Below are 84151 nucleotides of genomic sequence, written 5' to 3' on the forward strand. Positions count from 1 at the left end.
ATCAAACCTTAACTCCCCAAATTTAACTAACATTAATTTTGTTTGCGTTATGTGTTGTCAAACAAGTTTGAGACTCGCACTTTGAGGTTGCTTGGGTATGATGATCCCCTTGTGAATCTAATTGGATTAAAAAACCATTTAAAAATTAAGATGGTTAAAATTTTAATAAAATTATAAATATCCCTAATTGGAGGCAAACCGTGGCTAAACGTCGTGTCGTCGTAACTGGCTTAGGAATGTTGACGCCGCTAGGCAATGATGTTCAATCAACCTGGCAAGGCTTATTAGATGCTAAAAGTGGTATACAAACAATAACACACTTTGACACATCAAAATTTGGAACAAAGTTCGCTGGTTTAATCAACGACTTTGATGCATCGGCTTATATGCCACCAAAAGATGCAAAAAAAATGGATTTATTTATCCAATATGGTTTAGCAGCGGGTGTTCAAGCCTTTAAAGATTCAGGCCTAGAAATCACAGAAGAAAACGCAACGCGCATTGGTGTTGCTGTTGGTTCTGGTATTGGCGGCCTAACGCTAATTGAAGAAAACCACGTTAAGTTACTTAACAGTGGCCCACGTAAGCTATCTCCATTTTATGTGCCTTCTACCATTATTAATATGATCTCGGGTCATTTATCAATAATGTACGGACTACGTGGCCCTAACATTTCAATTGTAACTGCGTGTACGACAGGTTTACATAACATTGGCCATGCAGCACGTATGATTGCCTACGGCGATGCCGACGCTATGGTTGCTGGCGGTGCCGAAAAAGCCTGTACACCAATTGGTATGGGTGGCTTTAACGCAGCACGCGCATTATCAACACGTAACGACGACCCACAAGCAGCGTCGCGCCCGTGGGATAAAGACCGTGACGGTTTTGTACTGTCTGACGGTGCTGGTGTTGTAGTTGTTGAAGAATACGAACACGCAAAAGCACGTGGCGCAAACATTTATGCCGAGCTAGTTGGTTTTGGTATGAGTGGCGATGCATTCCACATGACATCCCCTCCAGAAGACGGCGCAGGCGCAGCCCTTGCAATGGAAAACGCATTAAAAGATGCGCAAGTAAATGCAGAGCAAGTAGGCTACATAAACGCCCACGGTACGTCGACCAACGCTGGCGATAAAGCCGAAACTGCCGCAGTTAAATCTATTTTTGGCAATGCAGCAAAAGACGTAATGGTTGGCTCGTCTAAATCGATGATGGGTCACTTACTGGGTGCAGCGGGCTCAGTTGAATCAATCGTGTCGATATTGTCGCTAAAAGATCAAAAAGTGTCGCCTACTATCAACCTTGATAACCCAGATGAAGGCTGTGACCTAGATTACATTGCGCATACAGCACGCGATGCAAAACTAGATTACTCACTGTGTAACTCATTTGGCTTTGGTGGTACTAATGGCTCGTTGCTATTTAAAAAGGTATAATCTTTTTTAACAACGAACCACTTTATAAGAGCTCAGTTGTTTAACTGGGCTTTTTTTATATGCAAAAAATAATAAACAATACGCAAACAATCATAAATGCCAGCCAATCAAACGCCGTTAGCATAACCGACAGAGGCTTAAACTATGGCGATGGTTTTTTTACAACAGCAAAAATTGTAAATGGGCAAGTTGAATATTGGCACCACCACAAAGCTCGCTTAGCTGAATGTGCCGAGCGATTAGCCTTTCCTGAACTCGACTTTAGCCCTTTAGAGCAACACATACACAATCAAGTAAAACAAAAGCAAACGGGCGTGTTAAAAATACTCGTAACACGCGGTGAAGGCGGGCGTGGTTATAACTTACCAAGCGAATGTCATTTAACAATTATAGTAAGCGTGCTTGAATACCCTGCAAACTACAATGCCCTTGCAGAGCAGGGGGTTAGCCTTGAAATAAGCCCTATTAAATTAGCGGCGCAGCCTTTACTTGCGGGGCTAAAAACCCTAAATAGGTTAGAGCAAGTACTCATTAAAAAAGCCATGCAAACGCAAAATTGCGACGACGTACTTGTGCTCGACTACAACAACCAGGTAATTGAAGCCTCAGCAGCTAATATATTTGCCATTAAACACGGTAAAGTATTTACACCAAAGCTCAATGAATGCGGTATAAAGGGCGTTTATCTGCAAGCGTTATGTGATAAATTAACGGTTGAGTTTAAACACATTACAGTAAACGATTTAACCATGGCCGATGCTGTATTTGTATGCAACAGCTTAATGCATGCAGTACCTGTTAATCGCATAGAGCAACAGTGCTTTAATGTAGCGCACAGCAACGCATTGCTAACTAATTTATTAGCCAAGGAGGCTTAGTGTTAAAAGTTATTTTATCAGTCGCTTTTTTAGCGATTATTAGCACAGCTATTGGCTATCAGCAGTTGCAGGCAACCCTACAAAGCCCGCTAAATATAAGCGAAAGCACGCAATTTGAGGTAAAAAAGGGCACCGGTTTTAATAAATTATGCCAGCAATGGCAAGCAAAAAACTGGGTTGAAAGCTGTTGGCGTTACCAAGTTATTGCAAAGCTCGACCCCACATTAACCGATTTAAAAGCCGGGCTTTACGAGCTTTCAAATACCAGTGTTATTAATAACATAAAAAAAATAAACCAAGGTCAACAAATCAGCTTTAGCTTTACGATTATTGAAGGCCAAGCGCTGCGCGATGTATTAGCAAATATTAAAAATGCGCCTAATTTAAATAACGATCTAAAGTTAGACGAGTTAGGTAAGCAAATTATAAATGAAGATACATTGTTAGAAGGCTGGTTATTTCCAGATACTTATCACTACCAGCATAACGATACCGCAAGCAGTGTATTAAAACGCGCCGCACAAACCATGCAACAAACACTAAGCGATGCATGGGAAAAACGCGCTAACAATTTACCTTACAACACCGCGTACGAGGCACTAATAATGGCCTCAATTATTGAAAAAGAAACCGCAGTAGCCAGCGAGCGCCCGTTAATTGCTTCGGTTTTTGTCAATCGGTTAAACACAAAAATGCGCCTTCAAACCGATCCAACCGTAATATATGGCCTGGGTGAAAACTTTGACGGCGATATTAAATACAAAGATTTACGCAATCATACGCCATACAATACCTACCGTATTGATGGATTACCGCCAACGCCAATAGCTATGCCATCAAAAGAAGCTATTTTAGCTGCGGTAAACCCGCCACAAAGCGACTATGTTTACTTTGTAGCAAAAGGCGATGGCAGCCACCAATTTTCTACCACGTTAAAACAACATAACGCGGCAGTTAAAACCTATATTTTAAATAAAAAGAATTAACGTGTTTATGAAACCAAAATTTATAGTAGTAGAAGGCTTAGAAGGCGCGGGCAAATCAACCGCTATTTCACTTTGCCAAGACTTTTTAAACAAAAAACAAATAGAATACATTAACGTACGCGAACCTGGCGGCACGCCATTGGCCGAGTCGTTACGCACCTTAGTAAAAGCCGAACACGAAGAAGAAATAGCCTTCGAAACCGAGCTGCTTATTATGTACGCCGCACGTTCGCAGCTAATGCATAACGTAATAAACCCTGCGCTTGAGCAAGGTAAATGGATATTAGCTGACCGTCACGACTTATCGTCGCAGGCGTATCAAGGCGGCGGGCGCGGCATTAGCTCAAATACACTAGCGTCGTTATCGTCTATGGTATTAAAAGGCCTAAAGCCCGACTTAACCATTTACCTCGACATAGACCCAGTAATTGGCCTTGAACGTGCTAAAGGGCGAGGTGAACTTGATCGAATAGAGCAAGAAGCCATTGAGTTTTTTCAGCGTACACGCATGCGCTACCTAGAGCTTGCAAGCGACGATAACTCAATTAAAACCGTAGATGCCAATCAAGAAATTGATAAAGTGCATCGCGATATCACAAATGTATTACGTACTTTTTTTGAAGAGCTAAAATAACATGTCTCTACCTTGGCTATATGAAACACAGCAACACTTAGCACAAAGCTTTCGTGGTCAGCGTTTTCATCATGCCCAATTGTTTTGTGGGCCTGTGGGTGTAGGTAAGTTTGCCTTAAGTGACGAACTAGCCAATGCCTTGTTATGCCAAAATATTACCCAGCAAACAGCCGCACCAAACAGTATTTTAGCGCCATGTGGGCAATGTAAAAGTTGCTCGCTTAACCTTGCGGGTACGCACCCCGACAAGCGCATAACCCAGGTAGACGGCCAAAGCATTGGCGTAGACGACATACGCGCCATTAGCGATTTTATGAACTACTCAGCGGCGCAAAATGGCAACAAAGTAGGGGTAATAGAAAACTGCGAAAAAATGACCATGGCAGCGGCTAACGCCTTGTTAAAAACGCTTGAAGAGCCAAGCAATAGCCGGTTTTTAATATTAACTACAAGCCAGCCCGCACAACTGCCAGCCACGATTTTGAGCCGATGCGCTAAAACCGACATTAAAGTAACAAGTACACAACTAGCGCAGCAATGGCTTGAGTCGTTACAAATACAAAATTACCCTTGGCTACCGCTTTTTTATAGCCAGCCATTACAAGTAAAACTGTGGCAAGAGCAAAACCAGCTACAAAATATAGATACCCTCTATAAGTTTGCAACTGAGTTTAAACAAAGCCATAATTTCAAAGCGTTAGTCGATATAATAAATAAACAACCGGAGCTGGTTCGTATATTTACTTTGTTTTTAAGCGAGCAATTAAAACAGCAATTATTACAAGGCATGAGCTTTGAAGCGTATCAAGAAGCGCAACAAGCACTCAGCGAATTTTTGCAAAATAATACAAAAATTCTCGGCCTTAATTTACCGCTCGCTGTATCGCGATTAGCGTACATTTTACGTAATAAATAAAAGGATTAACCATGCAAGAGCTATTAGTAGATATAGACGACCTAGACGAATTATATCGCTGTTACATGCCTTACTTAAAAAAAGGCGGCTTATTTGTGCGCACTAACATGCGTTACGAAGTAGGGCACTCGCTGGCGTTACGTGTAACCCTTCCCGACGCACTAGAAGATGACATAGTCACTGGCAAGGTTGCGTGGATCACCCCGCAGGGCGCACAAAGCTCAAACCCGCCAGGGATTGGTATTAGCTTTTTAGACGACAAAACAAACCTAAACGCCAAGATCGAAAAACTACTGGGGACTATGTTAAACTCCGGTAATCCAACTTACACCATGTAGTAAAAAACAGGCCCAATTTTGATTGTAGATTCGCATTGCCATTTAGACCGTCTTGATTTTGATAAACTCGATTTAAACTTAGACCAAGTGCTAGACCAAGCACGCGCCAAACAGGTTGAACACTTTTTATGTGTAAGCGTTACGCTTGACCAATTCCCAAGTATGCTTGATAAAATTAAGCACTACGACGATGTATCGGCATCGTGTGGCGTGCATCCGCTCGATCAAAAAGACGCGCTTAACAAACAGCAATTAATTGATTTAGCGTCACACAATAAAGTAGTTGCCATAGGCGAAACAGGCCTAGATTACTACTACGCAAAAGACACGCATGCTGTGCAGCAAGCAAGTTTTGTAGGCCATATTGATGTGGCAAACGAACTACAAAAGCCGCTAATTATTCATACACGCGACGCCCGTGCCGACACCATAAACCTAATGCGCGAGCACAATGCCGAAAACTGTGGCGGCGTACTGCATTGTTTTACAGAAGACTGGGACATGGCTAAAAAAGCCATAGATATGGGCTTTTATATTTCTATTTCAGGCATTGTAACGTTTAAAAATGCAGTAGAGCTTAAAGACGTGGTAAAGCAAATCCCACTCGACCGACTACTAATAGAAACCGATTCACCGTATTTAGCACCCGTACCGCACCGTGGGCAAACTAATCAGCCTGCTTACGTGCAAGATGTTGCGTATTACATTAGTGAGTTAAAAGGCATTAGCTTTAACGAGCTAGCTAAAGCCACCACTGATAACTTTTACTCGCTATTTAAATTAGCAGCTAAAGGCTAATAATATGACGACTCCCGCGGCGCAACTTCCTATGTTAATTATGGGGCCAATGGTGCGCCGCGCTGAGCAGACAGGCGTGTGCATAGTATTTGCAACGTCAACCCCCGCACAGTGCCAAATTAATATACTCAAGACGCAAAGTACTAGCGAGCAACAAACCATTACACTAGGAGAACGCCTTTATTTACACTTTGTAGTTGTAAAACCGGCAAGTACACCTTTTGCGCTCGACACTTTACTAGCGTATCAATTAATAATAAATGGCAATGAGGTTGACCTATCAGCTTGGGCTTACAGCAACCAAGCAACTCCAGCATTTGTTATACCCAATAAACTAAACAGCATATTACATGGCTCGTGCCGAAACGCGCATCACCCCGCAAAAGATAGCCTAGTCACCTCAAGCCAATGGCAAAACACTCAACGCAGCCAAAATACACCCGGCGCACAATTATTGCTGTTAAGCGGCGACCAAGTTTACGCCGACGATGTAGCAGGGCCTATGTTGTTGGTTATTCATCAGCTTATTGAAAAACTAGGTATTTATAAAGAACAACCCATGGCGTTGCCTCTGCCTAACAAAATTGATGAACAGCTATACAACAGGCACCATTTTTTACCCAAAACACCGTGGCAAAAGCGCTCAAAACTGGGTGTGGGTTATTGGCTTAAAAAAGACGAGCCGCATTTTTCAAGCGTAAAAGCATTTAACCACCTCATTCACTTTGAAGAATTTATAGCGCTTTATTTACTTAATTTAAGCGCCGCTGCATGGCAATGTGTTGATTTACAAAGCGCGCAATACACCGGGCAAAACCCAGAGCATCAACGTATTTTTAATGCCGAAAAATCGGCGTTACTTGGCTATGCTAAAGGGCTGAATGAAGTAGAAAAGTTATTTGCTAATGTGTCTACGTTAATGATGTTTGACGATCACGACGTAACCGACGATTGGAACCTCACCGCAGGGTGGGAGCAAGCCATAAACCAAAACCCAAGCAGTAAACGTATAATTAATAATGGGCTTATAAGTTACTGGCTGTTTCAAGGTATGGGTAACGATGCACTAGTAAAAACAAGCACGCTAATACCGCCATTTAAACAAAGCTTAAGCGCTAACAACCAATGGCAATTTAAAGCGTTTGATAAACCCCTAAACGAATTTAACCATTGGCATTACGAGTTAACTACAATACCTAAAGTTGTGGTGCTCGACACCCGCACACACCGCTGGCGTAACGAAAGTAATTTTAACGAGCCATCAGGCCTGCTCGATTGGGAGCGCCTTACAGAGCTTGAAGAAAGCCTACTTAGTCACGATAAAGTAATTATAGTATCGCCCGCGCCGGTATTTGGTGTTAAATCAATAGAAGCCATTCAAGCGGCTTTTAATATATGCGGCCAGCCATTGATGGTGGATGTAGAAAACTGGATGGCCCACGAAGGCTCGGCTAAAAAACTACTCGACACCTTTAGACGTACCGACACCCCAAACGAAACCCTTATTTTATCGGGCGATGTACATTACTCGTTTTGTTTTTCGGTGCAAAAGCGCTTTGGCGATCATCCAAACAGAATATGGCAGCTCACCGCAAGCGGGATAAAAAACGAATTCCCGCGTAAGTTAATAAACGTACTAGATAAACTAGACTCTATTTTATACGGCCCCAAAAGCCCGCTTAACTTTTTCACCAAACGCTGGCACATGGAAGTAGACAAACACCAAACCCTAGGCGAAGGCCAAAAGTATTTAGTAAGCGACTCCGCAATAAGCCTAATAACGTTAGATAACGGCGACTTATCCCGCTATCAACTTATCCACGGCGACGGCCACACCACCGAATTCGACCTAGAACACAAATAAAGCCCGGCATTGGTTTGATAGAATGAAGCCCTTCTAAAAGGGAGGGGTTGGTATTTTCTTGTAGGCGTCTTGCTTGCTGGCGCGTTATTTATAGATATGTAAAAGCGTTGCTTTTAAACGCCAGCAAGCTGCGCGTCTACGGGTAAGGTTTGGCATTTACTTGTAGACGTAGAGCTTGCTCACGTTAGAAGCGCAGCTTCTTGTAAAAGATCATTTGCACAAAGAGAAGAAAATGAGGAGTAAATGAGAAGACAATAAAACAGTAATTAGAATCTACTTACTTAATCACTAGCTCACTTCTCTAAAGCGGACGACTCTTAGCCTCATTGTAAAAATAAATAAAAAACAATAATTTATAAATTAAATCGCTTTATACCATCAGTGAGTTTTATAGTGTTAAAGTTTATTAGAAGCCCAGCCCCAATGTTTGCAAGCTTCATATAGGTTATTAATTGTGCTGAATGAATTGGTAGTAGCTTGTCTACTGATTTGAGTTCAATGATTAAATTATCGGGGAGTAGAATATCTAATCTATAGCCAGCATTTATATAAGTGTCTTTATAGTAAACAGGCATATCAACTTGGCTCTTGGGCGTGAAACCTAATTTATTCAACTCATAAATCAAGCAAGCTTCATAAGTTGATTCAAGCAAACCAGGGCCTAAAGTTTTATGTACTTCTATTGCACAGCCAATTACAGCATGTGTTAAGTCATCAGTTTTCATATATATCCTTATAAAACTTCAGATTCATTAAGTTAAAAATAAAGCTTAGACAAAATAGTACTCAATTGCACAAAATGAAAAACAAGATCAATACAGCATTTTATAAATTTAGTATTTTAATTACCTTTCTAAAGCGGAGCGCCTCTTAACCTCTTTGTGAAAAATTAACTAAATCTATTTGCACAAAGAGAAGAAAATGAGGAGTAAATGAGAAGACCATAAAACAGTATTAGGGTCTACTTACTAAATCATTAGGTCACTTCTCTAAAGCGGAGCGCCTCTCAACCTCTTTGTGAAAAAATAACTAAACCCATTTGCACAAAGAGAAGAAAATGAGGAGTAAATGAGAAGAGCAAAAAACAGTATTAGGGTCTACTTACTAAATCATTAGGTCACTTCTCTAAAAGCGGAGCGTCTCTTAACCTCTTTGTGAAATATTAACTAAAATCATTTGCACAAAGAGAAGAAAAAGAGGAGTAAATGAGAAGACCATAAAACAGTATTAGGGTCTACTTACTAAATCATTAGGTCACTTCTCTAAAAGCGGAGCGTCTCTTAACCTCTTTGTGAAATATTAACTAAAATCTTTTGCACAAAGAGAAGAAAATGAGGAGTAAATGAGAAGACAATAAAACAGTAATTAGAATCTATTTACTTAATCACTAGCTCACTTCTCTAAAGCGGACGACTCTTAGCCTCTTTGTGAAAAAATAACTAAATCCATTTGCACAAAGAGAAGAATATGAGAAGACAATAAAACAGTATTAGGGTCTACTTACTTAATTACTAGATCACTTCTCTAAAGCGGAGCGTCTCTTAACCTCTTTGTGAAAAAATAACTAAAATCATTTGCACAAAGAAAAGAAAAAGAGGAGTAAATGAGAAGCCAAGGTCAATGCAGTGTTTTATAAATTTAGTGTTTTATTTACTTCTCTAAAAGCGGAGCGTCTCTTAATCTCTTTGTGAAAAAGTAACTAAAACTAACTGCACAAAGAGGAGTAAATGAGAATAGCCAAATACATCAAGTAATATTTACTTAGCTACTAGAAACGTAGAGTTGCTATGCATCTTAGTAAAAAATGCTACTAAAAATATCTATTTAAAACTGCGTACACGTTTAACAACTATTTTATTACTCAAAATCGCCAAACATAAAATAACCATAAACAGCATAGAGTTTGCACCAGCTTGGAGCGAATAATCTACCGATGAATGCAATAACATATCAATAATCGCAATGGCACAGCCAAAAGCCACCCCCTGAAACAACGCCGTTTTGCGCTTGCGCATAGTTGCAACACACAACCATAAACAATACAAAACCAATAAACCAAGCGCAGCTGTAGCAGGTATACCCAGCTCTACAGCAAATTGAATATAATCGTTATGGGCGTTATCGTAATAGCCCGAATACGGCTCCGACTGATATGCAGGGAACGCGGTATAAAACGTACCGCCGCCCGAGCCCAGTAAAGGCTTATCTAAAATAAGCGGTATGGAGTCGCGTACCACCTCGTCACGGGTTTCAGACGCAATACTTGTTTCGCTAATACGCTGCTTTACTTTTTCAACATCAAAAATAGCGCCAATAATTATTAAATCAATAATAAAAAAGCTCACTATTAATAACTTAAACGCCTTAGGTTTATTGTTATAAACAAACAGCGCCAAAAAGCTTACCACCATTAACGCAATAAAAAAGGCCGAGTTACCCATGCGGCTGCGGGTTAAAATAAGCGCCACAATTATAATTATTAACGAAATACGCAACACTATTTTAGAGCTTAAAAGTATTTCGGCCCAAGCTCTAAGAGTTTGTTTTAATGTGTTTTTACCTTTACCGTTATTGCGCTTTAACTCGCTTACCAATACACCTATACCTAAACATAAACACAGCGCCAAATAGTTAGCTAAAAAGTTAGAATACGTAAATGTACCAATAGCACGGTCGGTATGTTTATACCCAAAAATAGGGCTAACTAAATCGGGCGATAAATTTAAGTAACTGGCATACAGTGCCTGAAAAACTCCAGCACATATAACCGCATAAATTAGCTTTTTAATGCGCGCAGCACCGTTACAGTAAATAAAAATAAGCCAGCAAAATAAAATCATAAAGCTGGTTTTTAATAACATTTGTTTGGTTTGAAAAGGGTCAACGCTTACCGTAAACATTTGCACGGCGCACACAGTAACAACAACACCAAGTGCCGCAAATACAGGCCACGAAAACAAAGGAGGGTACAAAGATTGGTTATTATTTATAGCACTGTAAATTAAGTGCGTTATAAACGTAGCGCTTATTAAAAGGCCCATAGCAAGTATGGCCCAAGGTCGGTAACTGCCTAAAGGTAACGGGAGTAAAAATAAAATGCCACACAACAATACAAAAATTAAACGATTCACTAATTTCCCTATAAACGCTTGTTACTAATACTTAACCTAAAACTGATTTCTAAATACTACTATCTGTTTTTTAACTAACTTCTGAAAAATATCATCTAACCACTAATGTTTAACACATATTTACTTAACTGATATCTGTCTTCTAGCAACTCAAAACTTGTATGTTTCGCATTATTGCATATTTGTATAGTACACATAACAAAAAACGCAGCCAATTGGCTGCGTTTTAATAAAATTTCATAAACGATTAGTTTGCTACTTCAGAAATACCGTCGTCGCCGCCATTACCACCTGCTCCCGGAGGTGTTGGTAAAGTAACAAAGCCAGGTACATTGGCTCGGGCATTAGCGTTGGCATTAGCATTTGGTGGAGCATTGTCGCCTGGGTTTTGCCCTGGTGCGTTAGGGTTGCCAGCAGCAGTTGCTTCTGAGGCAGTAGTTGCATCAACACCAGCTGTTATTGCAGCAAGTGTTACAGCATCGCTGTCTATACCCGCGGCAGTCATAGCAGCTAATACATTTGCTACAAGTGGGCTGTCTGCGCCTACGGCAGCTACAACATCATTCATCATTGCATCAATTTGTTCTGGGGTACAATCACTACACATTTCTGAAATAGCTGCAGCTAAATCGGCCTCTAGCTGTTCTGGCGAAGTATCTGCAGTTGCATTGTTTAAAATAGTTACTAGCGCACTTACATTTTGAGCTGGTACAGTTACATCTGAGTCTGTTTGTGCAAAAGTTGGAGTAGCAGTAAGTGCAAATGCACTGGCAATTACGCTGGCTAAAATTAGTTTTTTCATGTCTCGTCCCATGGTTGAGTCTTTAATTACAAAATTTTAGCGTATTAGGGCAAAAAGTAAACTCTTTATTTACGCCATTATTATTAGTTTTTACTATTTGCGAAGGCGGCATTATTAAATTGCCTTGTACGCCGTCGCAACCCAGCTTTTCAAGTGCTTTTAAAGTCTCAGGTTTTTCAATTAAACAGGCTAAAACTTTAATACCAAAACCGTGGCAAATATTATTAACGGTTTGAATAAAAAATTGGCTTTGGTTGTTATCTAGCAGGTCTTGTATATAGCTGCCGTCAATTTTTACAAATTCAATGTCTAGGCCTTGTAAGTACCTAAACGACGTTAAACTAGTACCAAAGTGCTCTACACAAACATTAATACCAATATCTTTAATGGCATCTATATGTAAACTGGCCACATGTACATTGTAAAGCAAGCTTATTTCGTGCAGCTCAAACAATAAGTTAGTTTTTAAAATAGGTTTAGTAGTCGCGTAAAGCGTAAGCCACTCTATAAAATCGGTAGAGTATAACGCGGCTTTACTTAAATTAAGGGCAAACACATCTTTTGGGTATTGCTCTTTAACGTTTACAAAATTGCGTATTATTTTTTTGTCGAGCTCTTCGGTTAAATTAAGTTTTTCGGCCATAGCAAATAAATGACCGTTATTTACTTTTTCACCTTCGTGTATAAAGTGTGAAAACACCTCAAAATAGCACTGCTGGTGCTCTGAGTTAGCTTGCTTAACAGCCTGCACCGAAAAACTCACCTCGCCCGAATCAATAATCGACTGAATTAGCGCACGCCATTGTTTAACACTAAATAGGGTGTCTTTATCTACTTTATTAGTAGCTGCGGTTTCGCCAATGGTACAGCCGGTATCAAGCGCCGAAAGCACACTACCAAAGCTCGAGCCTTTTTCAACACTTACAAGCGACAAGTTAGCAAAGCCATTTATATGTAAGCTGTTTTTCTTCTGGCTAAAAGCATCGTTAATGTCTAGCTTGGTTTTATTTAAAAATGGCACATCAAACGGGGCCAATGCTATAAACGTACTGCCATTAAGCTTAAACAGTTTAGTGTTGGTTAACTCGCTTAATATAGATTGCAAAGTAGTGCTTACATCGTAAACGTGTTCGTCACCGTCTTGGTAGCTAACGGTTTGGTTAATGTTAGTAAGCGAAGGCAGAGTGATCATCATTGCGGTTATTGGCGCGTCTTCAGTTATTGTATCAACCACCGAGCTAAAATGGTTTTCAAACGACCGACGGTTCCCAAGCCCAGTAAGTGGGTCTATGTAAACTTCTTCGGTTAAGGTTTGGGTTTGTTTAGTTAACGAGTCAAACGTGCTTTGTAAATTAATAACCATATTATTTATGGCTTTAGTTACTGTACGTAGCTCGCGTGCAACCGGTATTTGCTCGTTTAAGGTAAAGCGTTTACGCGTAACCAATTGCGCTTGGTGTTCTACGGCTTTTAGCGGCCTAAACACCGTGCCTAAAATTAAAAACGCAACCGCAAGCGACCCCGCAAGTAATAAAAACGATCCGTAAAAGCTGCGTTTAGTGTGCTCCCAAAGAGTTAAGTACGACTGCCCAGCATGGCTAGTTACTTCAAGCACACCCGCCATAACCCAGTCATTATTAAGCTCACTGCTCATAGTGGGGGCGTTAAGCTCTACCGCATTAATAAACCAGCCAGGTACCGACTCAACCCGTTTAGGGTTAGTAAGCTCAAACACCACATTACTTTGCATGTCGGTAAATTTAATTTGCTTATAATAGCCACTATCAAAAATAGCCGTAGCCATGGTTTGGGCAATCATTAAGCTTTCGTCGTCTAGGTAGGGCGAAATAGAAAGCCCCAAACTTGTTGCGGTGTCTTGCGCGTGGCTGCCCATTTGGGTTTGCAAATAGTGGCGGGTGGTTTGTACGTCGGTAACTACACGTACAAAAAACGAAATAACCGAAATTAAAATAATTAACCCGTACACTTGGGTTTTTAAACTAAGTCCATTTTTAAAAAGTCGATACATAACTACTAGTTCCTTTAATGTTACTGTTGGTGGGCGCAAGCTCACCGTGTTCTATTCGTTGTAGCATGGTGTTCCAGGCCGATACACCACGGCTATTCTTTACTTTATTACCCAACCCTTTAGCCTTAGCTAGCCATAAACCTTGGCCGTTAAAGCTGTATATAGGTTTTAAATCGGGCCGTTTATTAGCGGGTAAAAGTTTAGTATTAAAATTATCTAACACAAGCGGTATTTGGTTAGGCTCTTCAAAATAAATTAATACCATATGCGGCTGGTTTACTGTTTTTTGCCTTACATACATTAACCGTATTTTATCTTCCGGTATCCCTAGTGCAATTAGCGTAAAGTATTTGGCTATTACGTAGTCTTCACAGTCGCCCATGCCAACACCTAAACTTTCGAGCGGGGTGGCCCAGTAATCTTTTTTTTGCCATAGGTCGTCGTCGGTTTGGTATTGTATGTGTTTATTAAAAAAGTCGTTAACTAGGTGTATTTGCTGCCACTCGCTTTTACCTTGGCTGCTATCTATAAAACTAAGCCAATTTTTAATGCGTGTGTAGCCCTCGTCGCCGTAATGTTGTTGTGCACGGTTTAGTATATCGCTGTTACGCAAATGCATAAGTGCATCTTGCGCGTACACAAAAAACGACATAACAATTAAAATGCAAACACTTAAGCGCACATACGTTCCTTTAGTTAATAATCCCTAATAAACAGCATCGCCAAGTATAGTATTATTACAACAAAAAAGGTAGATAAGTAAAAAGTGCTACACAGCACTAAAGTAGGGCGTTTGGTAGTTATTTTGGTGCAACATAAATTTAACAAAAAAACAATATAAAAGGATGCGTTTATAGTTGAGTACATTATTGTGTTGTGTATAATAATGACTTCACACGGTATGTGATGTTCGTTAAAAGGATTTAAGCCTAACTTTGCTTGTCCTTTTTTGTGTTTTTAAAATAATTAAAAAGAAAAAAGGAATTAAAGTGAAGGTACTAAAAACAATATTTTCAGTTGCAGGCCAATGCACGTGTATGTTGTCAGCCATCAAAGCAAGTTCCACTTTTCTTTCCTCATTTATTTCATAAAAGATAACTAATTAGCAATCTACATCTCACTAGATGTAAGTTCTTAAGTAAAATAAATAATTATTAAGTCATGTATTTTAAGAGTTTGGTTTTAAATGGATAAAAAAGTATGAAATACAGAGCTGAAATTGATGGTTTAAGAGCTTTGGCAATTTTGCCTGTATTACTTCATCACTCAGGGTTGCAACTTTTACCAGGTGGTTTTGCTGGCGTTGATGTATTTTTCGTAATATCAGGTTATTTAATTACGTCTATATTATTTAAAGAAATGTCTGAAGGGAATTTTTCTTTGTTATCTTTCTACGAAAGACGTGCAAGAAGAATTTTACCTGCAATGGTGGCTATGATTGTTTTTAGCAGTTTCTTATCGTTTTTCTTTTTGGATCCACCATCAATGAAAATGTTAGGTTATAGTATTGTTGCAGTGTCAACATTCATGGCTAACATCTTTTTCTTCCTTAAGCTTGACTACTTCAACCCTAGTGCAGAATTAAACCCGATGTTACACATGTGGAGTTTAGCTGTTGAAGAACAATTTTATTTATTTTTTCCATTTATATTACTTTTCTTAACAAAGTTTAAGAAATATATACTTATCAGTTTAGCAGTGATTTTTACTATTTCGTTAATATCTATGTTATTAACCTCAAATCAATCAGTTAATTTTTATTTAATCCATACTAGAGCGTGGGAACTTCTTGCCGGATCAATTTGTTCTATCTTAATCACTAAAAGTGCCTTATCAGCCATAAATGAAACCCTTAAAGGGTGGTTAAGTGCTTTGGCCATACTTTTACTAATAATTTCCTATTCAACATATTCTTACGAATATACCTTCCCTGGTTGGTTTACTATATTGCCGGTCCTTTCAACAGCATTAATAATCTTATTCGCAAGCGAAAATAATATAGTTGGTAAAATGCTTTCTAGTAAGACACTAGTTTTTATAGGTTTAATTTCTTATAGCTTGTATTTATGGCATCAGCCAATTTTTGCCTTCGCAAAATTAATGACGTTAGAGTCTTTAACTAATGAGTTAATTGCTTTTTCAATGCTCATAACTTTTCTTCTATCTTTATTGACTTATCAATATATTGAAAAGCCATTCAGAAGAAAATCGAATAAATCTACAAAAACAATATTAGCATATTCTGTTTTGGTGCTAACTGTCGTAGCCGTATTGGGCTTGTTAATTTCACAATACCCTAAGCTTGGGGGCTTTACTAAAGCTGAAAAAACTCAATCTCAGCCAAGCATCGGCCTTAATAAGCACTGTAACTTCAATACAGACTTTCACATACTTGATGAGTGTAAAAATAGTAAAAACCCAGAAATAATCGTGTGGGGCGACTCATATGCAATGCATTTAGTTAAAGGCTTGGCTGAGCAAAATGAGCTAATACAAGCTACAAAAAGTGCTTGTTCTCCTAATGCATATTTATCAACTTTTCCAAATTTCAAAAGTTATGATTTAGACTGGTCAAAATCTTGTTTTAAATTCAATAATGATGTTATCAATGAGATAGAAAACAACTCGAAGATTAAAACAGTAATTCTCTCTTCTGCATTTGAACAGTGGTTTAAGTATGACTATTTTGATGGTACTTCAGTTATTAATAATGATTTTGATACTTATTTAATTTCGTTCAAACAAACTTTATCAAGGCTCAACTCAACAGGTAAGCGTACATTTGTTGTGAGTCCTCCTCCAAATAACGGTAAGAATATTGGTCAATGTTTGTTGAGGAAGCACTATAGTCTAATTTCTCACTCAAATTTCATTGATAATAATTGTACATTTCAAAAAAATGAATTTTCTCAATATTACTCAGAAATTCTTCATTTTCTTAAAGATGTTGAAAAATACCCGAACGTAAAGTTAATTAATTTAAGTAAAGAAATGTGTACTGACAGTGGTTGCGTTACATTTAATGAATATCCATTGTATTTAGATGCTGGTCATTTAAATGATTTCGGTTCTGAGTATGTTGGTAAAATTATTAAGCCAATTATTGATAATTAAAATTATTCAGTTAATTTTTTAATTGAATAACTCTAGTGAATAACTGTATTTTCACTATTTAAGCAACGCAAATTGCTTTCAGATGCAGCATATATAACGCACCACAGGAAATAGAAGGAATTAAAGTGAAAGTATTAAAAGCCGTACTCCCAGTTGCAGGTTTAGGCACTCGCATGTTGCCAGCTACCAAAGCAATACCAAAAGAAATGCTCCCCCTGGTAGACAAACCTTTAATTCAATACGTAGTTAACGAAGCCGTAGCCGCAGGCATAAAAGAAATAGTACTAGTTACTCACGCTTCTAAAAATTCTATCGAAAACCATTTTGACACCAGCTTTGAGCTAGAAGCTACACTAGAGGCACGCGTAAAACGCAGCCTACTAGACGAAGTTCGCTCAATAGTACCAAAAGACGTAACGGTAATTTCGGTTCGCCAATCGGCTCCGCTAGGCTTAGGCCACGCAGTGCTTGCAGCTAAACCAATTGTGGGCAACAACCCGTTTGCCGTGATGCTACCCGACGTAATAATCGACAAATACAAGTCAAACCCAAAAACCGATAACTTAAGCCAAATGATTAACCGGTTTGACCAAACAGGCTACAACCAAGTAATGGTAGAGCCTGTACCACAAGCACAAGTACACCAATACGGCGTGGTAGACCTAGCAGGTAAAAATATAAGCGCAGGCGAAAACGCCACCATTAAAAATATGGTCGAAAAACCAAATAACGATGAAGCTCCAAGCAACCTAGCTATAACAGGCCGTTATGTTGTATCGCCCACTATTTGGGATTTGCTTGAGTACACGCCACCTGGCGCTGGTGGCGAAATACAGCTTACCGATGCCTTACTACAACTACGCCACCTCGAAACGCTTGAAGCCTACCACCTAACCGGTAAATCGCACGATTGTGGCTCAAAGCTTGGCTATATGTTGGCAAATGTTGAATACGCAATGCAATCAAGCCATATGGGTGAAGAGTTTACAAAACAAGTTAAAGAGCTAATAGCTTAAAATTAAAGAAACTTTATTTAGGCATAACTACTTATAATTTGTGCCAAGGAATAAAAAATGAAATATTTAGTCACCGGTGCAGCTGGTTTTATAGGTAACTTTGTCGCAGAGCGTTTATGTAACGACGGGCATGAAGTGGTAGGGCTTGATAACTTAAATGATTATTACGACCCTGCACTAAAGCTGGCTAGGCTTGAGCGCATTAAGCATTTAACTACCTTCCGTTTTGTAAAAATGGATTTAGCTGATCGTGAAGGCATTGCTACTTTATTTAAAAACGAGCAGTTTGATCGTGTAATTCATTTAGCAGCTCAAGCTGGTGTGCGTTATTCAATTGAAAACCCAATGGCGTATATTGATTCTAATATGGTAGGAATGGCAACTATTTTAGAAGGCTGTCGACATAATAAGGTTGAGCATTTGGTATATGCGTCATCAAGCTCAGTGTACGGAGCAAATACTAAAATACCATTTTCAGAAGAAGATAGGGTTGATCACCCTGTATCGCTTTATGCAGCAACAAAAAAATCAAATGAATTAATGGCACATACTTACAGCCATTTATATTCATTACCAACTACTGGGCTTCGCTTTTTTACGGTTTACGGTCCTTGGGGGAGGCCAGATATGGCACCATATTTATTTACAGATGCCATTGCTAACGATAGGCCAATTAAAGTATTTAATAACGGTAAAATGCAGCGCGACTTCACTTACATAGACGACATTGTCGAAGGTATTATCCGTATTCAAGCTGTAATACCTAGATCAAATAAACAAGCAGCAGATATAGCTGATGGCTCACCTTTTTATAAACTTTATAATATTGGTAATAATCAACCAGTCGAGCTTGAACAATTTATAACCTGTATAGAAAATGCATTAGGAAAAAAAGCGATAAAACAATATTTACCAATGCAAGATGGTGATGTAGTGAGAACATTTGCAGATGTCAGTGGTTTAGAAAGTGAAATAGGGTTTAAACCTAACACTGTCCTGCAAATGGGGATTGATAGTTTTGTTAGATGGTATAAAAGGTAATTAAATGACTTTTGAAGTAACGAATGTAGGCGGGATTCAAACTGCCACTATGGGCCGGGTTAGTTTAGCCAACTATATTGGTAATACCTGCGAAAATTGGACAATCAATCCTAACGAAAATGTACCATTTATAATTTTTAGTAATAATGGTCATGCAATATCAATATATAATACCGATCCAGAAGCCAAAAAGCAGATGGATAAAGCAGATTTAATACATGCTGATGGGCAAAGTGTTGTTTCTTTATCTCGTTTATTTTCAGATAAACCTATTGAGGAACGTACTGCTACTACAGATATGATTCATGACCTTCCTCAGTATTATGATAAAAGACTACGCCATTTTTTGTTGGGAGGTAAAAAAGAAACTGTAAGTAAGTCAGCAATTATTATGCAGGAAAAATATAATAATTTTGAAGTTGTTGGTGAACACGATGGTTATTTCTCCCTAGATGATGAAGATAGGATTTGTAAGCTAATTAATGAGTCTAAACCAGATGTTTTATGGGTTGGTTTAGGTAAACCAAAGGAGCAACTATTCTGTATTCGTAATAAAAATAAATTAAAAGTACCTGTGATAATTTCTTGTGGTGGGTGTTATAACTTTATTACTGGAGAATACCCAAGGGCACCAAGTTGGATGCAAAAAATAGGTTTTGAATGGCTTTTTAGAATGCTACATAGTCCTAAGAAATTATTTTTGAGGTATCTACTTACAAACCCTCATGCAATATATTGTGTCTTAAAGCATGGGTTATTTAAGAAAAAAGCGGTGCATAATGTCTAGCAAGTTACCAGTAAAAAGAGCTTTAGCAGCTATTGGTGGTTCAGCTGGTATGGCACTTTCTAGTTTAGTGTTAGCGCTTTGCTTGATGCAGCAAGCTACAATTGAGGAGTATGGACTGTTTGCATTTTTATTGGTTACTCAAGCTTTAGCTAATGGTGTTTCAAATGCTGTATTGGGTTCACCATTGCTTATAGCTTTAAACGATAACTCAAATATAAAAGTTAATAAAGCACGAAGCTTTATGTCAGCAAATTTAATTATTTGTATAAGCTTTGCTTTTTTACAAGGGCTAGTTGCTTATTTTTATTCTGAAAAAGCAGATGTATTCGCCGTGTACGTGTTGAGTGCATTTGCAACGAGCCTTCGCTGGTTTGGCCGCTCTTACTGCAATAACAATCACCAACATCATAATGTTGTCCTTTCTGATACAGCGTATAGTTTACTCTCATTATTTGGATCTTTAAGCTTATATATGGCTGAAAAGGTAAGCCTGGTAAGTTTTGGTGCTTTAACAGCTGTAGCTGCCATCTTTTCTACACCATTTCTGGGCAAGGAGTATTTAAAACAGCAATTTCATAAGGTATTCAGTTCTGACTTAACTGAATTTTATAAAGGTTATAAACAACAAGGAAAATATGCTTTGATAGGTGTTCTATCTACAGAAGGTACAGCTAACGCACATTCATATTTAGTTACGTTTTTACTTGGACCTAAAGCGTTTGCACCTATTGCAGCTGCTATGCTTCTATTTCGACCTGTGAATGTTGTTTATAGTAGTTTAACGCAAATTGAAAGACCACGTCTAAGACAATTAATTAATAATAAGCAAGGAGATGCTAAAAAATCTTTAAGTCGTTTTTTTTATTTGAATATTTGTACCTGGATAATTAATTTGATTTTTGTAGCTATAGTTTTGAGTTTTTTTGGTGATTTATATTGGAAAGACGCGGCGAGTATACATCTTTTACAAATAGCCGCTTTTATTATAGCATTCATAACTTTTACGAGAGCATTGAAAATACCAATTAGTGTGATACTTCAGGCCTATGATAAATTCAAAGTTTTGAGTTCAATAAGCCTGAAGTCTTGCTTAGTAACCCTACCTTTAGTTTGTTTTTTTGTCCTTAATTTTAATCAATCCATTTCATTACTCGGTGTTTTTGTTGGTGATATACTCGCCTTGTTTTTGCTTATCTATATATATTTTAAAGAGATAAAAGCTCATGGCTAAATTGAAGGTAGTTATAGGTGTTCCTACATATAAAAGGTACAAAGGGCTATCCCGCCTTTTGAAATCGCTTTCACAACAAATTTGTGATTTTGAGTTTGATATAATTATTGCTGATAATGAAGGTAAGGATGGGGTAGGCCATCAAGTAGTTAAAGCAGTTAAAGGTAGTTACCCGCTAGCTATAAAGGTTATTCCTGTAACTGAAAGGGGTATATCCCATGTAAGAAATGCACTTATGCATGAAGCATTTCAGGCATTAAATGCTGATGTGATTGCTATGGTCGATGATGATGAGGTGGTCGATGAGAACTGGATTAATGAACTTATCAAAGCATACTTAAAAAGTGGTGCCCAAGTCATTGGTGGTGCCATATACCCAGAATTTAAGACTGCCCCACCAGAATGGACAAAAGAATCAAAATTATATTTCAGGACTATTCATGCCGAGGATTATGTAACGCTAATACAGGCTGCAGGAAACATACTCTTACACAAATCAATTTATAATGGTAAAGATGCGTTATACTTTGATGAAAATTTTGGTTTGACAGGTGGTGAGGATAAAGAGTTTTTTATTCGCTTAAAAAATAAAGGAATAAAATTTTATTATACCCCTGAAGCTAAAAGTTTTGAGTATTATGGTCCAGAACGAGTTAGTGAAAAGTGGGCATTGGAACGCGCATATCGTATAGGCTGTAACGATACTAGAATACTCAAATATCATTCATCGAGTATCTTTTTAGGTTTAAAAATTTTAGTAACATCGCTTTTGGGGTTGTTAGTTTATACTACTCTAATCCCATTCTTTTACACAAACAAACCTAAACAGTTTAAGTATAGATTAAAACTAAGCCGTCAAATTGGTAAATTGCAGGGTTTAAATAATTATAAACTTGAAGGGTATAAATAGTACCTATGTATTTAACCATAAAGCTCAAGCGGTCTGATATTTATATTTACTGGGCGGCTGCAATTTTCTTGTACGTACATTTAATAGGTTTCAGCCCTTTTCCAGAAGTAAATTATGGCCGTGATGTAACTGATACAGGGGGGGGGAATAGGTTACGGCAGATCATATTTTTAGGTTTGTTTTTGTATACAATAATGATGCTTGGCGTCTCAAAACTACCTAAATTTAATTTTTTACTTCAAAACAAGACTCTGGTTTTGTTAGCTTTTTGGTTTTTGCTTTCATCATTTTGGTCTGATGAGCCTGGCATCACAATTAGAAGATCTCTATTTTTTTTAATCGTCTGTTTCATACCTATAGTATTGTGCTCTATCGTAGGTTTTAGGCGATTTATTAAAATCAACGCTTATATTTTGAGCTTCTTTATTGTGTTCTCTATTGTTTGCTCGCTTATTTTTAGTGGCGCGGTTCACCATGGTGAGGTTTTTGATACAGCTTTAAATGGGGCGTGGCGAGGTTTATTTTCACATAAGAATAACGCCGCAATTATTGCATCCATCTCTGGGTTTATTTTTTTGTATCAATATTTTGAAGAAAACAAAAAGTTTTGGCTTTTTATGTTCTTGTTAACTCTATTATTTCTGCTCCTTACTAAATCAAAAACTTCAATTGCGTTATTTTTACCTGTTGTGTTTTTTACTTGGAGATTATCTAAGGGACGCTTTATTAAATATTTTTGTTCTTTCATTTTTGCACTCTCATTAGTAACACCGTTATTATTTTTGTTTAGTTTTGCTCAATTGAATTACTTCTTAATCGAGAACCCAGAAATGTTTACTGGACGTTCTGCTATTTGGCAAGTATTACTTGAAGCTATTTCTGGAAATTATATTTTAGGTTTAGGGTATGGGGCTGTTTGGTCTGCGGGAGAATATTCAGCAATTACTAATTTTGGATTAAATACTTCATCATGGGTATCTAGTATATCCCATGGGCATAATGGCTATTTAGATATTTGGTTATCTACAGGAATAGTCGGTTTATTGCTGTTTACTTTTCTATTATTTAAAGCTTTAAAAAATATTGCAGATGTTTACGATATTTCAAATAATGAAAAATTTATGTGTCTTTCAATTATATTCTTCTTAGTCTTACATAATTTTTTAGAAAGTTCCTTTACTGTTTATTATAGTCCGGGTTGGTATTTCTTTTTACTAACTTATTGTTTGAAATTCAAAAAAAAGGCAAGTAATTAATGTTGTTTTCAATTGTAATCCCTGCTTATAACCGTGCATCCTCAATAGAGTCATGCGTTAATTCAGTACTGGAACAAATAGAGCAAGATTTTGAAGTTATAATCGTTGATGATGGTTCTAGTGATAATACAAAAGAGGTTATACATAGTATTGTCGATAGTAGAATAAGATATATTTATCAAGATAATGGTGGAGGCGCTAAGGCTAGAAATACCGGTATAAAGAATGCTAGAGGTAAATATATTGCTTTTCTTGATTCTGATGATACTTTTTTACCACACCATCTAGCTAATGCTCTGGTTGAACTGGAAAAAAACGATAGCGTTTGTGTTTATACTCAAGTAATTGTAGATAGAGGTGATGGTGTTGAATTCATAAAACCCCATCGTTCTATTAGAGAAGGTGAACATATATCAGAATACCTTATGAGAGACCGTGGTTTTGTCCAAACTAGCACTTTAGTTGTGCCAAAAAAACTTGCGTTAAAAAGCTTGTATGATGAGCAGATAAGTACAGGTCAAGATTACGATATTGCTATAAAACTCCAATATAATGGGGGTTTTTTAAAGATGCTACCAAATCCTGGTGCCATTTGGGATGACCAATGGAGCTTAAATCGTTTATCGAGTAAAAGTAACCCCCAGCAGCGGCTAGATTGGTTGAATCGAGTAAGACCTCTCATAACTAATAAAGCTTATTGGGCTGAGTTGGGGTGGCCAATTGCGAGAGCTTTTGCTCAGCATGGTAAAAAAGGAAAAGGCTTATTTTTATACTTTAAATCTCTAATTCGCGGTTGTTATAGACCTAAAATGGCTTTAGTTGTTTTATTGCAAGTAATTTTAAGTAAAGGTGCATACAGAAGAATGTCGGATGTGTTAGCAAAATTTGGTGTTAAACCATAATCTTGAATTTTTAAATTAAAGGATAAAAAGTGAAAAGTGCAATTGAGACCTACCTAGATCATAACGCTAACAAAATAAAATTATTTTGGAAAACGGGTAATTCTGAAGTTTTGGAAAGTGGTGCTTTACAAGATCATGCTGATTACATCTATATAAGAACTCTTTTAGGCGATGATAACTGGCTTTGTAATTCTGCTGTTGATAAGTATGCTAATGTAATTAGTAAATCACCTATTAGCGGTCGTGTTGGTGTCAATGAACATTTTTTACCACACTTGTCTGCATATTTATTGGGCTCATTAAACCTACTTGCAGATGCTGGTTTTGATGTCAGAGGTAAAGTACTTTCAGCAATGCAGTTGGATTTAAATTTGTTGATTGATATAGAAACGTTTTTACCCAAATGGCCAAAGAAGTGGTCACATCATACATGGAGGGTGAGTCACTGGATTGGCGGTATACCGTCTATTTTGCTAGCTTTCGCAAAGCATGGTAATGAGCATCAAGTCAATATTGAGCTTGTTACAAAAGTATTGTGCGCTTGCGATAGACACCTCATTCAAGAAAAAACCGGATTAATGAAAGCTTACAAAAGTGAGGCATTGCAGCGGGTATTTAGATTGCTATACCGTTTACGACATAACCCAGACCACGGTGATATTGGTGGTTTGGTGCATATACATTGGATTAATTATGTTAATGAACGACCATACGTCGCAGTAGAAAACTTACTAGATATTGGAATGGAACACATGGAAAAAAGACCATTTTTTGAGAAAGCTCCTTATTGCTTAGATTTTGATTATGTACAGTTAATACGCACCTCATTAGAACAGACCCAACACTCAAATGATCATAGAATTAAAGTTCGTATGGCAGAGTTGCAGCAAGATTTAGTAGCATTTTTTAATTCAATTCCTCTAGAAGGCTATTCTCTTCATAAATTGCCTGGTGCTTTAGCAACTTTGCATGAGGCGTGTTTGATATTAGATTCAAAAGTTCCATCTTTTGGTACTAAACCAATAGATATAATACAAAAAGCCAATTGGTTGTAAATGATTTTTAAGACAAGATATTTTAGTATCGAGGAATAATATGTTTGAGCGTCAATTTTATTTAGTACACGAAAATTTGAGTGTTAATCATTTGCCAAACTTTAAGGTAATAAGCCTAAATAATTGGTCTTTAGCAATACAAGAAAAAAATTATTATTCAACTGTAAAAAATAATCACCTTGAGGTGCATATTATAGGTTGCTTTGTTCATCCTGACTATAAAGATATAGCACCCAATAAATTTGCAGAAATAGTTTTAGGTGGCTGTGAAAATATAGATGAAATTAACAATGCCCTCTATAAATCATGCGGTAGATTTTTAATTATTGTAATAATAGAAGAAAAAATTGTGATTAGGAGTGATGCTGTCTCACTTGCGCAAATACACTTTGATAAGATCAATAAAGTTATTTGTACTGATATCCGCCTTTATGAGCACTTAACTAACGATCGTTCTGTAAATTTAGATGCAAATAGATTTTATCTGAACACAATGCCATACAGGGCAAACGGTGACGGATGGATTGGTGAAGATACAATTTATGAAAATCTTCAAAAGCTTTTACCAAATCAAGCTTTATATTTACCTGACTTTAGTGTTTCTCGATATTGGCCTTCATCGCACAAGCATGACACCAACTTAGCTAATAGCTTAACTGAAATAGCTGATAATCTAAAAAATACCCTACAAGCTTTTCAGAATCTAGCTCCCTTATCTGTAGCGGTTACGTCAGGTAATGATAGTAGACTGGCATTAGCTGTTTCATTGTCGTTAGATAAAAGTTGTTATTACTTCATTGACCAACTTCCTGAAATGAAAAGTGATGACGTTGACATTGTTATAGGTCAACAACTTTGTGATATTGCAGGTGTTGAATACCATGTCCATCATATCGGTTCTGAGGATGCTGTTCCTTTAGATTTTAAAAATGTGTATTTTAAAAACACTTTTTTTGCTAAAAAGGAAAGGCTTGCGGTATCTCACTACTATTCTGAGCACCTCAAGAGTTATATTAATATATGCGGTGTTGGTGAGTTCGGAAGGTCGGTTTATGGGAATGGTATTATACCACCTTCAGAGAATTACCTTTGCCATAAATATCATTACACTAACTCAAAATTTGCAAATGCTATGGCGAAAAGGTGGCTAGATAAGTATAAAATTGAAATTGGAGATTTTGGTTATAATCCTTATTCTTTGTTTTATATCGAACAAAGGTTAGGTAATTGGGGGGCTGTTGGTAACTCCGAGAGTGACATAGCTTTAGAGGAAGTTAACCCTTATGCATCTCATTATAATATAGAAAAGTTCTTATCCTTGCCAAGAGAGGAGACGACTTACATAAATAATAGAGTTTTCTACGCTCTGACTGCTCACTTCAATGATTTGTTTTCAGCATTACCTGTAAACCCAGTTTATAAACTTAAAAAGAAAATAGCTAAGTTTGTTAAAGCAACACCGCTATTTCCATTTGTTGAATACCTCATTTTTGCTTACAAGAGTAAAGTAATTGGGAGGTTTGATTAGAACGGTAAAAAAATCTATATGAATCATAAGGAAGAACAAAGGTATGCGTTTCAATAATATCTTCTGTGAAGTTCTTAGTTGTAAAGCGTGGTCGATTATTTAAAGTAAACAATCAATTCAGGATCTTTTATAACGTAATTTATTGAGGCTTAAAAGTAATGCATATTTGCGCTAATATGTCTAAGGAAAATGCAGAAATAGGCTAAAAAGTTCAAATGTTATAAAGCCCACCTCAGTGGTATCAGAGTTACAACTGTTAATCTAATTAAAAGTGATTAACAGTATCCTTAGTAAATTATGACTAGGTGTTTTGGCTTATTTTTATTGTATGCAACCGTCTAATGCTTTATATTATGCCCATATTTTCTATTAAAACTAGAGGGACTTTAGTGTGGTTTCTTCAAGGACGTTTAAGCCTTCGGGCTCTTCTGATGCAAACTTTTATCGTTTGTTTGACTTATTATGCTTGTTTTTAGCGTTTCAGCTTTCCTCCCTTATTTACTCACTTACATTTAATACTGCCTACTTGGTTGCGGTGCTTTTTATTGCTGTAGCTTACATGTATTGCGCCGAAATGTTTTCGGCTTACCGTTCGTGGCGAGCAGGTAAGTTTAGAAGCATGGTGTTGTGTGCATGGGGCTCGTTAACCATTGCGTTTTTATGTCTGTTTGTAATTTCGTTTATGTTTAAATTTACCGAAACCTACTCGCGCATTGGCTTGGCTATTTGGTTTATGTCCAGCATGTTGTTTTTATATACTTGGCGATTAACGGTGTTTTTATATAAACGTAACCGCCGTAAGCTAGGTATGAACTTGCGTAATGTAGCTATTGTAGGGGCCACCGAAAGCGGCGCTTATTTATTTACCGAAATAGATAATAACGACGAGCTAGGCTTTAAATTTAAAGGTTTTTATGACGACCGAAAACCAGAGCGTTTAAGCGATAAACTGGCTATTAATAGTGTTGAAGGCAGTATACAAACGGCTGTTGACGCAGCTAAAGCGGGCGAAATAGACATACTATATATTGCACTGCCATTAAAAGCCGAAAAACGTATTGCCGATATTTTAAAACAATTGGGCGACACCACGGTTGATGTACACATAATACCCGATTTTTTACTGTCTAACTTAATACATGCGCGCATAGAACATGTTGGTGAAGTAGACACGTTAAGTGTGTTTGAGTCGCCATTTATAGGTGCGCACGAATTTATTAAACGCACCGAAGACATAATAGTAGCTAGCCTTATTTTATTACTTATTTCGCCACTTTTAGTAATTATTGCTGCTGCTGTAAAAATAACGTCAAAAGGGCCTGCTATTTTTAAACAAGACCGTTATGGACTTGATGGTAAAAAAATTAAGGTTTGGAAGTTCCGCTCTATGAGCGTGACCGAAAATAGTGCAGTGGTTACACAAGCTACTAAAAACGATGCGCGTGTAACGCCATTAGGTGGTTTTTTACGCCGCACCAGCTTAGACGAGTTACCCCAGTTTATAAATGTATTAAAAGGCGATATGTCGATTGTTGGGCCTCGCCCGCATGCGGTAGCCCACAACGAGGAATACCGTAAAAAGGTCGACTTTTATATGGTTAGGCATAAAGCCAAGCCAGGTATTACAGGCTGGGCACAAATTAACGGGTGGCGGGGCGAAACCGACACCTTAAACAAAATGACCAAACGTGTAGAGTACGATTTACATTACATTAAGCACTGGTCGTTATGGTTTGATTTAAAAATTATTTTTTTAACAATATTTAAGGGATTTAAAAATGCAAACGCTTACTAACCCCGTTAAAGGTTTACTATTAGTTGCAGGCATGGGAGTAGTAACTCCCGCAATGGCAGAGCTAGCTCCTGGCAGTGTTATGACTAAAGATGGCGCACAAATTACGCCTACTTTAACAACGGGTATTAGCAGTAACGATAACTTTTTTAGTACCCCGAATGATGAAGAGTCGCGTTTAATTTGGACTATAGCGCCAAATGTTGATGCACTAATAGAAGACGGCGTTAACTATTACAACTTTAATGTTGCAACCAGCACCAGTTTGCATAACAAAGACAGCGCCGATAACTTTACCCAAGTAAATTTAAGTGCTGCAACCCATAACGAGTTTACAAGTAAGCACAGGCTTGACTTTAATGCCACAGCCGATTGGTTGTTTGAACCACGTGGTAGCGGTTTAACCGAAGGCCTAGGCGATGCAGTAAACGAATTAGTTGAATACCAACAGCAAAGCTTAAATGGCCGTTATGAATTTGGAGCCAAAAGCTCAAAAGCACAAGTGGCTTTAATGGGTGGCTTTTTTAATAAAAAATACCAAAACTTTAGGGCTATTTCGCAATTTCGTGATTACGACAGAACAACCCTAGGTATTGTTGGTTACTATAATACCCAAGCTGCGACACGTACCTTTTTAGAGCTAAAACAAGAAGACTACCGCTACGATGTAATAGACGCTAACGGCATTAACCGTGACTCAGACGACGTAAGAGTGCTGTTTGGTATGGAGTGGGATGCAACTGCACTTACATCGGGCTCTGTTAAATTAGGTTACCAAAAAAAGGACTTTGCCGCAGAGCAGCGTGAAAACTTTAGCGGACTTAGTTGGGAGGCGGGCGTTACATGGCAGCCACTTAGCTACTCGTTTGTTGACTTTACTACTAGCCGCGCCGCAAAAGATCCGTTAGTTGAAGGTGATTACATTCGTGAAAGTGTATACCGCGCAACCTGGACACACGATTGGAACGACCAATTAAGCACAAGCGCTGGCCTGTCGTATACCGACGAAAAATACGTAGGTGAAATTGGCCGTAAAGACAAAACAAGCAATGCTAACTTTGCAGTAAGTTATACCACAAACAGTTTTGGTATGGTTTCGACCTATGTTGACTTTATAGATAAAGACTCTACGCAAGACGCGCTAAAGTTTGACCGTATGGTTGTAGGTATTAACTTTACATTTGCACTAAAGGCTAATTAATGAAATTTGGTATTTTTATTACTGGTTTATTTATAAATTTAGTAATGGGTAATCTTGCGCATGCCGCGCAAGATTACGTTTTAGGTGCGGGCGATAAGGTTGAAATAAAAGTATTTGGCCAGCCCGACCTAGAGGTGACTGCACTGTTGGGTAACAGCGGTGAAGTAAATTACCCGTTTTTAGGTAAAATTAAATTGGCTGGTTTAAGTACCACGCAAGTTGAAAACCTAATTACTCAAGGTTTAAAGCCCGACTACCTAGTAAACCCAAACGTGTATGCGCAAGTTATTGAATACCGCCCTTTTTATATACACGGCGAAGTAAAAAGCCCTGGCGCATACCCGTACCAACCCGCAATGACAGTAAACCAAGCCGTGGCACTTGCCGGTGGTTTAACCGAGCGAGCATCGCTTGATAAAATATACATATTTAAAGAGCAAACTAAGCAGCAGCAACAAAAGGGTGACTTAAATAGCCAAATTGCAGCGGGCGATACTATAAAAATAGAACAGCGCTTGTTTTAAGCAATTGTTAGGGCAGTAATAAATGAACCAAATACACGAAAACCAGCAAAGTGAAATAATAATTGACTTTAGTGCCTATATTAATGTGCTACAGCTTGCAAAGTGGCGTATTTTAAGTTTTGCTGTAGTAGCAACACTATTAACAATAATGGTTACACTTACTTTAGTGCCAAAATATATAGCGTCTGCTACGTTGCTTATTGAGGCAGAGCAAGCTAAAGCGGTAAGCTTTGAAGAAATTTATGGGCTTGATTCTAACCAAAAAGAGTACTACTTAACTCAGTTTGAGGTTATTAAGTCGGACAGTATTGCCCGTGAGGTAATTACTAAGCTTGATTTAAAAGCCCATACCGATTTTATCCCTAAGCCCTCTTTTATTGGTGAGGCAAAAGCTTATGTTAAAGGGCTATTCCCTTTTTTAAACAATACCGACAAGCTACAACTTACAGAGCAAGAGCAACAAGACTTAGCGATGCTTGGTTTGCTTGAGGCCTTTAAAGCAAGGCTTTCGGTTTCGCCTATTCGTAAAACCCAATTAGTTAAAGTAAGTTTTGAGTCGAGCGACCCAAAGCTTGCTGCATTAGTGGCTAATACCGTGGGTGAGGTTTACATAGAAAGCCAAATGCGCGCAAAAATGGGCATTACTCAGCAAGCGTCTAGCTGGTTAAATACCCGTTTATCCGCATTACGTATACAGCTTGATACCTCTGAACAAAAACTGCAAGCCTATCGTGAAGCGCAAAAGCTAGTAGATATTGAAGGTATTGCAGGGCTTGTAACACAAGAGCTAGAGCAGACATCTGAGCAGTTAGTGACCGCCCGCACTGAAAAAAATAACCTACAAAGTATTAACCGTGTAATAAGCGAATACGGTAATAATAATTTAGAGCTTTTAGGTAGCATGCCTGAAATTACATCGCACAAAGTGGTGCAAGATGTAAAACGCGAAGTTATTTTAGTAGAGCGTAAACTAAGTGAACTTAGCGAAGTTTACGGCCCTAAGCACCCTAAAATAATTTCTGCTAAGGCAGAGCTTGCTACCGTTAAAAGTAACCTAAATAAGCAAATTAAAGGCCTTATTACTGGTATAGAAAAAGAGCTTAACCGTATTACCCGCACTGTTAGTGCCCTTGAGGCCGATTTAGTTAAAATACGTGCCGAATACCAAGAGATCACCCGTAAAGAAACCGCCTACAATCAGCTTAAACGCGAAGTTGAAACTAACCGTAATATTTTTAATACATTTTTATCTCGCTCGCGCGAAACCGAAGTAACAAGCGACTTTAGCTCGGCTGCGGCACGTTTTACCGACCGCGCATACGCACCAAAAGACCCAAGTAAACCTAATAAAAAACTTATTGTAATATTGGCGTTTGTAGCAAGCTTTGGTTTTGCTGTGGTAATGAGCTTTGTGTTTGACGCACTTAACGACACCGTTAAAAATAAAAACGACGTTGAAAACAAACTAGCACAGCGCATGTTAGGTATACTGCCATTTGTTAAAACACCTAAAAATAGCACTTTTGGTATACATGCCTATTTTGACGAACATTACAGGCGTTTTGCTGAGTCGGTACGAACGTTTCGTACCAGTTTGTTGTTAACCCAGCTTGACCGCGAGCACAAAGTAATTGCGGTTACCTCAAGCTCGCCAGGTGAGGGTAAAACAACTACCTCTACCAATTTAGCTATGTCGCTTGCGCAAATGGGTAAAGTGTTACTTATTGATGCTGACTTACGTAAACCGAGCATAGCAAAACGTTTTGATATACCTGTATTCCACCCAGGTTTAAGTAACCTAATTGTGGGTACTGAGCAATTAAGCGAATGTACGCATATTGACGAGCAGTCTGGCGTTACTATTATGCCAAGTGGGCAAATACCGGGTAACCCTTTAGAGCTGCTTTCGAGCAATCGTTTTAATGAGTTATTGGTAAGCTTAAAAGACACTTACGACCATATAATTATTGATACACCACCTACTCAAGCGGTAAGTGATGCGCTGGTTATTTCGCAAAATACCGACTCGGTTATTTATGTAGTTAAAGCCGATTTAACACGCATTAAACCTATTAAAGCAGGTATTGAGCGTTTGTTTGAGTCTAAGGCGCATATTGCTGGGGTTGTTGTTAACCAAGTAGATATAACTAAGTCGAAAGAAGAACATAATTATGGCTACTACGACTATTACGATTACTCTCAAAAATCTGAACAGTCGTAAATAACGGTTATTATGATAGATATACATTCCCACATATTACCTGGGCTTGATGATGGCGCTAAAGACTTAACAGAGTCTTTAGCGCTTTTAACCATGGCGCAAGCCGATGGTATAACCCACATGGTTGCCACACCGCACATTCATTTAGGCCGTTTTAATAATGCGGCTTCGCATATTTACGACGACCTAGCTAAATTAAAACAAGCAGCGCATGATGCAAATATTAATATACAGCTAGCCGTAGCCGCAGAAGTTAGGCTTGATGTAGAGCTTATGACCTTGGTTATGAGCAAAAAGCTACCGTTTATTGGCAATGTAAATGGCGCAAACTATGTGTTACTTGAGTTACCGCATTCCCATGTGCCGCAAGGGTTTGACAAGTTTATTAATTGGTTGGCTAAGCAAAATATTAAAACTATTATTCCGCACCCTGAGCGCAACCGCGATATTCAAGCTAAACCGTTTTATATTGAGCGCTTAAAGCAATTGGGTTGTGAATTTCAGTTAACGGCCTCTAGCATTGAAGGCGAGTGGGGCGAACAAGCACAAACTATTAGCGTTGATATGCTTAAAAATGGGTTAGTGACTTATGTTGCAAGTGATGCCCATTCGGTTAAGCGCAGGCCGCCTATTTTAAGTAAGGCAAAAAGCATTGTTACCGAGTTAATAGGGGCGGAAAGCGCACATGCGTTGTTTGTAACTAACCCCCTTAATTTAACGGCGTCGTTATTTAATGAGTAGTACTAGCAAGGTGCTTAAATACTTTAATGTTTTAGTGTTGACACTTATTACTCTGGCTATTTGTTATACCAGTTTACAAAGTATGCGTGCTAATGCGTGGTACTTTAATGCAAAAAATACCCTGCAGGAAATTACGGGTAATAATATTGACATACAGCAGCTTAATTTGGCAGACGACGCTATAAGTTTGGCAAGCTCGCTCGACCCAACCCATCCTCATTATTTGCAGTTAATGGCGCATGTAAAATTGCTTAAGTTAGCGGTTAGTACAAACCAGCCAGATGATATAGCTGCAAGTTACCAACAAATAGAGCAGTTATTATTAAAGTCGGTAGCTCTTCGTGAAACCTGGTCCGAAACCTGGATTGCGCTGGCAAAGGTAGTGAGTTACCAAAATGGCCCAACCGATCGGGTGTACGATTATATTCAGCAAGCCAAGCTTGTCGGCCCGTATAAAATTGAGGTGCATTTAGGCGCTATAGAAATAGCGTTAATGAACTGGCAACAACTCTCTCCAAAATATAAAGCGTTGTATGTAAACGAGCTAAAACTAGCAGCTAAGCACGGGCATAAGTTTTCTCGTGCGTTCGATATTGCTAAGCAGGTAGATGCTTTACCTATTTTATGTTTGTCTCTTAAATTTGGCGCTCATTTTGAGCCTGTCAGAAACAGCTGGATGTTCAAAAAACAGTGTAAATAGGCTTTCTTCTCAGTGAAAAGATTTTAAATGTTAGTTATTAGATCTTAAACCCCACCACCGAGTGCCTTTAGTAAGACTCAATGAAGTTTGTTTGCATTTACTTGTAGACTTAAAGGTTGATCACGTTAGAAGCGCAGTTTCTTTTTAAAAGATCATTTGCACAAAGAGAAGTAAATGAGGAGCAAATGAGAAGACATTAAAACACTAATAATGTTTTCTTACCTTAATCACTAGATCACTTCTCTAAAGCGCAGCGTCTCTTAACCTCTTTGTGAATATTTAACTAATTATTAATAACTTGCGTGAGCAAGTTTCTTGTTATTTATAAATGAATTGCTACCACCGAGAACACCGAGGCGCTTCGCGCTACACAGAGAAGACATAAGTAATGATTAATCACTTCTCCTTGTTTTCTCCTTTACTTCTCGGTGGTGACATAATCACTGTTTTCTAATCAATTAAACGTAAAAGCGCAGCTTCTTTTTAAAAGATCATTTGCACAAAGAGGAAGCAAGAGGACCAAATGAGAAGAGATTAAAACACTAATAATGTTTTTCTATCTTTATCACTAGATCACTTCTCTAAAGCGCAGCTTCTTGTTATTTATAAATGAATTGCTACCACCGAGAACACCGAGGCGCTTCGCGCTAAACAGAGAAGACATAAGTAATGATTAATCACTTCTCCTTGTTTTCTCCTTTACTTCTCGGTGGTGACATAATCACTGTTTTCTAATCAATTAAATGTAAAAGCGCAGTTTCTTTTTAAAAGATCATTTGCACAAAGAGAAAAGCATGAGAAGCAAATGAGAAGTCATTAAAAGACTTAATATGGTTTCCTACCTTTATCACTAGCCCCCTTTGTGAGTAGTGTTTTATTGAAGCAATTAAAAGCTACGTTTTTCACGTGAGCAAGCTCTACGTTTACCGCGATGGTGTAATATGGGGTTTTACTTGTAGACGCGAAGCTTGCTTGCGTGACGGGCAAAGCCCGTAAAGTGATTTATTCACAAAGAGGATAAGAGGCGCTGCGCTTTTAGAGGGAAAGATTAATTAAAAGCTGTTTTTGGCTTATGTTTGCTCATTTACTCCTCATTTATTCCTCTTTGTGCAAATGTTTTTATCTTAAAAGCTACGCTTTTCACGTGAGCAAGCTCTACGTCTACCGCGATGGTGTAGATATGGGTTTTACTTGTAGACGCGAAGCTTGCTTGCGTGATGGGCGAAGCCCATAATAATTTAAATAAAAACGCGACGCTTTAGTAATTAAAGCGTCGCGTTTTTATATGCGCTGACCAATACGCTTAAAGCAAATTACATGCTCTGCGCGTAGTTATAAAGCGCTTTTAAAATGGTCAGGTTTTTTTCGCTGTCGTCGTGCTCATGTGCCAAGTTTTCAAGGGTGATCATAAAATCTTGTGCGCTAATTGAAGGTTGATCTTCCCCGTGCATTAACTTGTTTTGGCAATACTGGCGCCATTGATCAAGTTCTTGCTGGTTGAGTGTTTCTGGCCAGTTTCGCGCGCGGTATCTAAACAGTAATGTATTGAACTTTTTATCTTCAAAATCTAAATTTAAGCCCGATAGTTCATCTGGTTTAGCATCGCGAATAATCGAAAATTTAGCTCTATCGGCGTGGCTGGTAAAACCATCGTAAAGTAAGTAATCAACGTTAGTGGTCGCGCTGTAATCGCCTTGCTCGTTAAACACTTCAGTGACTTTATCGCGAAGCTCGGTATTGGCTTTTAAAATAGCTAAATTAGCGAGGCACTGCTCGCGGTCAATGCCTAAACGGGCTGCGTTTTCAGGCAATAATGTTTTTGCAGGCGCTAAAATAGGGCACTTGTTTAAATGCACTAACTTTAAACCAACAGGTAAATCGCCCTCGGCTAAATCAACGCGTTTGGTGTATAAACGTTTACGTAATTCTTCTACGTTTAAATCAAGTAACACTTGCGGGCTTTGGGTTAAATCAAAACATATAACTGCGTTTTTATTTACTGGATGAAAGCTCATAGGCGCCACCCACGTTGTACAGCCTTGCGTTGCAGGAATGCGTGACGAGGTATGTACCAGCGGCGTCATGTTAAATACATCAACTAAATCACCCAGCGCTTTTTTATTACGCAGCCCAAAAAAGAAGTTATACAGCTTAGGCTGTTTTTCTTTTATTAGCTTAGCCAGTGCAATAGTGGCGGTTACATCGCTTAGCGCATCGTGCGCAGCAGCGTGTTCAATACCGTTGGCTACTGTTAAATGCTCAAGCTTAAAGCTTGGGCTGCCATCTTCTTTTAACGGCCATTCAATGCCCTCGGGGCGTAACGCATAACACGCACGGACCAAATCAATAATATCCCAGCGGCTATTATTGTTTTTATATTCACGCTCGTACGGGTCGTAAAAGTTACGATAAAAGCTATACCGGCTTACTTCGTCATCAAACCTAATACTGTTATAACCTGCCACACAGGTGTTTGGCATACCAAATTCAGCATGAATTTTTGCTATAAACTCAGCCTCAACCAAGCCTTTTTTCATCGCCACTTGTGGTGTAATACCCGTAATTAAACATGCCTCAGGGTGGGGTAAGTAATCCGCTTGCGGCTTACAATATTCAATAAGCGGCTCGCCAATAATGTTTAAATCAAGATCGGTACGAATACCTGCAAATTGGCTCGGCTTATCTTTTTGAGGGCTCGCCCCCCAAGTTTCATAATCGTGCCAATAGATTGTTGCTTGATTTTGCTCTTGATATGCCATAGTAAACCCTGAGTAGTTAACTTAAAAACGCCTAAATATGCGCCAAGTTACTAAAATAATGAATTATTTAGATTATGGCATATGGGCGAGGGAGTTTATAGGGACCTTAATTTAAACTTTAGAAATTTTAACTATTACCGCTGGAAGTCATATTTAATATCGCATAAGGTGTTTTTTAAATTAACTTAAGTAAAAATATGATGAGAATACTCTTTACCGCAATCATTTTTTATTCGCTTTTCATCCCACACGGTTTAATGGCCAGTACGGCTAAGGTTCAAATAAATGGCTTTGACGTTGAATACGAATTAGCAGGTGATGGTAAACATACCATTTTACTTGAAGCGGGTGGCTCTGCTGGTTTAAGTGATTGGGATCCGGTTTTTGAATCACTTACCAAGCACGCGAAAGTTATACGGTATTCTCGTATTGGTAATGGTGGCTCTGCACAAATAAAGAAAAACTATAGCTCAGAAGAATACGCTGCTGAGGTTGTATTATTACTCAAAACACTGAAAATAGAAGAGCCTGTTGTATACGTTGCGCATTCTTATGGTGCTTATATTGCGCGTGTATTTGCTGCAACATACCCTAATCAGATTAAAGCGTTAATGTTAATTGAGCCTGCATCAGAGCACGATGTAGATATTATGCGCGCAATTGATTTGCCCCGTGCTGAAAAAGAAATTGCTGCAATAAAGCTCGATGATATGAAAAATGGAATGTCGAATCAGTATTTAGATTTTTGGGCAAAACGCCCACTACCTGATTACCCTCAAATTGCTGATATACCCGTGACTGTGATCGCCTCCGTTAAAAAGTATAAAGAGCCACCTGTATTATTTTTTACCGACCAAGCGCGTGAAATGTGGGGTGACTTACATTCAAAGTGGGCTAATGCATTTCCTCAAGGTGAAATAGTAATAACAAATAAGAGCTATCACTATCCGCAAAATGATGAGCCAAAAATGGTTGTAACCCAAATAGTTAAGTTACTTGAACGCACTCAATAAGTTTAAATTTTTGGTTGTTTTGATAAATATCAATTTTCGAAATTAATGGTCGGCATTAGACTAAAGTCTATAGGTTAGATTTCTTCACTTATTAGGTTTGTTTTTATCGTTTGTCGGTTTGATGGGAATTCTCTAAAGTTCAGTTGTCGGCAACAAGCACGACTTAACAAAACAGGATTATGACCATGAAAACTTTTATCAAAACTATCGCTCTTAGCTCACTACTTACTTGTTCAGCTGCTGCAATGGCTGATCAAAGTGATTACAAATTAATGGTTATCGAAACTGCAACAGCGCCGCAGCCACTTGAGCAATCATTTAATAGCTGTGCACTTAATGTTAAGTCAAAAAACTATGCACAAGCTGAAGAAGTGTGTACTAAAGCAATTGCGCTTTTAAAGGATGCTGATGCACCACGTTTTAAAGTACGCCAGCTTACTTCATACGCACTAAGCAACCGTGGTGTTGCGCGTTTGAAATCGAATAACGAAACAGCTGCTTTAGCCGATTTGTACGAAGCTAACCAAATGTCTAACAGCACTATGGTATCGCACAACTTAAATCGCGCTAAAGAAGAGCTTTCTTTATAAGCTTTTAGCAAGCATATTTTAAAAAAAGCCCCAGCTAGGTTTAACCTGTAGGGGCTTTTTTGTGCACGACAGAAAAGTTTATCTCTGCTTGCAAACCCTCGCTTGCAAAAAATTTCATACCCAGACTCTTCTTTAAATAGATTTAGTATTTAGCTATCGGCTAATGTTACATTTTTTACCTGTTTTTTAGACGGTTATTCTGTAAAATAACGCATTAACATTTGTGAAAAAAATTTACACTTGTGATCAAGGTGATTATTCAACTAAATATAAGTAGGAATTATGATTTTTTATATTGTTGGGTTAAGTACATTGGTTATTATTTTGTGTTTAGCTATTTATGTCATTTATAGCAATGTACGCAGAAGCCGAGTAAGAAAAACAAAAGAATACAGTGTGTTATTTGATAAAGATACCATTGTGGATGATCTTATTACTCAACTTACTGATAAAAACCAAGCCCAAGAAGACGAGCATAAAACAATAAAAGGCAAAGAAGAGATCCTTGCAACATTTATTGAATTGCATCGTTCAGGTAGTTTTTGTGCGCATTTAAGCGAGCAAGAAATTATTTACTTTGTTAAGAAAAAATTAAACATGGAGAGCAGTAACAATGGATAAAGAAAAAGTAATCCCAGCAGAAAAAAATGAGTCGTTTATGAGCCGTTTTGGCCGTCGTAATGTCATTGTGGTGTCGTCAATTGTTGTTGTATTAGCGGTTATTGCCACTCTTACATCGCAGGTTATATCGTGGAACGAAGCAGATGAGCGTTTAGTACACCAATCAGCATTTACTGGTAATTTAACGGTGATAAATCAGGCTGGCCCTTATCTAAAAGCATTTGGTACTACCTCTGCTTATAAAAAAGTAATTTCTATCAACTTTACAGGCGACAGTAGTGCAACAGCAAGCGCGATAGTACCGTTAATCCCTATTCGCTTTTTAGATACAACAACCGGTGGGGCGCGTGGTGTGTCGCGTTTTAGATTACCGGGCAATGTACCAGCTAGTGAGTCTGGCGCATTACGTGGTTTGCTTAAAATACACGAAGAATTTGGCTCGCAAGAAACCCTAATTTCTAACCTACTAATGCGTGCCACAACTGAAAATGTTAAAGCGTCTGCACGTATGATGTCGGTAGAGCAACATTACTCAGGTGGTAATGGCCAATTAAGCCAAGATTTTTCTGATCAGCTAACAAACGGTATTTTTGTAACCGAGCAAATAATTAGTACTGGTGAGCGTGATAAAACTGACGATTTAAGTAATTTGAGTAAACAGCAACGCGTTACTATTAATATTAAAAAAGACAGCGAAGGCAATGCACTGCGTAACGCACCTATTTTAGGCGCTTACGGTATTACAGTCGTTGATGCGAGCATTATTGATATTGACTACGAAAGTAAAGTAAACGCTCGCCTAGAAGCGCAAAAACAAGCAGCAGCAGATGAAGCACTTGCGCGTCAAAACCTTAAAAAAGCAGAGCAACAAGCGCGTACAGAGGTTGCACTAGGTGAGCAAGCCATTGCTAAGCAACGAGCTGAATCTGAAAAGCTAAAAATTAAAGAGCAAATAGATGCTGAGCGTATCAAAGCAAATGCGATTATTTCAGCGCAGCAACGTGTAGCGGTAAAAGCTGAGCTTGCAAAAGAGCAAGAAGAGATATTAAAGCAACAACGTTTAGAAGCTCTAGGTATGGATGTGTTAGCAGAGGCACGTTTACGTGCTAAGTCGGCAGCGCTTGATCCTAAATATGTTTTTGATGAAACATTAAAAGCTGAGGTGAAAATTCAAACTGCTTTATTTACAAGTTTAGGTAATAGCCGCCTAGTGCCTGAAATTGTTATTGGTGGTGCAGGTCAAGGCGAGCAAAGCAACGGTTCTGAATTTATGCGTTTACTAGCTGCTGATGCCGCTTTAAGTCTTAAAAAGCGTTTAGAGAAAGAGAAAAAATAAGCGATTTAGTAAATTTAAAAGTCCTGCTTAATCCCAGGTAACAAAGACTAAAAAAATGAAAACGCTGCCTAATATTTCAGGCAGCGTTTTTTATTATTTGGAACTTTTCATATAATGTATTAAAAAATAAACTATTCGCTCAACCATAAGACTAAAGTCTATAGGTTAATTTTATTCACTTATTGAGTTTGTTTTTATCGTTTGTGAGGTTTGAGCTTTTACTCTAAAGTTCAGTTGTCGGCAACAAGCACGACTCCTTAATTAGGAAAGGCAAACCATGAAACGTACACTTTTAAAAACCATCGCTCTTGGCTCATTATTAACTTGCTCTGCAGCTGTAATGGCTGATTCAAGTGACTACAAATTAATGGTTATTGAAGCGCAAACTGCGCCGCAGCCGCTTGAACAATCGTTTAACAGCTGCGCACTGAATGTTAAGTCAAAAAACTACGCACAGGCTGAAGCTATTTGTACTAAAGCAATTGCACTTTTAAAAGATGCAGACGCACCACGATTCAAAGTACGCCAGCTTACCTCATTCGCGTTAAGCAACCGCGGTGTAGCGCGTTTAAAAGCGAACAACGAAACGGCTGGTCTTGCTGATTTATACGAAGCTAAATCAATGTCTAACAGTACAATGGTGTCGCACAATTTAACACGTGCTAAAGAAGAGCTTTCTTTATAATAAGTATTACCGCAGTGAAAAAGCCGATGTGAGAGTGATCTTGCATCGGCTTTTTTGTGTTTACTGTTTTTTAAAGTGCTCATTATCTATTCATCATTGCGGGTTAATAATACATTTAATTGTTTAACTCAAAGCAGAATCCTATTTTGAAGCCCATAAAAATATTACTACTTAGCTTAGTCGTTATTATATTAACCATAGTACTAGCCCTGTTCGTTTTGCCTGAAAAAATCACTAATCCCGTATTAGGGGCAACACCTAAAGATTGGAATCATGCTACTTTTTGGTATGAGCCATGGGGGAAGTCGGGTGTTCATAAAGGCATTGATATATTTGGTAAAAAAAATACGCATGTTGTTGCACCGGTTAATGGGATTGTTGTGTTTAGCGGTGAGCTTAAAATAGGCGGTAAGGTAGTTGCTATACTCGGGCCTAAATGGCGGGTGCACTATGTAGCGCATTTAAATAGTTACAGTGTAAGTGAAGGCGACATTGTGAAGTTAAATGAAAATATTGGCTTATTGGGTAACACAGGAAATGCAGCGGATAAGCCACCTCATGTTCATTATTCAATTGTGTCTTTATTTCCACTAACTTGGCTTGCAACAAGTGAAAGCCAAGGTTGGAAAAGAATGTTTTATATCAACCCACATACAAAACTGATTAGTCGGTAATAGTCGGTGGCTAATAAATGATACAAATTTTTAGTTATTGAATAGCTACAGCAAGCTGGTGGTAAAGGCCAATACCTACGATTACATTGAACGGAAAAGTAACACCCAGCGAGCTAAGCATGGCAAGGCCTATATCGGCTTTAGGAATAGCGGCTTTGATTGCTGCAGGTGCTGCAATGTAAGAGGCACTGGCTACTAAGCTACCGAGTATAACCACTGAACCAAGTTCTAATCCTAATAAAGTACCTACGCCCACACCTACTGTGCCCAAACATAGTGGGGTAATAATAGCAAAGGTCGCTAATTTCCAATGTTGCCAAGGGAAAGGGCGCAGTGTTTGTGCAGCTACTAATCCCATTTCTAGTAAAAATAAAGCGAGGACTACTTTAAAACTGCTTGTTAATAAGCTTGTAACCTGGCTGCCTTGCGATGTGCCGTACATCATGCCAATAATTACACCACCCACTAATAAAATAACACTTTTGTTTGTGAGGGTTTCGTGCCAAAGCGCTTTTAATGAGAGAGTACTTGTTTGGCCTGGGTCTTTATCGAGCTTGCGATAAAGTAATAAGCCAACAATAATAGCGGGAAGCTCTAGCATAACTAAATAGAGCGTTACCTCAGCGCCAACGGCTAAATTTGCAGATTCGGCATACGCTAACGCAACCGCGAACGTACCGGCACTTACCGAGCCATAATGCGCTGCAATACTTGCGCTGTTAGCCACCGATAATTTAATAACGTATTTTAAAATGGGGTATAGCATTAGCGGAATAAGTGCACCTAGGAGCATCACTGTGCCCATTTCTGGTAGCAGTTGCCAGCTTAAATTGCCGTGAAGTACCATGCCGCCTTTTAAACCAATAGTTAGCATGAGTAATAAGCTTAGTGTTTCGTAGGTTGCTTTAGGAATGGTTAAATCAGAGCGTAATATTCCCGCTACTAATCCTAAAATAAAAAACATAACAACTATATCAGGCACAACATTTCCTTTTAAATATGAAATTAAGTGGCGCTATTGTATTTAAAACTTTGTATAGTAAATAATAAAATAAATACTAGTTGGGTATAAATAATTATCTATAGGTGGTGATTGTGGATTTACGACATATTTCATTTAGATTGCTCGAAGTGTTTATGAGCGTAGTAAAAACAGGCTCAATTAGCGAAACCGCGAGGCGATTGCACTTAACTCAGCCTACTGTATCGCTGCAAATTAAACGCTTACAAGAAGCTGTAGCTGAGCCGTTAATGGTTATGCAGCATCAAAAAATGCATGTGACCGAAGCTGGACTTGAGCTATATAAAACCTGTCAGCAAGTATTTGGACACTTTGAAGATTACCAAGACTTTTTAACAGAACTAAATGGTGGTGAGCGAGGTAGGTGTAAAATAGCCATGGTGAATACCGCACAGTATATTTTGCCTAAATTATTGGGACCTTATAGTAATTTACACCCGCATGTAGAGCTTCCACTTGAAATTGGTAACCGTGCAGAAGTGCTAAACCGATTTGAGCGTGGTGAAGACGATATTTACGTATTCAGCCATCCTCCATCGCTTGAACATGCGCAAGCTGCACGTTTTTTACATAATCCGCTTGAGTTTATTGTGCCGGTTAATCATCCGCTTGCACAAGTAGAGTCAGTAAAGCTCAGCGACTTAATGCAGTACCGATTTTTATTACGCGAAAATGGCTCGGCAACGCGCATGTTATTTGAAAGCGAGCTACAAAGCCGAGGTTTAGTACTGAGTGATTCAGTGCAAATGGCCAGCAACGAAGCAATTAGAGTTGCGGTATCGTCGGGTATGGGAATAGCCGTTTTATCTCGCCATGTACTCGCAAAAGGCGATGCAAGCTTTAAGGTATTAACTGTTACCGATACTCATTTAGCTAGCCATTGGTATTTTGTTATGCGAACCGACAGGCATATATCGCATGCGGCTCGAAACTTTTTAAAATTTGCACAGCAGCATTTAGAGCAATACCTCGATTCGCAGTGGGTACGAAACGAGTTAGATAATTTGCAACTAAATTAATTTATATCCGGGGTTGAGTCTCTTAAAATTAGCTTAGGCTCAAACACCTGAGTAACCGTTATGCCGCTTTTTTTATAAATATCTTTAAGGACTAAATTTGCTGCTGCACGGCCCATTTCGGGTACTGGGTTATCTATTGTGGTAAGCGTAGGGTAAAGGTAATTGGTAAAAATAACGTTATCAAACCCAATTATTGCTAAATCTTTAGGTATATTAAAGCCATGCTCGCGAGCGTATTTCATTGCACCTGATGCCATTTCGTCATTGGCGCACACAAGAGCCGTAATTTGTGCTTTATTTTGAATAAAATGACGCAGGCCATCGCTGCCACCGGTTTCTTTAAAGTCGCCCACATAATACAAGCTTTCGTCAAAGGTGAGGCCATATTCTGCAAGCGCCTTTTTGTGGCCTTTTAAACGATCTGAGGCATCTTCTTTAAATTGTGGACCGGCAATATAAGCAATACGTTTATGCCCTTTATTGATCATAGCTTTTGTTGCAAGGTAGCCACCCATAACATTATCGAGACTAATGCAGTTTTGCTCTATTTCTTTAACGTAGCGACTCATTAAATAAATAGGGGTTTTACCTTTACTGAGCTCAATTAAATACTCGTTAGATACCGCTTCTACGTGAGCAATAATGGCGTCGCAATTACGGCTAATTAAAAATTCAAAACCGTTTTTTTCTTTTTTTTCATCACTGTGGCCGGGCGTAATAATTACGTGTTTACCAGCTATGCGCAATTGCTCTTCAATGGCCGACATCATTTGTCCAAAAAACGGGCCGTCTAACTCAGACACTAAAATGCCTACACTGTTAGTGCGGCTTGATGCTAAAGAGCGTGCAATAGAGCTTGGCTGATAGCCGAGCTCTTTCATCGCCTCTAATACCTTTTTTTTAGTTTTTTTACTTACGTAGTCGTTGTCGTTAAGCACCCTAGAAACAGTTGATAAAGACACTCCTGCCATTTCTGATACTTGATAAATAGTCGCCATTTATATCCTAGCTTGTACGCATTTGTTTTAAATAAAATTTATAAAACATAAATTGTGATTAAATGTTAATTTACACATTACTGCGCCTAATTGCTAAATCTTCTGTTATTTTTTGGGTTATTGCAGGTGTAAGCGGATAAATAAGCATCAACGCGGCGCCTAAAAATGCAAAAGCAGCAGGGATCCAGCTCATTAACAACTGCATAGCGGGAAGGGTTTGGTTAATTGTAAGCTCATCCATACCGTTATACCCATAGCTTGCAAGTACCACTAATACGAGTGCCCCAGCAAAACCACCTCCCGTTTTTTGTACAAAGGTGCCTGCAGAATAAATAAGCCCGGTTGCGCGGCGTTTATTTTTCCACTCGGAGTAGTCGGCAGAATCTCCCAGCATGCTAAAAAACAAAGTAGGCATCATAGCGGCAAAAAACTCAGCCGCGCAGCCAAACGTAAATACAGCGACAATATTATTGCTAGGCACCCAATAAAATGCAGTGGTTAATAAGCCGCTTAGCAACAACGATGCAATAAATAAATTGCGTTTGCCCATAATTTCAGCCAGCTTGCCTGTAGCAAGTGCACCAAATATAGATACTATTAATAAGGCAATAAAATATTGCCCTGCCATGAGTTCATCAGCAACGTGGTACTTAAAGTAATAGGCAATAACACCATATTTTATTCCGTTAAACATCATGGTTAAAAAGCCAATACCCAATAAAACGAGCCACGGTTTATTTGTTAGTAAATCGACCATATCGCGCTGCGAACCGGTTAGGTTTTGTTTGTTTTTATTAAGTAGTTTTTTTATAACAACAGTCATTGCCGCCATAACTAAAGCAAAAAATAATCCGCTGTATAAATCGCGATAGTAAAAAAACAGCGTTGTTGATAACAAAGGTAATATTATAAATGGTAGGTTTTTAGTTAAATCAAACAGTTCTGATTTTAAACACCCTTGCTCTGAAGCTGGGGCTATTACACGCTCTTTAGTGCTTACAAAGGTAATAACCATAAGCGCAATAAGTAAACTTGCGAACAAATACATAGTGAGCTGATAGCCCTTGGCGTTATCACCGCCTCCAAAGTAAGCGACTAAATCGGGTAAAAAACCCATCACTAATAACCCGCCGGTAAACGCGCCTGCAAATCTGAATCCTGATAGCTTTGTGCGCTCGGTGTCATCGGGGGTCATTACGCCCATAAGTGCAGAGTAGGGTACGTTACTGACTGTATAAGCAAGTGTTAAACCAATATAAGTAACGTAGGCATAAATAAGTTTATTGGTTTCGTTAAAGTTAGGTGTGGTAAAGCACAGCACCATAAACAAACCTAAAAAGGGCGCGGAGTAGAGTATCCACGGCCTAAATTTTCCAAAGCGTGACTGCGTTCTATCGGCAATCATGCCCATAATTATATCGGTTACACCATCAGATAATCTAACCACTAAAAACAGCATGGCGGCCGCTGCAGCCGATATGCCAAAGGTGTCGGTATAAAATACCGCTAAATAGGCCAATGCGCCACGCCATACTAAATTAGCACCCGCGTCACCCATGGCATAACCGACTTTTTCGTATAAAGGGAGTTTGTTCACAGTGTGTGTTCTTATTGTTATAAGCCGATAATTTATCGGCTTGTTATGAGTTTAGTGTACGCTTTACCACTGGCTTTAACAGTTCGTTTTTGTGTGTTGTAGTCTACGTGTACTATACCAAAGCGTTTTAAATATCCTTCTGCCCATTCAAAATTATCCATCAGGCTCCAAGCAAAGTACCCATCTACCTTAACACCTTGTGCTGTTGCATTATGTAAAGCGTTTAAATGTTCGTGGTAATAGTCAATACGATCGGTGTCTTTCACTTCACCGTCTTTAAATTCGTCAGCCATGGCTGCGCCATTTTCGGTAATATAAATAGGTGGTAGGGTGTATTTTTCGTTTAACGATACAAGTAACTCTGTAAGCGCTTTAGGGTAAATTTCCCAGCCAATATCGGTCATTGGGGCTTTGTGTGGCAGCTCATGATAAAAGTCTGTTTCGCTTGCTTGGTAATGCATACGGGTATAAAAATTCACACCTAAATAATCAAGTGGCTGTGCAATAATTTCCATATCGCCTGGTAAAATATCAGGGCGCTGGGCTTTAGGTAATTGGTTAATAATATCAGGGTATTGACCTTGCATTACTGGCTGCATATACCATTGATTTATGTAGTCATCAGCAAATGCAGTGGCGTTTAAATCTTCTTCGCATTGGGTAACTGAGTAGCAAGGCGTAAAGTTAAGCACAATACCGTTGAGTGAATTAGGGCTATTTTTAGCAAGCACTTGCATCGCTAATCCGTGGCCAAGTAGTAAATGATGGGCAGCTTTTCGCCCGTGTTCTCGACCTACAATACCGGGTGCATGTACGCCAATTTCGTAGCCTAAATAAGAGCTACAAAATGGCTCGTTTAGTGTTGCGTAAGAATGTACTCGCTCACCAAAGGCTTGGGTAATTAAATCTGTGTAATGTGCAAATTCGTAAGCCGTGTTTCGGTTAAGCCAGCCGCCTTCGTCTTCAATATGTTGTGGTAAATCCCAGTGGTACAAAGTAACAAAAGCTTTGATATTACGACGTTTTAGCTCATCTAAAATATCGGTGTAAAACTTAACGCCTTTAGGGTTTAAATGGCCAGCTTTGGTCATCACACGCGGCCAAGAAATAGAAAGCCTGTAGGCGTCTACACCTAGCGACTCAATTAAGTCTATATCGTCTTGCCAACGAGTGTAGTGCTCACAGGCAACATCACCATTTGAATTATCAGCAATTTTACCCTCTTTACTACAAAAGGTATCCCAAATGCAGGGGAGACGATCTGCTGCGCCACCCTCAATTTGAAAAGACGCTGTGGCCACACCATAAGTAAAGTGTTTGGCTAAAAGTGGTGAGCCACTAGGTAAAGATAATTGTTTCATTAAGCGAAAACCCCTGCTTTATTTTTAGTAAATTTGCTTTTATAAAGTTAAAGTTGGAAGCGCTTCCATAATTAATTTGATTAATCGCTGGGTATAGTATTTAATAACTTTCAGGAAGCGCTTCCATATTTAGGTTAGTGGCTATTGTTAAACAGGTCAATAGTTATATTTAAATAAGCAAATTACATTATAAAAACGCACCCAGACAACACAGGGCCATAACAATGAGAAAAAGCTTAAACACAAAAGCATTAAAAATTCTTTCCCTTTTAGTGGGAGGAATATGCGTTTTAACAGCCTGTAATAAACAGCAAACGCAAGTTAGTAACAATCATACTAACGCCTCGGAGCATGAGCAGGGCGATATAACACTTTGGCCAACACTTAAAAACAAAGTACAAAAAAGTGCCGAGATTGAAAATACAATTGCCAGTTATTTAAAGTCGATGACGCTTGAGCAAAAAGTAGCGCAAATGATCCAACCAGAAATTCGCGATATAACCGTTGAAGATATGCGCAAATATGGGTTTGGATCTTATTTAAATGGTGGAGGCTCGTTTCCTGATGCTAATAAGCATGCTACTCCTGCTGACTGGATAGCGCTTGCAGAGGATATGTATCAAGCATCGGTTGATGATACGCTTGATGGCAGTAAAATCCCTACCATGTGGGGCACCGATGCCGTACATGGACACAATAACGTCATTGGTGCGACGTTATTTCCACATAACATTGGTTTGGGTGCTGCTAATAACCCTGCGCTTATAGAGCAAATTGCAGCGGCAACAGCGGTAGAAGTAATGGCTACAGGGATTGATTGGGTGTTTGCACCTACCGTAGCTGTAGTGCGCGATGATCGCTGGGGCAGAACCTACGAAGGCTATTCAGAAGACCCTGCAATTGTTCGCAAGTATTCAGCCGCTATTGTAAATGGCTTACAAGGTAGAGCCGATGGCGACTTTTTAAGTGATAAACGCGTAATTAGTACTGTTAAGCATTTTTTAGGTGATGGCGGTACAGTGGATGGCGACGATCAAGGTAATAATATAGATACCGAAAAAGATTTATACAATATACATGCGCAAGGTTATATAGGTGGCTTAACGGCAGGTAGTCAGTCTGTTATGGCGTCGTTTAATAGCTGGCATGGCAAAAAAAATCATGGCAATAAATACTTACTTACCGATGTACTCAAAACCAAAATGGGTTTTGATGGCTTTGTTGTAGGAGATTGGAACGGCCACGGGCAAGTTGCCGGCTGTACTAACGAAAGCTGCCCACAAGCAGTCAATGCGGGGCTTGATATTTTTATGGTGCCTACAGATGCTTGGAAACCACTTTATAACAATACAATAGCGCAAGTAAAAGCGGGTACTATTCCCATGGCTAGAATAGATGATGCCGTTGCGCGTATTTTACGTGTTAAATTACGCGCAGGATTATTTGAAAAACCAAGCCCTGCCAAGCGTAAATTCTCAGGTAAAGTAGCGCTAATTGGTGCGCCAGCACATCGTGAAATTGCCCGCCAAGCGGTGCAAGAGTCTTTAGTACTGCTTAAAAACAATAACCATATATTACCGATTAACCCATCAAGCAATATACTTATAGCAGGCGATGCGGCCAATAATATTGGTAAACAATCGGGCGGTTGGAGCATTACGTGGCAGGGCACTAACAATAAAAATGAAGACTTTCCTGGAGCCACCTCTATATATGCCGGATTAAAAGCGCAAATAGAGGCTGCTGGCGGTAACGCTATCTTAAGCCGAAATGGCATGTTTGATACTAAACCCGATGTAGCCATTGTTGTATTTGGCGAAGAGCCATACGCAGAAGGGCATGGCGATAAAGACAACCTTGAGTTTGAACGTAATAATAAACGCTCTCTTAAAATATTAAAAACATTAAAGCAGCAAAATATACCAGTTGTTTCTGTGTTTATATCGGGCAGACCCATGTGGGTTAATAGCGAGCTTAATGCATCTGATGCGTTTGTAGCTGCATGGCTTCCTGGCACTGAAGGCCAAGGTATTGCTGATGTATTACTAAGCGATAAACAAGGGCAAGTACAACATGACTTTAAAGGTAAGTTATCGTTCTCGTGGCCTAAATCGCCACTGCAAACGGCTGTAAATAAGGGCGATGCTGATTACTCACCATTATTACCCTATGGCTTTGGTTTAACGTACAAAGATGAAAGTACGCTTGGCAATAATCTAAATGAAGACTCAGGTGTTGATGTAAGCAACCTTGCGCCGCTGTCTATATTTAATGGCAGCTTTAAAACACCGTGGCGTTTGTTTTTAAACTCTAATAACCAGCAGCATCAAGTTGCTAGTAATAGTGTAAAGCTTGGCGGCATTACTTATCGTACTGAAGATAAGACCATTCAAGAAGATGCGATGACGTTTAATTTTACAGGCTCTAGTACAAGCTATATCGAAATTAACAGTAACTTTACTGAAGACAAAGTAGCTTATAGTGAGGCCAATTCAGCGCTTAGTTTTAGCTATAAAATAAATACAATGCCAACAGAGCAAGTGCAACTAGGTATGAAATGCGAGCAAGGCTGTGGTGGCGAGCTTAATATTACCAATGAGCTTAAAAATTCAGCCTTAAATACATGGCAAACAATGAGTGTAGATTTAACCTGTTTTACTAAAAAGGGCGTTGATTTTGCCAGAGTAACCAGCCCATTTATTATTAAAACGGCAGGAGAGCTTAGCGTTTCAGTTGCAGATATTGGCTTTGAACCACAAAACGCTAAAAGTGCCAAGATTAAGTGTGAATAATAAAGCGTAAAAATTGTTGTGTGTACCCAAAGCCCTTTTTTAAGGGCTTTTTTCATGCAGGGCAATAGTGTTTTAAAAATTCATGATGCGGCGGTAATTGGCTAACGCGCTGTTCTACTTGCTGTTTAATACCGTGTAAAAAACGGGCGAGTTCTTCATCGCTCATCATGCTGGCTATTAAATGGTGCTGTTCAGGCACAATACCTTGACCAAGCATAACTTGCACCCACGAATCGACTCTAAAAATATCACCATCGTCTAAAAATACACGGCCAGTTTGTTTAAACAAATCAATTTTATGCTGAAGTGTTTTTGGCACTTCCATGGCGCTACAGTGTTGCCAAAATTCGCTGTCATCGCGATTAGTCACTTTGTAGTGCAGCACAATAAAGTCGCGAATATTTTCAATTTCGCTTTTAAGTTGTTTGTTGTATTCGTCAATGGCGTAATTAGTAATGCCATTAAACGGAAATAAACGCATAAAGCGAATAATACCCGACATAATTAAATGAATGCTGGTGGACTCAAGTGGTTCAACAAAACCGCTTGCAAGACCAAGCGCAAGGCAGTTTTTGTTCCAGCCTTTTAAGCGCCGCCCAGTTTTAAATTTAATAACACGGGGTTCAGTAAGCGCTTCACCTTCAATGCTATTTAGCAATAACGCTTTAGCTTGTTCGTCATCCATATATTGGCTGCAATACACTAACCCATTGCCTACACGACTTTGCAGCGGTATACGCCATTGCCAACCGCTTTTATGGGCAATAGAGCGGGTAAGTGGCAATACGGTATCGCTTGTTGATTTTGTTTGTACTGCAATGGCGCTATTGCATGGTAATAAGTGCGACCAATCCTCGTAGCCCGTATGCAATGCTTGCTCAATTAATAAGCCTCTAAAGCCGGTGCAATCTATAAAAAAGTCGCCGTTTATTTTCTCGCCACTATTTAAAAGTAATGATTCTATGTGGCCTGTATTAGCGCTTTTTACTACTTTTTGTATTTTACCTTCAACACGTTTTACACCTAATGGCTCTGAAAATTCACGTAAAAACTGCGCGTAGCGGGTAGCATCCATATGGTAGGCGTAGTTAATAGGATTTTGTTGGTTAAACGCAAATTTACCGGCTTTAGCCGCTTGCAGCTCGTAACAGTAATCGCCAAATGGGTTGTGTATTCCTAAAGTTTTGCCTTGTAGCCAAAAGTGATGAAACTCACCCGCCCAACATTCTTTGCCCGTTGCGCCAAATGAGTGAATATAACGCGTGTTTTCATCGCCCCAGTTTTCAAAGCTAATACCTAGTTTAAAGCTTGCTTGAGTGGCTTTCATAAAAGCTTGCTCATTTATACCTAGCAATTTATGAAACGTACGAATAGGCGGAATTGTTGCCTCGCCAACGCCTACAGTGCCAATATCGTCAGATTCAACAAGGGTAACGTGTATATTTTTGCCAATTAATTTTGCAAGTGCAGCCGCAGCCATCCAGCCTGCAGTGCCGCCTCCCGCTATTACTACATTTTTAACAGCATTTGTTTTAGTCATTATGTGGCTGCCTATTATTAGATAAAAGATCATTTAAAAGCGCGCGGTTACTCGGTAAGCCTTTTAAGTATTGCGCAATTTTTTCACGGTTTTGTTGATAAAAATAATCGCCAGCTTGAGCGCTGGTAAACGCATTGTGTGCTTGAGGTGTTTGTGTATTAAAGCCCATGCCGTATAAAATATACTGATAACTACTTGATGAAAATACTTCTTCGTTTTCAATAAAGTCAAAGCGGCTAGGGGGCTGAAATTGCCAAAGTTTAAGTAAGTTTTGTAGGCGCTCTGGTGCAGTTGTTAAATCCCGAATATTTTGCCAGTAAGGGGTATCGTCGCGTTCGCTTAAAACATAATGGAGTTTTAAAAATTCGACAACACGTTGCCAGCGCGTGCTAAAACGGTCATTAAAGCGATTTGCAAGTTGGCTCATATGCGTGCGGTTTTGTGGTAGTTGCTCGCTCAGCATACTAATTGAAAGTTCAACCATGGCAAGTGCAGAGGCTTCAAGTGGCTCTAAAAATCCAGCCGACATACCCACGGCAACACAGTTTTTAATCCAAAACTTTTGTCTGTACCCTGGGCTGAATTTTAATACACGGTAGTTAAGCTGCTCAGCTTGTTGCTCGCTGGTACTTTTAGCTATGTAGCTTTTTAAAGTATCAGTTGCGCTTTCATCGCTTTGGTATTTACTACTAAATACATAACCTGTGCCACGGCGTGTGGGTAGGGCTATATCCCAAATCCAGCCGTTACTTTGCGCAGTAGAGAGCGTTGCAGAGGCAATTGGCTGATTGATGTGTGCATTAGGTACTTGCGCTGCAACAGCGCTGTTGTTAAATAAAATATGATCTTGCGCTATAAACTCACTATTAAAATGCTCACCAATTAAGCGAGCACGAGAGCCTGAGCAATCTAAAAATAAATCACCTGTTATATCGCCATTTTTATTTGTTTTTAATGAGGCAATATAGCCATGCTCGTCGTTAATAACGTGGGTTACATCGTCAGTAATATGTGTAACATTTAAGTTTTTAACACAGTGGCTTTTTAAAAACTCGGCAAATTTACCTGCATCTAAATGATAGCCATAGTTGGTGACTGCTGCGTATTCGGGTGTTTGTAATTGTTTTGGTGCAAGTGCTGCTTGGCATACAAAACTTTGCATATTAACAACGTCAGCAAACTTTTGGTTAGGTGCAATACGTTGCCAATTTGCGTGTAAATTGGTTTGCTCGTAGCCTTGAGGGTCCATAAAAGGGTGGTAGTAGTTTTCTCCCTTACTTAGGTTGCGCCAATATATAAATTTAGAACCTTGCTTAAAGGTGGCATCGCACTGGGTTATAAAATCAATTTCTTTAATGCCAATACGCTGTAACGTATTACGCATTGAAGGCCACGTGCCTTCGCCTACACCTAGTATTGGTACGTTTGCTGACTCAATTAACGTGACACTCAAATGTGGATGCTCAGCAGCTAATAAACCCGCACTTAGCCAGCCGGCTGTACCACCACCTAAAATGACTATTTTTTTTATTGGTTTGGTCATGAGTTAAAACCCTAAACTTGATAACACGTAAACTATATCGTTTTAAATACAAAAAAGCCGCTAGTAATAACTAACGGCTTTGCTTGGTATTACCTTTAGAAGTTGTAACGCATACCAATATTGTAGCGTGCGCCTAGTTGTTGTAAATTCCATAATTGCACTGATGTACGGCCATGTTCGCGGCTGTTTTGCTCAGTAATATTTATGCCTTCAACAAAAAACGAAAGCTGTTCGCTGTAGTTATACGCAACGTTAAAGTCAATTTGATAATACTCTTCAGTAAAACCAGGTTCGTTAACGTAACGCGCAGCACTATTTAAAAACTTATCCCGCCAGTTATAGGCAACACGGGCTTGAAAGTCATCGTTTTCGTACATGGCAATAAAGTTGGCTGTATCGCTTAGCCCCACCAGTGCAAACTGCGTTGTAGAAGGGCTAGCATTTACATCAAAGTCTATATCGCCATTAACGGTAGTGTAGTTTGCTTGAACGCCAAAACCGCTTTCACCAAAAAAGTGTTGAAATGCAATTTCAAAACCATCTATGGTGGCGCTTTTATTATTGGTTGGTACTTGTGCAGTAAAATCGAGTAGTGGGTCATCGCTGTTAGCAATAACATCGTACGCCGCTTCAAATTCTTCGTAAGTCATAGAATCAAAATCTACCCCATTTTCGGTAGCAGCAACCATTTGGAATAAGTTTGAATCTGTAACAGCAAGCCCACGGGCTTCAAGCTCTGCAATGGCAGCTTGCGCGCGAGGGCCCGCAGTTGCATCACGTAAACCATAGTAATTTTGTGTCATTGGCGTTAAACCAATAAAGTTTTCGATATCTTTTGTGTAGTAACCTACCGATACATAGCTTGTTTCTGCAAAATACCATTCTGCCGATACATCAATGTTATCTGACTCAAGCGGCACTAAACCAGGATTACCTGTTGACGCTGTTGCTGGTGACGAACCAGGCAATAAGGTTGGCGCTCCCGGTACACCGACAGTAGCGGCAGAACTTAAGTTATCATACGTTGGACGGGCAATTGTTGTACTGTAAGAAAAGCGCGCTTTTACGTTTTCGATTACTTCTATGTCAAAGTCTAAGCTGGGTAAAAAATGATCGTAACTGGATTTTAGTGTGAAATCTTGCTTATCTGAGCCAAAGCGTACGTTAAAATCGTTGTTGCCTTCCCAAGCAATGGCATTTGGCAGGTCGATATTAGCAGTTGAAGTAATATCAGTTGACTCGTGACGTGCGCCAACAACGATGTTGTAAGGCATGTCATTAAAATAACCAGTATAAGTGAACTGAACAAAGGCCGCAGTAATATCTTCTTCTATGGTGCGGTTTGTAGCAAAAGCGCCATCGGCTGCGAAGTTAAATCCATATTGCTCGCCTGCCCAATAACCTATTTGTGAAGCGCTGCCCGTATAGCCTTGATTAAATGAACCAGACGTATCGTAATCGTCAAACTCAGCTAAAAAGTTGGTAGGATCTAAATAACCGTCAGGTAATTCACCAGGGTTTTCAACTCCCCAATTTCCCATCGTGTTACGAGTAAGTGACTGAAGTGAATGGCTTTCCATAGAGCGAGATTCTACGCCAAAGTCAATTACACCGTTTTCCAGCTCATATTTACCATGAAGCCTAAATTCGTTCACTTCAGATTCTTGGCTTGCAAAATTAGAGTCTAATATCGAGGTACCTACATCTGCAGGGTCGAGCGTATTGTTACAGTTTAAGTTAGCGCGTCGACAGTCGTTAAAATCTATACTCATAGAAGGAAGTTCGCGGCTAAAGTCTACTTCTTGTGCATTAATAACATTTGCACCAAGGCCTGCATTAACCCAGCTGCCGTATGGTGCGTCAGGTTTACTTGTGGCTTTTGAATTGTGCGCATCAAACATAAAGCTCAACTCAGAGTTAAAGTAATACTCTACATTTAAGCCGATTGAATCGTTTTTATTTACTTGATTTAACTCTTGAAATGCTAAACCTAAATCACGCGTTTGTAGATCGCGGCGCTCTTCTCGGTAATAGACAGGTGTTTTAACGGTGTTGTCATCAAAGGTTAGCGCACTTTTGTAATTGTCCATCCAAAGAGACTGCTCAGCACGTGCTTCAAATAAATCTTGTTTAGAGTAGGTGTAATCAAGTGTGGCTGTTAAATCATCAATTGGGCTGTACTGAAATGTTAATTGCGCATTTGTACGCGTACGCTCTCTGTCGGCTATGGTATAACGTAAATCTGATGGCATTGAATAAAGCTGGCCAATCTCTGGTGCGTTAGTTAAAACAATATCGTCAGCTGCTTGAGGAATAGTGCCGTCAAAAGCCGATGTATTCCACTGATTTACAAATGCACCTGTTGATGAGCTATCGCGCTGTTGCATGCTTGCTGTTAACGATGCGCCAAATTTAGCTTCGCTGTCGGTCCAGCTAATAATACCCGAAAGCTCAGGTGTAATGTCATCGCCTACGCGATTAGTTGTATCGTGAAGTGCTTTAACACCAATACTTGAAATAAATCCAGGGTTGTCGAGTGGGCGGGCAGTGTTAATGTTAATAGTTGCACCAATACCACCAGAGGCAATACTTGCTTTACCTGTTTTATAAACTTCAACTGATTTAACGCTATCAGATGCCAAATTAGCAAAATCAAATGCACGAGAATTGGGAGTGCCGCCACCTGCAGGAAGAGAAGCTGCCGGCATAGTACGACCATTTAGGGTTACCATATTGTAATCGGGGCCAAAACCACGAACAGTCACTTTAGACCCTTCACCGTTTGAGCGATCAATCGACACACCGGTAATACGCTGTAGGGATTCGGCTAAATTGGTATCGGGAAATTTACCAATATCTTCAGCAGAAATGGCGTCTACCACACCTGCGGCATCACGTTTTAATCGAGTTGATTCTTTAATGCTACTTTTAAAGCCGGTGACCTGAATTACCTCAACGTCTTGGTTTGCTTCTTCTTGTGCAAGCAACGGTAAAGATACAGATGCGCTTAAAATCAAAGATAGGCTGGTTGCTATCTTTGTTTTTCTTACAATATGGTTAGCCATTCGGTTTCCCTCGTACTTTTATCATTATTATTAACAGCTTGTATGCGGCTGTTATTGTGTAAATGTTAACATTGTCAAATGTGTGGAAGCGCTTCCAGAAAAAATAATTAAAAATCGCCTGTGTGGAAGCGCTTCCAGAAATGCTAGACCAATTTCATAGAAGGATCAACTAATGTTTTAATAAAATGAAATATATTTGTTCGAAAAATGTAATTTATACTGTGAGTGAAGGGGTTGATTAAACTGCGTTAAAATTAAGCCAAATTAATATGCTTTAAAAGTGGTGCTAGTAATTGAATCTCGCAACATGTAATGATTAGACCCTTGATATATCTGAGTGGATTGTCATAAATTCGAGTTATTGTGCAAGTAAATTAACAAATAATGTTAAGTTGAAATACAGTTAAAAACGGAGCAATCAAATTTAATGAATTATTTGAAATTAGCAAATATCGTTGGGTTCCAAAAAGTGAGTACGATTGTTAAAGAGGTACCATGAAAGCGCATCAGCAAGCAGTAATAGAGCAAGGACAATGGTTTAAAAATCGTAGCCCCAAGCTAAAAATGTTTTTATTAGCTCACGGTAAAATACTCACTTTGAAAGCCCAACAAGCGCTATTTTTACGTGGCGATGCGCATGATGGAATATACGTTGTTTTAAGTGGGGTTATGCGAATTAGTGGCGTAAATAGTAATGGTAAAGAGGCTGTTTTGAGTTTCATCGATGCGTCGTTATGGTTTGGTGAAGTAACGTTATTTGATAAAGGCTTAAGAACCCATGACGTTTACGCACAAACTGACGCTCAGTTATTTTATGTACCACAACGTTCATTAGAGCAACTTTTAAGTAAACACCCTGAATATTGGCAGGAGTTTGGCTTATTATTGGCACAAAAATTACGGCTTATGTTTTCTTCAATGGAAGATCATGCATTGCACAGTGCAGAGCAAAAGGTATGTAACAGATTGTTAATGCTGAGTGAGCAAACCAATTTTTCAGCACCATTGGCATTGTCTCAGCAACAATTAGCGGATATGACCTATTTAACACGGCAAACCATAAATCAAATACTACAAAAACTGGTTAAAAAAAATGCCATTAGTTTGGGGTATCAGTGCATTACAGTGTTGGATGTACGTAAACTGCAGGCGCTTGCTAGTTAACTCAAGCGCTGCACAATAAACCTTCAGTTAAAATTTAAATTCTTGGACAAATAAAAACAAACCCTCAATTGTTTAACCAGATTTTTGGTTGCCTAGCTTTAACTTAGTTTATTTTCACCATTTTTTTGGAACCAAAATTGCTACAGATAATACTTTGCGGCAATGGATTTAAGCTAATGATGATAACTTCTTACATAAATCAATATAGTCGCTATGTAAGTGACACTAATGCGGCATTAATAAATAAGAGTGCGGCAACAGATGTCCCCACCCAACAACCGAAAGAGTTTAATGAGCCAAAGGTTGCTAATAACTTTTTACAAAATGCTCAAGAGGCATTGGTATACCAACGTTTAGGTATCGATAAAGACAAAATAGCAGAGATAAAAACATTAATAGAAGCGTTATCAGAGCAGTTACAAAAACAAGGCGCTGACAGTGATTCAATTAACAAAAAAATGGACGAACTACAAAAAATGCTCGAACAGGAGTATCAAAATGGACGCGAACGAATGGATACTCAACCAGAACGAGAAAAGGGAAGTATTATTTCGGCGTTAGCTTAAATTTGTAAGTGTCGGGTAGGTGACATTGTTGTTACGCGTTTATTTGTTATGTTTAGTGTTTAGCTAAATATTTATTGAGGAATACACCATGCAAACACTTCAACAACAACTGGGAAAATATGGTTTATATCACCGCTCTAAGCGCAATGTGCTTACTCATTTTTTTGGTATCCCACTTATTGTATTTGCCGTTTTATGTTTACTTGCTCGCATTGAAATACCCCTTGGTGGCGTTGTTATTAATGCTGCCCAAATATTTGTTTTAGCTTCGGTAATTTATTACTTCATGTTAAGTCTATCGCTGGGTTTAATTATGGCTATATTGTTTACTGCATTGCTGTTTGCTGCTGAGCCTATAGCAGCTATGACATTTTGGCCTTGGTTAAGTATTGGCGTGGGCGTATTTGTGTTTGGTTGGGTGTTGCAATTTATTGGACATTATTATGAAGGCAAAAAGCCCGCGTTTGTTGATGATTTAATTGGCTTAATTATTGGCCCATTGTATGTAACTGTAGAATTACTATTTTTAATAGGCTTTTACAAACAGCTCGAAAATGAAGTGAACAATATTGCAGGGCCAACAAAGGCGTAAATTCACTTACTTAAATCAAAAGCTTCATTGAGCAAAGAGGTGCCTATGAATTTTAATAATAAAACAGTGTGGATCACAGGTGCATCGTCAGGCATTGGCAAGGAGCTCGCTGTTCAATTTGCAAAGCAAGGCGCACGCGTCATTTTATCTGCTCGCAATGTTGAAAAGCTCACTGAGGTAAAAGCAACGCTTAAAGGTGATGGGCATTTAATTATACCGCTTGATTTGTCAGCGCCTGAGGCTGTTTTGACTCAGGTTACTGATTTACTGCACACTTTACCTTCTATCGATATTTTAATTAATAACGGCGGGGTGTCGCAGCGCAGTTTATTTTTAGAAAACGACTTTAACGTATACCGCCAGCTTATGGAGGTTAACTATTTTGGTTTAATAGCACTGACAAAAGCGATATTACCTTCAATGGTTGCAAGAAAAAGCGGTTCAATCGTGGCTATTAGCAGTGTGGCAGGAAAAGTTGGCTCAAAGTTTAGAACGGGTTATTCAGGCTCAAAATATGCGGTAGTGGGCTTTATGGATTGCCTACGAGCAGAAGTGGCTGAGCACAATATTCATTGTTTAACGATTTGCCCAGGTTCGATTAAAACCGCGATTGCACATAACTCGTTAAACGAGCAGGGTGTAGCACAAAATAAACCCGAAGAATCAATTGAAAACGGCATGGCAGTATCCTGTGCGGCTGAAAAAATGATTAAAGCGATTGCTAACAAAAAAGACGAAGTTATTGTTGGGCAAGGATTAAGTGGTTGGGCACCAATGATAAAACGATTTTTTCCTACTTTATTTAATCGATTAACTGCTAAAACTAACTACAGATAATTGCACTTTTACTATTAATTAAGCTAAATAACAGGCGGTGGTTTTATTAATATTGAAAAGGTAGACTGTATTAAAATTAAATAAATAAGGTAAGGATACTCGTGAAATTTGCATGGCTAAGCCTTTTTTTTGGTGTGTTAATTTGGTCTGGTATTAACCCTAAAGATCAATTTACTTGGTTACTTGAAGTTATTCCCGCAATGATTGGTTTAGCACTTATAGCAAGCACGTACAAATACTTTAAATTAACCTCTTTATTGTACTTTTTTATTTTAGTGCATTGTATTGTGCTGATGGTAGGTGGTCATTATACCTACGCAGAAGTGCCTTTATTTGATAATTTATTTGGCAGCGAACGCAATAACTATGACAAAGTAGGGCACTTTTTTCAGGGGTTTGTACCTGCTTTGCTTGCGCGCGAAATACTGCTACGCAAGCAAGTTGTGAATGGCCGAGGTTGGTTAACTTTATTTGTTATATCTGTCAGTTTGGCGTTTAGTGCGTTTTACGAATTAATAGAGTGGTGGGTAGCAGTACTGACCGGTGAAAACGCTGAGGCATTTTTAGGGACGCAAGGGTATGTGTGGGATACACAGTCAGATATGGCATTAGCGTTATTTGGTGCTATTTGCTCGTTACTGCTGCTTTCAAAACTACACGATACTCAGTTAAAGTATGTAAAAAACTATTAAATACTTCACTGGATAGTTAAAAATGACTCAACAACCTCACAACTACTCAATTAGTACAGACAAGTCTAAGCTTAACTTTAACGTTATTTATAATTTTATTGCTAATAGTTACTGGGCAAAAGGCATACCTAAAAGTGTGATGCAAAAAGCGATTGATAACTCAATGTGCTTTGGCGTGTATAGCCCTAATAACGAGCAAGTTGGTTTTGCACGGGTAGTTACCGACAACGCTACTTTTGCCTACTTGGCAGATGTATTTATTACCCCGCACCTACAAGGGTGTGGCCTGAGCAAGTTACTTATTAAAACAATAGTAGAACACCCTGAGCTACAAGGGCTCAGGCGCTTTTTATTAGCCACTTCTGATGCGCATGGCCTTTATGCACAATATGGGTTTAAACCGATAGATAACCCCGCACTGTTAATGCAAATAAATCCTGAGAATGTGTATGAGGGAAATACTTGAGAGGTATAGTAAAGGGGGGAAGAGCAATGTTTATTTTAAACTCCTTACAGGCCCCAAACTCTTAAAGCTGCTGTATGAATTTCATTTAAAAGTAATAACCCTGCAATACTACCAAATAGCACCCACTTTTTAGATTTTTCAGCTTCCTTGGAGCGCCTGTAAGTAACATAGCCAATAAAGGTTACTAGTACAATAACGGCTATTAGTGATAATTGATTCTCTTGATTCAACTTAAAATTCCCCTCAATTATATGATGAGAGAAAAATGAAATAACCCAAAGAGTGAACAAAACAGTAAGGCCAATTACATAATTAATAATCTTAAATGTATTAATTGAAGTACCACAAACAGGACAAACATAACTTCGTTCCCTAGCGTTGGGTGTTTTAACCTTTGGGGCAATTGTTGAATTACATTTTTTACAAACTAACAGAGACATAAACTCGATTCTATTTAGGGCTTATAACAAGACTGTAGAGTAGCTCCAACAGCCAAATTCAATTAAAAAAGGGTTCCTGTAATTAACTCTAAATGTTTTTAAAGCATTAGGTAATGCTATTTGGAACCCATAAAACAGGCTAATTTTCTTAAAAATGAGTAACTCTAGAGCTTCAACGCCTCATTATATGCCGTTTTTATTAGAGCAGTGTTTAATTATGCTATTTTTAAAAGCTTTCGCAAGAGCGTCAGTTTTACGATAAAACACACCGATATCTTCATCTAAATGCTGGCCATCTATATCAATTTTAAAACTAGTTTTAATATCAGTTTGCTCATATATAGTTAAATTGACTTCATATTCATCGAGTTCAAAAGAAAAACTTGAGCCATTTGTAATTAAGTTTTGAGTATGTTCAATTGTAGACTTCATGCATTCTGAAGTTACAAGGAAATCCACTTTCATTCCTAAACCTATACGGTTGTCATTTTCAATTTCGCAACCAACAATAAAGATTGGTAATAGTAAAACTAATAATCGATTCATAATCTTAGGCATATAACGCCCAATTAAGGGGCTGATAATGCTTGGCTAAACTGTGTAACGAAGTGGAACTGAGCCAAGCTTTAGCAGTCCCGCCTTAAATGGCTTGTTATATTGCTACCACTCAATACTCTTAAATGAGACTTCTTTTTTGTGGGTTATGAATCTAACTTTTGAATTTTTAAGATCTATATGCCACTTAACTGACTTATGAAAACGATGGACTACCTTCAAGTTTTGACCTTGTTTAGTAGCGTACCACATAGTTAATTCTTCAGAGTCTTTTTCGCCAGTAATGATAAGCAACTGATCTTTTAATTTACGTTCAATTGCAATTGGATTGTTTAAGATATTATAAGAACTACCAAAAAACTGAATTCCATTTGATTTACTAACACTTGTCTCGAAGCTAAAGTGCTTAATATCCCAAACTTTATTGCGCTCAAAAAGATAAGACTGCTTTTCAGTTTTAGGATCGAATATTAAAATATTTTTAATTCTTGTATTCGATTTACTTGAAAACATACCACCTGAATCAGGTTTGTGTTTTATGGGATAAAAGAATAGACCTGTTTCTGCATCATATCCTTGATTTACACTTTGGTAATATCCACCTGCATTCAAATTAAACGAAAATAATAAGAATGCTAAAAATAAAGATTTTTTCACCTGAACTCCATTTGCAATATAACGCCCAACTAAGGGGCAAATAATTAGCTTGGCTAAAATTTTGAGCGCAGCGACAAAAGCCAAGCTTTATTTGTCCCGCTTTAGTTACTTGTCAGGTTTTAAATACATAATGTCTAAAAATGCTAGCTTGAAAAATAGCTGCTCCGCCCAATACTATTGCAGCCTCGATGCTGGTAAGGAGTAGTAAGATTATTGATAAAGTCAAAGCTAACAACGGGTAATAGATGAAACCTGTTTTAGATGTTTTACATAAATACCAATGAATGGGCATACCGATTAGAAGCCAGCCACCAAATGATAATACTAAATATGAGCCAATAAAAAATATAAATAGAGCGGCATAATCACTGGCTGAATGATTTGGGAAACCAACCTCATAAAAGTAATATGCGGTAATTAAAAACAATCCCCACCCAATACTTTTTAAAATAGCTTTATCCCAACTTCCCATTTAAATGAATCTTCCTTAAAACCTAACGCTCGCCTAAACGGCGAATAAACAATGGGTTAAACTTATTGAGCGCAGCGACAATAACCCATTGTTAATTGTCCGATACGAGTTCACGAGCGAATTCAGGCGCTTGTTAGGTAGCGTCACTTGGTTGCTTCCCATGATAAAAATACAAAAGCTGCTCTTGCTCGTGATAGCCAGTTCCCCACAAAGGCGAATTAAGTGAAACAACAGAACCATCTTTCGCAATTTTTATACGCGCTCTCGCATATGCACAATATTCTTCAATTTCGTCGTGAATTTTGTTCTTTAGTTCATCTAAAAACTGCTTAGCTTTATATTGTATTGGATCTAAAGAGTAATGCTGAGCACAACCACTAGGAACTAAGAAAAACTCTTCATCATCGTCCCAATGAAATGCTTCAATTGTGCGAAATTCGATATTTCCCGACCCGTCTTCAGTGTAGCACGCAAAAGCTAAATCAAACTCTTGTGATTCTGGAAGTGATTCGAAGACTGATTCAACGTCTTCAATAATGTGTCTGACAATCATCCTTGGTACCTAACGCCTAATTAATAGGCAAAAAATAGTTGGTTAAAATAAGCGACGAAGGAACAAAAGCCAATTGTATTTTGTCCTTGTTAAACAGCTTGTTAGGTATACTTACACGTTTTGTGTATATGGTTTTATACCAATTAAATCAGAAACACCTGAGCCCGATTTTAAAGCTAATTTAATAGAGGATACAAAGGCATCCAATGATAAAGCTTCAAATTGAACGATAAATTTTGCAGTACATGCGCTATCATTTGACAGAGAGACTAATACAGCCGTATGACCAGCAGAATCGAAGCAATGAAATTTAAGCTCACAATGCCCATAAGGTGAGTCAATGTCACCAACTTTAAAGGTAACTTCATCTGTGTTAGATTCTGGAAAAGCTGATAATCGTTCAGCTAGTTTTTCCAACGATTGAGCATTTATATATTGCTCCGCCTCTCCAGCGAATGATTCACTGCATGCTTTTATCCATATTTTCGCAGGGTCATCTCGTAGAAATTCGATCTCTAATCTGGGCTGCATCTGCATGTACACCTAACGCCGCATTAAGCGGTGAGTAATAGTTTGCTAAAATGTGAAACGAAGTGGAACCGAGCAAACTGTTACGAATCCGACTTTAATGCCTTGTTAGTTGCGAATTCTTGAGCATGTTTTTTAGCTTTAAACGGTATAGAGATTATAAAGAAAAACAACATCAAGAAAATCATTGAGATAATACCAACTATGTAATACAAGCCTGTTTCGACCATGAACACCATACCTGGAAAATCTACGCTGAGAAACTCATAAATATTTTTATTATTTTCAATAATGAGAATATTTAGCCACTTAGCAAAAAGAAAAAACGAATAACTGATAGATATTGATATTACCGAAAATATACCAGAGCGAAATAAATTAACTTTAGCACCAAGCTCTTTTACGAATATATTTAACCAAATTAAAATAGCTAAACTTGCACTAAAAAATATAGAACCAATCCCGCCAATTGTAACCATAGAAATAAGCCAAACTTGTTTGGTTAATTCCCAAAACTCGAAACTAAGAAATTGCTCTTCATTGGAAAAGTAAAAATAATACCCACCAAAATAGAGAAAATAAAAGAGCAATGCTATGGGATAAAGCTTTAGATTTTCCCTGCGCTCTTTTTTATTTATTTCAGCGTGCTTTCTATTTCGTTCAGCAAGTTTCTGTAATGGATCCATCGCAACTAACAACTTTACCAAAGGACACTTTCCTCTTTTTATGAGCAATGTATGTCCTCTTATTTATTTTTAATATTAATAACAAATCCTGTAACACATTGCGAGTATTAAACTTTAAGTCGGGCTGTTAATTAACAACAGGCAGAAAAGGGGAATGTGTCCTCACTTTCTGACTTAGGAGGAAAAACGCCATCGCTTTAGTAAATGCAGTAATTAAAAATTTAAAATGAAAAGCAAAAGCTTTTTTAAACCATTTTACCACCTCTAAAAAATGGCAACGGTAATATAAGTAACTACTTTAAATACAATTGTTTGTGTAAGACTATTATAAAGGTAGGTTTTTTGCGGGAGGTAGCTGTAAAAAGGAGGTGATGAATAATTGCTAAACGCGCCTACCTGCTTTTGAAACGGGTAGACACGTTTAATACGAATTCACTTGGCTTTTTTAGCCTCAAGCGCTTCTATTTCACTCCAGATTTTTTCGGCTTCTTCGCTTAACATGGCGTAGCTTTTAATGTCGCCTTTACGCTGAGCTTGCATGCCTTGCTCTAATTTGGCGTCGTACTCTTTGCGTAACTTTTTTGTAGGGTCTGATTTGAATATCGAAAACATGGGACTCGCTTAATTTTATAAAAGTGATAGCACTACCATACGCTACAAATAGCTAAAAAGTTCTTTTTGCAGTAAGGCTCTTACCTTGTTAAATTAAAACAAGGTAAGCGAATTATTTACTATGCTGCGGTTACTTAACGGTTTTATAGCTCAGGCTCTAGGCGTTTAATACCTTGGCCATCTAGGCCTAAGTAAATGTAACCATCATCCCCTTGCGCTAAACTTCTTACGCGGCCAATGCCTTCTAATATTTTTTCTTGGCTTTTTAGCGTATCGTTTTCAAATGTAAGTGCGCTTAAAAACGAAAACTTCATAGACGATAACAACACTTTACCTTTTAATTTAGGGTATTTGTCGCTGGTGACGAATAGCATATCTGATGGTGCTATAGATGGAGTCCATTGTGATGTTGGCGATTGCATGCCGTCTTTTGTTTGCAGGTCTGTAAACGAAGTGCCGCTATAATTTACGCCATAGCTAACTACTGGCCATCCGTAGTTTAATCCTGATTTTATTAAATTAAGTTCGTCGCCACCTCGGGGGCCATGCTCATGTGCCCAAAGACGATTATTTTCAGCGTCAAACCACATACCTTGCGGGTTTCGATGTCCGTATGACCAAACAGCGTGTTTAGCGCCGGTTTGTTTTACAAAGGGATTATCTGTTGGAATACGACCATCTAAATGAAGACGATAAATTTTGCCCCCATCACGGCTAAGATCTTGCGGGTTTAGGTCGCGCGAACCACGATCCCCGATCGAAAAATAAACATAACCTTGTTTATCAAACACAATACGACTGCCGTAGTGCTGACCTTTTGTACTGTTATGCTCACCTTTGTATAAAACGTGCGGCTCTAGTAGCTGAGTATGATCATCACTTAATTTTGCGCGCATTAATGCAGTGTTACTACCACTGCCTTTGCCTTCAGCGCTTGAGTAAGTAAGGTAAAGCCATTGACTATTTTTATTATCGGTATGCAGTGCTAAATCAAGTAAACCGCCTTGGCCGTTAGCATCTATATCGGGCAATCCTTTTACTTGAATAAGCGATGAGGTGTTTTTACGTAATAAAAATAGTTTTCCACTTCGCTCTGTAATTAATAAATCACCGTTTGGTAGTGCTTCGATTGCCCAAGGAATACTTACACCTTCTGAAACGTCTACTGCTTTTACATTAAGCGGCAAACTCGGCAGCTTTTTAAAATCAACTGCATTTACTGACATTGTAGGCAGCGTCAATAAAGCTGCTGTTAGCACGGCACCCTTAAAAGAATGTGTATATTTTTTTGATTTTATATTGAGCATGTTATTTTCCAAAATTAATCAAATTAGGTTTACGTTAGCACGAGCTGTAAAAATTTGCTAAGCGTTGCGATAAGTGAAAATTCTTTAATTTTAGCTAGTTACATATATCACTCACACAGTATTAGAAATAGTTAGCTCACTCAGTAAAGTATTTTTTATATTTTATTTAGTTTTGAAATACGTTTATAAATTGAGTTTAGTTTGTTTTTTGTTCGTAGTTTTTAACAAAAATAATGGAATAAACACTCTATTAGGGTTGAAAACTTGAATTTTCAGCGTACACTTGTGCGCTGAAGTTTGAGCGTACACTTGTATGCTCAAATAGTTAGGGTTCTGATTTGTGCTAACACCCAGTTCGTGCAAGCCATTGAGCAATAAACCAATATAGAGATTTTATTACAATGTTTACGCAGGCATTAAACCAATTTTCAACGTGGTTTTTACACCATCAAACGTTTGCAGGCTACATAGAGCCAATAATGCAAGTGTTTAAACCTGCTTGGCGTGCAGGGCAATTTAGAGCGCAATTGATGAGTTCAGACTCATTGAACGGTGAATTTTTGAGTTTGCAGCTAAAACCAAGCAAACAATGGCCCGCACATACCGCAGGGCAGCATGTTAGTTTGACCATTGAAATGAATGGACGATTATTAACGCGCGTTTTTACAGTTGCTTCAAGCGTTAAATATTTCAACGAAACGGGATTTATACGTTTGTTAATTAAAACAAGCGAACAAGGACGATTTACCGGTTTATTAAATAACAAAGCAAAAGCGGGAACATGGTGCAACATATCTGCTGCAACGGGTGAGTTTGTATTTAAAAATACACATACTCCCGCCACATTGATAGCAGGTGGATCTGGTATAACGCCGATGCTAGCTATGCTTGACGATTATTTAGCGCAAACAACCAAAGCAATAAATTTAGTGTATTACGCAAAATCGGGCGAACATCAGTGTGTTGATGAGTTGCGTGAATTAGCCACACAATTTAGTCATTTTTCATTTTTATTATTAACTCGTGAGCAGTCGAGCGACATTACTAGCAATATTAAACATTGGGAGAATCCAGATATATATTGCTGTGGGCCGCTAGGGTTTATGCAAACGGTACAAGCGTTTGCTCAAAAACATGATCTTAATTATTCCCAAGAGGCATTTGGTTTAGCGTTAATCAAAGTAAACAATGAAGATCAGTTTACTGTAAAGGTAAACAGCCAAGCCCATATAGTTGAAGGAAATGATGTACTTCTTAGCCAGTTTGAAGTTAAAAAATTACCGGTAAAGCGTGGCTGCGGAATTGGTATTTGTCATCAGTGCCAATGTATTAAAAAGTCGGGAATAGTACGTAATTTAAAAACAGGTGAAATGTCAGACAACGGTGAGCAATTAATCCAACTTTGTATAAGCCAACCGGTGAGTGATTTGGAGTTACAATTATGAAAAACATAAACTTTGATCAGCTTGCAAGCGATTTAGATACTATAAAAATGAATACGCTTGCTAAAGTAGGGCAAAAAGATGCTGACTACATTCGCTCTGTCGTTCGAAAGCAAAGACTATGTGAGTGGAGTGGGCGAATACTATTAATGCTTGGATTTATTCAGCCTTTACTTTGGGTTGCCGGTGTTTTGTTACTGGCTTTGGCTAAAATTCTCGATAATATGGAAATTGGCCACAATGTTATGCATGGTCAATACGATTGGATGAACGACAAACAGCTTAATTCTCAGCAATACGAATGGGACATAGCCTGCGATGGCCAAAGCTGGCATCGGGTTCACAATTTTGAGCACCACACATACACTAACATTATTGGAAAAGACCGTGATTTTGGCTACGGGTTGTTACGTTTGAGTGATGATTTTAAGTGGCGTTTTAAAAATGTGTGGCAGTTTTTTACTTACATAAATTTAAGTGTCTTGTTTCAGTGGGGTGTGTCATACCATGAGCTGGCAGCAGAGCGTGTTTTTATAGGTAAAAAGAAAGAAAATCGTGAAGGGGGTGTATCGCATGCTACTTTGAAGCAGCGTTTTTTTAGTAAAGGTGCTCGCCAGTTAATTAAAGATTATGTGATCTTCCCATTACTTGCAGGGCCTCTGTTTTTGTGGGTGTTAGCGGGTAATTTAGTGGCAAATTTGCTTCGTAACTTATGGACATCAACAATTATATTTTGTGGCCACTTTACCGAAGAAACCGAAACATTTAAAGAACAAGACTGGCTAAACGAAACCCAAGGCCAGTGGTATTATCGTCAAGTATTGGGCTCGTCTAATATTAAAGGGGCAAACTGGTTTCATATTTTAACGGGCCATTTGAGTTGCCAGATTGAGCACCACTTATTTCCTGATATGCCGTCGTCGCGATATCAAGAGGTGGCGCCTCAGGTGCAGGCAGTTATGCAAAAGCACGGTATTGATTACCACACTGACGGGTTTTTTAAACAATACGGCTCGGTGTTAAAGCGAATTATTAGATACTCATTTAAATAGTGATAGGGTGCATTAAGCGCCTTAAAAGCTAAAACATAAACCGGCATGTGTAAGCGCATATGCCGGTTTTTTGCTGTTGTGTTTAATAAACATACAGTGCGTTTGGTTTTTTCTTATTGTTAATTAAAAATCCGTTACTTTAGCTATGGTTAATTGATGCGTGATTGTCATACAATGGAGAAAAATAGACCACACAAGAGAGATTAAAATGGCCGCATTTGGTACTGTGTTTATGCCACAGATGATTCAAGCTCGTTTTTCAGATAATCAATGGGGCGAAACCTCAGTTGTTCCATGCGATAAGCTTGAGTTTCATGCTGGAGCACACGTTCTTCATTATTCAAGCACCTGTTTTGAGGGCTTAAAAGCATTTCGTCATGAAGATGGGTCTGTTTATATTTTTAGAATGGATGCAAACATAGCACGTATGCAGCAAAGCTCTGCACTTTTAAGCTTACCAAGTTTTGATGGCGATATGCTTAAAACGATGATTATTGATATTGTTCGCCAATATGCCGATGAAACCCCATTACCGCCTGGCTCTATGTATATTCGCCCAACACATATAGGCACAGAAGCGGCAATTGGTAAAGCGGCAGCCCCTTCAATGAGCTCATTGTTGTACACTTTACTTTCGCCAGTAGGTGATTATTTTGCTGGTGGTGCTACGGCATTACGTGTGTTACTTGAAGAAGACGGTATGCGCTGTGCACCTCATATGGGAATGGTTAAAAGCGGCGGTAACTACGCCAGTGCACTTGGCCCAATTAGCGCTGCACGTAAACAGTATCAAGCAGATCAAATATTATTTTGCCCAGGTGGTGATGTACAAGAAACTGGCGCTGCAAACTTTATTTTAATTGATGGCAACGAAATTATAACCAAAGCGCTCGACTCCACCTTTTTACACGGCGTAACGCGTAATAGTATTTTAACGATTGCTAAAGATTTAGGCATGACTGTAAGCGAACGTAATTTTACAGTGACTGAACTTTTAGAGCGTGCTGCAAAACCAGGCACAGAAGCTGCGCTTTCAGGTACTGCTGCGGTATTAACGGCAGTGGGAACGTTTATTCATAACGATAAAGAATATAAAGTAGGCACAGGAGAGCCAGGGCCAACTACTGTACGTCTGCGCCAAGCATTGAACGACATTCAATGGGGTAAAAGCGAAGACAAGCATGGTTGGTTAACTAAAGTGGTATAGCGTTAAATACCCACGTTACTCGCACCAAAAAGCCACCTAATTAAGGTGGCTTTTTGGTGCGAGTAACTTTATTAATTTATTAAAATTTTATTTTTCCGGTTAGTATATCTTTAAACATAACCCAGTCTCCCCACAAACTATAAAATGGGTGTTTAAACGTAGCTGGTCGGTTTTTTTCAAAAAAGAAATGCCCAACCCACGCAAAGCCATAACCAATAACGGGTAGCAGCCACAATAGCGCAAATTTTTGACTTAATAATGCGGTAATAATAATCGTAAGTACTAATAAGCTACCTATAAAATGCAAACGCCTGCAGGTTACGTTGCGATGTTCCTTTAAATAATAAGGGTAAAAAGCTTTAAAACTGTTGAATGTGGGTTCTTGTTTTTCCATAAATCACGCTTTATTTTTATTGTATGTTTTTACTATTAAAGCGTAAGTTTACACTTGTTTACAGCGATAAATGGCACTTAACGCATCTTAATAGACATAAGCTTAAAAAACTCATAAGTTATTCCTACTACTTAATCAATAAAAAGAACACAAATTATGTTACTCAAACGTACTCTTGCATGTGCTGTATTATTGGCACTCAGTGGCTGTTCAGAGCCAACCAATACATCAGATCAAAAAGAAGTAAAATCATCTATGAATCAAGTTAACTCAGTCGTGTATCCCGAAACCAAAAAAGGTGATGTAGTTGATACCTATTTTGGAGAAAACGTTGCCGATCCTTATCGTTGGTTAGAAGACGATATGAGTGCAGAGACTGCTGATTGGGTAAAAGCGCAAAATACGGCTACTTTTTCATACTTAGAACAAATCCCTTACAGAAACAAGCTCAAAGAGCGCCTTGAAAAGCTAATGAATTACGAAAAAATAGGTGCGCCATTTGAAGAGGGCGGCTACACCTACTTTTACAAAAACGATGGCTTACAAAATCAATATGTTTTATATCGCAGCAAAGGCGATGAAGCGCCAGAGGTATTTTTAGATCCTAATAAATTTAGCGACGACGGTACAACGTCTATGTCGGGTTTATCGTTTTCTAAAGATGGTAGTTTATTAGCGTATCAAGTTTCTGAAGGGGGCAGTGATTGGCGTGAAATTATTGTTATTGATACACACACTAAAGAGCAAGTAGAGCAAGCTTTAGTTGATGTGAAATTTAGTGGTATTGATTGGTTAGGTAACGAAGGATTTTATTACTCAAGCTACGATAAACCAAAAGGCAGTGAACTATCGGCTAAAACAGATCAACATAAAGTGTATTATCATGCTTTGGGTACATCGCAGGATGACGATCGTGTTGTATTTGGCGACAGCGAGGCGCAAAAGCATCGTTACGTTGGCGCCGATGTGACAGATGATGGCAAGTACTTGCTAATTTCTGCCAGTGTATCAACGTCTGGAAACAAACTTTTTATAAAAGACTTAAGTAAAGAAAATAGTGATTTTGTTACCGTTGTTGGTAACTCAGATTCAGATACTTCTGTAATTGATAACGACGGCGAAAAGCTTTACTTAGTTACAAACTTAAACGCACCCAATAAAAAAGTGGTCACGGTAAATGCAAATAACCCAACGCCTGAAAATTGGGTCGACTTTATATCAGAAACCGATAACGTTCTTAGCCTAAGCAAAGGCGGAGATACTTTTTTTGCTAATTACATGGTTGATGCCATTTCGCATGTTAAACAATATAATAAGCAAGGTGAGTTAATACGTGAAATTAACTTACCCGGCGTAGGGAGTGCACGTGGTTTTCGTGGTAAAAAAGATCAATCAACGCTTTATTACTCGTTTACTAACTATAAAACTCCGGGGACTACTTTTTCGTTTGATGTAAGCTCAGGCGAGTCAAAGGTTTATCGTGAATCGGCAATCGATTTCAACAGTAATGATTACACCTCTGAGCAAGTTTTTTATACCTCAAAAGACGGTACAAAAGTGCCGATGATCATTACTTATAAAACGGGTATAAAATTAGACGGTTCAAACCCAACCATTTTATACGGTTACGGTGGTTTTAATGTAAGTTTGACGCCAAGTTTTAGCCCCATTAACGCGCTTTGGCTGGAGCAAGGTGGGGTGTATGCCGTTGCTAATATTCGTGGTGGCGGTGAATACGGTAAAGACTGGCATAACGCTGGTACAAAAATGCAAAAACAAAACGTGTTTGACGACTTTATTGCCGCGGCAGAGTACTTACAAGATAAAAAGTACACGTCTAAAAAGCGTTTAGCACTGCGCGGTGGCTCAAATGGTGGTTTATTAGTAGGTGCGGTGATGACGCAGCGACCTGACTTATTTCAAGTTGCATTACCAGCGGTAGGCGTACTTGATATGCTTCGTTACCATACATTTACAGCGGGCGCTGGTTGGGCATACGACTACGGTACTAGTGAGCAAAGTAAAGAAATGTTTGAATATATAAAAGCTTACTCGCCATTGCATAACGTTAAAGCGGGCGTTGAATATCCTGCCACTATGGTAACAACCGGTGATCACGATGATCGTGTGGTGCCATCTCATTCATTTAAATTTGCTGCTGAATTACAAGCTAAGCAGGCTGGAAATAACCCTACACTTATTCGTATTGAAACAAATGCGGGTCATGGTGCGGGCACACCAACCAGCAAAGTTATAGATTTATACGCAGATATGTTTGGTTTTACGCTATATAACATGGGTGTAAAAGAGCTATAAAACGCGTTAACGTTACCTTGTTTTAAAATACAAAAGCCGAGTAAATTTACTCGGCTTTTTTATTAACTTTATTTTGGATTCAAATACCTGCTTATTAACTACTGCGCAGGCAAAAATAACCGCTGATAGGTTTTATATGCGTATTCATCACTCATACCACTTAAGTAGTCACAAATAATGCGCATGCCTTGATTATGTTTTTGAGCCTCAATATATTGCGCTTGCGTTGTTTCTGGTAACAAACGAAGCGGATCGCTTGCAAACGCTGTAAACAATTCAATGAGTAGGTTTTGCCCTTTAAACTCAATCTGTTGCATTTCAGGGTCGCGAATTAAGCGTTGAAATACAAAGTGCTTGAGTATCTGTAGTACGTTTTCATACTCTGGGTGCAACTTAGCAGTGTATTTTAAAATAGGGCATTCAAATGCTTCGTTTTGTATGTCTAAATGAATGTGAATAATGAAGGTGTTTACCAGCTCACCTATGGCGTCTTTTCGTTCAAAATCATTTTTTGAAAATAGTCGAGATGTTAACGTTTCAAGTAAGGTATTCAGCCACTCAAAATTAAGCGCTTGCAAGTGCGGAAGTGCGTGCGTTTGCCAGTCATCTAATGTCAAAACACGGGTTGCAATGGCGTCTTCTAAATCGTGCACGGCGTATGCTATATCGTCGGCATGTTCCATTATGGCGCTGTCTAAGGATTTATAAAGTGTTTTAGCGCGGTGTTTATCTACTGTTGCGTGAGTATTTAATAACGTTCTGTCGTTTTGGCTTAATGGTTCAACAATCCAGTTAAATATGTGTGCGTCGTCTTGGTATAACCCTTTGGCAGGGCGCCAATCATCGGCTTTGATAAAAGCACGTGAGTTACGCGTATCGGGTATGGTGTGCCACAACTCGTTTATAAATGCTGGGTATTTAATAAACCCGAGTAATGTACGGCGTGTAAGGTTCATACCATAACCATTACTGTAGGGCTCTAGCTTAGCAACTATTCGTAAAGTTTGAGCATTTCCTTCAAAGCCGCCATGGTCTCGCATCATATAGTTAAGCGCAATTTCACCTCCGTGGCCAAATGGTGGGTGGCCAATATCGTGAGCCAAACAGAGTGTCTCGAGTAAACCGGTTGATGGAAAATGGTTAAAATCACTATGTTGTGTCTTTAAGTGTCTTAAAATGCCAGTGCCAATTTGTGACACCTCTAACGAATGAGTAAGACGGGTACGATAAAAGTCGTTTAGGCCAATCCCCATAATTTGTGTTTTAGCTTGTAAGCGTCTAAATGCAGCGGCATGAATAATTCTTGAGCGGTCAACCTGCCAGGGAGATCGGTTGTCGTTAGGTCTGTGTTTATATTGCTCTATTATTCTACTTTGCCAAACTTTGTCCATACTGCTCAATCACCATTAAACCTGTTTAGTGTTTAGTATACCCATGCACTTATAAATTGCGAATGAACATATTTTTGTAATTCGCGTTTATATAGTGGCTTAGGTATAATAAAGGTTCGTATGTGTGTGTAGTTACCATACATAAATAGTTGTTTGAATGAGACAATACATGCTTAAGATTATCTTTCAGTTTTTGTTAGCCATCCTTTTTATATGGGCGCTTGCGTACCCGTTTGTACAAAGTGATGAAACCGATAGCGTAGATCAAATCACCAGTGAACAAGCTAAAAAAGTGAAGAAAAAAGAAAAGCCGCTACATAATGTAACGTTGCCTAAGTTTTCTGAATTTACGGATGTAAAAGAGAAAAAACGCGCATTTTTTGATTTTATCCGTCCCCATGTTGAGGCTGAAAATAAAAAAATATTACAACAACGTGCCAAGTTAGAAATAGCCCGCATGATGCTTGAAAACAACCTATCGCTTGAAGAGAAACAAAACAAAGATATTGTTAAAATACTCAAGCAATATGGTTTACCTGAAACGGTTAACACACTTGTGCTAACTCAGGCTTTACGCCGTGTTGATATTATTCCTAAAGAAATGGCGCTAATGCAAGCTGCTAATGAGTCGGCTTGGGGCACCTCGCGATTTGCTCAAATTGGCCTGAATTTTTTTGGTCAGTGGTGTTACTCAAAAGGTTGCGGCATGGTGCCAAAGCGTCGTAACACTGGCGCAGCGCATGAAGTCGCAGCATTTAAATCGGTTCGTGCTGCAGTAAGCTCTTATTTCAGAAATATAAATACTCATGGCGCTTACAAAGAGTTACGGGGCATACGTGAAAACCTGCGCCGTGAAAAAAAGCCAGTATTAGCAACCAAACTAACTCATGGTTTGATGTCTTACTCTGAGCGAGGTGAGGCATATATAGAAGAATTAAATACGATGATCAGACAAAACAGAGCTTATTTTGATGAATAAATACATGACAGGTTGTTTTTACGCGAGTTTACTTTTTTTGTTGGGCTTTAGTGCATTTAGCGCCAATGCCAGAGAGTTTGTAATGTCGTACGATGGTTTTTATGACCGTTTAAAAGTAGTTAATAAAGGGGATTTTCAATATGCTCGCGTTAACTTTTATATAAGCGATATTGCAACTAACGAGGCATGTGCAATAAAAAACGGAACCATTTTAACAGAAAATAACGAGTACCCACTTAACTTTACGGACAGTGCGCAGCTGTTGTTGCCTTTTGATAAGCAGCTTGACTCAGATAAAGCCGTTATTGTTATCGAGCCACAAAACCCTGAGCATGACTGCCAGTTAAAGCTACAAATAGAAGCTAACGAATTTGACGATTTAGCTTTCTCAAAACATGCGTTATATACCATTAACGAGGAGCTAGACGAATTACTAACTGATTTGTCAGGTTTTTTTGTTAGTAAGCTAATGTGGTTTTTATTACCTGAGCAAAAAGGTGTAGCGGTTACCTTTAAAAATCCAATAAACATTAATGATGAAAACGTAACCTGCGAGGAATCGATTTGTTATTTTGATGTGGACGATAATTGGGAAGAGGATGAGCAGTCGTTTGGTGATATTAGTAATGTACTAAAAGTAACCCCATGGATTGCAAAGTAACAGTAAACGTTGCAATGAGTTATTAAAAAAAGCGGCATTAGCCGCTTTTTTATTTAAGTGGCGCTGAAGAGTCACGCTGCATTAGTGTGGGTTCAAAAAAACGATTTATTTTAATATTTTTGGTTTGGTATACGTCTTTAAGAACAAGTTTTGCGGCCATTTCACCCATTTTAGCTACCGGATTATCAATCGTTGTTAGTGTTGGGTAGAGGTAGTTTGCAAATATTACGTTATCAAATCCGACTATCGATAAATCGTTGGGTAAGTGATAGCCGTGCTCTCGGGCATATTTCATCGCACCTGAGGCCATCTCGTCGTTTGCGCACACAAGAGCTGTAAAATTTAGCTTACTATTAATGAGGTGCTCAAGCGCTGAACTACCCCCGGTTTCGTTAAAATCACCTTCAAAATAAAGCGATGGGTCAAACGTTATATTGGCTTCTTCGAGGGCTTGTTTATGGCCAGCTAAACGGTTTGCAGCATCGGCCTTAAACTGAGGGCCTGCAATATAGGCAATTTCAGTATGGCCTTGTTCTAACACCGATTTAGTTGCTAAATATCCGCCTAGCTTGTTATCTAGGCTAATGCAGTTGTTTTTGAGTTCTTGCACGTAGCGGCTCATTAAATAAACCGGCGTTGTGCCTTTACTGAGCGATATTAAGTATTCGTCGGTCACTGCTTCAACATGCAAAATTATGGCGTCGCAGCGTCTGCTAATTAAAAAGTCAATGCCTTCTTTTTCTTTATCTTCTTCACTGTGGCCGGTTGTAATAATAACGTGTTTACCGGCAGCTCTAAGCTCAGACTCAATCCCCGCCATCATTTGGGCGAAGAAAGGGCCATGTAATTCAGATACTAGAATACCTACACTGTTAGTGCAGTTTGATGCTAAAGATTGGGCTATTGAGTTAGGTTTGTAACCCAAAGTATGCATTGCATCGAGCACTTTTTTAGTTGTTTTATCACTTACTTTTGTGTTTTTGTTCATTACCCGAGAAACGGTAGCTAACGATACACCTGCAAGCTCTGATACTTGATAAATTGTTGCCATGTTACTTATTGACTCGCTTTCACCCTTAACTTAATCAGCTAAATCATACCTTAGTGTTGTTGACTGTGGTTAGCTTTGATTGAATATTTTCAACAACCTGGTTAGTTAATGTATATTTTTTCATTGTATATGCTACAAAAAGGGATCCTAGGGCGGGTAGTACAGTAAACGACAGTAAAATTCCCTGCTGAGTACTCATTGTTTGCGTCACATCAGCCTGATAACTGTAAAATGATAATAACCAACCCGCAATGGCACCTCCAACAGCAACACCCATCTTAATAAAAAATATAACACCGGAGTAAACTAAGCCCGTAATCCGTAATCCCGTTACTTCGTGACCATAATCTATGGTATCAGCCATTTTTGCCCATAGGAGTGGTGTCGCCATATCTAAAAAGAATTTCCATAGAATAAAAGCAGCAAACGCGAGAACCAGTTGTTCACTGCCAATAAAATAGCTAAATCCACAAATAGTTGCAGCGATAAGTTGTAAGCTGATGTAGGCCTTTATTTTGCAAAAACGCGCAGCTAGAGGTTGTGCAACTGCGCAACCTATCATACTAGCAACTACACCTAGGGTCATAAATAGAGTAATTAAATCTTCCCGACCGAGGTAGTATTTGACGTAATAAACCGCCAGAGTTAGCCTAAGTACTTGGCCAGTCAGCAAGAAAAATGCAGCAATACACAAGGTACGCCATTGATCGTTTTTTACTAGGGCTTGAATACTTTTAGCAAAAGGGATGTTTTGTTCTTTGGGTTGTTGAATACGTTCTTTGGTGCCTAAAAAGCAAAGTAAAAACAGCACAAGGCCTAAAATACTCATGGCGGTCATGGTTAGCTGGTAACCTTTAGCGTTATCGCCCTGGCCAAAGTATTCAACCATTGGCATGGTGCATCCAGCAACAATAACACCACCAAGCATCCCAAATACAAAACGGTACGATTGAATAGTGACACGTTCTTTTGCGTCTGCGGTTAACACGCCACCGAGTGCGCAATAAGGTATATTAATAGCAGTGTAAGCAACCATCAGTAAGGTATAGGTGCTAAAGGCATAGACTATTTTGTCAGTGCCTTCTAAGTCGGGTGTAGTAAACGCTAAAATACTAATAATGGCAAAAGGGAGCGCAAGCCATAGTAGGTAAGGGCGAAAATGCCCCCATCGAGTATGTGTTTTGTCAGCTAGGTTGCCCATTAGGGGGTCGGTTACGGCGTCAAAAATGCGAACAGCTAAAAACATAGTACCAACAACAGCGGGGGATAAGCCCACCACGTCGGTATAGTAAAGCATTAGGAACATCATTACCGTTTGGAAAATAATATTACTGGCGGTGTCGCCTAATCCGTAGGCTATTTTTTCTTTTACACTAACCATGGTTGCTTTATCTCGCTTTATGTTTTTTTAGTTGCGTTAATAAATACGTTTTTTTATCTATTTGAGATTAATGCTTTATAGGCTAGGCCACTATTTTTTATAGTACGTTGCTGTGTGCTGTAATCTACATAAACTATACCAAATCTTTTTAAGTAACCTTCTGCCCATTCAAAGTTATCCATTAGGCTCCAGGCAAAATAGCCGTCTATTCTAACGCCTTGCTCTGTTGCATTGTGAACGGCATTTAGGTGACTGTTGTAGTAGTCTAGTCGATCTACATCATTGATTTCACCATTATTATAGCTGTCGGGCATAGCTGCGCCATTTTCAGTAATAAAAATAGGCGGTAGGGTATAGGTATTGTTAAGTGTGACTAATAACTCTGTAAACGACTTAGGGTAAATTTCCCAGCCCATATCGGTTAGCGGGCCAGTAGGCTCTATTGGCTCATATATTTCAGTAGGGTGCGCTTTATAAAATTGACGGGTATAAAAGTTAATACCTAAATAATCAATTGATTGCGAAATAATAGCCATGTCACCATCGTGAATATCTGGCAGATGTGCTGACGGTAATTGTTCAATAATTGCTGGGTATGTACCATCCATGATGGGTTTCATGTACCACTGGTTTAAGTAGTCATCTGCAAACGCTGTTGCAGCAATGTCATCAGCGTCTTCAGAGATGCTATAACAGGGAGTAAAATTAAGCACGATACCGTTTAAAGTCGTCGGTGAGTTTTGCTTTAATACGGTCATGGCAAGGCCATGTGCTAATAACAAATGGTGGGCGGCTTTGCGCCCGTATTGTTTACCCACTTTACCTGGCGCATGAATGCCAATTTCGTAACCTAAAAAAGCACTGCAAAAAGGTTCATTTAAGGTAGCGTATGAATGGACTCGGTCACCGAATGCAAAGGTAATTAAATCAACATAGTGAGCAAACGCATAAGCTGTTTCTCGATTTAACCAACCCCCTTCGTCTTCGAGGTGTTGAGGTAAATCCCAGTGGTATAACGTGACAAACGCTTTGATATTGCGCTTTTTCAGTTCATCTAAGATGTCGGTGTAAAACTTTACGCCTTCAGGGTTAAGCTCACCACTTTTTGTAATAACACGAGGCCAAGAAATAGAAAGTCTGTAAGCATCTACTCCTAATGATTCGATTAAATCTATGTCTTTTTTCCAATTATTGTAATGATCGCATGCAACATGCCCATTTGAGTTATCAGCTATTTTACCTGGCGTATCACAAAAGGTATCCCAGATACACGGCAGACGGTGAGTTGATCCACCTTCTATTTGGAAAGACGCTGTTGCTACACCATAAATAAACTCTTTTGTTAATAGAGGTGAACAAGTTGGTAAAGATATTTTAGTCATTAGTTACAAACCTTTTAAAACCTAAATTGCACTTTTAGCGCCGATATTTACTGCCTCGTAGCTTACTCTCGACTTGATAAAAAAATAAAAATTGTTGAATTATGTTACGTGTTCGTATTTAATTAGCTGTGAAAGCGCTTACATTTTTAAGATTAATGTTAATTAACCTTCAGGTCAACTCTTTAATAGCATGGCTTAGCCGCCAATTTATTAACAATACAGAGAAGGTTAACGATAATAATAAATTGCGGAGAGCACATGGCTAGTTCAGCACCTACGACAACACACACACAATCGCAAAACACAGGCGATAATAATTATGGATTTGCACTTACATCGTTAACAACGCTATTTTTTATGTGGGGTTTTATTACCTGCCTAAATGATATTCTAATCCCGCATTTAAAAGCGGTATTCGATTTAACATACGTGCAGGCTATGCTTGTGCAGTTTTGTTTTTTTGGTGCTTACTTTTTAATGTCTATACCCAGCGGGCTTATTGTGAAAAAGCTGGGTTATAAAAACGGCATTGTTGTCGGGTTACTAATTGCTGCAGTTGGGTGTGTATTATTCTATCCAGCGGCACAAATGCATAACTATCCTGTATTTTTGTTTGCGCTATTTGTTTTAGCAAGCGGAATTACTTTATTACAGGTATCTGCAAACCCATACGTAAGCTTATTAGGTCCTGCAAAAACAGCGTCTTCTCGTTTGACATTAACACAGGCATTTAATGCGCTTGGTACCACGGTTGCACCGTCATTTGGTGCATTATTAATACTAGGCTCAGCGTCGGATGCTTTTTTAACACCGGCGCAAAATGCCGAATCAGTTCAACTTCCTTACTTGCTGCTTGCTGCAATGCTAATTGTATTAGCTGGTGTGTTTGCATGGCTTAAGCTTCCAGACATTATGAGCGAGCAAAAAGAAGCTGCCGAGAAATCAGACACTATTGAAGGGAGTGCATGGCAGTATCGCCACCTTGTTTTGGGTGCGGTAGGCATATTTATGTATGTGGGCGCGGAAGTTGCGATTGGTAGTTTTTTAGTTAGCTTTTTAGCGCAAGAAAATATTGCTGGATTAAAAGAACATGTCGCGGCTCATTACATTACATATTACTTTGGCGGTGCAATGGTTGGGCGTTTTATTGGCGCGGCTGTAATGCAAAAACTTCCTGCCGGTAAAGTGCTTGGTTTTAATGCAACCATGGCTATTATTTTAGTGGTTATTGCCATGAGCACATCTGGTCAATTAGCAATGTGGTCAATATTATTAGTTGGATTATTTAACTCCATTATGTTTCCTACTATTTTTAGCCTTGCACTAAATGGCTTAGGCAAGCACACAGCGCAAGGTTCGGGCATTTTGTGTTTGGCAATTGTAGGCGGTGCAATTGTGCCGCTTTTACAAGGTGCACTTGCTGATAGTGTTGGGGTTCAACTTTCGTATGCTTTACCAATTTTATGTTATCTATTCATCGTATTTTACGGCTTAAGTGGCAGCAAACCTGTTCAAGCTAAGGAGACTTTATAATGAACACACGTTTTACGCTCAATAAAATTGCATTAGCAACATTGGTTGCCTCAGTGACAACATTAACAGCTTGTTCAAACGACAATACTAAACAAGCTGATAGTGCTAAAGCGCACGCTAGTGCTGAACAAATATGGCCCAAGCTCAATATTGCGGTTAAAAAAGATGCAGAAATAGAAGCGCAAATAGCGAGTTATTTAAACTCAATGACACTTGAGCAAAAAGTAGCGCAAATGATTCAGCCTGAAATACGCGATATTACCGTTGAAGATATGCGTAAATACGGTTTTGGTTCTTACTTAAACGGTGGTGGGGCGTTTCCTAATGGGGATAAACATGCCACACCACAAGATTGGGTTGCCCTTGCTGAAAAAATGTATCAAGCGTCTGTTGATGATTCAATAGACGGTAGCAAAATCCCTACTATGTGGGGAACAGATGCAGTGCATGGTCATAATAATGTGATTGGTGCTACGTTATTTCCACATAATATTGGTTTAGGTGCGGCTAATAATCCTGACCTAATTGAACAAATTGCAGCTGTTACCGCTGTAGAAGTTATGGCTACAGGTATTGATTGGGTGTTTGCGCCAACCGTTGCAGTTGTACGTGACGATCGCTGGGGTAGAACCTATGAGGGTTATTCTGAAGACCCTGCAATAGTGCGTGAGTATTCAGCAGCTATTGTAAATGGCTTACAAGGTAAAGCAGATGAAGACTTCTTAAGTGATAAACGTGTAATTAGTACTGTTAAACACTTTTTAGGTGATGGCGGCACTGTTGATGGTGACGATCAAGGTAACAATATAGACAGTGAGCAATCGTTATTTGATATTCATGCACAAGGTTATGTAGGTGGGTTATCGGCGGGTAGTCAGTCTGTAATGGCGTCGTTTAACAGTTGGAACGGTGTTAAAAATCACGGTAATAAATATTTACTGACCGATGTATTAAAAACACGTATGGGTTTTGACGGGTTTGTTGTTGGTGACTGGAATGGACATGGACAAATAAAAGGCTGTACCAACGAAAGCTGCCCACAAGCTATTAATGCTGGGCTAGATATATTTATGGTGCCAACGGGTGCTTGGAAACCACTGTATGAAAATACCATAGCGCAAGTTAAATCCGGCGAAATTAGCATGGCGCGTATTGACGATGCTGTTGCACGTGTATTGCGTGTAAAACTACGCGCGGGTTTATTCGATAAGCCAAGTCCAGCAAACCGTTTATATTCAGGTAAAACAGAATTAATTGGCGCACAAGATCACCGTGAAGTAGCACGACAAGCAGTACGTGAGTCACTCGTACTTCTTAAAAATAAAAATGGCTTATTGCCGCTTTCGCCAAATCAACATGTACTTATTACCGGTGACGGTGCCGATAATATCGGTAAACAGTCTGGTGGGTGGAGTATTACTTGGCAGGGCACTAACAATAAAAATGCTGACTTCCCAGGAGCCACGTCAATCTATAAAGGCTTAGAAGAGCAAGTTACTGCCGCAGGCGGTAAAGTTACCCTCAGTGATGATGGCTCTTTTGAGCAAAAACCCGATGTAGCCGTTGTTGTATTTGGTGAAGAACCTTACGCGGAGGGTCATGGTGACAGAGATAACCTTGAATTTGAGCGCGGCAATAAAAAATCGTTAGCGCTGTTAAAGTCATTAAAAGCGCAAGGAATAAACGTTGTTTCTGTATTTATTTCTGGTCGTCCAATGTGGGTAAACAGTGAACTTAATGCGTCTGATGCATTTGTAGCAGCATGGTTACCTGGTACTGAAGGTGGTGGTGTTGCAGATGTGCTACTAAAAGCAGCCGACGGTAGTGTTAACCACGATTTTAAAGGCAAACTTTCTTTTTCATGGCCTAAAACGGCAGTTCAAACAACGGTTAATAAGGGAGATAAAGATTACTCGCCGTTATTACCGTATGGCTTTGGTTTAACCTATGGCGATAAAAATATACTTGCGGATAATTTAGATGAAAATTCGCAATTAGATAATTCATCACTAACCAGTATGGATATTTTAGTGGGAGCACCGGTTGCGCCATGGCGCTTATTGCTCAAATCAGGTGATGAATTGTTAGATGTGTCGAGCAGTACCCATGAGTTTGGCGCTATAAAATACCGAACTGAAGATAAGGTTGTACAAGAAGATGCTCGTCAGTTTAATTTCAACGGTAGTGAAAAAGCGAGCGCAGAAATAGTAACGAGTTTTGCTGAAGATACTATTACTTATGTTGAAGCAAATGGCGTAATTAGTTTTGACATAAAGCTTAACCAAGCGCTTGGTAATGAACTTTCACTTGCAATGTGTTCAGGTGAATGTGGTGAAAGTATTAACCTAGCTAACGTTGTTGATAGTAGTTTACTTAGTAAATGGCAGTCAGTATCGATTGACCTTAAATGCTTTGCTGATAAAGGCGTAAATTTTGCGAGTTTAACAAGTCCATTTAGTTTGCACAGCTCAGGTAAAGCCTCTGTGTCGGTATCAGATATCAAATTTGTACCAAACAAAGCAGATGAAGCAACGCTTAAGTGCAAGTAAGGGTACGCTAAATTAAATAGATAGATTGTTGTGTGTAGTAAAGCCCTTCATTTGAAGGGCTTTTTTTATGAATCAAAATACACAGATAGTTTTATTTAGTAATTAAGTGTAATAGCTCATATCTGATCTGACAGTATAAGCAAATAGGTTTAGACTTTATCTGACAGGCAGCTATGAGCGAGGAGCAGACGGTCGGGTAAACTCGTTTTTGGACAAAAACGAGTTAGAGCCGAAGGAG

The 84151-nt window shown here is 38.8% G+C and carries 73 protein-coding genes; 46 read left to right on the top strand and 27 right to left on the bottom strand.

Going from position 1 to position 84151, the window contains the following annotated elements; genetic code table 11:
* Positions 1 to 200: 200 nt before the first annotated feature.
* Genes fabF through AC27JL_RS17140 form a run of 8 tightly spaced genes read left to right on the top strand, consistent with a single transcriptional unit; the run spans position 201 to position 7853 of the window.
* Positions 201 to 1439, top strand: a complete 1239-nt coding sequence (fabF, locus tag AC27JL_RS17105) for a beta-ketoacyl-ACP synthase II (RefSeq protein WP_006792303.1) — start codon at positions 201 to 203, stop codon at positions 1437 to 1439.
* 59 nt (positions 1440 to 1498) lie between these two features.
* Entirely contained in the window at positions 1499 to 2317 is an 819-nt protein-coding gene (gene pabC / locus AC27JL_RS17110; RefSeq protein ID WP_487196147.1) for an aminodeoxychorismate lyase, read from the top strand.
* Positions 2317 to 3303: an endolytic transglycosylase MltG gene (gene mltG, locus AC27JL_RS17115; protein WP_487196148.1), complete on the top strand. Its 987-nt coding sequence runs from the start codon at positions 2317 to 2319 to the stop codon at positions 3301 to 3303. Before pabC ends, mltG begins: the two co-directional genes overlap by 1 nt.
* Before the next feature lie 7 nt (positions 3304 to 3310).
* A complete protein-coding gene (gene tmk, locus AC27JL_RS17120; RefSeq protein ID WP_039037938.1) occupies positions 3311 to 3937 on the top strand; it encodes a dTMP kinase in 627 nt (208 codons plus the stop codon).
* A 1-nt stretch (position 3938) separates the two neighbouring features.
* On the top strand, positions 3939 to 4853 hold the full coding sequence (locus tag AC27JL_RS17125) for a DNA polymerase III subunit (protein WP_487196149.1): 915 nt from the start codon (positions 3939 to 3941) through the stop codon (positions 4851 to 4853).
* Positions 4854 to 4864: 11 nt separating this feature from the next.
* The gene (locus AC27JL_RS17130) at positions 4865 to 5191 is read left to right on the top strand and encodes a PilZ domain-containing protein (RefSeq protein WP_006792298.1); all 327 of its coding nucleotides are present in this window, start codon (positions 4865 to 4867) and stop codon (positions 5189 to 5191) included.
* 18 nt (positions 5192 to 5209) lie between these two features.
* Complete coding sequence (locus tag AC27JL_RS17135; RefSeq protein ID WP_058429078.1) at positions 5210 to 5989, top strand: TatD family hydrolase; 780 nt, start codon at positions 5210 to 5212, stop codon at positions 5987 to 5989.
* Positions 5990 to 5993: 4 nt separating this feature from the next.
* Positions 5994 to 7853 carry an alkaline phosphatase D family protein gene (locus AC27JL_RS17140; RefSeq protein WP_487196150.1) on the top strand — a complete coding sequence of 620 codons (1860 nt, stop codon included), beginning with the start codon at positions 5994 to 5996 and terminating at the stop codon, positions 7851 to 7853.
* Positions 7854 to 8206: 353 nt separating this feature from the next.
* On the opposite strand, the gene AC27JL_RS17145 is transcribed toward AC27JL_RS17140, so the two are convergent.
* From AC27JL_RS17145 to AC27JL_RS17165, 5 genes are all read right to left on the bottom strand, one after another.
* On the bottom strand, positions 8207 to 8578 hold the full coding sequence (locus tag AC27JL_RS17145; RefSeq protein ID WP_487196151.1) for a GxxExxY protein: 372 nt from the start codon (positions 8576 to 8578) through the stop codon (positions 8207 to 8209).
* Positions 8579 to 9673: 1095 nt separating this feature from the next.
* Positions 9674 to 10984: an O-antigen ligase family protein gene (locus tag AC27JL_RS17150; protein ID WP_487196152.1), complete on the bottom strand. Its 1311-nt coding sequence runs from the start codon at positions 10982 to 10984 to the stop codon at positions 9674 to 9676.
* 247 nt (positions 10985 to 11231) lie between these two features.
* On the bottom strand, positions 11232 to 11786 hold the full coding sequence (locus AC27JL_RS17155) for a hypothetical protein (RefSeq protein WP_487196153.1): 555 nt from the start codon (positions 11784 to 11786) through the stop codon (positions 11232 to 11234).
* Positions 11787 to 11808: 22 nt separating this feature from the next.
* The gene (locus AC27JL_RS17160; protein WP_487196154.1) at positions 11809 to 13815 is read right to left on the bottom strand and encodes a bifunctional diguanylate cyclase/phosphodiesterase; all 2007 of its coding nucleotides are present in this window, start codon (positions 13813 to 13815) and stop codon (positions 11809 to 11811) included.
* On the bottom strand, positions 13799 to 14497 hold the full coding sequence (locus tag AC27JL_RS17165) for a transglutaminase-like cysteine peptidase (RefSeq protein ID WP_487196155.1): 699 nt from the start codon (positions 14495 to 14497) through the stop codon (positions 13799 to 13801). The genes AC27JL_RS17160 and AC27JL_RS17165 overlap by 17 nt, the downstream gene beginning before the upstream one ends.
* A gap of 518 nt (positions 14498 to 15015) precedes the next feature.
* On the opposite strand from AC27JL_RS17165, the gene AC27JL_RS17170 reads away from it, so the two are divergent.
* The 16 genes from AC27JL_RS17170 to AC27JL_RS17245 all read left to right on the top strand — a co-directional run bounded on the left by AC27JL_RS17170 (position 15016) and on the right by AC27JL_RS17245 (position 33834).
* Positions 15016 to 16929: an acyltransferase family protein gene (locus tag AC27JL_RS17170; protein ID WP_487196156.1), complete on the top strand. Its 1914-nt coding sequence runs from the start codon at positions 15016 to 15018 to the stop codon at positions 16927 to 16929.
* Between the two features lie 125 nt (positions 16930 to 17054).
* On the top strand, positions 17055 to 17945 hold the full coding sequence (galU, locus tag AC27JL_RS17175) for a UTP--glucose-1-phosphate uridylyltransferase GalU (protein WP_487196157.1): 891 nt from the start codon (positions 17055 to 17057) through the stop codon (positions 17943 to 17945).
* Positions 17946 to 18002: 57 nt separating this feature from the next.
* Positions 18003 to 18986, top strand: coding sequence for an NAD-dependent epimerase (locus AC27JL_RS17180; RefSeq protein WP_487196158.1), 984 nt, complete (start codon positions 18003 to 18005; stop codon positions 18984 to 18986).
* Between the two features lie 4 nt (positions 18987 to 18990).
* Positions 18991 to 19773 carry a WecB/TagA/CpsF family glycosyltransferase gene (locus tag AC27JL_RS17185; protein WP_487196159.1) on the top strand — a complete coding sequence of 261 codons (783 nt, stop codon included), beginning with the start codon at positions 18991 to 18993 and terminating at the stop codon, positions 19771 to 19773.
* Positions 19766 to 21004: a polysaccharide biosynthesis protein gene (locus AC27JL_RS17190; protein ID WP_487196160.1), complete on the top strand. Its 1239-nt coding sequence runs from the start codon at positions 19766 to 19768 to the stop codon at positions 21002 to 21004. The genes AC27JL_RS17185 and AC27JL_RS17190 overlap by 8 nt, the downstream gene beginning before the upstream one ends.
* A complete protein-coding gene (locus tag AC27JL_RS17195) occupies positions 20997 to 21914 on the top strand; it encodes a glycosyltransferase family 2 protein (protein WP_487196161.1) in 918 nt (305 codons plus the stop codon). The genes AC27JL_RS17190 and AC27JL_RS17195 overlap by 8 nt, the downstream gene beginning before the upstream one ends.
* Positions 21915 to 21919: 5 nt before the next feature.
* A complete protein-coding gene (locus tag AC27JL_RS17200) occupies positions 21920 to 23170 on the top strand; it encodes an O-antigen ligase family protein (RefSeq protein WP_487196162.1) in 1251 nt (416 codons plus the stop codon).
* The gene (locus tag AC27JL_RS17205) at positions 23170 to 24072 is read left to right on the top strand and encodes a glycosyltransferase family 2 protein (RefSeq protein ID WP_487196163.1); all 903 of its coding nucleotides are present in this window, start codon (positions 23170 to 23172) and stop codon (positions 24070 to 24072) included. The genes AC27JL_RS17200 and AC27JL_RS17205 overlap by 1 nt, the downstream gene beginning before the upstream one ends.
* Before the next feature lie 29 nt (positions 24073 to 24101).
* Positions 24102 to 25127, top strand: a complete 1026-nt coding sequence (locus tag AC27JL_RS17210) for a hypothetical protein (RefSeq protein ID WP_487196164.1) — start codon at positions 24102 to 24104, stop codon at positions 25125 to 25127.
* Between the two features lie 40 nt (positions 25128 to 25167).
* On the top strand, positions 25168 to 26655 hold the full coding sequence (locus tag AC27JL_RS17215) for a hypothetical protein (RefSeq protein ID WP_487196165.1): 1488 nt from the start codon (positions 25168 to 25170) through the stop codon (positions 26653 to 26655).
* Positions 26656 to 27046: 391 nt separating this feature from the next.
* Positions 27047 to 28450, top strand: a complete 1404-nt coding sequence (locus AC27JL_RS17220; RefSeq protein WP_487196166.1) for an undecaprenyl-phosphate glucose phosphotransferase — start codon at positions 27047 to 27049, stop codon at positions 28448 to 28450.
* Positions 28434 to 29648: an outer membrane beta-barrel protein gene (locus AC27JL_RS17225; protein ID WP_487196167.1), complete on the top strand. Its 1215-nt coding sequence runs from the start codon at positions 28434 to 28436 to the stop codon at positions 29646 to 29648. Before AC27JL_RS17220 ends, AC27JL_RS17225 begins: the two co-directional genes overlap by 17 nt.
* Complete coding sequence (locus AC27JL_RS17230) at positions 29648 to 30172, top strand: polysaccharide biosynthesis/export family protein (protein ID WP_487196168.1); 525 nt, start codon at positions 29648 to 29650, stop codon at positions 30170 to 30172. Before AC27JL_RS17225 ends, AC27JL_RS17230 begins: the two co-directional genes overlap by 1 nt.
* Before the next feature lie 22 nt (positions 30173 to 30194).
* Positions 30195 to 32393, top strand: coding sequence for a GumC family protein (locus AC27JL_RS17235; protein WP_487196169.1), 2199 nt, complete (start codon positions 30195 to 30197; stop codon positions 32391 to 32393).
* A gap of 12 nt (positions 32394 to 32405) precedes the next feature.
* Complete coding sequence (locus AC27JL_RS17240) at positions 32406 to 33134, top strand: tyrosine-protein phosphatase (RefSeq protein WP_487196170.1); 729 nt, start codon at positions 32406 to 32408, stop codon at positions 33132 to 33134.
* A complete protein-coding gene (locus AC27JL_RS17245; RefSeq protein ID WP_487196171.1) occupies positions 33127 to 33834 on the top strand; it encodes a VpsP family polysaccharide biosynthesis protein in 708 nt (235 codons plus the stop codon). The genes AC27JL_RS17240 and AC27JL_RS17245 overlap by 8 nt, the downstream gene beginning before the upstream one ends.
* A gap of 1313 nt (positions 33835 to 35147) precedes the next feature.
* Here AC27JL_RS17245 and sbcB read toward each other — a convergent pair.
* Positions 35148 to 36593: an exodeoxyribonuclease I gene (sbcB, locus tag AC27JL_RS17250; protein WP_487196172.1), complete on the bottom strand. Its 1446-nt coding sequence runs from the start codon at positions 36591 to 36593 to the stop codon at positions 35148 to 35150.
* A gap of 200 nt (positions 36594 to 36793) precedes the next feature.
* On the opposite strand from sbcB, the gene AC27JL_RS17255 reads away from it, so the two are divergent.
* The 6 genes from AC27JL_RS17255 (at position 36794) to AC27JL_RS17280 (ending at position 41512) form a co-directional block, all read left to right on the top strand.
* Positions 36794 to 37606 (top strand): alpha/beta fold hydrolase, encoded by an 813-nt coding sequence (locus AC27JL_RS17255; RefSeq protein WP_487196201.1) that lies wholly within the window; start codon positions 36794 to 36796, stop codon positions 37604 to 37606.
* Positions 37607 to 37791: 185 nt separating this feature from the next.
* Complete coding sequence (locus AC27JL_RS17260; RefSeq protein ID WP_006792271.1) at positions 37792 to 38196, top strand: hypothetical protein; 405 nt, start codon at positions 37792 to 37794, stop codon at positions 38194 to 38196.
* Between the two features lie 282 nt (positions 38197 to 38478).
* Complete coding sequence (locus tag AC27JL_RS17265) at positions 38479 to 38817, top strand: methanolan biosynthesis protein EpsI (protein ID WP_487196173.1); 339 nt, start codon at positions 38479 to 38481, stop codon at positions 38815 to 38817.
* Positions 38810 to 40153 (top strand): SPFH domain-containing protein, encoded by a 1344-nt coding sequence (locus tag AC27JL_RS17270; protein ID WP_138741277.1) that lies wholly within the window; start codon positions 38810 to 38812, stop codon positions 40151 to 40153. The genes AC27JL_RS17265 and AC27JL_RS17270 overlap by 8 nt, the downstream gene beginning before the upstream one ends.
* Positions 40154 to 40430: 277 nt before the next feature.
* Entirely contained in the window at positions 40431 to 40838 is a 408-nt protein-coding gene (locus AC27JL_RS17275; RefSeq protein ID WP_006792270.1) for a hypothetical protein, read from the top strand.
* A 146-nt stretch (positions 40839 to 40984) separates the two neighbouring features.
* Complete coding sequence (locus AC27JL_RS17280; protein WP_487196174.1) at positions 40985 to 41512, top strand: M23 family metallopeptidase; 528 nt, start codon at positions 40985 to 40987, stop codon at positions 41510 to 41512.
* A gap of 34 nt (positions 41513 to 41546) precedes the next feature.
* On the opposite strand, the gene AC27JL_RS17285 is transcribed toward AC27JL_RS17280, so the two are convergent.
* Positions 41547 to 42494, bottom strand: coding sequence for a sodium-dependent bicarbonate transport family permease (locus AC27JL_RS17285; protein ID WP_039037823.1), 948 nt, complete (start codon positions 42492 to 42494; stop codon positions 41547 to 41549).
* Between the two features lie 113 nt (positions 42495 to 42607).
* Here AC27JL_RS17285 and AC27JL_RS17290 point away from each other — a divergent pair, with 113 nt between their 5' ends.
* The gene (locus AC27JL_RS17290; protein WP_487196175.1) at positions 42608 to 43552 is read left to right on the top strand and encodes a LysR substrate-binding domain-containing protein; all 945 of its coding nucleotides are present in this window, start codon (positions 42608 to 42610) and stop codon (positions 43550 to 43552) included.
* Here the strand turns inward: AC27JL_RS17290 and AC27JL_RS17295 are convergent.
* The 3 genes from AC27JL_RS17295 to AC27JL_RS17305 form a co-directional block, all read right to left on the bottom strand.
* Positions 43549 to 44550 carry a LacI family DNA-binding transcriptional regulator gene (locus tag AC27JL_RS17295; protein WP_058429062.1) on the bottom strand — a complete coding sequence of 334 codons (1002 nt, stop codon included), beginning with the start codon at positions 44548 to 44550 and terminating at the stop codon, positions 43549 to 43551. The two genes, AC27JL_RS17290 and AC27JL_RS17295, sit on opposite strands and share 4 nt — an antisense overlap.
* A gap of 70 nt (positions 44551 to 44620) precedes the next feature.
* Positions 44621 to 46147: an MFS transporter gene (locus tag AC27JL_RS17300; protein ID WP_276756353.1), complete on the bottom strand. Its 1527-nt coding sequence runs from the start codon at positions 46145 to 46147 to the stop codon at positions 44621 to 44623.
* 32 nt (positions 46148 to 46179) lie between these two features.
* The gene (locus AC27JL_RS17305) at positions 46180 to 47508 is read right to left on the bottom strand and encodes a GH1 family beta-glucosidase (protein ID WP_487196176.1); all 1329 of its coding nucleotides are present in this window, start codon (positions 47506 to 47508) and stop codon (positions 46180 to 46182) included.
* A gap of 224 nt (positions 47509 to 47732) precedes the next feature.
* Between AC27JL_RS17305 and AC27JL_RS17310 the strand changes: the two genes are divergently transcribed.
* Positions 47733 to 50300 (top strand): glycoside hydrolase family 3 protein, encoded by a 2568-nt coding sequence (locus AC27JL_RS17310; protein ID WP_487196177.1) that lies wholly within the window; start codon positions 47733 to 47735, stop codon positions 50298 to 50300.
* Positions 50301 to 50352: 52 nt separating this feature from the next.
* On the opposite strand, the gene AC27JL_RS17315 is transcribed toward AC27JL_RS17310, so the two are convergent.
* The 3 genes from AC27JL_RS17315 to AC27JL_RS17325 form a co-directional block, all read right to left on the bottom strand.
* The gene (locus AC27JL_RS17315) at positions 50353 to 51840 is read right to left on the bottom strand and encodes a tryptophan halogenase family protein (protein ID WP_487196178.1); all 1488 of its coding nucleotides are present in this window, start codon (positions 51838 to 51840) and stop codon (positions 50353 to 50355) included.
* Positions 51833 to 53383, bottom strand: coding sequence for a tryptophan halogenase family protein (locus AC27JL_RS17320; RefSeq protein ID WP_487196179.1), 1551 nt, complete (start codon positions 53381 to 53383; stop codon positions 51833 to 51835). Before AC27JL_RS17320 ends, AC27JL_RS17315 begins: the two co-directional genes overlap by 8 nt.
* A gap of 95 nt (positions 53384 to 53478) precedes the next feature.
* Positions 53479 to 56448: a TonB-dependent receptor gene (locus AC27JL_RS17325; RefSeq protein WP_487196180.1), complete on the bottom strand. Its 2970-nt coding sequence runs from the start codon at positions 56446 to 56448 to the stop codon at positions 53479 to 53481.
* Between the two features lie 495 nt (positions 56449 to 56943).
* Here AC27JL_RS17325 and AC27JL_RS17330 point away from each other — a divergent pair, with 495 nt between their 5' ends.
* From AC27JL_RS17330 to AC27JL_RS17355, 6 genes are all read left to right on the top strand, one after another.
* Positions 56944 to 57612: a Crp/Fnr family transcriptional regulator gene (locus AC27JL_RS17330; RefSeq protein ID WP_487196181.1), complete on the top strand. Its 669-nt coding sequence runs from the start codon at positions 56944 to 56946 to the stop codon at positions 57610 to 57612.
* A 176-nt stretch (positions 57613 to 57788) separates the two neighbouring features.
* Positions 57789 to 58178, top strand: a complete 390-nt coding sequence (locus AC27JL_RS17335) for a hypothetical protein (RefSeq protein ID WP_487196182.1) — start codon at positions 57789 to 57791, stop codon at positions 58176 to 58178.
* 88 nt (positions 58179 to 58266) lie between these two features.
* The gene (locus AC27JL_RS17340; protein ID WP_487196183.1) at positions 58267 to 58770 is read left to right on the top strand and encodes an Mpo1 family 2-hydroxy fatty acid dioxygenase; all 504 of its coding nucleotides are present in this window, start codon (positions 58267 to 58269) and stop codon (positions 58768 to 58770) included.
* Positions 58771 to 58815: 45 nt separating this feature from the next.
* Complete coding sequence (locus AC27JL_RS17345; protein ID WP_487196184.1) at positions 58816 to 59607, top strand: SDR family oxidoreductase; 792 nt, start codon at positions 58816 to 58818, stop codon at positions 59605 to 59607.
* Between the two features lie 101 nt (positions 59608 to 59708).
* Positions 59709 to 60299 carry a DUF2238 domain-containing protein gene (locus AC27JL_RS17350; RefSeq protein WP_058429053.1) on the top strand — a complete coding sequence of 197 codons (591 nt, stop codon included), beginning with the start codon at positions 59709 to 59711 and terminating at the stop codon, positions 60297 to 60299.
* 22 nt (positions 60300 to 60321) lie between these two features.
* Positions 60322 to 60765, top strand: a complete 444-nt coding sequence (locus AC27JL_RS17355; RefSeq protein WP_010557366.1) for a GNAT family N-acetyltransferase — start codon at positions 60322 to 60324, stop codon at positions 60763 to 60765.
* A 44-nt stretch (positions 60766 to 60809) separates the two neighbouring features.
* Here AC27JL_RS17355 and AC27JL_RS17360 read toward each other — a convergent pair whose 3' ends face one another.
* The 9 genes from AC27JL_RS17360 to AC27JL_RS17400 form a co-directional block, all read right to left on the bottom strand.
* A complete protein-coding gene (locus AC27JL_RS17360; protein ID WP_271480893.1) occupies positions 60810 to 61205 on the bottom strand; it encodes a zinc ribbon domain-containing protein in 396 nt (131 codons plus the stop codon).
* Positions 61206 to 61388: 183 nt separating this feature from the next.
* A complete protein-coding gene (locus AC27JL_RS17365) occupies positions 61389 to 61763 on the bottom strand; it encodes a hypothetical protein (RefSeq protein ID WP_487196185.1) in 375 nt (124 codons plus the stop codon).
* A 102-nt stretch (positions 61764 to 61865) separates the two neighbouring features.
* Positions 61866 to 62501 carry a hypothetical protein gene (locus AC27JL_RS17370; protein ID WP_487196186.1) on the bottom strand — a complete coding sequence of 212 codons (636 nt, stop codon included), beginning with the start codon at positions 62499 to 62501 and terminating at the stop codon, positions 61866 to 61868.
* A 28-nt stretch (positions 62502 to 62529) separates the two neighbouring features.
* On the bottom strand, positions 62530 to 62889 hold the full coding sequence (locus AC27JL_RS17375) for a hypothetical protein (RefSeq protein WP_203986872.1): 360 nt from the start codon (positions 62887 to 62889) through the stop codon (positions 62530 to 62532).
* Between the two features lie 133 nt (positions 62890 to 63022).
* Positions 63023 to 63442 (bottom strand): hypothetical protein, encoded by a 420-nt coding sequence (locus AC27JL_RS17380; protein WP_487196187.1) that lies wholly within the window; start codon positions 63440 to 63442, stop codon positions 63023 to 63025.
* Between the two features lie 111 nt (positions 63443 to 63553).
* Positions 63554 to 63973, bottom strand: coding sequence for a hypothetical protein (locus AC27JL_RS17385; protein ID WP_487196188.1), 420 nt, complete (start codon positions 63971 to 63973; stop codon positions 63554 to 63556).
* A gap of 80 nt (positions 63974 to 64053) precedes the next feature.
* A complete protein-coding gene (locus AC27JL_RS17390) occupies positions 64054 to 64656 on the bottom strand; it encodes a hypothetical protein (RefSeq protein WP_487196189.1) in 603 nt (200 codons plus the stop codon).
* Between the two features lie 432 nt (positions 64657 to 65088).
* A complete protein-coding gene (locus tag AC27JL_RS17395) occupies positions 65089 to 65268 on the bottom strand; it encodes a DUF6435 family protein (protein ID WP_010557371.1) in 180 nt (59 codons plus the stop codon).
* Positions 65269 to 65411: 143 nt separating this feature from the next.
* Positions 65412 to 66575 (bottom strand): PQQ-dependent sugar dehydrogenase, encoded by a 1164-nt coding sequence (locus tag AC27JL_RS17400; RefSeq protein ID WP_487196190.1) that lies wholly within the window; start codon positions 66573 to 66575, stop codon positions 65412 to 65414.
* 401 nt (positions 66576 to 66976) lie between these two features.
* On the opposite strand from AC27JL_RS17400, the gene AC27JL_RS17405 reads away from it, so the two are divergent.
* The 3 genes from AC27JL_RS17405 (at position 66977) to AC27JL_RS17415 (ending at position 70276) form a co-directional block, all read left to right on the top strand.
* Complete coding sequence (locus AC27JL_RS17405; protein ID WP_487196191.1) at positions 66977 to 68020, top strand: ferredoxin reductase; 1044 nt, start codon at positions 66977 to 66979, stop codon at positions 68018 to 68020.
* A complete protein-coding gene (locus AC27JL_RS17410) occupies positions 68017 to 69069 on the top strand; it encodes a fatty acid desaturase family protein (RefSeq protein ID WP_487196192.1) in 1053 nt (350 codons plus the stop codon). Before AC27JL_RS17405 ends, AC27JL_RS17410 begins: the two co-directional genes overlap by 4 nt.
* A 202-nt stretch (positions 69070 to 69271) precedes the next feature.
* Positions 69272 to 70276, top strand: coding sequence for a branched-chain amino acid aminotransferase (locus AC27JL_RS17415; RefSeq protein WP_487196202.1), 1005 nt, complete (start codon positions 69272 to 69274; stop codon positions 70274 to 70276).
* Positions 70277 to 70355: 79 nt separating this feature from the next.
* Here the strand turns inward: AC27JL_RS17415 and AC27JL_RS17420 are convergent, their stop codons facing one another.
* Complete coding sequence (locus AC27JL_RS17420) at positions 70356 to 70670, bottom strand: Mpo1-like protein (protein WP_487196193.1); 315 nt, start codon at positions 70668 to 70670, stop codon at positions 70356 to 70358.
* Positions 70671 to 70826: 156 nt separating this feature from the next.
* Between AC27JL_RS17420 and AC27JL_RS17425 the strand changes: the two genes are divergently transcribed.
* Positions 70827 to 72986, top strand: coding sequence for a prolyl oligopeptidase family serine peptidase (locus AC27JL_RS17425; RefSeq protein WP_487196194.1), 2160 nt, complete (start codon positions 70827 to 70829; stop codon positions 72984 to 72986).
* 98 nt (positions 72987 to 73084) lie between these two features.
* On the opposite strand, the gene AC27JL_RS17430 is transcribed toward AC27JL_RS17425, so the two are convergent.
* Positions 73085 to 74377: an anti-phage deoxyguanosine triphosphatase gene (locus tag AC27JL_RS17430; RefSeq protein WP_487196195.1), complete on the bottom strand. Its 1293-nt coding sequence runs from the start codon at positions 74375 to 74377 to the stop codon at positions 73085 to 73087.
* A 169-nt stretch (positions 74378 to 74546) separates the two neighbouring features.
* Here AC27JL_RS17430 and AC27JL_RS17435 point away from each other — a divergent pair, with 169 nt between their 5' ends.
* The gene (locus AC27JL_RS17435) at positions 74547 to 75356 is read left to right on the top strand and encodes a glucosaminidase domain-containing protein (protein ID WP_341220082.1); all 810 of its coding nucleotides are present in this window, start codon (positions 74547 to 74549) and stop codon (positions 75354 to 75356) included.
* Complete coding sequence (locus AC27JL_RS17440; protein ID WP_487196196.1) at positions 75349 to 76017, top strand: DUF2987 domain-containing protein; 669 nt, start codon at positions 75349 to 75351, stop codon at positions 76015 to 76017. Before AC27JL_RS17435 ends, AC27JL_RS17440 begins: the two co-directional genes overlap by 8 nt.
* A 49-nt stretch (positions 76018 to 76066) precedes the next feature.
* On the opposite strand, the gene AC27JL_RS17445 is transcribed toward AC27JL_RS17440, so the two are convergent.
* The 3 genes from AC27JL_RS17445 to AC27JL_RS17455 are packed head-to-tail and all read right to left on the bottom strand — an operon-like array spanning position 76067 to position 79831.
* On the bottom strand, positions 76067 to 77068 hold the full coding sequence (locus tag AC27JL_RS17445) for a LacI family DNA-binding transcriptional regulator (RefSeq protein WP_487196197.1): 1002 nt from the start codon (positions 77066 to 77068) through the stop codon (positions 76067 to 76069).
* Positions 77069 to 77111: 43 nt separating this feature from the next.
* Entirely contained in the window at positions 77112 to 78449 is a 1338-nt protein-coding gene (locus AC27JL_RS17450) for a glycoside-pentoside-hexuronide (GPH):cation symporter (protein ID WP_487196198.1), read from the bottom strand.
* A gap of 53 nt (positions 78450 to 78502) precedes the next feature.
* Positions 78503 to 79831 (bottom strand): GH1 family beta-glucosidase, encoded by a 1329-nt coding sequence (locus AC27JL_RS17455; RefSeq protein WP_487196199.1) that lies wholly within the window; start codon positions 79829 to 79831, stop codon positions 78503 to 78505.
* 258 nt (positions 79832 to 80089) lie between these two features.
* On the opposite strand from AC27JL_RS17455, the gene AC27JL_RS17460 reads away from it, so the two are divergent.
* Together AC27JL_RS17460 and AC27JL_RS17465 are read left to right on the top strand one after the other, a co-directional pair.
* Entirely contained in the window at positions 80090 to 81364 is a 1275-nt protein-coding gene (locus AC27JL_RS17460) for a sugar MFS transporter (RefSeq protein ID WP_006792235.1), read from the top strand.
* The gene (locus tag AC27JL_RS17465; RefSeq protein ID WP_487196200.1) at positions 81364 to 83913 is read left to right on the top strand and encodes a glycoside hydrolase family 3 protein; all 2550 of its coding nucleotides are present in this window, start codon (positions 81364 to 81366) and stop codon (positions 83911 to 83913) included. The genes AC27JL_RS17460 and AC27JL_RS17465 overlap by 1 nt, the downstream gene beginning before the upstream one ends.
* Positions 83914 to 84151 lie beyond the last annotated feature (238 nt).

Source organism: Pseudoalteromonas sp. 4NS20-0020, assembly GCF_057554385.1.

What these genes read in the sequence shown, in the direction of transcription:
- pabC (WP_487196147.1), top strand. Translation starts at nt 1,499, where the DNA reads ATGCAAAAAATAATAAACAATACGCAAACAATCATAAATGCCAGCCAA.
- tmk (WP_039037938.1), top strand. Translation starts at nt 3,311, where the DNA reads ATGAAACCAAAATTTATAGTAGTAGAAGGCTTAGAAGGCGCGGGCAAA.
- AC27JL_RS17125 (WP_487196149.1), top strand. Translation starts at nt 3,939, where the DNA reads ATGTCTCTACCTTGGCTATATGAAACACAGCAACACTTAGCACAAAGC.
- AC27JL_RS17130 (WP_006792298.1), top strand. Translation starts at nt 4,865, where the DNA reads ATGCAAGAGCTATTAGTAGATATAGACGACCTAGACGAATTATATCGC.
- AC27JL_RS17140 (WP_487196150.1), top strand. Translation starts at nt 5,994, where the DNA reads ATGACGACTCCCGCGGCGCAACTTCCTATGTTAATTATGGGGCCAATG.
- AC27JL_RS17145 (WP_487196151.1), bottom strand. Translation starts at nt 8,578, where the DNA reads ATGAAAACTGATGACTTAACACATGCTGTAATTGGCTGTGCAATAGAA.
- AC27JL_RS17155 (WP_487196153.1), bottom strand. Translation starts at nt 11,786, where the DNA reads ATGAAAAAACTAATTTTAGCCAGCGTAATTGCCAGTGCATTTGCACTT.
- AC27JL_RS17160 (WP_487196154.1), bottom strand. Translation starts at nt 13,815, where the DNA reads ATGTATCGACTTTTTAAAAATGGACTTAGTTTAAAAACCCAAGTGTAC.
- AC27JL_RS17170 (WP_487196156.1), top strand. Translation starts at nt 15,016, where the DNA reads ATGAAATACAGAGCTGAAATTGATGGTTTAAGAGCTTTGGCAATTTTG.
- AC27JL_RS17180 (WP_487196158.1), top strand. Translation starts at nt 18,003, where the DNA reads ATGAAATATTTAGTCACCGGTGCAGCTGGTTTTATAGGTAACTTTGTC.
- AC27JL_RS17185 (WP_487196159.1), top strand. Translation starts at nt 18,991, where the DNA reads ATGACTTTTGAAGTAACGAATGTAGGCGGGATTCAAACTGCCACTATG.
- AC27JL_RS17190 (WP_487196160.1), top strand. Translation starts at nt 19,766, where the DNA reads ATGTCTAGCAAGTTACCAGTAAAAAGAGCTTTAGCAGCTATTGGTGGT.
- AC27JL_RS17195 (WP_487196161.1), top strand. Translation starts at nt 20,997, where the DNA reads ATGGCTAAATTGAAGGTAGTTATAGGTGTTCCTACATATAAAAGGTAC.
- AC27JL_RS17200 (WP_487196162.1), top strand. Translation starts at nt 21,920, where the DNA reads ATGTATTTAACCATAAAGCTCAAGCGGTCTGATATTTATATTTACTGG.
- AC27JL_RS17205 (WP_487196163.1), top strand. Translation starts at nt 23,170, where the DNA reads ATGTTGTTTTCAATTGTAATCCCTGCTTATAACCGTGCATCCTCAATA.
- AC27JL_RS17215 (WP_487196165.1), top strand. Translation starts at nt 25,168, where the DNA reads ATGTTTGAGCGTCAATTTTATTTAGTACACGAAAATTTGAGTGTTAAT.
- AC27JL_RS17225 (WP_487196167.1), top strand. Translation starts at nt 28,434, where the DNA reads ATGCAAACGCTTACTAACCCCGTTAAAGGTTTACTATTAGTTGCAGGC.
- AC27JL_RS17230 (WP_487196168.1), top strand. Translation starts at nt 29,648, where the DNA reads ATGAAATTTGGTATTTTTATTACTGGTTTATTTATAAATTTAGTAATG.
- AC27JL_RS17235 (WP_487196169.1), top strand. Translation starts at nt 30,195, where the DNA reads ATGAACCAAATACACGAAAACCAGCAAAGTGAAATAATAATTGACTTT.
- AC27JL_RS17240 (WP_487196170.1), top strand. Translation starts at nt 32,406, where the DNA reads ATGATAGATATACATTCCCACATATTACCTGGGCTTGATGATGGCGCT.
- AC27JL_RS17245 (WP_487196171.1), top strand. Translation starts at nt 33,127, where the DNA reads ATGAGTAGTACTAGCAAGGTGCTTAAATACTTTAATGTTTTAGTGTTG.
- sbcB (WP_487196172.1), bottom strand. Translation starts at nt 36,593, where the DNA reads ATGGCATATCAAGAGCAAAATCAAGCAACAATCTATTGGCACGATTAT.
- AC27JL_RS17255 (WP_487196201.1), top strand. Translation starts at nt 36,794, where the DNA reads ATGAGAATACTCTTTACCGCAATCATTTTTTATTCGCTTTTCATCCCA.
- AC27JL_RS17260 (WP_006792271.1), top strand. Translation starts at nt 37,792, where the DNA reads ATGAAAACTTTTATCAAAACTATCGCTCTTAGCTCACTACTTACTTGT.
- AC27JL_RS17265 (WP_487196173.1), top strand. Translation starts at nt 38,479, where the DNA reads ATGATTTTTTATATTGTTGGGTTAAGTACATTGGTTATTATTTTGTGT.
- AC27JL_RS17270 (WP_138741277.1), top strand. Translation starts at nt 38,810, where the DNA reads ATGGATAAAGAAAAAGTAATCCCAGCAGAAAAAAATGAGTCGTTTATG.
- AC27JL_RS17275 (WP_006792270.1), top strand. Translation starts at nt 40,431, where the DNA reads ATGAAACGTACACTTTTAAAAACCATCGCTCTTGGCTCATTATTAACT.
- AC27JL_RS17295 (WP_058429062.1), bottom strand. Translation starts at nt 44,550, where the DNA reads ATGGCGACTATTTATCAAGTATCAGAAATGGCAGGAGTGTCTTTATCA.
- AC27JL_RS17305 (WP_487196176.1), bottom strand. Translation starts at nt 47,508, where the DNA reads ATGAAACAATTATCTTTACCTAGTGGCTCACCACTTTTAGCCAAACAC.
- AC27JL_RS17310 (WP_487196177.1), top strand. Translation starts at nt 47,733, where the DNA reads ATGAGAAAAAGCTTAAACACAAAAGCATTAAAAATTCTTTCCCTTTTA.
- AC27JL_RS17315 (WP_487196178.1), bottom strand. Translation starts at nt 51,840, where the DNA reads ATGACTAAAACAAATGCTGTTAAAAATGTAGTAATAGCGGGAGGCGGC.
- AC27JL_RS17320 (WP_487196179.1), bottom strand. Translation starts at nt 53,383, where the DNA reads ATGACCAAACCAATAAAAAAAATAGTCATTTTAGGTGGTGGTACAGCC.
- AC27JL_RS17325 (WP_487196180.1), bottom strand. Translation starts at nt 56,448, where the DNA reads ATGGCTAACCATATTGTAAGAAAAACAAAGATAGCAACCAGCCTATCT.
- AC27JL_RS17330 (WP_487196181.1), top strand. Translation starts at nt 56,944, where the DNA reads ATGAAAGCGCATCAGCAAGCAGTAATAGAGCAAGGACAATGGTTTAAA.
- AC27JL_RS17335 (WP_487196182.1), top strand. Translation starts at nt 57,789, where the DNA reads ATGATGATAACTTCTTACATAAATCAATATAGTCGCTATGTAAGTGAC.
- AC27JL_RS17340 (WP_487196183.1), top strand. Translation starts at nt 58,267, where the DNA reads ATGCAAACACTTCAACAACAACTGGGAAAATATGGTTTATATCACCGC.
- AC27JL_RS17345 (WP_487196184.1), top strand. Translation starts at nt 58,816, where the DNA reads ATGAATTTTAATAATAAAACAGTGTGGATCACAGGTGCATCGTCAGGC.
- AC27JL_RS17355 (WP_010557366.1), top strand. Translation starts at nt 60,322, where the DNA reads ATGACTCAACAACCTCACAACTACTCAATTAGTACAGACAAGTCTAAG.
- AC27JL_RS17360 (WP_271480893.1), bottom strand. Translation starts at nt 61,205, where the DNA reads ATGTCTCTGTTAGTTTGTAAAAAATGTAATTCAACAATTGCCCCAAAG.
- AC27JL_RS17365 (WP_487196185.1), bottom strand. Translation starts at nt 61,763, where the DNA reads ATGCCTAAGATTATGAATCGATTATTAGTTTTACTATTACCAATCTTT.
- AC27JL_RS17375 (WP_203986872.1), bottom strand. Translation starts at nt 62,889, where the DNA reads ATGGGAAGTTGGGATAAAGCTATTTTAAAAAGTATTGGGTGGGGATTG.
- AC27JL_RS17380 (WP_487196187.1), bottom strand. Translation starts at nt 63,442, where the DNA reads ATGATTGTCAGACACATTATTGAAGACGTTGAATCAGTCTTCGAATCA.
- AC27JL_RS17385 (WP_487196188.1), bottom strand. Translation starts at nt 63,973, where the DNA reads ATGCAGCCCAGATTAGAGATCGAATTTCTACGAGATGACCCTGCGAAA.
- AC27JL_RS17390 (WP_487196189.1), bottom strand. Translation starts at nt 64,656, where the DNA reads ATGGATCCATTACAGAAACTTGCTGAACGAAATAGAAAGCACGCTGAA.
- AC27JL_RS17395 (WP_010557371.1), bottom strand. Translation starts at nt 65,268, where the DNA reads ATGTTTTCGATATTCAAATCAGACCCTACAAAAAAGTTACGCAAAGAG.
- AC27JL_RS17400 (WP_487196190.1), bottom strand. Translation starts at nt 66,575, where the DNA reads ATGCTCAATATAAAATCAAAAAAATATACACATTCTTTTAAGGGTGCC.
- AC27JL_RS17405 (WP_487196191.1), top strand. Translation starts at nt 66,977, where the DNA reads ATGTTTACGCAGGCATTAAACCAATTTTCAACGTGGTTTTTACACCAT.
- AC27JL_RS17410 (WP_487196192.1), top strand. Translation starts at nt 68,017, where the DNA reads ATGAAAAACATAAACTTTGATCAGCTTGCAAGCGATTTAGATACTATA.
- AC27JL_RS17420 (WP_487196193.1), bottom strand. Translation starts at nt 70,670, where the DNA reads ATGGAAAAACAAGAACCCACATTCAACAGTTTTAAAGCTTTTTACCCT.
- AC27JL_RS17425 (WP_487196194.1), top strand. Translation starts at nt 70,827, where the DNA reads ATGTTACTCAAACGTACTCTTGCATGTGCTGTATTATTGGCACTCAGT.
- AC27JL_RS17430 (WP_487196195.1), bottom strand. Translation starts at nt 74,377, where the DNA reads ATGGACAAAGTTTGGCAAAGTAGAATAATAGAGCAATATAAACACAGA.
- AC27JL_RS17435 (WP_341220082.1), top strand. Translation starts at nt 74,547, where the DNA reads ATGCTTAAGATTATCTTTCAGTTTTTGTTAGCCATCCTTTTTATATGG.
- AC27JL_RS17440 (WP_487196196.1), top strand. Translation starts at nt 75,349, where the DNA reads ATGAATAAATACATGACAGGTTGTTTTTACGCGAGTTTACTTTTTTTG.
- AC27JL_RS17445 (WP_487196197.1), bottom strand. Translation starts at nt 77,068, where the DNA reads ATGGCAACAATTTATCAAGTATCAGAGCTTGCAGGTGTATCGTTAGCT.
- AC27JL_RS17450 (WP_487196198.1), bottom strand. Translation starts at nt 78,449, where the DNA reads ATGGTTAGTGTAAAAGAAAAAATAGCCTACGGATTAGGCGACACCGCC.
- AC27JL_RS17455 (WP_487196199.1), bottom strand. Translation starts at nt 79,831, where the DNA reads ATGACTAAAATATCTTTACCAACTTGTTCACCTCTATTAACAAAAGAG.
- AC27JL_RS17460 (WP_006792235.1), top strand. Translation starts at nt 80,090, where the DNA reads ATGGCTAGTTCAGCACCTACGACAACACACACACAATCGCAAAACACA.
- AC27JL_RS17465 (WP_487196200.1), top strand. Translation starts at nt 81,364, where the DNA reads ATGAACACACGTTTTACGCTCAATAAAATTGCATTAGCAACATTGGTT.